Below are 115,343 nucleotides of genomic sequence, written 5' to 3' on the forward strand. Positions count from 1 at the left end.
AGAAAAACTTGCACAAAATTTGATGGAATGAGTGATTTTAAGTATGAGAAGTAATTGTGGTTGCTGTCACTCACACTTTCTATTGTGTTACTTATGAAATTTTTTCTTACTGGATCTATGAATAAATAGAAAGATAGCGCAACAAATGCAGCTATAATGGTTGTAAGCAGCGTATAAAACAGCGTCTTCTTAAGTAATACTTTAATTTCAATTGAGTCTTTAAGCCCTGAAATTGTGGATACGATAGATAGAAAAACCAAAGGTAAACTGATTAATTTCAACAAACTGATGAATATATCACTAAATAGCTTTGCTACTTCAAATATCACTTCATTATTTAAATAGTAAGCGACAACTGCAAACAGTATAGAAAAGAATATTGCAAGTTTGCGCATTGAAAATAAAACCTCAAAATAATATTATACAATAATTTTTGGAATTAGGTTAAGATAATCAGCAGCAGCTATCTACCTAACACTCTTATCTCCCACTCAAGTTCAATGTTAAATTTATCTTTTACTGCATCTTGTACTCTGTTGCCAAGGTTTTCTAAGTCAAGTGCAGTTGCATTATTGTAATTGAGTAGAAAATTACAATGTTTCTTAGAAATTTTAGCTCTACCGTTACTTAATCCTCGGCAGCCAGACTCATCAATCAGTTTCCATGCCTTGCAGCCTATTGGATTTTTGAATATACAACCAGCAGTTTTTCCTCTTACTGGTTGACTTTTATTTTTTTTATCAATAACTTCTTTCAATCTTTGCAATATAAGCTCATACTCTGAACTTACTCCTTTAAATTCAGCTTCAATAAAAATCCACCTGCCTTTTAGACTATGTCCACGATAAAAATATCCCATTTCTTCGCTGGAGAATTCATATAAATTTCCATCTTCTAGATTCACTGCCCTTATAAATTTTACAACACTCGCAATATCACTACCATATGCACCTGCATTCATCTCTACCCCACCGCCAACTGTTCCTGGAATTCCAGCAAGAAACTCAAGCCCACTAATTTGCTGTTCTCCGGCAAAGTATGCAAGGTTACTAAGCAGTGCAGCACCACCTGCAACTATGGAGCTATTATCTTTACATTTAATATACGCAAATTCCTTACCTAATTTCACCGTTATTCCTCGAATGCCACTATCTTGCACTATTATGTTGGATGTTGCACCGATAACGCTAATTGGTAACTCCGCATCTTTTATCAAGCACATTAGATCTTCAATGTCACGTGGCTTAAATAGTACATCAGCTTGGCCACCAACATTTAACCAAGTCATTTTAGACATTGAAACATTATAACGGTAGATTCCACATACTTTAGGTAAGCTTATAAGCATTTTGATTTTAACTCTAATCCTGCATCCATACCCATTTTTTCTGCATCTTCTACAAACGAAGTGCGTTCAGTAAAGTATATAACTCTCTCGCCCGCTAACATACAATAAAGATGTAGCATGTTTTCACTCACATATTCTGCTAAAGCTGCAAGCGGTGTAAAGCATGAACCATTTACTGTCTTCATGAAACTGCGCTCTGATTTTGCCCTTATAAAAGACATATTATTATTAATTTTCTCTAAAAGATCGATAACTTTTATATCATTCTTTCGGCATTGAATGCAAATTGTCCCCTGCCCTACTGCGCTTAACATGACTTTTGGTGGCAATACCTCTGTAATTAAGTGATATTTTTTTAATCTTATCAGCCCTGCTTCAGCTAAAATCATTCCATCAAAATTCTGATTTTGCAGTCTAGTTGTCACATTTCCACGCAGTGGCACTACATTTAAGTCTGGCCTGAGATTTAACAGCTGAACTTTTCTTCTTATTGAAGAAGTTGCAATTGTAGCCTGCTGTGGCAAAGTTTTTAGGCTCTTATATTTATGAGAAATAAATACATCACATGGACTTAGCCTCTCTAAAACACAAGGAATTGTTAAGTCCTTCGAGAAAAACGCAGGTACATCTTTTAGCGAATGAACCGCCATATCTATATTATTTTTGAGTAATTCAGCCTCAATCTCCCTGAGGAACAGTCCTTTACCTCCTATTTCAGCAAGGGTTACATTAGCATATTTATCACCAGAAGTTTTGATTTTAATGATCTCAACGGATAGATTAGGAAAAGACTCTAATAATCTTTGTTTTGCTTCCAAAGCTTGGATGAGCGCAAGGTCGCTTCCTCTCGTACCTATTTTAACTAGCATATATCCTTCATATTATATGTCTATATTCTATGCCCATTTTTTATTATCTCCAATTTAGTTATTGAACATTTTACAATTAGCCCTTAGTATCACGAACATTTAGTAATCTAGGAGTATGTATGTTTGATATTTTAAAAGATTCTAATGGCAGATTTAATAAAAAGAATATTTTACCTCTTGTATGTACTACTGTCGCTATTATTCTAACAGCATTAAGTGCAGTAGTAGCAATTCCCAGATTTTCCTCTCATCCTTCTCTATCTAGTCCTCTCGGTTGGAAAGATCCAAGTTATAGTGAATTTCTTGCTATTCACATACCAGCTACCATAGTTACTTTCTCAATACTTGGTTTATGCATTTACCTTCCGATTGATAGCATTAGAAAAAATAAACAAATAGAGAATCTTAAAGCTACCTCTGAACCTCATTCATGGATTTATAATGATATTTTAGAAAAACAAACGCAGACCATCAATTATAGATCAGGGCTTTAGGCGGTCCTAATCTTTTAGGTGCTTGTGATTAGCAACTATTCGGTCTACAATGCACTAATATAGTTTAAATTTATGCCAAACAAGATAATAGTTAAATCTCTTTCAGTGTTACTAATTTTTTTGCTGTCCTTATATATAATACTGCCAAATTTTATTGATAATAAGTTCTTTACCTCAAAAAAGAGAATAAATTTAGGGCTTGACCTGAAAGGTGGATCATCTCTGCTTCTAAATGTAGACTTAGATTTTTACTTCAAAGAGAAACTAAGCATGCTAACCGATGAAATAAAAGAAGGTCTGTTAACACAAAAGATTGAATTTAGCGCAAAAAACGATAAACAAGTGGTTGTAACTTTAAATAATATTGATGATTACAAAAAAGTTTCAACGTTAATACATAAAATAAACCCAAATTTAGAATTGAGTAGAAAAAATACTGCAATTTTCATTTCATATAAACCGCATTATAAGAATTCATTAATCAATGAAGTAGTTTCAGAGTCAATAGTTAATGTTCAAAGACGCTTAGATAAGCTTGGTACTAAGGAAGTAAGTGTGCAAAAACAAGGACAAAATAAGATATTAGTCCAAGTTCCTGGAGTAGAAGACACTCAGCAGATAAAATCTCTGCTTGGCAAAACAGCCAAGCTGGCCTTCCATTTGGCAAACACCAATGTAGCTAAAATGCAAGATATCGATCATGACACTACGATTATGCTCAAGGATTCTTTGGGTAATTCCTACCCGATATTCCGCAAAACTGAAATAGGCGGTGATTCATTAGTTAACGCATCAGTTAGATTTGGCAATTTAGGTAAACCAACAGTACATTTCAAATTCGACAGCATAGCAAGTAAAAAATTTGCAAAAATTACTAAAGAAAATGTAGGAAAGCCTTTTGCAATTGTTTTAGATAACACAGTCTTAACTGTACCAACAATACGTGAACCTATTCTAAATGGAGAGGGAGAAATTAGCGGTAATTTCACTGAAAAACAAGCGAGTGAACTTGCAATACTTTTAAAATCAGGTGCACTACCTGCACCACTTAAAATAATTGAAGAAAAAAACATTGGTCCAAGCCTTGGAGAAGAGTCAATAAAAGCAGGAGAAATTGCAGCAATAATCTCTATCATAGCCGTTGGTTTATCTATAATCATTACTTACGGCAAATTAGGCTTATTAGCGTCTGTTGCACTCGTTTTTAATGTAATCTCTATACTACTCATTCTTACCTTACTTGAAGCAACTCTTACTCTCCCTGGAATTGCTGGAATTGCGCTAACTGTTGGCATGTCAGTGGATGCAAATGTTTTAATATTTGAACGCATCCGCGAAGAAATAAGAGCAGGAAAAAGAACAGCTCGTGCCATTGAAGAAGGATTTAAAAACGCAATAAAAACAATTCTTGATTCAAACCTCACTACACTAATTGCTTCAGGAATAATGTTCATTATTGGTAGCGGAGCAATTAGAGGATTTTCTATCACTTTATCGATAGGAGTTTTATGCTCGATGTTTTCTGCAATTATAGTCACAAAACTTCTGATAGAATTGTGCATCAACCCACAAAAGCTAGTACTTTAGTATCTGTTCAGCAGAGTGACAAAATAAGATAGACGAGAAAAGACAACTAAATGGTTGTCATGAAAGTAGCTATCCAGTCTTTTCGTCGTCAAAAACGTTGTAACATGCTCACCAATTTAGTGAGCATAAAACCAATATATTTGTGGAAGAAAAGGAAAAAAGAAACAGAAACCATCTTCAGGCTATCACAAAGGATATGGCCATAAGATTAAAGATATGGATAGATTTATCAAATTTCTGAATGGAAATCAGGATATTAGAATTGAAAAGATATTATTACTAAAAATTAAACATCAAACCAACTTCAATATTATGAGTGGATATATCGTCTGCAATAGGTGTTGGAATATTAAAGTAACGATAGCCGAGAAAGGTTTTAACTTCTGGAATTACTGAGTAATCAACACCAAGCTTTATTTGATAAACAAGCCAAGGAACATTCAGTGGCATTAAATTTTTAGATGATTTATCAATCCTTTTTAATCTAAAAACTGTTGATCCTATACCAAGACCAATATACGGAGCAAATTGAGTATTTTGAACATTAGAGTTATAGTAAAAATTTAATAAGAATGCAGATACACTTGCTGATTTATCAAATACCGGAGGAGAGTTACTATCTTCAATATTGACTTTAGAATACATGGTCTCAAAATCAACTCGGCCATTTTCTCCAGCATAGTAACCTACAGATATGCTGCTAAGCCACTGAAAATCAATTTTACCGTTAAATTTTTTTATGTTTTTAATTTCATCTCCTAAGAATAGGTCTAAAAGAAAACCACCATAACGGCCCTCAGCTAAAGCAAGAATTCTTTTTCCTATTGCACGTATACCCTCCACAAATACTTCTGAGCTATCAGAATATATCTTACCACCATTAGCACTAACATAGAAATCAAGTTTTTTTGATTTTTCCTTTGTAGGTTCAGCTTGATCTGCAATACTTGGCCATATATTTTTCTGATTAGCTACTTGGAAAACAGAAGGTGAACTACTTTCAAGTTCTTGACATTTTATTGGCACTTCTTTTTCAGTAACTTCTTCAGAATGTATCACACTTTCATTATTGTCCGTTTCTAATTTTAAGGGCTGCACTTGCTCAATGTGTGTATTGTTACTGATATAAGTAATAAAAAAATAGACACACGGAACGAAGATGAAAAATAAAGCAATAGATATTCTAATTATCATAAATGAATTATCACTTATAGTATAACTACTATATCATATATTCCTTTAATGTACAAAAATTAAGAAATAATATTTCCAATTAAACAATTATTTTCTATTCCTTTAACATGAGCTTTCACAATACTTTTAGCTTGAACTCTTGATGTAAGTTTTATTAATGCAAAATTTTCTGTTCTACCAATATTATTCTGCTCAACCAAAACGCTTTGCTCAGTGCCGAGCAAAGATTGATAAAAACTGCTCATCATTTCTTTATTTATTTCTCTTAGATGCTTTACTCGTTCTTTACGTACATTCTCTGATATTTGTGGCATCCGTGCAGCAGGTGTGTTTTTCCGCTCTGAATATGGAAAAGCATGTAGATAAACTACATTTATTTTTTTCAGTAAATCAACTGTATCCTGAAACATTTCATCAGTTTCTGTTGGAAATCCAGCAATAATATCAGCGCCAAATGCTATATTAGGTCTTAAGCTCTTCATTTTATGACAAAATTCTATCACTTGTTCTCTATTGTGACGACGTTTCATTCTCTTTAGTATTAAATTATTACCAGACTGTAGACTCAAGTGTAAGTGAGGCATAAGTCTTGACTCATTAGCTATTAAATCCATTAGTTCATCATCAACTTCAGCAACATCAATAGAGGAAAGTCTTAGTCTCTTTAACTGTGGTATATCCTTTAAAACTCTCCTAACCATCGAACCAAGTGATTGCTTACCAAACAAATCTGTACCAAAGTCAGTAATATCAACACCTGTAAACACCACTTCTTGATACCCATTTTCTATAAAAATCTTAATTTGCTCTATAATATTGTTTACTGGCACAGATCGATTATTTCCTCTTGCCTCAGTAATTGAGCAAAATGTACAACTATGATTACAACCATTTTGAATTTCAATAAATGCCCTTGATTTATCTTCAAATCCATTAATGAGAATAGGTTCTACTTGGTTATCACTGACTAAGATTTCATCATTATTTAGTAGATAATTTTCAGCTCTTAGCTTGTCTTGATTACCTAGCACTTTACTTACACCAGGAATATCACTATATGATTTAGGATCTAATTGAACGGCACAGCCAACTACGATAATTTCTTTACTTGGGTCGTTTTTATAGATCTTACGTATTTTTTGCTTCACTTGGCGTTCTGCTTCGTTTGTCACTGCACAGCTATGCACTACAACAACATTTTCTCTCTTTGCTTTTTTTAATGCTTCTTTGATTAACTCACTCTCGTAGAAATTTAGACGACAACCAAATGTTATTACTTCATTCATGCTTTTGCTTTAATAGATCTAAATTATATCAAATATCCAAGCAAAATGACTATTTTTTTGGTAGATATTATAATTTAAGCATAACCTCTAGAGTTGAAAATCACAGGAAGAATTTGTAGATATACAGTAAGATCATTTAGCATTAAAAAAAGCTTAAGGCCAATGATGTTAACCTCAAGCGAATATAAACCAAAAAACATTTTGCTAAACCTTGAAGCTCTACCATGCAAATTCATCTATATCATTTGGTACATAAGTGTCAGAATAAGCTTCATCCAAACTTTCTGCTTTCCATGGAAGCCATGAAGAAGGTTTTATCTTCTCTAAAACTTTACCTGGTATTGATGTTATCTCTTGCTTTACGTCTTCTTTTAATTTTTCTATTTGTAACCGAGCAAAATCTTCCACGCGAACCATGAGTTTATCTGTTAGCTCTTTTATCATGTCTTGATTTTGTTCTGCAACTTTCTTTGTAATAGGTACGACAATTTTACTTATAATCTCCGTTCCTAATGGAACAACGATTTGCTTTGCAACCTGATCACTAACAGGTTTAATAAGGTAATCTGCTATACTCTTTGCTGTATCTCCAGTCAGATTTGTTACTTTTTTTAAACTATCACCAATAATACCATAGTTTTTTTGGTACATCATATCTTCATCAGCAACTTCATATCTTCCTAAATCATCATACATTCCCATTTGTTGGTGAGACAATCCATTTGCATCAGATACATATCCGTATTTATTAAGTGAATTGGAATTAGACCGCATAACATTCTCCTAATTATTTATATATGCCTATTTTAGTATGAAACAACTAACAAAACATTAACTTTTAAGAACTCTTCTCAATTAATACATCAATAAAGGTAAGACCATATAATTTTCTCCTTTCTTGATACTATTCTCCTCCGAACTTAGTTCACACAGTTATTCAGACACTTCTGAATTTACCACCCCAAATTCCACTGCTTTTTTATATTTTGACTAGGTCTTCTCCTACAATTAGATAATCAGTACTCTTATCTGAAATGTACCATATAACTACACCAAGCTACAAATATGACACAAGAGTTTAGATTATTTTAGTTATTCTCTTGTATAAGATACTCTTTATATCAAAAAGAGGACCATATGAGTGAAGCAACTTTTTCTGAAAAAAATCAGCTTTCTAGAGAAGACATAGCAGAGTTAACAGAACTTATGTGTCTTGAACGAAGTGAAGTAAGTGAAAGTGGAACAGGGCTATTAGAACTTATAGCTGAACAGGAGCAAATACTTGAGGATTTAGGAATAGAATCAAAAGAGCTTTTATGTTCTCAGCATACAGGAATGTATGAGAACCTTAGTCAGCCCTATTCTACGGATCTCGAGGTTTTATAGCAGATATATAGATTATCATTATTATTGATACCTACTCAAGAGTTGCTATGGCAAACAGAGAAAACTGCAATTACTGCCGCTAATCTTTTTAATATATCTTTCTTTGATGGTGCTATTATCGCGCATTTTGACTGATATGGGCTATGATAAACCAGAAAATCACAGCTATATTTAGGAATTGAGACAAGGCCTCATTTAGGTAAATATTGCTATGCAGACTTTTCTTGATAGCAAGCATATTGCTTTTTAGAAAAATATTAGTAGCATCAAACATAGAGATTGACATTAGTTTTTCTGTCAGATTAAGTTGCGTCTAGTACATATTATCAAGGTGAAATTTCACGTTTTTTATTAAGAGGATCCACATCTGGATCTTCTATATAGTTTTGAGGTTGTTCTTGAAACACAAGACGTTCTCCCTCAAAGTTATACTCCTCACCTTCATATAAAGAATCTTCTTCTTCAAAATTGTGTTCTATTTCTACTTCAAACTTGAATCCTAACTTCTCGCAGAATTTATAGAAATATTCTTTAATAATATCAAATAAACTTATGCCATCAGTTTTATAATCTCTCAATTTTCGAGGCACAGTAAGTGACAATTTGCCATCTTTATATATCACATCATCTTTCCCATCTTGAGATTCAAGTGTAAATTCCAGTGAGCTGGATAGATCACATACCTTATCACCGAATTGACCATTACTCTCGTGGAAGAATATAGGTAGTTTCATATCAGACCTAATACTCACATTATTTTGGTTAACATAATCAATATTTATAACTTTTTCAGGGGAAGATACTATAAGTGAATATTGTTCAAGCGCAATTTGAGATTCTATAGATACAATAGCTTCATACCCTGCCTGATTACAATTGGTAACCAATTCCTCTAAGATAGAGTCACTTGGAACCTGAGCGTTGGCATATTCAAATATTTCCTTAAAAACTTCTTTTGCAAATGCACGATAACTCTTGTTTTTATCTCCTTCTTTCGGTAATAGATGCGTGTGTTCTTTGCCTAAATCGTAAAATCTTTTAATCTCTTCTTTATATTGATCAGTTTTTTTATCACTAGGGATTTCCGGATCTTCACAATATTCTTCCCAAATCTTATCAAATCCTTCCTTATTTCTGTTTACCAGCGCTTTAATTAAGATTTTGTCTATATTTCTGTCTTTAATAACAAAGTCCATTCTGTCAAAATCTTTATATATAGCTTCACCAGAATTTGCTGCTTTATTATCTCTTGGAGCTCTTAACTTACTGAAATCAAACTTTTCTGCCTGAGCTTTTAGTGTAACGACTGGATTTTCATTTTTTTCCTGTGTAGAGTTGTTCATTGTTAATACTTTGATATGAATTGCTGATAGTATAATAATACATAAAAATAGTTAATATGTCAATAATATACTTAACATAGACAGTCATAATAGGGTGACAGGATTTTAGTAAGGCTCTATTATGAATAAACGGTTTTACACAGTATGAATGTTGATGAGCAGTCAAGTGTGCTGACTTTTCTAAATAGTAAAATTGAGAATATACCAAAGTTTCATTCCGCAATATTGCCTAAACTTTGCGGTGGAGACAGAGTAATGGACTTGCTGTTTTATAGGCCGCTCAGTTATGTGGATAGAAGTAAATCACTACCTGATGCTCAAGTAGGAGAATTTACAACTTTTATGGCAAAAGTGTATGAGCACCAGCGCCCCACTGTTAGAGGTAGGCCATATAAAATAATCGTTGAAAGTGAAAGTCAGTATTTATTTATAGTTTTTTTTAATTACTCAGTTAAATATTTGTATAAATTATTTCCAGTTGGAACAGATATAGTAATCAGTGGTAAACTTGAAAAGTTTGCCGAACATTGGCAAATTACTCACCCAGATTATATGTTATCTGATATCAATCAATTTAAAGAAATAGCCTGCATAGAGCCAGTTTACCAATTATGTCGCGGTATTACTAACAAGAGCATTAGAAACATAATAAGTTCTAATCTAAAAGATTTGCCTGATTTGCCAGAGTGGATAGATGAAACATTAATCAAGCAAAAGAAATGGCTGAATTGGAAAGAAAGCATCATAAGATTGCACAGACCGAGCTCACTCGCAGAAGCAGAAGTTTGCAGAGAAAGACTTGCTTATGATGAGCTATTTGCGTACCAGTTGGCACTAAAGCTTGCAAGGGAAAATCATGTAAAAAAAGAGGGAAAAGAATTTATAATATTGAGTAAATACAAAGAGCAGGTCTTAAATGAATTACCGTTCCAATTAACAAATGATCAAATTCGAGCGATAGATGAAATCTCAGAAAGACAAAAATCCAGATACCGCATGGTAAGTCTGCTGCAAGGTGACGTTGGGAGTGGCAAAACTGTAGTTGCACTCTTTGCGATGCTGAATGTGGTAGAAAATAACATGCAAGCAGCTCTAATGGCACCAACTACTATCTTGGCTGAGCAACATTATAATTGGATCGAAGAAGCTCTATCTTGTACTGATATAAAAGTTGCTTTGCTTACCGGTAAAACTGCGCGCAAGGAAAGAAAGATTATTATGAACGAACTTGCAAGTGGTATTTTAAATATAGTAATTGGTACTCATGCATTATTTCAAGCTAACGTTACATTTAAAAATTTAGGACTCGCAGTCATAGACGAACAACAGCGATTTGGAGTGATACAGAGGAATCGGTTGGTAGGAAAAGGAGAAAATACCGATATACTTTTTGTTACTGCAACTCCCATTCCAAGAACCTTGCAGCAAGCTATGTATGGTGATGTTGAATGTTCTATTTTAAGGGAAAAACCAAAATCTAGATTGCCAATAAAAACCGTTATTATGAACGTTAAAAAAGTATCAGATATTATTCAAAGACTGAAAAATGCTATAAATAGAGGCGAAAAAGCATATTGGATTTGTCCATACATAGAAGAAAACGAAGAACTCAATATTGCCGCAGCAGAAATGCGCTTTCAGGAACTACAAAAGACATTTTTTGATAGAGTCGGAATAATACACGGAAAACTAACTCAAGAGCAGAAAGATCAAGTGATGTTTTCCTTCAAGAGAAATGAATTTTCTCTGCTTGTTGCAACCACTGTGATAGAAGTTGGCATAGATGTACCAGATGCAACTATTATGATTATAGAGAATGCAGAGCAGTTCGGGTTATCGCAATTACATCAGTTAAGAGGTAGAGTAGGACGAGGAAATAAACCGTCTTTTTGTGTACTGTTATATGACAATCTCAGTAAAAGTTCGTATTCAAAGTTAAAGATTATGTGTGAGTCACAAGATGGATTTTATATTGCTGAAAAGGATATGATGCTGAGGGGTAGCGGAGATATTCTAGGCACAAAACAATCAGGGTGCATGGAGTTTAAATTTGCTGATTTATATGAGGACAGAGAATTGCTCAACCTTGCATATAATAGTGCAAAAGGTACAATAGCTAATTTTGAATTACTGCTTGATATATTTGAATATAGAAGTAGACTACATTTTTCAAAATTTCAGTAATCTTCCAAGCCATAACCTTCATGAGTAGAAATTCCTTGACAGACGGGAGTATTTAACAAACCATATGCGTCAAGTTAAGGAAAAATAAGAGTGAAGAAGAAGTTTTTACCATAAGAATAAATTGTGCAGAGTTAATAGCAGGCCCTGTAAACAAAATGTTAGCAGGTCAAATTAATCAAGGGCAGGAAGTATAAAAATGGAAAAAAAGCGGTAACTTAGCCTAATGACAATAAATATATATATAGAAGGTACCGTTTTAAAGAGCACAAAAGGAATACACAGTAAAAGCGAGAAGAAGTTGAGAATATGTATGGAAGCAGTGTGGAGAAGTGGCTGCCAATGATCAAAAATTTACCACAATTACAGAAGTATACACAAGAGGTTTAAAAGGTGATGCAAAAAGGGAATTTTGGCAAAATGACTTAAGTATGCACAACAAGATTTGCATAATTGATGATCAGATGTCATTCATGCTCAGCCTATATATAGAAAAAATTCTCAAGCTCAAGAGGGCTTAGGGTGGAACTAAAATTCATGGACTTGTTGACGCACGTAATTAATTTCTTTTTTTTAAGTTAATTAATGTTAACAAGCCACGTCTGCCTGTAATCATGTTAATACCAAAATATAATGTAAGAGAAGAAATGGGCAGTGCTATGCAACAGTTTTTGTTTCTTTCTAACCATGCTTCCATATGAAAAACATATGACATAAAAAGGAAAACAAAAAGCTAAGAGGGAATGTTCAAAAAAGTGTGTCAAACCGAAAAAAAAGTAATAAATTGATATAAAAAATGGAGGTTTGATATGAGTCAAGCAAATAGAACTACTGGTTTGGTAGATTATAAAGAATTAGAAACAAATATCCTGTCATCTATACGAGAAGGAAGACCATTGACAGGAAGAGATGGAGCATTAACACCGTTTATAAAAAGGCTGCTAGAGGCAAGTCTGGAAGGTGAAATAGAAAGCCACATGTCAGCTAAAAGTGAAGAAAATAACCGAAGAAATGGAAGGAATGCAAAAACTTTACGTACAAGTTCAGGCTCATTTGAACTATTAACACCAAGAGACAGAGAAGGAAGCTTTGAACCGCAAATAGTCAAAAAAAGGCAAACAAGCCTACATCCAGAACTTGAAGCAAAGGTCTTAAGTACATACGCCAGTGGCATGGGATACAGAGACATAGCTTCACACGTTGAGGAAATATATGACCATAAAATATCAGCAGCAGAGATATCCAATATTACTGATAAACTGCTACCAATAATCAATGAATGGCGCAGCCGTCCATTGCAATCAGTGTATCCAATAGTGTTCATGGATGGCATGTTTTTTAAGGTCAAGGAGGACGGACATTGCGTAAGTAAATGCATGTATAATATATTGGGTATAAATCAAAATGGCAGAAAAGAAGTATTAGGTTTTTATCTGGCTGAAAGTGAGGGAGCTAACTTCTGGTTGGGAGTTTTAAATGACCTCAAAGAAAGAGGAGTAGAAGATATTCTGATTGCATGTGTAGATGGGCTAAAAAGCTTTCCTGCAGCCATCAACAGTGTATTTCCCAGTGCAGAAGTGCAGCTATGTATAGTACACCAAATAAGAAATTCTCTGAAATATGTATCCAGTAAAGATGTAAAAGTTTTCATGAATGATCTGAAAAAAATATATCGTGCTTCAAGTAAAGAAATTGCTGAGAATTATCTGCTTGAGCTGGAAGAAAAATGGGGAGAAAAGTATCCTTTAGTTATAAAATCCTGGCAGAACAATTGGGAAAACTTATCCAGTTATTTTAAGTATTCTGGGCCAGTTAGGAAGCTGATTTACACCACTAATCCAATTGAGGGGTTGCATAGACAAATCAGGAAATTTACTAAAACTAAGGGTTCATTTACTAGTACAAATGCCTTGTACAAACAGGTATATTGTGCTATAAAAAAGGTAGAGCAAAGGTGGATTATGGCTCTCCCTAATTGGGCTTTAACTATGTCTCAACTTGATATTTTCTTTCCAGATAGATTGAAAATTGAGTTGAACTAAAAATGCGGCTTGACACACTTTTTTGAACGTTCCCAGCTAAGAACCTTGACGCGCTTTACATCTTGGCTTTACCTTATTTATAATATAAACCTTACCACCCCTTTTCACAACTTTACAATTTTTATCTCTGTTACGATGAGATTTTAGCGATCCTTTAACTTTCATATCTACAGTAAGAATAGAATTACCTTACATTATTATCACTTACAGCGAGTTAGTCAATTGATTAAATTTTATTAAAATATTGTATAATTGTTGCTGATACTTCTTCGATCGACCTTTGCGTAACATCAATAATTGGCCAGTTATTTTGCTTAAAGAACTCCTCTGCTTCTTTAATTTCCTTTTCTACTTTTCTAGGGTCAGCATATATATTATTACCTTCATTATTAATTGAAGTCAGTCTATTTTTGCGTATTTCTATTAGCCTTCTTACGTCTATTGTTACTCCTATAGTCAGTTTATTTCTTAATTTTGCTAAGTCGACGTAAAAGGGTATCTCGCTAACAAAAGGAACATTTGCAACTTTATAGCCTCGGTAAGCTAAATACATACTAGTGGGAGATTTTGATGTGCGTGAAACTCCAACCAAAATTATATCGGCTTTATCAATATCTTGAATATTTTGTCCATCATCGTGATTGATGGTATAGTTTATTGCCTCAATACGCTGAAAATACTCGTTATTTATTTCAGTATACAGGTCAAGTTTTTCATCCTTTTCAATTTCAAGATAGGATGAGATTTCTCTAATAATATGTGATAATATTGCTCGATATGGAATTTTTAACTTGATACAATTATCTTTTAGATATTTTCTGAGCCCATCATCAGTAATAGTGCATATAACAAAGTTATGCTCATCACTTTTTCTCTCAATTTCCTCCAGAATTTTATCGATCTGCTCTTCTCCTTTTACAAAAGACCAAACATATTCGATAGTTTCTACAGAACGAAAATGTTTCAGGGCTGATTTTGCAACTGATATAACAGTTTCACCACTTGAATCTGACACTAAGTGTAGGTTAAGCTTTTTAAGGGTCATCAACGTTATACTAAAAATAATAGCAAGCAATCTGCTACTGAAATTGTGCTAATTTATTATACTACGTAAATATAGAAAAACTATCTTGTTGATAAAACTCAAACTAATTGATAAATTCTTAACACAATTATTCTCAAAACAAATGTTTTTATTAAAGCCTACAAATTTCACTTCTTTTACTAAAAAAGCTCTACCTTGGCTTGGGGTTATTTGTTTCGCATGTTTTTTAATTGGAATGTTCTTGGCATTATTCTTCTCCCCAGGAGATTATAAACAAGGAGAAATTGTACGAATTATGTATCTTCATGTGCCTTCTGCATGGCTTGCTCTTGGAATATACGGACTCATTGCATCACTCAGTTTCATTTCATTGGTGTGGAACAATAGCGTTGCTAGTGTTTTGGCACATGCTGCTGCTCCTGCAGGGACAGTCTTTTCGGCAATATGCTTAATCACAGGTAGCGTCTGGGGAAAAGGAACATGGGGTACTTGGTGGGTATGGGATGCAAGGCTTACTTCAATGCTGATTTTGTTCTTTCTGTATGTTGGTTATCTTTCATTGTGGAGCGCTTTTGATAATCAAGCAAGAGCAGAGAAATCATCAGCAGTATTTGCCATTTTTAGTGCTATAAATATTCCCATAGTAAAATTTTCTGTGAATTTATGGTCTACTCTTCATCAGCCAGCAAGTATTTTTAGAAAAGGTGGAGTAGCAATAGAAGGTTCTTTACTGCTGCCACTCATTGCAATGTTTATATTTTGTACCACACTTTTTTTAGTAGTGTGGATACTTAATGCCCTTCATTTAATTAATTTGCAGAAGATAAAGAGAGAAATCAGTATGCGGTATTAGGTATGCAGTTCCAGAGTGTAATGTTGTGAACAGCGACAGAGATTAAAATGTAGAGCAATCATCCATTAGCAAGTTCCAGAACTAATTACGTACAAACCACACTTCAAGATTATAGTGATTAATCACATGAAAGTAGAAGAATCATGACTCTCTAAGGTGAACTGTATGCAAAATTAGCAAAGATACGTTAGAAATTGAAAGAAAATTTCTATTGATAGATATGCTATATTTATAATTCAAGTTATTAAATTTTTAATTACTTTAGCTTATAATAGCTCCTAAGTTACCATGAAGTTTCTTGAAATGTGGTTTCTTTTACTCACATTAAATTTGTAGTTTTTTTATTTTAATACAATTTCAATTTTGACTGTAGAGGAGGTTCCGATGTCAAAAAACACCTATAGTGACCAAATTAATAATAGTTATTTATATAACAACAAACTTTTTTATGGTGAAGAGGATATAGATGAGATCACTGAAGGTGAAACTACGACTGAGAAGGAATTTACAAATAGTTCCGTAGTAAAAGAGGATTTTGAACTAGTAGAAAAGAAGCTTACGAAATGTGAAGAGGAAGTTAAGCGAGCAAAAGCAGAGACTGAGTGGTATAAAAAAATAGCTGAAGAATGTAAAAAAGGAAGTGGTACGGGCGAACCTGTTACCGATGAAGGAGAGAATGAAAATGGAGAAATTACATCTCGAAAAGTAACCTCAGATTGTTCCAAGTATGAAAATTGTGGGCCGTATTCTCATTTTTATAAAGTTGATAATAAGATAGGTTGTCAAGGTTTTAGTTCATCTGATTTACTAAAGGAATTATATCCTGAGATGTACAGTAATCCTAAGATTGCAAAATATATAGAAGAGGGAGCAAATGGTAATTATGGTGCAGTAAATTTTAAATTTGCCTTTACAGAGGATCTTAATTCAATATCCTGGCTTGGTAATATAGAATGTGAAAAATGTGTGGATGATCAAATAGAGTTAGCGTGTCAAGAAGAAGAGATTAAGAGTTTCTGTTACCCGAACGTTTACCATAGTAATCCAGAATTCAACAAAAGCTTTTTTTCCAGAGGAGCATGTCCTAATCTCTTTAGAGAGCCCAGTGAAACAAGTGTTGTAAAAGCAAAACAAGTTGCACCATTGATACTTGTTAATACCTTAGGACAAATGATAGATAAAGAGGGTAATAACACTAAAGTATACTATGATGCATTGAAGCGTTATCTAAATGATGATGGTAAAATCAAGGATTGTGGAGATAATCAAAAGTGTAAGGATTATATTCCAATTATGGAGAAAGTTGCATGGAATAGTGATAAGGAAGTACTATTAAAAACTGCTGTTAATAATACGCAAGAAGCAAATCCTTACTATTATGGAAATGAGGATAATTCTACTTCCGTTGAATTTGGTTCTATATAAGGCTGAATTTGTCTAATTTTTTCTACACTAGACACAATTTAGTCGTATCTGAACAAATACATAATCTATATAAAGAGGACGTAGGTACCATCTGTCCTTTTAAGGCATTTATGTCAATGATATGCGTAATCCATGATTTTAAACATGATGATCCTCCTAAGTAATACAAAAAAACTCAGAAAAATGTATATAGCTATGATAGAAGTTATCTATACATAAGTACAATATACTTTAACTAGAGATTATAAATTAATGAAGTTGAAAAGTCTGCAGACGAAGATAGATTTCGAGCTCTAGAATATCTTCACTATCAAAGTAACAAAGCTGTCAAAATTTGTCAAGTAATTTTTATCGCAACTGTACAAACATTGCACAGGACAAATTTAAAATGCTGTAAAATGGTGTCTGTTCAGACGCATGTGAAACCAGTGCTTCTTTTCATCCCACTTCCATGCGGCTAAACCCTTTTCATAATCTCCTATCTATCATTTCTTAAACCACTCCCCTGAACGGATACAATTAAATACATTTTTAACATTTTTATAGAAAACTATTAGTATAGATTTGTATGCTGCCCTCATGGCTATTTTAAAATGTTTAATACTCCTTTTCATTATTTCTTGCACACATTTACCTAACAAGCAACATTCTGTTAATATAGACAATTATAAGCACGATTATTCGTTGCAACAATATAATACTCCTTTGAAGAATAACGAACCAGCAATACCAGAAATGATACCTTTACCGGTAGAGTTTCCCGATCTTACAACCAGTAATCAGTTTCTTTCGATTAATGTTGATGAAAAAGTACCAGTAAAGGATTTACTGATTGAAATAGGAAAACTTTCTGACATTAACTTAGACATAGATCCCAAAATATCAGGTAATATTACTTTAAAGCTAAAAGATAAGAACATAAACGAAGTAATTCAGAATATAGCCAACAGCGCCAAATTGCGTTACTCAATGAATAATGGTGTAATTAGAATTGAACAAGATTTGCCATATGCACAAAATTATTACGTAGACTTCATCAATATTCAACACTCTGCTCAAAGCAATTTTGTCGTTAGTGGCAATGTTACAAGCAGCGATGCTGACAGGAATGTTAGAAAGTCTCAATATAGCAGTGACTTATGGAGTTCATTAGAAAAAGGCTTAAATGCAATAATGGATGTTAATGGAGTGGATGATGGTGAATTTCTTTCATCCAACAGAGAAGCTGGTGTCATTATTCTAAATGCTAGAAAAGATATTCACAAAGCTGTTGAAGAATATATTAATAAAGTTAAGAAATTGGCGTCTTCTCAAGTAATGATCGAGGCCAAAATAGTTGAAGTTGTATTAGACGATAAATACCTTTCTGGTATCAACTTAAATGATTTGCATAATGAAACAAAATCTATAACAAATCAAGATAGTTCCATTACTAGCCTGGTAATGAACTCTGATTTAGAAAATTTAGTAAAAACTTTAGACAAGTTTGGCACTTCAACCGTAATTTCAAGCCCTAGAGTACATGCTATAAATAATCAGCAAGCAATGATTTCATTTACTAAAAACCATATCTATTTTACTTCCGATATACAGAAAGATACCGGAAACTCCAATCATGCCTTAATTACCAAGATGAATAGCACTCCAATAGGTGTGGTGTTAATAATCCACCCAAGCATTAACATTGATACTAACGAAATATTTATGGATATACACCCAACCTTATCAAGAATTAACAATTACACTAAAGACCCAAATATAGAATATGTCGCACAACAGAATAAAATGAAATTAAATAGTGACATTCCAATTATTGAAACCAGAGAAATGCACTCTACGTTAAAAATTAAGAGCGGCGAAGTTATGGTAATTGGTGGGCTTATAGAGCATAGAAAAGATAACCAAAACTTATTGCATCAAAAGTCAAAAAAACTGGCTAAGACAGTAGAAACCGTCATCTTCCTGAAAGCAACAATCGTACCAACACTTGGTTTATTAGATATAAAAGATAGGAATTTATATATATATTAAACGTATCCGTTCAGGCAATGGCATCAACTTAAGGAAAGATGTTGGGGTTGCTATTATGATAAGAAGAGAGTATCAGAATGATAATTAAGACAGCTTAATCATAAATCTGTTGCAGTAAATTTAAGTTACTTTAGTCATATATTAAAGTTTTTAAACAGGTCTTAGTTTACTTACTTTATTGTTTTCTTTATTATCAAATATTGCTTTAAATAATATGGAGGAGCACATTGTCAGCAATTGCCGTTATTGATTTTGGTTCACAGTTTACACAGCTTATTGCAAGACAAATCAGGGAAATGGGCGTTTACTGTGAAATATTTCCAAGCAATATCGATTTCGAAACAGTATCAAAATTCAATGGATTTATTTTTTCTGGAGGACCGCAATCTGTAAATGACAATTGCTCTGAAGTAAGTGAAGTAGCACATAAAATTATAAAACTTAACGAAACAATAAACACTCCTATACTTGGAATATGTTATGGACAGCAACTCATTTGTCATTATTTCGGGGCAAAGGTAAGAAAAGAATTCAATCAGGAATTTGGCAAAACTAAAATCAAGATACTAAAAGAATCCCCAATTATAAAGGATACTTGGGACGTTAATTCCGAAGTCGATGTGCTAATGAACCATGCAGACAGTGTCGAAACTATACCGCAAGGATTTACTGCTATTGCCTCAGGTATAATAAATCAAACAATCGCAATAATTGCCAACGAACAGCGGAAGATTTACTGCACTCAGTTCCATCCTGAAGTTAAGCCTACGACAAATGGTAGTAAACTTCTCTCTAATTTCTTAGATATTGCAAATTGTGAGAGAGATTGGACAATGAAGTCATTCATTGAAAAACAGAAGGAAAAAATTCAAAACTTAGTAGGGGAGAAAAAAGTAATTGCTGCAGTAAGTGGGGGGGTTGATTCAAGTGTTGCAGCAGTTCTTACACACAAAGCTATAGGAAAACAATTAAACTGTATTTTTATCGATACTGGGTTATTGCGTAAGAGCCAGACCACTGCTATGTTAAAAGAAATTCCAATAAATTACGTTGATAAATCAAACTTGTTTTTAAGTAGGTTAAAGGGAATAACTGATCCGGAAGAAAAGCGAAAAATTATCGGCAATACTTTTATCGAAGTATTTGAAGAAGAGGCAAAAAAAATAGGTGATGTGGATTTTTTAATGCAAGGCACCATTTACTCTGATGTAGTTGAATCAGGGCACGCTTCAGGAAACACTAGTACAATTAAATCTCATCACAATGTTGGTGGGTTGCCAGAAAAAATGAATCTGAAATTAGTAGAACCTTTACGCTATCTCTTTAAAGATGAAGTAAGGCTGCTTGGCAAAGAAATTGGGCTTTCAGATGAGATAATATTTCAACATCCATTTCCTGGGCCTGGACTTGCAGTGAGGATCATAGGTGAGGTTGATGAAGAAAAGGTACGAATATTGCAAGAAGTAGATGAAATATATATCAACACAATGAAAAATTATGATCTGTATGATAAAATATGGCAGGCTTTTGCTGTACTGTTACCAGTAAAAACTGTGGGAGTTATGGGAGATAATCGTACATACGGATATGTTTGCGCTTTAAGGGCTGTGACTTCATCTGATGGCATGACAGCTGATGCATTTCCATTTGAAAATAAAGATCAACATTCGTTAGTATTTTGGAGGTTTTTGCAAGACGTCAGTAGTATAATTGTTAACAAAGTTTCCGGAGTAAATCGAGTTGTGTATGATTTAACTTCCAAGCCACCAGCAACTATTGAGTGGGAGTAGCAATAATTTCATTCCAGTTTCAGCTACTCGAATCACACCAAAGAGGCTGGTTGCATAACTCAAATTTTAAGGAAAACTATTTAATGTCATTCCAGCGCGTAACGCTGGAATCCAGAAAAAAAGAACCAGTGTCAGCTACTCGGATGACATCGAAATGTTCGTACAGATATTCGTCACACACCGGAATAAAAATTAGACTTTTGCCTTGTGCAAAATAATTTCAAGGCCGCATTGTCTTTATTTTGCTTATAGCTTCCACAAGCACTGCAAACATAAATGAAGAATACAAATATGCTTTTGGTAGTTCTATGTGAAGCCCTTCAAGTGTTAGATATACACCGACGAGTAAAATAAATAGAATGGCAATTACTTTTAAGCTTGGGTTGGATTTTATTACCTGAGCGGTATAATTTGATGAAAATAGCATCGCTAATATGGAAAATGTAAATGCTATGGCAATGATTATCATATTGTGAGTTAATGCTATGGCAGTTAATATTGAATCAACCGAAAAAACTAAGTCTATTAATATAATTTGTAGCACAACTAAAAAAAATTGTGATTTAACATTTGCCTTTGTTTTGTTCTCCTTATGTACAAAAATTTCGCTCCATAACTCTATAGAACTTTTAACAATAAGGAATAACCCTCCTGCAATCATAAGTAAATCCTTTACTGAGATATCTAGCGATACAGCGTGAAATATAGGCTTTTGCATTGATAGTATATATGATGTAAAAAATAGTATTACAAAACGCATCAATAGCGCTAAGCCAAAACCTATAAGGCGGGCTCTTTCTCTCAGCAGATTTGGCACCTTATCTATTGCTAGAGAAATAAAGATTAAATTGTTTATACCAAGTATAGTTTCAAGTAGCGTAATTATCAATAAAGTCCAAGCATCAGCTAGCATTTTCATTCCAAAGTCAGATTTTGTACTTTACAATAGATGTGTAAAAATTAAGTAACTTCGACTAGGTAATTAAAAAATCAGCCTTACCCGGAAAAGAAAGAGGCAAAAGGGCATTTTTATAATAAAAGTACTTTTGTAAGAGAAATAATGAAATTAAAAATATAACTCTCTTTACGAAAATTTTAAATAGATTGTAAAATAGTTGTACCATGAAAATATATGCCTTCTTTATAGACTAAGATTTTTCTTTAAATTAAGATAGATACACGATAAAAGGAACATATGACAAAAGAATCATTAGCAAAAACTGATATAGTAAAAGTTGAAGATAAGAAAGCAACAAAGGGATTTTTTAAAATATTAGGTGAAGTAGCAGATGCTGTAAGGTCATGGGTTGGCAATATTGGCCCTGATTTAAGTAGTAGTCGCGATGTCGATAGTTTAGTCTTGAAGATGAACGAATGCTTAAACCCAAAGGGGGGTGAAGTCTCAGCACGTAAGAACACCGTATCTCTTGGTAATTTGTACTTGAGTTTATCAGAGGCAGGTCAAATAAAATTTTTACAAACCCTGGCAGAAAAGTTCAATCCGGATAAAACGAAAATAGATGAAGAAATGAAAGTATATAAGAAAAATCAAGATTCTGAGTCGAGCTATAAGTTTGAACAAGACTTAATAAAAGTCCTTGAATCACCACGCTCTAAAATATTGAAGCAGTTTATCTCCTTACCGGAGGGCCTTAAGTTTATTGTTGATATGCGTTCTGATGTACTCAAGCTGAAGAATCAATATAAAAGTCTAAGTCCACTAGAAAACGAATTAAAAAGTATACTTTGTACTTTGGTTGATGTTGATCTACTTGATCTTCATCAAATCACCTGGGATTCACCTGCATCATTGTTGGAAAAACTTATAAAATATGAAGCTGTACATAAAATTTCCTCTTGGGGTGACTTAAAAAACAGACTAGATTCTGATCATCTCTGTTTTGCTTTCTTTCATTACAAAATACCAAATGAACCTTTAATTTTTGTAGAGGTTGCACTGATGAATGAGATTGCAGATAGTATTCAACACGTTTTGGACGAGTCAGTTCCTTCAAGTGACCCAAGCAGTGCAAGTACTGCTATATTCTATTCAATATCAAACACTCAAACTGGTTTATCTGGAATTAGCCTCGGTAACTTTTTAATAAAGAGAGTCGTAGAAAAACTATCGCAAGAATTTAAAAGCGTAAAAGTGTATGCAACTCTTTCTCCAGTTCCTGGATTTACAAAATGGCTAAAAAATCAAGACGTAGCTTTATTAGGTAAGCTTAATATAAAACAATCAGGTACAGAAATTTTAGAAAGCATAAAAACTAACATTGAATGCGAAAAACAGTCCCTACTGAAACTTTGTGCACATTATTTGCTAAAGGTTAAAAGCAGTGGTGGAGGTGCTTATGATCCAGTAGCACACTTTCATTTAAGCAATGGTGCATCAATCAAACAAATCAACTGGATGGCTGATACTTCTGAAAAAGGCATTAGTCAGTCAGCCGGAATAATGGTGAATTATCTGTATGAGCTGCCTAAAATAGATAACAATCATGAGAATTATATGATTAATAAAGTGATTTCTCATTCAAAAAAAGTGTCAGCTATGTTAAAGGAATAATAGGAAGTGCGCAAGCATATAGAAAGTGCTAACATTCCCTAATGTTTATGTATATAATATTAAATAGTTTTATGAGGTAAAATGTATGAATAGTGATGAATTAGAAGAATTAAAGAAACTAAAACAAAAGATACAAGATGCAGTAGCACATAAAAAATTGTATGGTGTATTATTTGCAGATTCTAAAGAGATAGAGTTATTCAATAATTGTATTAGCAGTATTAAAAGTAATGGAATAGGCAAAGAGGAATCAAATGAATTGATAACCATTTATAAAGGACTTAATTCAATATTTGATAACATTAGTTCTGACTGGGATGGCAATAAGGGTAGCCTAAATGCTCAAAAAATTATTGTACATTATCAAAACTTAGAGTCTATCTTAAAGATAGTAAACATAATTAAAGAATTGAAGACAAGATTGGGCCAAGCATTCGTGATCTTCGACTTTGATGAATCCGGGTTAATCCAGGATATCGAATCACTCCAAAAAAAAATGAAAGAAGTGCTAGAAAACATGCAACAACAAGAACAAAGTGCAGCAAGGAAAAAAGAGTTAGAAGAGAAAGCTAAAGCAGAGTTTAGCAAGTATATAGAAAACGGCACTATTGATGCGATGTCAATCAAAAGGGATAGTAATTCAGATCTTCTTTATACAATAATTAAGCTAAAAGAAGACAATAAAAGCACAGATATTAAAGTAAGCGAATTTTTAAATAGTGATTTTTGTAAAGAAAACAATATTGCCGGTTTTCTTCTTTCAAGTGGAGATCAAAAAGAATTTATCAGTGGTAAAATACATGAGGGGATTAGATATTATCATATAGGTACCACAGTTCAATATGGAATAAAGTTTAACTGGTATGTAGACGGAAAGGAATGTAGCATTACATTAGGTGCTAACAGTGATGATAGTATTAGAATAATAAGTGATAGACCAACTGATGCGGATTTAGAAAAAAATAAAGATGTAAAGATTAAAGTTGGTGATGCTTACCTAAGCCTTGCTGATGCAGTAAAAACGTGTAGACAGCAAGAAGATCCAAGTAGCACAGTGAAGCAAGCATCAGCTAATGAGCATTGCCGTCCATTGGCAAGGACAGCTTAATGTTTTTAGCAAAGAGAGATATAAGTAATTGCTCTTGTAATACTTAAAATGTAAAATAGATCTACTTAAATAAGTAGATCTATGAACAATATAAGAAATTTTGCAATAATAGCACATATAGATCATGGGAAGTCAACTCTTGCTGATCGTTTGATAGAAGAATGTAACGGTCTTGAGACAAGGGAAATGACCAATCAGGTACTTGACTCAATGGATATAGAGCGTGAACGCGGAATCACAATCAAAGCACAAACGGTAAGACTCAATTACACTGCAAATAATGGTAATAAATATTGCCTCAACCTCATGGACACACCAGGTCATGTTGACTTTTCATATGAAGTCAGCCGAAGCTTAGCCGCATGTGAAGGCTCACTTTTGGTAGTAGATAGCAGCCAAGGAGTTGAAGCTCAGACTCTGGCAAATGTCTACAAGGCAATTGACAATAATCATGAGATAATAGTTGTGCTTAATAAAGTCGATCTTCCTGCTGCAGATCCAGAAAGGATAAAGCTTCAGATTGAAGAGGTAATCGGAATTGATGCAACTGAGTCAATTTTGATATCGGCAAAAACTGGTCTTGGGATAAAGGATGTACTTGAAGCTATAGTGACAAAACTTCCCGCTCCTCAAGGTGATACAAATGCTCCACTGCAAGCAATTTTAGTTGATAGTTGGTATGATCCTTACCTAGGAGTAGTAATTTTAGTGCGAGTTAAAAATGGAGTACTAAAAAAAGGCATGAGAATCGTTATGATGTCTAATAATGCTACATATCAGGTCGATAATATCGGTATTTTCACTCCTAAAAAAGTTATGACTGGTGAACTTTCAGCAGGTGAAGTTGGTTTTATAACTGCTTCAATGAAAGAAGTAGCAGACTGCAAAGTAGGAGACACTATTACTGAAGAGAAAAGGCCGTGCAGCAAGGCATTACCTGGCTTTAAAGAAGTACATCCTGTAGTATTTTGCAGTATTTTTCCCAATAACACAGATGATTTTAAATATTTAAGGGAAGCACTAGAAAAATTACATTTAAATGATGCTAGTTTTACATTTGATGCTGAAACGTCAAATGCCCTAGGTTATGGATTTCGTTGCGGTTTCTTAGGAATGCTACATCTTGAAGTCATTCAAGAAAGACTCGAAAGAGAATTTGATTTAGATCTAACAGCAACTGCACCGAGTGTTATATATAAAGTTGAAACACAAAATGGTAAAGTTTTAAATATCCATAACCCAAGCGATATGCCAGACCCTACAAAAATTGAAATAGTGGAAGAACCGTGGATCACTGCAACTATAATGGTACCTGATCAATATTTAGGAGAGATTCTATCTCTGTGTGAAGAGAGGAGAGGAGAACAGCAGGATTTATCTTATGTTGGTAATACGACAACAGCACTACTGAAGTATAAATTACCGCTGTCTGAGGTTGTTTTTGATTTTTACGATAGACTAAAATCAATTTCCAAGGGATATGCAAGTTTAGATTGGGAAATATCCGATTATCAGGAAAGTCAGATAGATAAATTAAGTTTTTTAGTTAATGGAGAACCTGTGGATGCGTTAGCCTGCATTGTTCATAAAAGCAGGGCAGAAAAAAGAGGCCGTGAAATATGTGCACGTTTGAAAGACTTGATACCACGCCAGCAATATAAAATCGCGATTCAAGCGGCAGTAGGCGGAAAAATTATTGCTAGAGAAACGATTAACCCGTATAGAAAAGATGTAACAGCCAAGCTCTATGGTGGAGACGTTACACGAAGGATGAAGCTGCTTGAAAAGCAGAAGAAAGGTAAGAAAAGATTGCATTCTGTAGGAAACATAAACATCCCACAAAATGCTTTTATTGAGGCTTTGAAAATAAATGATTAATATATATTCAAAAACATAAATTTAAAGAACTAAGTGATATTTTCTCAATAAATTTACTGACATTGATATGGGTAAATTTGAAATAGCTATGTGAATTTGTAAAACACTATATAAGATACCATACAACGAAATCATCCCAGTGTTAAACGCTGGGATGACAGAGAGCAGCTCAATTGCTCCACTCAATCAGTAAAAATCAGATATATGTAGACATTGGCTAAAACCATTCCAACAACATTTTAGTGAAACTTAACAAGCTTATCTATAGTTTTAGTGATGATTCTTGGAGTATTTGGAGAGACTTCTGAGCCCAGTCTATTTAACCGCTCTATAGCAAACCCGCTGTTCTCATTTATTATGAAATCACATAAAATATTTTCTATATCTTTAATAACACTTTCATGCTTTCTCAGAGGATGGTTATTCGGATATCTATGAATGGTTTTGATGCTAGAATACTCAACGAAAGCTTGATCTTTAAAAGCAAGTTGTCTCAATTTCTCTTTGAATTTTTCTTCTTCATCTCTTGCTAAAAGGCAAGACTTTATCAGCGATTTTATAATCGAGTTTATAGCCTGATGTATTTCAGAATGCACTATAACTTTGATGATATTTTCTTCCACTATGCAATCATAAGTGCTTTTTTCGCTCTTTAATGACTCTATAAGCATTTTGCTATTTTGCGAATTCAATTCCAGATTCTCTTCACTTATAGGAGTCATTATAAAGGTATTCTTATTTACCCTGATGTAAAATTGTGGCAACCCTTTAGAACAGGCAAATGCTACATCCTTAGACTCAAGTGCGTGATTGTATGAAGAAGAAAGGGTGCTTGCTATAACGCTACTTGGTACTTTCATTCCATGATTACTTAGGTGATTTAACACATTCTCAACATCATGATATGTAAAACCTGTATCTTTTATCAATTCAACAACTTCTATGCAATTGTGTTGTTTATACTCTATTGTCACTTCTTCTGTAAAAAGAGTTTTAGCTGCTATATGCTTATCAAGCACTGTGAAAATCTTGATGAAACTCTCTAAATCTTGTTTGTTAATTAATTCAATACTAATTAAGTTTTTGCTAACAATTATAATATTTTTTATCATTTTTTCCCACTAAAAAAACTCACTAGATGAATTGTATTTTTAATTCATTAAAAATTGTTTAAAGTGGGTATGCCAGCAACAGTAAGACAAAAAAATCACATAAAATCTTCATTATGTATTATATTACATCCCTCGTGTTCATCACTGCCGCTTGTGTAAGCTGTTGCATTAATGCTATCTTCATTGTTATTTAACATATTATCCAACTTTCCTTCTTTTTCAAGATCCATCAATTTGTCACATCCAGCAATATGATGTACATAATCACCATTTTCATCAGTAATAAAAATTTGTGGAACTGTCCTGACGTTATATTTTGATTTTATACCGTCAAACAAATCCGAGTTTCTAAGTACATCAATTTCTTCGTATTTCACACCTTTTTCATCCAATAACTCTTTTGCTTTCTTGCAGAATGGGCAGTACTTCTTCACATATATTACAACTTTTCCTTTAGTGTTTTTCACGATTTATCTCCATAGTTCATAAAATACAACTATTATATATAAAAAATATATATAAAATATCAAATTGTATGAAAATTATTTACAACTGTGAGCAAGGGATAAAAGATAATGTGGCACTAACTTTCGGAAATTTCGATGGCGTTCATTTAGGACATAAGTTTGCAATTTCCAATCTAAAGAAGGTAGCACAAGAAAGAGGATTACCCTCTGCAGTTTTAACTTTTGAGCCTCACCCATCAACTGTTTTATTTAGTAGGAACAATTTTAGGTTAATAGACCAAGAACAAAAAAAGGAACTAATCAGCAGCTATGGTATAGATTACTTGTATATTATTAATTTTAATAGAGGTTTTTCTGAGGTTAGCTGCGATGACTTCATTGGTAAGATTTTGGTAAAGAAGTATGGTGCTAAACATATAACTGTTGGAGAAAGTTGTACTTTTGGTCACAAACGATTGGGTAACATATTAACTCTAGAAAAATATTCTCAGATGTATGAATATTCTTTAACTAAATTAGAGCCATTGATAATCGATAGAAAAATTTGCTCTTCTTCCTCAATCAGAGAGTGTTTACAAAAAGGCGAAATAGAAATTGCTAATAAATTGCTTGGTAGGTCTTATCAAGTTTCTGGTATTGTAACAAAAGGTGCATGTAGAGGTAGAGAAATAGGGTTTCCAACCATAAACATTCCGATAGAAGATTACATGATAAAACCTAAGCTTGGTACATATTACGCCAAAGTTGCATTTTCTGAAAATAGTTCAAGTTGGCTATATGGAGTAGTCAACATTGGTATGAGACCTACATTTAAGGACTTAAAAAAACCTATAGTAGAAATGCATATATTTGACTTCAACGAAAATGTATACAATTTTAAGGTTGACATACAACTTTTAAAATTTATTAGGGCAGAAAAAAAATTCCATAGTATTAACGAGTTAACAAAACAGATAGACCGTGATATAATGAAGGCTTACCAGTTAAAGATAAACTTATGAAAAGGATATGTTTAGTTATTATATTGATTATAGTATCATTCGATCAAACAAGTAAATTGTATATAAACTCTTTGATTGATGAGGGGGAGTCAATCGAGATTACTAGTTTTATGAAATTAGTTGAAGTTTGGAATTCAGGAATTAGCTTTGGAATGTGTAGTACTCTGCCGCATGGCAGCTTCTTTTTTTCAGCATGTTCAATATTAATAATTGGTATACTTGCATACTTGATATATAAATCTAATGATAAGTCAATTTACCTTAGTTTTTCTCTGATGATTGGTGGAGCGATCGGAAATGTAATTGATAGAATCTATTGGGGAGCTGTATATGACTTCATATATTTTCATATCAATGATTGGTATTGGCCAGCCTTTAATTTAGCAGATCTATCTATAGTTTGTGGAATGTGTACATTGTTATATAAGTGGTATATATATGATAGGTCTATCTCTAAGCAAAATGAGGAATGAAATAATGCTTCGCAAATTCTTTAGTTTTTTTATACTATCTGTGTTTTTTTTCATTTGTCCGATTTCTTTGGAAGCTGAAATCATAAAGCATGCTAAGCTCAGTAACGGATTGGATGTTTATGTAGTACCTAATCACCGAATTCCAGCTGTTTTTCATGCAATAATATATAAAGTTGGGGGAATGGATGACCCAATTGGCAAAGCAGGATTGGCTCACTACTTTGAACACTTAATGTTTGAAACTACAGGAAAATTTAAAGACATAGAATCCACTTTGGGCAGCATTGGGGCCCAATTTAATGCTTTTACCACTAAAGAATACACCTGCTACTACGAATTAGTTCTCAAAAAAGATTTACCACTAGCAATGGAAATTGAAGCAGATAGAATGGGCAATTTTGATGTTACTCAAGACAAAATAGATAGAGAAAAAAATATCGTATTAGAAGAAAGAAAGATGAGATTTGATAATAATCCTGAAGCTTTACTATGGGAGGAAATGAACAGTGCATTTTATCGTAATGGTTATGGTAGGTCTGTTATTGGTTGGGAGAGCGATATTAAAACTTACAATCAAGATGACATAACAAGGTTTCATGATAACTATTATCATCCAGGTAATGCTATACTGCTCGTTGTTGGTGATGTAGAATTTGAAGAAGTAGTGGGATTAGCAAAGGAAAAATATGGTGCAATTAAAGCTGAGCCTGTAGTGAAGCATTATCCGAACCAAGATTCAATACATAATGCAGATATATCGGTAATTTTAGAAAGCACTGAAGTAAAAGAGCCAGTTTTATACTTTCGCTATAGTGTTCCTTTATTTGAGCAAATAAGTGAAACTTTTCCTGTTGATTTGGCAGTTGATGTTTTGGGGAATGGCAAGTCTAGTAAGCTATATAAAGATTTAGTTCTAGATAAGAATGTAGCAGTAGAAGTGTTTGCTTATTATAATAGCTTAGCTTTTAGTAATGGTTACATTGAGATTCGGGTAACTCCAAAAAGCGGGGTGAATTTGGATGCTGTTGCAAGAGAGTTAGAAAATTCTATTAATCACTTTAACTCTGAAGGAATAACAAGTGAAGAGTTGCAAAGTACAAAGTCTAAATACAAAGCAGCACAGCTTGATAATCTATCTGATTTAACTAATATAGCAATGTTTTATATACCACGTCTAGCACTAGGTATTCCACTTGATGAAATAGACATTTCATATAGCAAAATTAATGATGTCAATCTAGAGGATGTAAATAATAAAGTTCACGCTATCTTTTCTACTAATAAATTAGTTGGTCGTTTGCTACCAAAAGGAGGTAATAATGAAGATAAGTAAATATGTATTTCTATTTTTTTTCTGTCTAGGCTTTAATTTGCAAGCAAGCAGTCACTTAAATATAGAGGAGGTTACTACTAATAAAGGATTTAAGTTTTTATTTGTTGAAAACCATGATCTACCAAAAGTTTCACTTAATATATCATTCAAAGATGCAGGTTGTGTGTATGAAAGTGCAGAAAAGCAGGGGCTTGCTTGGTTTACTTCTCTTGTAATTCAAGAAGGAGCAGGAAAAAATGATGCCAAAGATTTTGCGAAAAAGCTTGAGGATAAAGGAATTAGTTTAAATTTTACTGCTGGTTTAGAAGCATTTAGGGTTTCATTAAACACTTTATCTGAGAATCTAGAGGATGCAATTTCACTACTGAGTGATGCTATAATGCGCCCTAAAGTTGATCCTGAGGGGTTAAATAGAGTATTCGAAAAAGCCAAAGTAAACTTTAATAATTTTGAAAAAGACCCTTATTTTATTGCTGCAAAAGAGTTAGATACATTGTTGTTCAAAAAACATCCTTACTCAAGAGATCCATATGGAACTCTAGACACTATAATGAACATTACTAGAGACGATGTTTTAACATACATAAAGCGTAGTTTTACTAAGGATAATATCGTTATTAGTATTGTTGGTTGTGCAACAAAAGAAGAAGTTAGTACGCTGCTCGATAAATATTTATCTAAGTTACCATCAAAAAGATCGAAAGTTAGGAAGGTATCTGTAAAAAATGAATTTGGGCCTGCAGAAAGTAAGAGCGTTTTTATGGATATACCACAGAGTGTAATACTTTTTGCTCAAAAAGGCATAGCATATGAAGACCCTAATTACTATAATGCTAGTGTTTTGATTAATGCGCTTGGTGGTATGAGTCTAAACTCAATACTGATGAAAGAGTTGAGACAAAATCTAGGTATTACTTATGGTGTTAGTGCACGTAATGTTCCTAATAAGCATGGAAATATTATATCTGGATTTATGAGTACTGATAGTTCCACTGCTAGCAAAGCTATATCAGCAGTAAAAGATACATTTAGCAGAATAAAAGAGGAAGGAATTGACGAACAATTATTCAAGGATGCAAAAACCAGTTTAGTAAATAACCTTATCTTCTCTTTTCTATCCAATAATGCGAATACAGCAACGTTACTGGATAGTATGCAGATAGATGATCGTGATATTAACCATATAAATAATTATGCAAATATCATTAATGATGTTCAATTGGAAAAAGTAAACAAGCTGGCAAGTTCTTTACTGAATCCTGAAAATTTATTTTTTGTTGAAGTTGGAAGAAACGCTCAAGGTCAATAGTTAATACCTTCTACTATTGATCTTACTGCTTTTACATAACACTTATGCTCTTCAGCTAGAATGCGCTCTGAGAGACTGTGAACATCATCATTTGGTAACACTGGAACAGTAGCTTGAGCGATTATGGCTCCAGCATCAATTTCAGGAGTAACATAATGCACAGTACATCCTGTAATTTTTACACCCGCTTTCAGAGCTTGCTCCTGAGCATTTAGGCCCTTAAATGACGGAAGTAAAGAGGGATGAATATTTATAACTTTGTTATGCCATTTATTCAGGAAATTGGCCTTTATAATTCTCATAAACCCTGCAAGGCAAATTAAATCAACCTTATGTTGAACAAGTATTTCATGAATTTTATCAGTATCAAGTGGCTTATCTTCAACAACAAACGCTGAAACTCCTGCTTGCTTTGCTATTTTAAGGCCTCCAGCTTCACTATTATTTGTGATAACACACACAGTTTCAGCAGGGAAATTCTGATCTTGACATGCTTCTATTAAAGCCTGCATGTTTGATCCTCTACCTGAAATTAGTATTCCGAGTTTTATCTTTTTCATTTTAGTGCAGCCGTAAGAATGGATATTAATAAAATAGCTCAAAAGGAAAGTTTATTTTAGAATAAATACTATTGTGTAGCAATATTTTACACTGCTGAATAACATGGAATTAAAGAAATCATTCAGTTTGAAGTAACTTTAACATTTCATTTTAGGAATATTATACAATTTATGGTAAATAAATGCATATTTTTATGGCTGCGTTATTATTTATTTAACAAAGTATTAGTATAATTTACTACACTGAATTAAATGGAGAAAATTCAATGAATAAATTACCAAGCAATGCAAAAACAAGCAAGTCTCAGGTTACTCAGTGGGAGGTAATAAAAAATTGTGAATATTCTGATAATTGTTTATCAAAAGTAGTAACTTTATACGTCATTAAAATGGCAGAATTATCAGATATTTATACGAGTAATGAACCTGAAATTAATACTATACTTACAAGAATAAGCATAACAAGTGAAAATGCATTTTTAAATAAGGTTGTTGATATTGAAATTATGGAGGGCATTTTTCCGTACAAATTCAACAGCAAGAAGAAAAATAACATATCAAGGCTAGAAGATTTGTACAATTATTTATGTTCTACTGTTATTGATAGCCTTCCAAAAGAAATGCTTGAAAGCCTAAGAAGAGAATACAGAGACGCTGTTAACTTATTTAAAGCAATTACTTAACTAGGTGTAACATTTTTAAGACTTTACCTTCTATTTCAGAAATGCCACTTTCAAGATCTTTATCTATCAAACATATGGTAGATAAATATGTTTTCTGCTTCTTTTCAACATTGATAGTTAAAGTTCCAGGAGTAATCGTAACCGAGTTAGCAAATAATGCAATGGTCTTATCATTATGTCCTATGCATTCTCTTACAATAACAATTGGCTCAACTGTAGATTTGAATCGTAGCACCTTTTTTGTTACATAAATACTTGAAAAAATAATTTGGTAAATTAGCCAAGGTATATAACTTATAAGCTGATAAAGTGACAGCCTACCACTATCATTTAGAATTTGACTAAGGGCACTTTCAGCATCAATTAACCTTTTAAAGATAATCAATGTGAACACAGAAGAAAATACTCCACAGAGAATAAAAAAAGGCTCAAAATAACCAGACAATGTAATCCATAGAGAAGACAAAATCACAAATGATAGAGAAAAAAACTTAATATTTTGCCTGACTTTCATGATTTGGAGTATAACTTAAATGATTTTTTAGAAAAATAAAAAGTTCTTGATTTTTGTGTCAAAGAACATAATAACCAAGTTATTTTAATAAGTAGTGGAGATTATGACGCTTGATGATTTTCTAAAAATGCTTGAAGAAATAAATGATACTTCAGGTTTAAGCAAGAACAACATAGTTGAACGAATAAAAATAAAATTAGAAAGAATTGATTTACGGAGGTGGGAAGATAGTGGATTTAATATCAATCATATATTCACTACACATAGTGATCTAGATCCTGTAGAAACTACATTGTTGCATTTTGCTGCTAAGAGTGGCTATGAGAACATAGTAATAGCTCTAATTGAATATGGAGCATATGTTGATGCATGGGACAGCGATGGATGCACTCCTTTACATTTTGCTGCTGAATGGAACCACAAAGGCATATTAGATATTTTAATTGAAAGTGGAGCAAATGTTAATGCGTGGGACAATGATGTATGTACACCTTTACATCTTGCTGCCGAAGGTGGGAATGAAAGTGTAGTAAGAGCTCTAATTGCATGTGGAGCAGATGTTAACGCGCAGAACAATGATGGACACACTCCTCTACATTTTGCTACTAAGAGTGGCTATGAGAACATAGTAATAGCTCTAATTGAACACGGAGCATACGTCGATGCGTGGGATAATTATAGAAGCACTCCCTTGCATTTTGCTGCTGAAAGTGATAATGAAAACATAGTAAGAACTCTGATTGAACATGGAGCATGTGTTAATGTGTGGGATAGTTGTGGACGCACTCCTTTGCATTTTGCTAGCGATCATGAAAGTATAAGAGATATTTTAATTGAAAGTGGGGCATATGTTAGTAAACAGAACAATAATAGATATGCTCCTTTACACTTTGCTATTGAATGGGGCTGCAAAGATGTGATAAGTTCTTTGTCAGGTAATGCTAGTCCTAGGGCTGAAATGGCAGTAGGAAGAGTGGAACAAATTACACTTGCAGGAAGATTGGAGCTTTTTTAACCAAACTTGCATTTACTGAGATAATTGTTTTGTTATGAATTAAACCAAAAGTTCTGTAATATATTGAAGCTTAAAGATATCTTTAGATATGGAAGTTATTGCAGAAAATAGAAAAGCAAGGTTTGAATACTTTATCTTAGAAGAATTTGAAGCAGGTATGATCCTCTTAAGTAGTGAAGTGAAATCACTAAGGGAAAGAAAAGCAAACATTTCTGATGCTTACGTTACTGAAAAAAAAGGTGAAATATGGCTAAACAATATGCATATCGCAGAGTATAAAGCTGCAAACCAAAAGAATCACAAGCCAAAAAGAGAACGAAAATTGCTTTTGCATAAAAAAGAGATAAATAAGCTAATTGGTCAAATCAAAACCTCTGGAATAACTGTTGTGCCACTTTCTATCTATTTTAATGATAAAGGGTTGGCAAAAACTAAAATTGCCATTGTGAAAGGAAAAAAACTCTATGATAAGAGAGCAACCATAAAGCAGAGAGAGTGGGAACGTGAGAAAAGTAGATTGTCTAAGAATAATTTGTAGTAAAATATGTCTTTAAGTCCAGTTATTTTTAGCATCGGTCCTGTTTCTATATATTGGTACTCTTTAGCATATGTTTTGGGTATAGTTTTTGCATATTGGTATTTACATAAGCTAGACAATCAAAAAATATTTACTAAGAATTTTTACGATTCGTTATTAACAGCCGTTATTATAGGCATTATCCTTGGAGGTAGGCTTGGGTACGTATTGATATATGATCCAGTTCTCTATATAAGCAATCCTATCGAAATACTAAAGACCTGGGAAGGAGGTATGTCATTTCATGGCGGTGCTATAGGAGTTTTGCTTGCAGTAATAATCTCCTGTAGAAGACATAACATTCCTATATTTTACACACTGGATCTAATTTCTTGTGGAGTTCCGATAGGTTTACTTCTAGGCCGCATAGGTAATTTTATAAATGGAGAGTTATTTGGCAGGGTTACAACTATGCCGTGGGGTATGGTATTTCCAGAAAGTGGTGATAATTTATTGCGCCATCCAAGCCAACTTTATGAGGCATTTTTTGAAGGAGCGCTACTTTTCGTAGTTGTAAATTCACTATTTTACTTGAACAAAATGAGATTGTATTATGGTGCAACAACTGGAGTTGCAGTTATGTTGTATGGAGTAGCACGTTTTATGGTTGAATTTTTCCGCGAGCCAGACTATCAAATTGGCTATTTATGGTTCAATTTAACTATGGGACAGTTGCTTTCTATACCTATGATTTTGTTGGGAATGCTTATATATTTAGGTGCGTTGAATTTTAGGTTTAATACAAAATCTATTCAATAGACAAGAGGTAAGTTGAATAAAAAAATATAGTAGAAGTTTATCTACTACATAGCATGTACAACTGTACGAACTTTTCGTGTTGCAGAGAATAAACGTGAGGGCACAAACCTTTTGTTGCATAGCTATGAAACAAACTTAGTAGCTACTGACCAAATTCATTATTAAGTAGATATTCATTTTTCAACAAAATCCCCTTGATTTAGAAGCTACTCTATTAAAACATATTTTTAAACTTTTGCCAAAACCCTGGTTTATTATCATTAACCTTTGTGAAGGCTATGTTTAAACTGTATCTTGGATCGTTTGGCACATCATATCTAATATTCAGTATTGAAACTTCGTTTTTATTATGAACAGAAACATCGTCATATGATAACTTTGTCGTGTAGCACTTTATATGCTTTTGCTTATCATATACTATATCACCTGATTCCCCTTCTAGTTCTACAAATTTAGTTTTTTTCTTACATTCTTTTATTTTTATTAGATCCTTGTCTAGTGATATTGAAACCGGTAGTGTATTACCAGCATACTCTTTAGCTAAAAGCTCACTTTGAGGATACATTTTTATTTCCCTTCCAAAATGTGAGTCTATAAAATTATTGCTCCAAAATTTGTCTCCAGAATGTACATATTTGTCAGTAGCATACGGTACACCACCATAATTGCATTGAACTTTGTAATCTCCAACACCATTATTTTGAAAAAAATCATGAATGGCAGCGTAACTATCAGCAGCATCATTTATGTAATCCATTACCTACCCCTTAAAACCTTTTAATTTATTATATCACAAGAAATTAAATCTATCAATAAAAAGACTTTTTTTGATATCAAGTATCTAGGGAGCATATTGATAGGATTGTGACATTCGTATTTCCCAGTTCTTCACATACTGCTGGACTAATTCAGGATAATTTTCAATAATTAATAAATTTTCAGCGTTTCCCTTTTCAGCTGTCTTACTGAGGTTAAACGATCCTGTGATGACTTTTTGATTATCAACAATTATTACCTTATTATGAGCAATTTTTGGCTTATTATCGATCCAAATCGGTATTCCATTTGAAAACAATTCGCTTATGACACTATATTTTGAATGGAGTTGTGATTTATCTAAGACGACTTTAACATCAACACCACGCTCTTTGGCGTTAATCAAAGATTTTGCAACTGTTCCAAGAGTAAATGTATATTCTTGAACTAAGATAGATTCTTTAGATTGGTCTATCTCGCTGATTATCGGTACAGCACAGTCTTCTTCAGGTGAGAAGCAAACTGTTGCTTTTGGGCAAGGCGAGAATGTAGGACCCACATAGTAATACAGAGAAAAACATGCCGACAAAAATAAAAGATATAAAAGCCTCACAAACCACACCTAAATACACGGCGGTAGTCTACATCATAGTTTAATCATCTGTCAACCCATATTCCTTCCACTTCTCTGTAACTTTCTTTATTATTTCCTCGCTCATTTCAATTTTTCTTCCCCATTCTCGTTTGGTTTCAGGTGGAAGTTTGTTTGTTGCATCAAACCCTATTTTACCTCCGAGACCACTTTCAGGGGAAGCAAAATCTAAATAATCAATTGGGGCATTCTCTATCGTAATTGTATCACGCACAGGGTCCATTCTTGTTGACATTGCCCACATCACCTCTTTCCAATCACGTATATTTATATCATAATCAACAACTATAATAAATTTCGTGTATAAGAACTGTTTGAGAAAAGATAGTGTGCCCATAACAATTCTTTTTGCATGCCCTGGATAAGCCTTTTTTATCGACACTACCGCTATTCTATATGAACAACCTTCTGGGGGCAGATAAAAATCTACTATTTCCGGAAACTGATTGATAAGAATCGGCACAAAGATTTCGTTGAGTGCTTCACCAAGAATTGATGGTTCATCAGGTGGTTTGCCAGTAAAAGTGCTGAGATAAATTGGATCTTTGCGCATTGTAATTGCAGTGATGTTAAACTCAGGAAACTGTTCAACAGCATTATAGTAACCGGTATGGTCTCCATATGGCCCTTCATCTTGGTAATTATCCAAACTTACATATCCTTCCAAAACAATTTCTGCATGAGCTGGAACCTGAAGAGGAATAGTTTTACAATTTACAAGCTCAAGTGGTTTTTTTCGCAGCAGCCCGGCAAATTGGTATTCTGATAAAGTCTCCGGCACCGGAGTTACCGCAGCAATAATTGTTGCAGGATCGCTACCAATCACAGCAGCCGCAGGAAACTTCATATTTTGTCCCCTCTCCTTCCACCGTTTATGGTGACCTGCACCACCACGATGTGCAAGCCAGCGCATGAGAGTCGTTTTTTTATTCACAACCTGCATACGATATATTCCAAGATTGAAATTATCTTGCTTGTCTGCTGTTGGTCCTTTTGTTACCACAAGTGGCCAAGTGATAAGCGGTGCAGGCTCGTTTGGCCAGCATGTCTGAATAGGTAGCAAACTAAGATCCACCTCATCCCCAGTTAGCACCACCTCTTGACATGGGGCTTTGCTCACAACTTTGCTCCGCATCGACAATACAACTTTTAGTAGAGGAAACATTTTCACAGCATCTTTGAAGGTTTTTGGTGGCTCAGGTGATCGCAAAAATGCTAGAAGTTTACCCAGATCCCTTAATTCATCAGAATTTATACCAAGTCCGAATGCAATTCTCTCAATAGTACCAAATAAATTCACTAAAACGGGAATTGAATTTTTGCCATTTTCTGTGACAACATTTTCAAAGATGATAGCTGGTCCCTTGTTTGACAAAACCCTACGATGAATTTCTGTCATTTCAAGAATAGTTGAAACTTCTTTTTTAATTCTAATTAGATCTTTTTTTTCTTCTAATGCTCTGATGAAGTCGCGTAAGTTATTGTACATATTTTAAAAATTTTAAGCCTTTTAAGAAGTGCTTTTCCCAGCACAACTCATTCACTTATTATTATAGAGGCTCTAGAAAAATTATTCTCCAATTCGCTTTTTAAGTTTTTATATTCAGCAGTCTTTAATTCTTCATTGGTAATAAAGCTTTTCTTTATGGTTATTAAATTGCTAAATTCGGTTCCATCATTTTGATATTTACAGAACCTATTTACATATAACCAAGGAGAATTTATTTCAAAATTCAAATTTTCACAATTTTTAATTTTGATATCTTTTATTATCATATGGCTTTCCTTAGTTTTAGGAACACCAATAAAAAGATCTGACACTTGGTCAGAAGCTGTATTGACAACATCATTAAGCCAATTATCTCCTAAATTCAAAGCAGGTCCTAGATTTGTCTTAAAAATCTTATTTTTTTGCTGAAACTCATATTTGATTGTAAGATCTTCTACATTACGTAAAGTAAGGTCAGGCAATTCTAAGAACTTCTTTTCTTCTTCATCAAGATATACTCCACTAATCATACGAAAAACAGAATCCCTTAATTGCTCATTTGAATAATACAATCCAACCCCTGTTAAGCCTAAGGCTGCTTCCCCTTGCACGGTAAGCTGGCCATATTCATTTACAACATTATCTTCTATAGTTAATTCACTATGGGATATCACTTTTGAATTTTCACCTTGTACAGCAGGAATCTTTATGTAATCTGCTTCCTCAGAATCGAGTACTAGAGCGTTCCTATCAGCAATGTCTGGAAAAATACCCTGTGCCATACTGACGGTATTAGTTGGATCGATCCAATATATTTTTCCATCTCTATTTGTTACTTTGAGCATCACATGATTAAAATTACCCATATTAGGTAATGCTTCAGGATTAGAAGTGCTAGTAGTTCCTCTCATAACTAAAATAGGTTGAACTTTATAACCAAGTTTTTGCAGAATAGCAGCCGTGCTAGCAGAAAAGTCTTTGCAATCCCCGACTTGAGAATCAGCAATTTTCTCCAAATCTCTCGGAAAAAATTTTCCTGACACTGTACGCCAGTCTCCCATGTACTGAACTTTTTCATTCAATAAAGAAGTGACTGCATTAATTTTCTCCTCATCGGTACTCTCATTGTCAGCAAATTCTGCTATAGCTTCAAAAGTTGCAGGAAGCGGCTGATTGATAACGCTATGATATCCAGGAGCTAATTTTTTAGCTAAATCCTCCCATTCAGATAAGCTTGAAAGTGATACCCAAGTGTTGTGTTTTATGTTCAATATTCCATTATGTGGTTCATTTGTTGTGTTTTCATAAACTGCTTTCTTTAAAGCAATGCTTATAGAGTGTATATCATCATTTTTTTCCTCAGCGATTTCTAATACTTCTCTTGGATCATTAACTTTAATCTCCAGGGGTAATTCAGAATTGATTTTAGTATTTTCTGCTTGTAAATAATCCCCATGATAAGAAAAGCTCAAGCCATAAAAGTTATCAACAGGAACCTTTTTGTTAACTTGTTTATACCTTAAATATACTTCTGTACCAATTTCTATTTTAGGAAACGATATAGTTACTTGCCTTAGCTGATCGAAGCCTTTACTAGGACTAGCTAGCGGTTTATCCTCTATCATGTCTTCAGTGACTATATATTCCTCTCCGTTATAAGCTGTTTTAGCTTCTAAAACAGTCAAATCTGCACTATCATCATTGTAGATTAAACTATACAGAGAAAATCTATCACGCCCAGACTCCTTGAGTATTTTTGCTTGTAGTTCTACTTCCGTTTCGTAGGTACCATCTCTATTAACATTAATGTTAACATTAGAAAACTTAACCTCGACAGAAGCATCTTCGTACTTACTCCACCTTGCTTCAGCTGTCGAAGCTACAAAAAATGCTAACATTGCTAAGTTAAAGACAGCTTTTAAAAACCTCATTTTTTACTTACATTTATTGAAAAATCATTCTATTATATCCGAACAACACTATCGGAAATGTAAGACTTAGTGTGTTCATATTACTTAGCGACGCGCTTACCGATATTATATGCAGCGATTACAAGATAATCAACTTTTTTGCTTACAATTTGCTAGAAATAGCGGTAAAGACTATCTAAATCTTTATAAATGCCTTACTTTGCAAAATTTTTCATCACCAAATCTTATGATGAACTTTACAAAAATATCTTAAATTTCATTTTATAAAGTTTGCATTTCTTGATAAAAATGTTTTAACATTAAGCATTTCTTTAATATTTGTATTCTTTAAGTAAGTATATGTCTAAGATACCATTTTTATTGATTTTTATACTTGCAGTAGCAAGTTTACCAGTAATAAACAATTGGCTTTCACACCGCAGTCAGAACTTAAATGATGATTATATAGGTGAGAGATTGGATAATTACATCAGTAAAAATTTTGATAGAGTTCTAAAAGCTCTCCAGGAAGAGTCAGCTAAAAATAGTTATGCTAATGCAACCAAAAATAAAATTTCTCAGCATAAAAATGAAATATTCGACTCTACTTATCCTTACTCAGGAAATGAAAATAGCAATATCATAGCTGTAGGTTTTTTTGACTATTCTTGTGGATATTGCAAAGCTATAAAGAACGATGTAAAACAATTGATCAATGATGGCAAAGTTAAGTATATCTTTAGGGATGCTCCAATACTTGGTAACAATTCTTTAAAGGCAGCAAAAGGTGCTTTAGCAACTTATTTTATCGATAAAGAAAAGTACTTAGATTTTCACTATGCTGCACTAGATCACAGAGGAGAATTTTCAGACGAAACTATATTAGATATAGTAAAAAATATAGGGATCAACGAGAACGATTTTAATAACTCTATGAAAAATAATGCAGACAAAATTGAGCAAATGATAAACAACAGCAAACTTTTAGTAAGGGATCTAGGAGTAGGCGGTACACCTTTTTTGATAATTGGAGATAGTCTTTTTGTAGGAGCAACTGATTTAAATGTGCTACGCAAAAAAGTGGATGAGTTAAAAGATTAATAAATTCCCTGCTTGACAGCATAAGAGAGTTTAAGTATAGTTAAGATATACTAAGTAACAATATGTATAGGCTACATATTAGTTCAAGAAAAGTAGGTGATGTTTGCTTGCAACACAGCACGACCTTAAGTAATTAGCCTTCCTAGGCTGATTAATCTATTAAAATACAATCATTATTTTGGAGTTATAACATGAGAGATTCTAACTATGTAAGAGAGCCAATTGCTCTTTTTCAACAAATCAAAGAAAATAAAAAATCAAGTGATTTATTGCATAATCTAAAGAGCGCTCATCCTGAAAAGCTAAAAATAGGAGCTGCTATAAAGACAGGGGATTGCTTTTTTGACTCTGTGGCTCAAGGATTGAATGAATTAAACATAAAACCTGATTATCGTTTTACTGCAAAATCATTAAGAAAAGACTGCGCAGATTATGCTAGAGCAAACAAAAAGCCAGATCAGTGGGTTTATAAAGCGGTAATAAGAGATGCCGGAGAGTATTTCGTACCTCAAAAAGATCCGGATGGAGAAGTAATAAGCGAAAATGGACTTAATAAGCAAGACAAGGCGAAGTCTTTTTTCAAATATTTAGAGTATATTACTAATACACATACAGCTGACGCACCTATATGGGGTCGTCCAAACATTGAAGGTAGAATGATATGCGACAAGTACAAAGTGGAACTTTATATTTATTCAATAGAGGAAGATAGTCAAAAAGTTACGGTAACTAAAATTACAGCACATGATGATGATCCAGAAGTTTTTATACAAGATATAAATCTCAATCAACTAGAGATAGATAGTAGCAAAAAAACTGTAGGAGTAGTGAATTACATGAGGCATTTTGTGCCACTTCTTAGCAAAATCCCTTCTGATATAACAGAAAATCAATCAGTTTCTAATGAAGAAATCTTTGGTGAGGTTACAGAAGCTTCTGCTTCTGATCAATCAGAGCAAGAAGAACAATATAATATCAGAACTAGCAAATCAGCAATTGTGCAAGATCATGAAACACAAAAAGAGAGAATTAATACCAGCGCTAGTGAGCCAATTCATACAGATACAGTAATTACTATTTCTCATCAACAAGGGCAAGAAACACAACAAGAGGAAATAGAAAAGAAATTAATCAATAGTTACAGAAGAGAAGCTATTTATAGCATAGCTGCTGTAATAACAGCTATAGCATTCACAGCATCTGCTATAGCTGCTGTTTTTACTCAACCAATGCCTTTAGCATGTTTTGCTGGAGTGGCTTTAGTTGTTGCATGTATTTGTGCATATCAGTTAACGTAGAGTCATCAAGACATTAACGAACTGAAAGGTAAGGTAGGAGAAAACAACACCTTTACTTTTTTAGAAGAAACGGGATTTAAAATTTATAGCCTGATTGATAAAGCAGCTTCAAAAATTTAAGATCTTTCCTACTTCATCTATATCAACTCAATTTTATTTTTACAGGAGGGCATATGTCATTTACAGAAATTAGATTTCCAGAAAATATATCTTATGGCTCTACTGGAGGACCTGAATTTTCCACTGACGTTGTAACAACTCATAATGGTTGTGAGCAGCGCAATATCAATTGGTCTCGTGCACGTGCCAGGTATAACATAGCTTATGGAGTTAGGTCAAACGAGCAGCTAACAGAACTCATAACATTTTTTCAGGCACGAAAAGGTAAAGCAATAGGATTTCGTTTTAAGGATTGGTCAGACTTTACAGTTATCAATCAAGAAATTGGCATAGGAGACGATAAAAAAACGATCTTTCAACTGATGAAAACTTACATAAGTGGAAAAGACAAGCATATACGAACTATTAAAAAGCCAGTGCATGATACAATAAAAATTTACCTAGATGGTGAAAAGACAGAAAAATATTCAGTGAATTATTCAACTGGAGAAATAGCATTTATGAAACCACCAGCAAAAGGCACAATAATCACCGCAAGCTTCGAATTTGATGTACCAGTACGATTTGATACAGATTACCTAAACGCTTCTATTGATAACTATGGCAGCAATAGCTGGAACAATATTCCCTTGGTGGAAGTGAAATAAAGTTAAAGTATGCTCCATAAAAGTTAAGCGATACTGAGGCTCATATTTAAATGAGCCTTGCACATTTTAAAGTCTATCGCCCATTACAATGTTCCACACTCGAAATTTGAGGAAATTCTAATGTAGTGTTTTCTCTTTCTTGTAAAATAGAAAGTTTTAATAATTCTTTTAGAACTAACTTTACAAGTGTTGTACCATTTTCCTTAAAGAGGTAGTCCATCCTATTGGTTTTCTGTATGTGATTGACAAAATTTCTAGCTTCCTCATTAAAAGCCTCGATTGTGTTGATACAAGATAATACTAAATTCGAGCTATTTATTGCTAAAATTCCATTTACGAAAATATCTAATTTTGTTTTATCTTCAGTCAAATCTTCAGCTAACCTATTTCTAATATCATCATTCTCAAACAAAATGTACTCTAGGTACGAAGCAGACTCAATAAGTATAAAGTCTTCTAAAGGTACTGATTCTAAACATTCGTCAATATAAGTAAGTATTCCAAACTCAGTAATACACCCTTCTTTTCTCACAACATAGCACTTAGGAAGACCACGATACATTGATAGCAAAGAAAAAAGACGTATTATACTTGTACCTCTATCTTTCATTTCCTCGAGAAGCTTTCTATCATTTATTAGTTTGTGCAAAATGTAATCCGTAGCAGAACCTGGTTTACGAAAACGAAACATATTATTTTCTGCAAAAATAGCCTCAGCTAATTCGATAGACTTTTTATCCTCATCTATAAAAGCCTTTTTGTCTCTATTTAACCGTATGATTTTAGCCTTGCTATCGCTGCGTAGTCTAGTTTGCCCTATTAGCCTCTCAAATATTTCTGTCTTCATATATATCTTAATATAGTTAATATTAATATTAACTATATTAACTATATTAACTATATTAAGAAAAATAAATGAAAATGTTAATAAATATTATACTTTTATAAAAAAATAAAAGTCTTTTTATATTTGTATAAGTATATAAAAGGTTTGATTGTTGTAAGTTATCTAAGTGCTAGAGTCTAATTAATAAGTCTGCTTGAAGCCGCTCAGTGTTTGTACAGTTGTACCTGCGCAACTTGCTTCAAAATTTCTGCTTGTTGCTGAGCATGGATATTAGCATAACCACATGCAGGAGATGCAGCAGCAGGTCTTGCAATGCACTTAGGTCTTTTTGCTTGAGCATTGAGGCCAGACAATACCTCTTCTATCAATGGGTTGACAAAGAACCATCCTCCCATATTTTTTGGTTCCTCTTGACACCATATAATTTCAGCGTTCTTATATTTTTCGAGTTCATTGTTTAGTTTATCGGCCGGGAATGGATAAAATTGTTCTAAACGCACTACTGCTATATCGTTTATTTTTTGTGCTTCAAGCATTTCAATTATGTCGTAATAAACTTTACCACTACATATTACAACTTTACGTATTTTATCACTTGCAACTAAACCTGTTCTACACTCTGGAATTACCGTAAGAAATTTTCCTTCAAAGTCAGAAAGGTTAGAAACTGCGCTTTTATGACGCAATAGTGATTTAGGTGTAAACACCACTAAAGGCTTACGAAAATCTCGATTAATTTGTCGGCGTAAAGCATGAAAATAATTCGCAGGAGTAGAGCAATTAACCACCTGCATATTATCCTCTGCACAGAGCTGCAAAAACCTCTCTATACGAGCAGAACTATGCTCAGGCCCCTGCCCTTCATAACCATGAGGCAAAAGTAGAACTAGACCACTTGACCGCAACCACTTTGTTTCTGCAGATGAGATAAATTGGTCGATCATAATTTGCGCGCCATTTGCAAAATCACCAAACTGCCCTTCCCAGAGCACAAGTGAATAAGGAGAATCAAGGCTATATCCATATTCAAAACCCATCACAGCATACTCAGATAGTGCGCTATCTATAACTTCAAAGCGAGCTTGCTTCTCACTTATGTTGTTCAGTGGAATAAACGTTTCTTCTGTTACTTGATCAACAAGTCTTGAATGACGGTGCGAGAAGGTACCGCGACCAGAATCTTGTCCTGACAAGCGCACTCCTATTCCTTCTTTAAGCAATGACGCGAATGCAAGACTTTCACCAGTTGCCCAGTCTATGTTGCTACCGGAATTTATACTGTCTATTCTGCCATCAAGTATTCTTCTGACTTTATTATTGAGATTAAAACTACTTGGAATATTGCTATTTATGTGTACACCCAATTTTTTTAGCTCATCTGGTGAAACACCAGAGTCCGTATAATATTCACTCAAATCGTTCAACTTTGCTCTCCTGAGTTTTAACCACACTCCATCAAACCAGTCAGCTTTCTTCGGAGTATAAGTCGTTGACTCAGTAAGGCTTTTATCCAATCTTGTTCTAAATTCGCTGCGTAATTTACTTACTTCATCGCTACCTAGCACTTTCTCTGCAGTCAGCTTCTCTTCGTACAGCGTGCCTGGAGTTTTATGCTTTGATATTGCTTTATACATAAGTGGCTGAGTAAAATTTGGCTCATCGCCTTCATTATGGCCATATTTGCGGTAGCATATTATGTCAATCACCACATCCTTTTTAAATTTCTGCACATACTCCATTGCCAAATTCGCAACAAAACTCACAGCTTCTGGATTATCTCCATTAACATGAAATATTGGAGCTTCTATTGATTTTGCTACATCAGTGCAATAAAAAGATGAGCGTGCACAATTAGGATTTGCAGTAAAACCAACTTGGTTATTAATGACAATATGCACGATACCACCAACTTTATAACCTTCAATGTTGCTCAAAGTCAGGGTTTCAGCAACCACTCCCTGCCCGATAAAAGCTGCATCACCATGAATTGATATGCCAAGCACAGATCTCGTATTTTGTTTTGCTCTTACTCTTCCAGCTAGAACCGGATTTACCGCCTCAAGGTGAGATGGGTTAGGACATAAACTTAAGTGTATTTTTTTACCACCAGCAAGTGCTCGATCAGAAGAGTAACCAAGGTGATATTTGACATCACCAGACACCTCAAGACCACTTGGATATGCAAGGTTGCCTTGAAATTCAGACAGCATTGCCGCATAATCTTTTCCCATCACTTTGGTTAGAACATTGAGCCGTCCTCGGTGGGCCATACCAAGAACTATTTCTTCAATACCAAAAGCTGCAGAATCACTAATAACTCTTTCAATTGCAACAATGGCTGACTCCCCACCTTCGATAGAAAAACGCTTATATCCAGGAAATTTCATATGGAGAAATTGCTCGAACATCTCAGATTCAATCAAGTGCCTTAGTATTTCTTTTTTATCCTGAGGGCTTAGCGTATAGACCTGATTTTCAATTTTCTCCTGCAGCCAAACTCTTTCCTCATAAGAGGAAATATGCATAAATTCAAAACCGATATTCTTGCAGTAAATATCTCTGTAGATTCTAGTGTCACTTGTAGGAGAAAGATTCAAGTATTTTTGATAATCTATTTCCTTATTTACATGCGGTGATAATGGATTTAAGTCTGCAAAAAAGTGACCATAAAATCTGAAAAAATTTGCTAAATCATCAACATCTACCTTAGCTTCATTCTGTGCCCTGCAGGGTTCTGCTTTATTAACTTCTAAATTGCTCGAAAAAATTCTGTGCCAATCTTCTCCAATTGATTTATCGCCTTGCAAGTAACGGCTATAAATTTCTTCCACAAATTCGACATTATCGCCATAAAGGCAGCTTAAATTCGACATAATCACTACAAAAGATATCAAATACTTATAAGTATAACTTAAGTTTTTTAAAAAAGAACTCCTTTAGTTTCTAATTATTAAGTTATACAAACACTGTAATCCGAGTTTTCCAGAAAGGGTGTCATTCTAGACTGACATCTAATCTTTCCATAAATGCTGTATTTCAACATAAAACAACTATACTCATCAACTTGTGCCCAATCATAATTCCTAGATTCCAGTGTTAGCTACTTGTTTTTTGGATTTCTATACTATTGCTGATTGAAGATTATTGAAATTTTTTGCACATTAAGGAACGCAAGCGTTTATGAGTCAGAGGATAAGTCATATAACATTTACTCGGTCTTAATACTTTGAATTTATATTTAAGTAAACGATAAACAGTAATTGGTATGAGTGATCTATTTAAAAGTGACAATTATGATAAAAATCTCAATTCTTTGATAAGAGTCATAAAGCTGAAGGATACAAAAAAAATTAATGAACAATATGATGAAACACTGAAAGATTTATCTCAAGCTCTGAAGAATTTTACAAACAACGCAAAAGATGTAGCCAAATTTGTTATATATAGCGACTTGAATAATTATGTAGAACCTTTGAGCACAAAGCCACTCGGTTTTATTGGAACATTAAAAGGGATATTAGATAGAGTCTTGGGAAAAGATATTCCAACTAATGATAATGACATAAAAAATTTTGTTGGTGATGAATTATCAGGTTTCACTATAGAAAAAGCAGCCGAATACACAAATATTTTAAGTACAATTAATCTATTCAAGAAAGGACTTAAAGAAATTTTAGATTCGAAACAGAGTGGAAAAGGCAATAAAGAACATAAATCATACGAAGTAAGCACGGAAAATAAAACGACATCAAAGCAGAAGGAAGATACTCCTAAGCTGCAAAAAGGAAAACAGCCGGCAGGAAAATCAGGTATGAAGAAAATAAAACGGCCAACAACGGCACCTCCGCCACCTCCTACTGCCTCAAAAAAGGTACACTTTAAACCAGAAATAGAGAATGTATCTCCTGAAGATTCAGGCTATGAAAGTTCATTAAGTGAAGAGTCTGGAAATGAGGAAATATCAAATTATCAAGAGAAAAGTAGTAAATCTTCAACAAAAGATTCGGAAGACTCAAAGTTAGCTAAAAAGGAGCCAACTCACAAAACGAAACCTAAGAAAAATGCAGGAACAAGAAGAGGATATAAAAAGAGACAGGCTCCAGAGCCACCAGCGCTAAACGCTACCAATCAAGAAATTAAGCAAGAAACTAAAGAAGATAAATCTGAAATACTGTCAAATCCTAAAAGGCTAGATATTGTTGATCAACAAGTGAGCACGAAACCAATAATAGTAGAAGTGACTTCGCAAAAATCAGCTGAAAGTAAACCAATCCTGAAAAAATCTGCTGATAAAGCATCATCAGAAGTAAAAGCGGTTATTATAAAAGAAAAAGTAAATAGCAAGAAGGACGGTAGAGTAAAGTCAATAGTAGGAAAGTTTGAGCAAAATCAAGTTGCTAAGAGCAAAGCCACCCCTGCAACACAAGCAGATATCGGTATGAAGAAAGATCCTGCACCATCGCAAGAAACTGCCTCCCAATCTCACTCATTTCCGGTAGGAAATAAAAGATCTAAAATGAACCCCATAACAGCAAAGTCCGATTCTAAACTTCCGGTTAGTAAAAAACCTCTTCTCACTCATGTTAGTGTAAAGAAAATAGCTGCACGATTTGAAAGCCATGGGAAGAAATAGTTGTAACCTATTGAACAAACCCTATAATATCCTTGATCTTTTTTATATTGTTATTTGCAATCTCTGCTGCTTTTTCTGTACCTTCTTTTAATATTTTATGTAAATGGAGCTGATCCCTCAAAAGACCGTTCAACTTCTCACGTATGGGTGATATAACACTGATGATTAAGTCAGCTAACTCTTTTTTAAAGTGTTTCATATCATGTTTATTCACTTCTTCACACACTTTTTCCACATTTAAATCACTAAGCACTGAATAAATGTTTACCAAATTGTTTACTTCTGGACGGCACTTTAAAGTAGCAAAATCAAAGCCTAGAATTGAATCTGTTTTTGCTTTTTCTATTTTCTTGACAATCAAGTCATCTGTATCGTCAAGGTTAATGCATGAGTATTCTGAAGAATCAGATTTGCTCATCTTGCTTGCTCCATCTCTTAAGCTCATTATTCTTGATGTGCAATCCAAAGTTAAGATTTCAGGTATGATGAAATGACTACATTTATAATGATTGTTAAAAGCTGATGCAATATCACGTGCAAGTTCTAAATGCTGTTTTTGATCATCGCCAACAGGAACATATTTAGTTTGATACAGCAATATATCCGCAGCCATAAGTACTGGGTAGCTATATAACCCAAGAGAAGCTTTTTGTCTATCGCTTCCAGCCTTATCTTTAAATTGAGTCATACGATTAAGCCAACCAATTGGTGTATAGCACCCTAGCAGCCAGCCCAATTCTGCATGACCACTAACTGCGGATTGATTGAAAATAATCGACTTTTCCGGATCTATTCCACATGCAATATAAGTTGCTGCTGCTTTAAAAATATTATTTTTTAATTCATTTGCGGGAAGCTTATTTGCTGTGATTGCATGCAGATCAACAACACAAAAAAGAGATTTATATTTATCCTGCAAGCCTATCCACTGCTTAATTGCACCAAGATAATTGCCCAAGTGTAATACTCCACTTGGCTGAATACCTGAGAAGACAACTTCTTCCATACCTTGAGTGTTTTATTAGTTACTTTCGCAATCAGCAGATTTTTTAGAAAGAATAACCATTGCAGGACGAAGCAACCTATTTTTAATGGTATAACCAGTTTGTAGTACTTCTACAATAGTGCCAGGCTCTTTTTCATTATCTTCTCTTTCCACAACAGCTTGATGTAAATTGCTGTCAAAAGAGTTACCTATTGGATCTATTTCTTCTATTCCATGTTTTTTTAGATCACTCACAATCTTTTGGTGCGCCACTTTTATTCCTTCATGAATAGGATCACCATCTTTCAAGTTTTCCATTGCTTTTTTTAAATTGTCACAAGAGTCGATCATATCACGTGCAAATTTTGTGACTGCATAATCACTTGCATCACTAATTTGCTTTTGCATTATACGTTTAACGTTTTCATTATCCGCAACAGCGCGACGTAAATGATCTTCAAGCTGAACTGCACGTTCTTTTAATATATTAAGCTCTTCACTTAAATCACCTGTTTGCTGATCTTCTTGATCATCCCCTTTTCGTTTACTGACCATATCTGCAAATTTCTTTTTTTTCTCTTTATTACTATCTGACATATCATTCACCCTTACAAACTTAATAAATATATAACAATCAATCTAAAAATATCAAGCGTTAGCTATCCTTGTCTTTCTATGCTTGCATTTAAAAAGTCAATCAAAGCAGTTTTATAAAGAGAATCAGAAAAAGTATCAATATTACTTTGCGCCATATTAATATAGTGTTTAGCTTCTTCCATAGAAACATGAATGGCATTATGATGATTAATATATTGTAATGCTTGGTCAAAATTGTGTCTAGCTGAAGAAAAAGATTTCTCCCAGAATTTTTGTTCTGATGAGCTGCCTTTTTCATATGCTATAATAGAAGGTAAAGTGACTTTACCTTCAAAGAAATCTTTTCCAAGTTGCTTTCCTAAAGTGCATTGATTAGCAGTATAATCTAGCACGTCATCAATTATTTGGAATGCCATGCCAAAATTAAACCCGAAATTCCTTAGCCTCTCTGTTTCGTCACTTGTGGCTCCAGATACTACTGATGCAGCCTCGGAGCATGCAGAAAATAAAGATGCTGTCTTTTCTCCAATGATATTAAAATAATTTTTCCTAATTGTGTTAGGGTCAAAACGCGTTGTCATCTGCTTTATCTCACCCTTGACAAGCAAATTAGATGCCTTAGATAAAATAGAGAGAACACTTAAATTCCCACATTCTATAAGCCATCTAAATGCTAAGGTCAATAATAGATCACCAACTAAAATGCTTGATTTATTCCCCCAAATTTTATTTGCTGTTGCAACTCCATGGCGTGCCTTACTTTCATCAAGCACATCATCATGAAGTAAAGTAGCGTTGTGTATAAATTCTACCGATGCAGCAATGTTGACCCTACTCTCTCCAGAGTAATTCAGCATTTTACATATAATAAAAATGAGCTTAGGCCTTATCTTTTTTCCTCCTGAATTAATAAGATGAGATGTAATATCGGTAGCAAGCTTAGTACCTTCATCATTGACATTTTTGAAGATAAAGTCATTCATAGCCAATAAATCAGAAGATACAATATCATCTAATTTACTACTTTTTGTTAAATCAGTGTTTAGCATTTAAGAGGACTTATGCTTCTTGCCCTTGTACTTTCTCAACTTTTTTCTTTTCTGTTTTTTTCGATTCTGTTTCTAAATCTACTATGCCTTTTTTAATGAACCACATTACCCTTTCAGTTGCTTGCGCTCCTACACTTAGCCAATGTTTTAATCTATCAGCTTTTACCACAACACGATTTTTATTGTCTTTTGGCAACATTGGATCATATTGTCCTATTCTCTCAATAAAGCGCCCATCTCTTGGTGCTCGTGAGTCGGCTACAACTATCCTATAAAAAGGACGTTTCTTTGCCCCAAACCTTGCTAACCTTATTTTAACTGCCATGTCAACCTTTATTCATATATTAATTACAATTTAAATACAATAAACAGCTCAAGTCAAACTAATTGTACCTCTTTTACCTAAAAATACAATATAGCCCCCTCCAATCACTCATAAAAGGAAGATAATAAACTTTTTTATATATCATCAATCATAGCATGATTAACTTCTACTCTATACTTTGATTTTAGATAGCTAATTAACTGTTCCTTTAGCGATATCATCACACGTTTTCCGGTGTCAAGCATGTTTAATTTACCATTTGATGAATGCATTTGTTTTAGAACGCCTATTATAATTTCATTATTGTATTGAATAGGATCTGTTACCGAATTAGTTGTTTTCATATTGAAAATCTCTTCTATGAAAGAAAAAGGGTAGTTTTGTTCATTGCGTTGTATTTGCTGGCCTTTAACCAATTTTATACCTTGCATTTCTTCCAAATCTGTCTTTTCTCTTAGTTGAACTGCTACTTCTTGTCCCATTTTAAACATTCTTTCTTTTATAAATTCACTACGCCAAAGCTTTATGGCTGATTCCCTACTTTCTTCAAAATTTTGTAATTTAGGAGGAACGATATCACTGATTTTTACACCAACAACAGTATCTCCAACACCCTTAAAATAATTCTTCTGATCTTTCTCGCGTGAAAAAATGAAAGAAATGAAATCACTGGAATTTCCTACTTCATTACCACTTTGGTCTTTCCCACTAGCATCTACTGGACCAATGGTTTGTATAGGTAAATTGTAATTATTGGAGATTTCTTCAATCGTTGCACCATTGTATATCTTATAATTCACTTGATTTATGAAATCATTGACTTTTTCAAAAGACTTTTGATTGGTTAAAACTGACCTTATGTCTTTTTTTAAATCAACCAAGTCTTCATCAGAGATTTGATGTATGCTTTCTACCTTTATTACGTGCCATCCAAAATTGCTTGTTAAAACTTCACTTACTTCACCTGTTTTGAGAGCAAATACCTTTTCTCTCATATTTTCAGGTAAGAAATCCTTAGTTATATTATTTACTCTGGTTTCATCGAGTTTCACTTTATTAAACTCTTCTATTATTTGTTCAAAGCTTGCTTTACTTTCTTCAAGTGCTCTTCTTGCTATTTCAGCTTTTTCTTTGGTAGGAAATATCACATTGAATATGTCTCTTTGATTTTTAAGTTCCTGATGTTCTATTATACTATCAACCTCTTCATCTGAAATTCTGATTTGATCTTCAAAATATTTTTGATCCAGAGAAATGTATTGCGCAGTTCGATACTCAGGGTAATAAAAATTGGACTTATTTCTTTCATACAAATCAAGTAAGGCTTGATCATCTGGTTCAGGAACGTCTGTAATTGCATTCTCAGTTATTTTAACAATATCAACTACTCTAGTTTGGTAGCGATTTTTGTATATCTGCTCATCAACACTCTCACCAAAAGTTACCGGATAATTATCTTTAAATAACGAAGTCATGAACATCATTGCAGGCAGGATTTTCTCTAGTTTTTCTATATATTCCTTTTCTGTTATATGCAGGCTATTTAGAGTTTGATGGAATTTATTATGGTCAAATTCTCCTTTATCGTCCTGAAAGTACTTGGTATTTTTTATGTGGCTTTTGATAGATTCTTCTCCAACTTTTAATCCAAGTTCGCTAATTAGGTTAAACAATAGTTTTTGCTCTATAAGTGCGTTAAGTAAATCATATTTCAGCTTTTTTACTTGTTCTTTACTTACATCAGATCCAGAAATTTGCTTTTTATAATTTTGATATAGTAATTTATATTCATCTGATGTTATAACTTCCTTTCCTACTTTAGCTAATTCTTTCCTTTCATCATCATTTGATAAAAGATTGCCAATCCCCATAAAGATTAATAAGCAAACTAAAAGGAGAACGATTGCCTTGGTAAAAAAATTTCTAATACTCATTGTAAACTTAGTTAACTAACACTTAAATTTAGAATAGCAATAATTTAATATTTGTAAATCTATTAACAAATTAGCTAATATATGTAATATTGTAGTGTATTAAATTGAATGGAAGCTTATATTAACCTAAGAGCCTGTAAGTGATCTCTGAATATGGTAAGATGAGGTATAGTTGACATGAGGTAAAGTATGAGGAATACATATCCAAGTGACATAAGTTGTGAAAAATTCGAAAAGATTAGACTAATTTTAGAAAGCGTGCGAAAGAAAACAAAGCCAAGAAGATTAGGTTTATATGAGTTATTTTGTGGTGTGCTTTATGTACTAAAAAGTGGCTGTCAATGGCGAATGCTTCCAAAAGAGTTTCCAAGATGGCGAAATTTTTACGATTACTTCAAGAAATGGAGTAAAAAAACGAATGAAGATAGAGAAAATGTTCTAGAAATTGTCTTTAAAAAAATTGGTTGGAGAGAACAGTGGTCGAAATACCAAAACAAGCTTCTGCATCATTGATGCCCAAAGTGTAAAAAATACCGATACTGCTGAAGAAAAAGGTTATGATGCTGGCAAGAAAATTTCAGTAATAAAGCGTCATATCGCAGTTGATACACAAGGTTTGACACACGCAATTCATATAACAACGGCAGAAATAACTGATCGTAGCAGTGCTTTGACAATGGTTAAAAATGCTAAAGAAAGTCTCTCTGAAGTTAAAAACATACTGGTTGATGCAGGCTACACTGGAGAAAATTTTGCAACACAGATAAAAGTAACTATTGGTGCAACTGTTGAGGTGAAGCACCTTTGCTGTATTGCCAAAAAGATGGGTTGTTGAGAGATCTTCTTTTGCCTGGTTGGAAAAATGTAGGCGACTTTGGAAAAATTGCGAGCGTAAATTTAATACTAGCCTACAAATTTGCTTTTGCTTCTTTCCTCTTCAAAAGATTATGAACAGGTTCTAAGAGATAAGAAATATAAACCAAAAAGCCATTGGATGACAAAGTTAATGCTTTTTTAGTTTTAATGGTTTATATTTTATTTCTATAACAGCAAAGGAATATTAAAATGGGAGATGTTTTTTCGATGTCAATGGAATCTTCTAAAGACAATAAAGATAGAAATGAACAATTTCTCATGCAAGTAGCTGCTTGGTTGGTTGATAACACTAGCTTAACTTTTGATCAAATAGCACAATGTTGCAAGTTATCCCTTGAAAAAGTACAAGACATAGCTGATGAGGAAATAGAAGTTGAAAAGTATGACCCTATTATTTCTGAAATAATTACTGAAAAAGAAATCGATAATTGCAAAAAAAATCCAAATCGTGTACCAAATTTGATTATAAAAAATATGAAAAAAAGGGCAAAGACGATTAGCTTTCTTGCCTTTGCTTCCACAGCAAGGCGTAGAGATAAACCTAATGCGATTTATTATTTGGTAAAAAAATTTCCTATCTTGAACAATAATGTAATAGCTAAGCTAGTTGGTACAACAAATTACACAGTTGAGCAGGTAAGAGATAGATCTCATCATAACATACTCAATATCAAACCTCAAGATCCTGTACTACTTGGTTTATGTAGCCAGGAAAATTTAGAAGCGGAAGTAGAAAAAGCGAAAGTAGAAGAAGAGAAGAAACAAAGATTAAAAAATATAAATAATAGCTATTGATGATTCTCAAATTCTTGTACTTTGTTAATATTAAATTAACTTGACTTGTTAGTTTTTATCAGTATAATGCAAGTAAAGTATCTAGTTTAATAATAATTAAGTCTAAATACGCACTGAAAACTAGCTCAGCCTAATTTATTGTTTTATATTCACATTTTAGGTTAGTAAGCATCAATTAAAATTTTTGGAGGATTATGACAACAATCAATGAAGATGTCTTAGCAAAAGGAGGGGTTGTAGGTCAACCTGAAAAAAGCGAACAAATTCATAATGCTGACGCAGTAAAACAAATGACCAGTGAAGGTGATGAAAAAAACAAGAAAACATTGGACCTGAGCGAATTGAAAGAGAAAACAGCAGAAGAATTGTTAGAGCTAGCTGAAGAAAGAAAAATTTCAACTAGTGGTAAAGGCAATGGCAGGATGCTAAAACAGGAAATGATATTCAGTTTAATGAAGAAAATGAGTGAAGAAGGAGGCATAACCACAGGAAGTGGAGTAGTGGAAATATTGCCTGATGGTTTTGGTTTCTTACGTTCATCAAGTGCAAATTATGCTCCAAGTACCGATGATGTTTATATTTCCAATGGCCAAATAAAGAAGTTTAATTTACGTACAGGAGATATGGCATGTGGAGAAATAAGGCCACCTGGTGATAAAGAAAGATATTTTACTTTAACTAAGGTTCAAAGTATAAACTCTACTGAAATCAGTGAATTAAGAAAGTACGTCCATTTTGATAATTTGCTTCCGCTTTATCCTGAAAAAAGCCTCATCCTTGAAAACAACAGTAGCGGAGATAATAAAAAAGATATAAACATGCGTGCTGTAGATATAGTTACACCTCTTGGAAAAGGACAAAGAGCATTGATAGTTGCTCCACCTCGTACAGGAAAAACGATATTGCTTCAGCAAATGGCTCACTCTATAGCTACAAATCATCCTGAAATAGAACTAATAGTATTACTTATAGATGAAAGACCCGAAGAGGTGACAGATATGATACGCTCTGTAAAGGGTGAAGTGGTAAGCTCTACATTTGATGAACCTGCCTACCGTCATGTCCAACTTGCTGAAATAGTAATAGAAAAAGCTAAAAGAATGGTTGAACACAAAAAAGATGTAGTGATTTTGCTTGATTCTATAACTCGTCTTGCACGTGCTTATAATGCAGTCATTCCTTCGTCTGGAAAGGTTCTAACCGGCGGTGTAGATTCAAATGCGCTGCAAAGACCAAAACGCTTTTTTGGAGCAGCGCGTAATATTGAAAATGGTGGTTCTTTGACAATCATCGCTACAGCCCTTATAGAAACTGGTTCAAAAATGGATGATGTTATTTTTGAAGAGTTTAAAGGCACAGGTAATGCTGAAATTATACTAGATAGAAAACTTGCTGATAAACGTATATTCCCTGCTATTGATATTACAAAATCCGGAACAAGGAAGGAAGAGCTATTAGTTGATAAGGCCATACTAAATAAAATATGGGTATTGCGTAGGATACTTAACCCTATGGGATCTGTTGAAGCAATGGAGTTTTTACGTGACAAATTACTTTTAACAAAGAGCAATGCTGACTTTTTTAACTCCATGAATCACTAAAAGTAAGCCAATTCTGATGGAGCAAAAAAGCAAAGCTCTCTTATAGCTAAAATAATTTGGATTTATCAAAATATATTAAGCTGGCAATCTACCTTAAGTTGCTATTCCAACTTATAGCACTGATTTTGATCAAAAATTTTATGTAGTCAGTTTATTTACAATCGATTTTCCAGTGTCAGCCACTTAGATGACATCTTTTTGACTCTTAATATTAATATCAATTGTGTACCAGTGTTGAAATGACCCACTCAAAAGGGGATTGTATTTACTCTGAATCAGATGATAAATTAGATGCTTGGTAAGCGTAATTTGGAGCTTCCTGTGTAATGATTATATCATGAGCATGACTTTCTCTTAACCCTGATGAAGTAATAGTGACAAATTTGCAGTTTTTTTTCATCTCTTCTATATTACGGTTGCCAGTGTAACCCATTGCAGCTTGCAACCCACCAATTAACTGACAGATCACTCCTGAAGCTGGACCTTTAAAAGGAACTCTTGCTTCTACTCCTTGTGGGACTAAATCAAGTTTTGAATCTTGAAAATAACGGCTAGCTGACCCTCGTTTCATTGCACTAATAGATCCCATTCCTCGATATTCCTTATATGCTCTACCCTTATACATGATAATCTCACCTGGGCTTTCCTCAGTACCAGCAAAGATTGAACCTATCATCACAGTATCAGCACCAGCTGCAATAGCTTTTGCAACATCTCCCGAATATTTTATTCCACCATCAGCAATTAGTCTGACGTTTTTTGTTTTACAAACCTCTGCAATATTCTTGATCGCAGAGAATTGTGGCATACCAACGCCTGTAACTATTCTGGTAGTACAAATTGATCCTGGCCCTATTCCAACTTTCACTGCATCAACACCAGCATCAATCAACGCTTCAGCAGCCTCCTTTGTTGTAATATTTCCGCCGATTAATTGCGTATTCGGATACATCTTTTTTATTTCCTTAATAGTGCTGACAACGTTCTCGGAATGACCGTGAGCGGTATCTACAATAACCACATCAACTTCTTCTTCGACCAAAGCTTCACATCTTTCTATACCGTCTTTTTTACCAGTACCAATTGCAGCGGCAACTCTGAGTCGACCTTTACTGTCTTTACATGAATTTGGATATCTATTGTATTTTTCGATGTCTTTAACTGTGATTAGACCTATGCAACAAGAATTTTCATCAACAACCAAAAGCTTCTCTATTCTATTTGCATGCAACAATTTCATTGCTGAGGCGCTATTTACTACCTGCTCTCGAACTGTTACTAACTTATCTTTTGTCATTACCTCGGAAACTTTTATATTCATGTTCTGGTCTTCAATAAACCTCACATCTCGATTAGTTAAAATTCCCACTAACTTGCGTTGATCAACTACAGGAATGCCGGAATAATTATACTCTCTCATTAATGAAACTGCTTCTGCAACTGTTTTATCTGGGGAAATTGTAATTGGGTTATACACGATCCAGCTTTCATATTTTTTCACCCTTCTTACTTCTAACACTTGTTCATCTATTGATAAATTCTTATGTATGCAACCTATTCCACCATGTTGGGCAATAGCTATTGCAAAGCCTGATTCAGTGACAGTGTCCATTGCAGAGGATATGAGAGGGATATTTAGTTCTATATTATTTGTTAGATAAGTTCTTGTGTCTGCATCACGAGGCAATACATCAGAATAGGCCGGTAAGAGAAGTACATCGTCAAACGAATAACAAGCTTCCATTTTTTTCATATGCTTTATTTAAAGCTTATACGCCAATTAATGAAATTGCAATAGAGCTTTTGCAAAATTAGCCTGGCTCCAGCTATTTTTAGATCAAAATAGGATAGAAGAGGTATGTAGCTCCTAATATATTTATCGCATAATTATATTATTTGCTAGCAAACAGAACTGCTCAATAGTTAAGCTTTCTGGACGTTCGTCTCCACTCAGTTTAGCATTCTCAAGAGTAGTTGAGACATCACTAGTTATACTTTGCAAGCTATTTCTCAGCATCTTTCTTCTTTGAGCGAACACAGCACGTGTTAGCTTTGTTAAGGTTTCTAAATTTACTGCAAATCTTGGAGTGGGTAAAGGTTTTACTGTAATTACTGAAGAATATACTTTTGGTCTTGGAAAAAATTCCTTAGGTTCAATATCAAATTCCTTTTTTATGTCGCATAGTAACTGGCTTAGCACTGATAGGGAACCATAATCTTTAGAATTAGGTTCTGCTGTAATACGCTCTGCTACCTCCTTTTGGAACATTAACGTCAAATTCGTAAAAAATTTTATATTATTTAACCACTTTAAAAATAACGCTACTGAGATATTGTAAGGCAAGTTAGCAATGACTTTGACTGGACATTCTACCAGCTCTTTTTCTACAACATTAAGTGCATCTGCTTCTATAATTCTATATTTTCCCTGATGCTCATTTAGCAATTGTTCGTGATGTTTCACTAAACTACTATCTTTTTCTATAGAAAGTAGAAACTTTGGATTATATGCCAATATTTCTCTTGTTAACGCACCATACCCAGGACCAATTTCAATAACATTAAAATCTTTCAGGCTACCAGCTAAGGCAACTATTCTTTTTATTATCTCATTCGATAAAATAAAATTTTGCCCTAGACTCTTTTTTGGCTTCAGTAAAAATTTTTTCATATGATCTTAGTATGCAGTATTTTAAAAATTAGTTGACGAAAATTCATCAATAATTGTATATTGTCAGTGTATTTAATGCCGGCTTAGCTCAATTGGTAGAGCAACTGACTTGTAATCAGTAGGTTGTCAGTTCAAGTCCGACAGCCGGCACTCTCATTCATATAAGAAAAATTGATGTCTTTTTTAATAGTAGCAAATTGGAAAATGAATGGAACACGTTCTTCATTTGTTGACTTTATAGGCAAACTTAACAACAAGAGCAACGAAATTACCTCTAAATTAGTAATTTGCCCTCCTTTTACATCATTTCAAAGCAATATAGAGTTGAACAACAATATTAAAATAGGAGGACAGAATTGCCATCATAAAGAGTTCGGTTCTTACACAGGTGAAATTAGTGCAGGAATGTTGAAGGAACTAGGATGTAGTTACGTAATACTTGGACATTCTGAAAGGGCTCATGAAAAAGATAGTGAAATAAAACTTAAATCGAAAACAGCAATAGAATCAGGATTACACCCAATCATCTGTGTAGGTGAAAACTCAGAAGATTATAAAAATAAAAAAACAAAAGAAGTAATAGAATATCAATGCAAAAACCGTTTGCCAACACAAGGTGAATATACCATAGCATACGAACCGATATGGGCAATAGGAACAGGAAATGTGCCAAATAATGACGCAATTGCTGAGGTGATAGAGATAATAAAATTGTGTACTGGTAAAAAACACATTATATATGGTGGCTCAGTCAGCTCAGAAAATATAGGAAACTTGCTCAGTATTCCAAATCTGTTCGGAGTTTTAATTGGTAGTGCAAGCTTAGATTTTGATCACTTTTATCAAATTATACAACAAGTCAAGAAAAAATTTTCTCTTAATTAATTCTAAAGGATAAATACTCTTATTGTCATGGCAAGGGAGTTGGCAAAATGTGTCAAGGAGTTTTCTATTGGCTAAGGTTGTGACAATAAAGTTAAGCACTGCCAAAAACTATGGAAGAAGTCATTATAATTTGTATTATATCTTTATAAAATGGTTCGCATAAGTTATCTAGAAGTGCAACTAAACAAATACAAAAATCAAAGTGTTGCGGTTTTCGGCCTTGGTAAAACTGGTTTGTCCGTTATTAATGCTCTAACAAAAAGCAGTGCAAAAATATATGCATGGGATGATAATAAAGAGCAAATAGCAAATGCAAAAAAGATATATAAAGAGTGTAACTTTACTCATCCCAATGAGTATAATTGGCATGAGATAAGCACACTAATTTTGAGCCCTGGAGTGCCAATACCAACGCATTGGGTAGTAAAACTTGCAAGAAGCTTTGACTGCAAAATAAAATCAGACATTGAGCTATTTCTTGAAACTAAAACTACAAATCAGAAGGTTATAGGCATTACAGGAACAAATGGCAAATCAACCACCACGTCACTAATAGGGCACATATTAAAATCCACAGGGAAAAAAGTAGCTATTGGCGGGAATTTAGGTGTGCCTATTTTGGATTTAGAAAGAGATGCAGAAATTTATGTAATTGAATTCTCCTCTTTTCAATTGGAGCTAATAAATAAAATTAATGTAGACATTTCTGTATTGCTAAACATCACACCAGACCACATAGATAGACATGGAAGTATGAATAACTACATAGCAACTAAATTAAAACTGATAAACAGTAGCAAGATTGCCGTGATAGGATGTGATAACAAAATTACCGCTGATGTATTCAATAAATTCACTGGGAACAAAATTCCAATTTCAGTAACATATTCCCTGGTGTCATTCCAGCGCGTGACCAGAAAAGAAAAACCATTGCCAACTACCCAGATGACAGAGGGTAGTGCAAGAGATCTAATATCATTGGCAGATAACAATTTGCTTGATTATAGTGAACAGATTACTGGTATAGATCGAAATTATCTGGATCCCAGTGTCAGCTACTTGGATGACAAAAGGAGTGCTGAGATTCAGGAGATCTCGCTAAAACTAGAGAATCACAACTTATCAATGAGTGATATGAAAGTAAACCTAGTATCCAATGTAGAAAATATAGTAGCTGCACACGCTGTGTGCAAGTTACTTGGAGTAGATAGCAGCACTATTGTCAATGAAATCAAATCCTTTCCAGGGCTAAGACACAGAAATGAATTTCTTGGCAAAATACATAATGTACTTTTTATCAACGATAGCAAAGCAACCAATGCAGAATCGACCGAAAAGGCAATTTTATCTTATAAAAACATATACTGGATTGTTGGCGGAAAAAGCAAAAAAGGCGGAATAGAATCATTAAGCAAGCATTTCACCAAGATTAGAAAAGCTTTTCTTATTGGAGAATCAACTGAAGTTTTTGCAAACATTATGGAGAACAAAATAGATTATATGAAGTGCTATAATCTAGAAAACGCATTTAAACTGGCTTTTGAAGAGGCCATAAATAGCAAAGAAGAAGTAGCGATATTACTTTCTCCTGCATGTTCTTCTTTTGATCAGTGGAAAAATTTTGAAGAGCGCGGTGAAGCATTTTGCAGAATGTTTGAAAATCTCAGGTATAATTATATGTGATGTTTAGTATAATATTGTATGGAACAAAAGTTAATAGTAGATGAGCTGATTAAGGTTGTTCCATTTGAAGGAATAAGTGATGCAACCTTATTGAAAGCGTGCACGAACCTTAACTTAGCCAATAGTTTTTGTAAATTTCAAAATGGAATATATAGTGCTTTGGAGTACATAGCAGAAAACTTAAATAGCTCAATGGAAGCTGAACTAAGAAATTCCAATTTAGAAGATATGAAAGTGCGAGAGCGGGTAAAGTTAGCTATTCAAATACGCCTTTCAAACTATGCTAAGTTACAAAATTACAGAGAGTTTTTAAAAAATGTTTTATCATTCTCCATATTACCCCAAAATACATACTTTTCTAGTAAACTCTTGTACAAAACTGTGAGCACAATTTGGTACGGTATTTACGATCAATCAACAGATTTTAATTATTATACAAAAAGGGCAATATTAGCTGGAGTGTACTTAAGTACGATACTTTTTTTTATCAATGATTACTCAGAAGATTTTGTGGATACTCTCTCATTTCTTGACAGGCGTATCAACAATGTCATGACGTTTCAAAAGTTTAAAACCCGTTTGAATAGAATGGTAAGAAACTTCTTATAGCCTCTTTACTTATACGAGTTACTCGTATTTATACCTAAAGCTGCCTTGATTTTTATGTTAAGATAATTGACATCCACTAACAGTGAGCTTAACAAAGAACTTGATTGAAAGCAATACATTAGAAAGTAGTTTTGCTGGAAACTTGAAGTAGACAGAATTGATACACATAAAGCTGATCCATGTACAAAAGTATCTGTTCAGATACACGACTAATGCTGTGTGATCCATAGAGGTTATTACAATAAGAATGTAAGATCAAATAGAAATTTGGATTTGCAGTAGTTTATAGACCTTATTACAATTGCAAAGGATAAATTCTAGGGTTAAACTACGTCTGAGTTGGATAAAACTATACAAAATGACTACTTTTAGCAGCAAACATTAGAGCAGTTTTTCCAAGAGAAGTTTTTTCATAGTCAAAATGAGGTAGACTAAGAGTACTAACTACATAATTAACACCTGCGTTTGCTATTTCTACTAAGTATTTTACTACATCCAAGTGACCTGCTTGAGCAGCATCAAGTAAAAAGAGTGGAGCAACTATCTCCATGAGGCTTCTTTTGCCTTTTTTTGCTTGCTTAATATTTATAGCTAAAGCTTCAGGGTGTCATTTCAGTGCGTGACGCAGAGATGTAGGGAGATTGAAGATCAGTGCTTGACACTGGAATGGCTTTGTTGCACCACTCAAGGAAAGAACAGGCAGTTACTGATGGAATTTGTTATAAAATAGATATTTAGCCGACAAAGGAAAAATATGCCAATAAGAATGAAAGTCAGTAACTGCAATGAATATAACAAATTTCTTCAAGAAAGGGGAAATGTTTTTCATTATATCAACGATGCCATTGAAAATTGGTACGAAAATAGTCCAAAAGTAGCAGGTGGCAACAATGTCTACAGCGACAAAGTAGTGATTCTAATTCACATAATAACCTATCTATTCAGGATTGGTCTTAGGCAAACAGTGGGATTTATAGAGAAATATCTTGAGCAAATAGGGAAAATTTTGCAAATTATCAGCTATTCGCAGGCTTCAAGAAGGTTTAAAAAGCTTAATATCAAAATCAACGACTGCAGAGTTGATAAGAACGATATGGAAGATATTGAAATTGCTATAGATAGTACAGGTATCAGCATCTACAATAATATTCCAGGCCATAGTAAGGCAAATGGTACAGATAGAAAGTATCGCCGCTATGAGCAAACAAGATGTAATGCTAGAGATAGGTAGTAAAAAAGTTATAGCTGCAAAATACAGTAGTGGAGTTTATTCCGACCACTATGGAGCCTGTGATCTTATTGAAAGAGTGGATACCAAGTATAACATAAGCACGATATATGCAGATAGATCGAAAGAAGTTATACAAACTGTGCGATGAGCTTGACATAAAGACAAGGATTCCTCCGCAAAATAATGCAGTAGAGCATCCAAAGTTGGATTATATGAATGAGAGAAATTCTACAATCAAGCTCATAAAGTCATATGATGAAGATGGTATGAAGAGGTGGAAAAAAGAGATAAATTATTGGAAGAGATCTTATATAGAAAGTTTTTTCTCGCGACTGAAGCAAATATTTGGATTTAGTTTTAGGAATAAATCTGAGATTAATCGTGAGAAGGAACTGCTACTCAAGTGTTATTTGCTTAACAAATTTACTGAAATAGGCATGGCTAAGTTTGATATAGCTTCATGAATTTATTATACATTACCCACTATCCGAAGAGCTGTGCAACAAAGCCATTCCAGCGTCACGAGAAAGTAGCAGATTTATGACGGCAGTGCCCAGAGGTGTCATTCAGTAGCACCTTGTCGTTCCAGTAGCTCTTTCGGTATTATTCAAGTAGCCTATTCGGTGTCATCCCAGTTCTTGACACTGGGATCCAGTTAAATTTACGAGTATAAAAGTAGCTGCTTTATGTTAAATACAACGTTTTGATGATTATGAAAAACCAGTGTCAAGCACTGGAATGACATCTTCCTACAGATAATGTTCGTACAGTTGTAACTGGAATAACACCATCATAAAGGAGCCAGTGTCAGCTACTTGAATGACACCAATCAGATATGCTAATACCAATTCCCACTATGCAAAGAACAGATAGACAATAATGGGAAAGAAGTGATAATAAAGTAGATAAAATAGAGAGGTATAAATGGCATTAAGGTCAAAACTATTAGACGAAAAAGTTGTAAATTTGGCGAAAGAAATGTTAAAAAAGGTCAGAAATAACGCATATGTTTCAAAAAAGTTACAAGCGGTGATAGCAGGAAAAGAAAGTAGTATAAGCGCTGTGGCAAGAATATGTAAAATTTCAAGGACTGCTTTGACTGAATGGATAAAGCATCTAAAATTTGGTAGAGTAGAAAGATTATTTGCCCCGTCTCAGCGGCGAAGAAAAAGCAAATTAAAGAAAAATCAACGTGAGCAAATTGAAATATGGGTAGAAAGAAATCCAAATATTACTATTAAGGAAGTGCAGATAAAAATCTCAGAGGAATTTGGCCTAAACATTAGCAAATCAACAGTGCACCGTGAGATACAAAGGATGAAATTTTCTTATATAACACCGAGGCCAATGCACCATAAACAAGATAAAAACAAGCAAGAAGAGTTTAAAAAATACTTCAATAAAATAGTCAATTCCCACCCTGAAAAAGAGGTGTTTTTTTGATGAATCACGATTTGGAACTCATTCAAAAATCGGACACGGATGGTTTAAAAAAGGGGTCAGAACGCAGGTTAAAATGAAAATTGGTAGACAAAATTTCTATATCTACAGTGCGGTAAATCCAAGAAGTGGTAAGAAAATCAGCCTACTTGCTCCATATGTAAACACTGATTGTATGAATATATTTCTGGAGCAGATGTCGAAAGATTTAGGCACGAAAAAAGCCTTTCTTGTAATGGATTGTGCAAGTTGGCATAGATCAAAAAGTTTGAAATTTCAGGAAAACATTACCATTATATACTTGCCTCCTTATTCACCGGAACTGAATCCTGTTGAGAGGTTGTGGCAATATATCAAATACAATACTTTACGTAACAGAGTCTACGATACCATAGGCTTACTTGCAGATGTTCTGTGTAATTTTATTGTCAGTATTTCCAGCACTACTATTAAACGAGTTTGTAATGTTTCTTATTTGTTCGATTAGTAATGGAATTTGGTATAACTTAACCCAATTTTTAAATTTTTTGCTGTCAACATTAATGATTCATCAAAGAAGCTATTAATATCACCAATACTATCTATATTTTTCACACTGATAGATTGGTCAATTCTTTTAACTAGATTAGATAAAACTTTGTTAGGGCCAACTTCAACAAACTTATTAGTGCCATGGCTTGTCATATATAAAACCATCTCTCTCCATCTTACTCTACTTACAACTTGCTTAGCGAGCAAAGCTCTTATGATCTCTGGATCACTTTCTTCCTTAGCTGTAACGTTTGATACAAAAGGAATCGAAGGGCGAGTTATGTTGATGCTTTTTAAAAATTCCAGAAGTTTTTCATCAGCAGGTTTCATAAAAGATGAATGAAAAGGCCCACTAACTTGTAATTTTATCATTTTCTTGACACTTGAGTTTTTGAATAAATCAGGTAAGACCTCAAGAGCCTCTGCAGTACCACTCACCACTACCTGCCCACCACCATTATCGTTTGCAATTTCACAATCAATTTGAGCTGATTTTAATATACCTTCTACTTCACTTATTTCTGCTCCAAGTAGAGCAAACATTCCACCTTTGCATTTTAGTGAAGCTTCATGCATTGCTTCGCTACGAACTTTTAGCAACTTGACTGCAGACTCAAGCGTCAATGCCCCTGCAGCACACAGCGCTGTATACTCGCCAACTGAATGCCCACAAACATACTGAACGCTGTAAAGAGATTCACCAAATACGTGCTTCATAACACGTAGCGTTGCAATTGACACTGCCATTATAGCTGGCTGAGCGTTTTCCGTGATGGTTAATTTCTCAATAGGGCCATTGAAAATCAAATGAGACAGCTTTCTACCCAATATGTCATCTACTTCATCAAATACGTTCCTTGCAACTGAAAATTCATCATATAAGCTCTTTCCCATTCCTACAAATTGGGAGCCCTGACCAGGAAAAGCAAAAATCATAAAAAGTTTTTCATTCTTCATTGATAATACTACTTTATTTATTTTTTGTCAATATTTCACAATAATGATTGACCAAATGAACCAGATTCACTAAAATCTTAGCTGGTAAGAAATTTGTAAGAACAATGGCAGAAATCGACTATCACAAAGTTACTATAGTTATGACAGATGGTCAAGAGTTTGAAACTTATTCCACTTATGGAAAAGAAGGTCAAAGAATAAAGCTTGATAGAGATCCTCTTACTCATCCTGCATGGACTGGAAGTTTGACAAGCGGTTCAGGGGAGAAGGATAGTAAAATAGCTAAGTTTAATGATAAATACGGGAGTCTTTTTTAGTTCCTCCCCTCTTTATTTAACATGTATAAATATAAAAATGTAGGCTATATTGCTTCTTCGCTACCCAAGTCTCAGGAAGTATCTAAACTACTACAGGAGCTTAATTTTATCAATATAGCAGAAGCAAGTAAGCCTGAAGTTGATTTGCTGATAGTTGTTGGCGGTGATGGTTTTATGCTACGCACTCTGCACAACTACGTCATAGGAAATAAAGATATACATGTGTATGGAATAAATACCGGTAACGTCGGATTTTTGATGAATAAATGCTTTGAAGATCTAATTGATCATATAGAACATGCAGTTCCTACTCAGCTAACTTTACTAAAAATGGAAGCCAAAGACATAAATGGCAAAAAACACCATTACATCGCAGTAAATGAAGTGTATGTCTTTAGAAATGCAAATCAAATAGTGGAGATGAATATTACCATTAATGATAAGCTAAAAGTAGAAAAATTCAGAGGAGATGGAATTATATTGTCTACCCCAACAGGTAGCACTGCATATAACTTCTCTGCCGGTGGGCCAATCTTACCACTTAATTCAAATTTACTTGCACTGACTTCCATTAATAGCTACTACCCAAGGCGTTGGAATGGAGCGCTAATCTCAAATGATACAATAGTGCAAATTGATATCAATGATGTGAAAAATCGTCCAGCACTTGTAGTATCAGATTACAAGGAATTTCACGACATATCGCAGGTAAAAATACAGAAAGATCACGAAAATACAGTCACTCTACTTTTTGACAAAGATTGCCCTTTGAATGAAAGGATCTTTGATCAGCAGTTCTTATACTAATATTTATTCTTAAATTAGTATTCACTATATCTTAATAACTATAGCGTAATCAACATAACATTGTAATTAATTTTGGAGCGAATATGCCTGGATCAGCAAACGTAGGAAACGTCAGAACAACTGAAAGAGGTGGAATAGAACAAACAATTCCACCACAACCACAACCTCGCAAAACAACGAAACAAACAAATGGTGAAAATGAAATTTTACAACATACAAGTTCGGCTAGCGAATCAAGTTCTTATGAAGAAAGGCAAGAAGAATCGAATGGTGCAAATACAGAACCTATTTATGCATCCATAGGTCCAAATACAAAATCTCCAAAAAAGAGTTCAGGTAGTGTATCAGTTAGCAGATCACCTTCTCCTCCACCATCATATCAAACAGATGGCTCTGAAAAATCTTTGCTTGGAGATAATAAAAAGACAAACAGATTTTTACAGAAAGTAAAATATACGATGCAAAAGAAGAAAGTTACAATGCCTTTCGTAGGTCTTATTACGGCATGTTGTATTACAGCAATCGTTTTAGCTGTGAAGCAAAGAGAATTCATTGGATTCATCGGCAGCATAAATCCTGTTACTATATTTGTCGGAGTATTAGCGTCTTGTTTAGCCTTGGGAATTATGTGGGAATTTATGCAAGCAGTACGTACTAAGGAGCACAAGATCACAAAAAGAGATACTCAAGAAGTTTTAGATGAGATATCAAATACACTTTCAAAAGACGAGGAATGCATCAAATCTTTGGTATTAAAATATAGCAACGGTAATCGTGTTTACTTTACGTTTCACTCTCTTCCAGAAAAAGCAAAAAGTAATCCGAACATCGTAGAACTTACAGGCCAGCCAATCTATTACAAGAGTAAAGTAAATTCATTAATCAATGATAGAATATGGCTTCCTATCTTAGGAACAGTTCTTATTACTGGAAACATAACCTTCCCTTTAGCACTTTATTCAACAGGTGGTTTGAGCAACATAGTAAGTTCATACACAAATCCTACTATTTACTGGCCAATCGTTGCAATTTCAGGCACTCTACTGCTTTTCACTTTAGCTTGCACAATTCATCATTGGAGCAAAACTGATTTTAAAGATTACTTGTTATTAGATACAAAAGATGCTAGTAGTGGAAAGCCCAATGAAACAGCTATTAGAACTATCAAAAAGAGTGAAGAAAAGATTAGTTCAAAATTGTTACAAGTAGTTGCTGAACGATGTGGCCATCCAGATATTACTTATATTATTAATTAAATCTGGCTCGTACTTCTTTTTATCGCTATTCCAGTACTGTAACTGCAACGTTTTGAAGATTTACACTTGCTAAGACCTTGCTATTTTGATAGCTTGAGATGATGACAAGGAAGGGGTTTGTTTATGAAAAAAGGTTTAATATTTATATCTTTAGTAGCGGCTTTATTGATAGTCGTTAATTTTTTATATAAAAATAGCGGAATTGATGATTCACAAGTAGTAAACGTTTATTCATCTCGTAAAGAAGAATTAGTACATAGTTTGTTTGATGATTTTACAAAAACCACTGGAATCAAGGTACGTTATATCATTGACGATTATTCCCAATTGCTTTCACGCATGGAAAATGGTGGTGAAGCTGATTTGTTTTTAACTGCAGATGCAGTGAATTTGATTTTAGCCAAAAAAAGAGGGCTCTTATCTCAAGTGGATTCAGAGACTCTAAAAAATGCCATACCTGCAAAATTTAGAGATAATGAAGATTATTGGTTTGGTCTCACAAAAAGAGCTAGAATATTGGTTTACAATAAAGAATCAGTAGATCCTAAGGAATTAAGTACCTATGAAGATTTAGCGAATGAAAAATGGAAAGGGAAAATATTAGTACGCTCTTCCACAAGTCCATATAACCGATCATTGATCGCTTTTATGATTGCAAAAAATGGTTTTGAAAAAACAAAAGAATGGGTGAGTGGAATTGTAAGCAACATGGCAAGAAAACCAAGCGGTGGTGACACAGATCAAATTTATGCTGTAGCCGCTGGTGAAGGCAATGTTGCAATAGTAAATAGCTACTACTTTGCAAGAATCCTTTCATCAGAAAATAAAAAGAATATCACAGAAAAGTTAGGAGCTTTCTTTCCGAGTGATGGTGTAATGGTGAATATTAGTGGTGCAGCAGTAACAAAAAACGCAAAACACAGAGAAAATGCCATAGCTTTATTGGAGTTTTTTGTAAGCAAACAGGCTCAAGAGCTATATGCTAAAAAAAATCAAGAATATCCTATTGTTGAAGGTATTGAAACTTCTGATGTGTTAAAATCTTGGGGAAATTACCTACAAAGTACTCTGCCTATAAGTGAGCTTGAGAAGCATCTCTTTGAGGCTGTTATGATAGCAGATGAATGTAAGTGGAAATAAAATTTTATAGCTTCCTTCTACTTTACTTTACAGTTGTGTAATTGAAATTAAGAAAGTAGAATAAGCTCAAAAAAGGAGCTATGGACAAGAGAAGGAATTTATTAAATATCTCAGACCTCACAATCGGTGATGTAGAAAATATAACTAAATTAGCCAATCAATACCTTGAAGAAAAAGTTGAAAATAGTCATGTTCTGAAAAATAAAATAGTCATAAACCTATTCTTTGAAGATTCAACACGTACGCTCGCATCTTTTGAAATAGCAGCAAAGAGCCTTGGAGCAAATGTTATAACTTTACCAATAAAATCTTCTTCTATTAACAAAGGGGAAGATCTAAAAGATATGATAAAAACACTAAATGCAATGAATCCTGACTATATGATAATCAGGCATAAAAGTAGTGGTATTATTAATACATTGGCAAAGCATGTCAACTGCTCGCTAATCAACGCAGGCGATGGAAGCAGTGAACACCCAACTCAAGCTCTTGCAGATTATCTCGTAATTATCAGTCATAAAAAGCAAATAAAAAACCTCAAAATTGTGATATGTGGAGATATTTTGCACAGTAGAGTTGCAAGATCAAATATAAGATTGCTAAAAATGTTTGGAGCAAAAATAAGCTTAGTTGCACCACCAGCTTTGATGTGTAAACATTTTTCTGAAGTAGATTCACTTCATTATTCATTAACTGAAGGTATAAAGGATGCTGATGTAATTATGCTCTTGAGGTTGCAGAAAGAGCGCATGAATAATAATTCTTCAGAAAAAGAATATTTTCATTTGTATGGACTTGATGCACAAAAACTATCGCATGCAAAACCCGATGCAATTGTTATGCACCCAGGACCAATAAATAGAGGTATCGAAATTAGCAATGATATAGCAGATTGTGTTATTTTACAGCAAGTAAAGTTTGGATTAGCAACGCGTAAGGCAGTACTGCACTATTTAATAAATGTTTAAGTTAAAAATTAATGTTTAAGGAATTTTAGACATAATGACCCTCCTATAAAGAAAAGATTTAGAAAAATATAACACACCTTATGACAGAAATTAAGCGTACGTGTACGCACTGAAGTAGACTGTGCTATATTTTTTTATTGAGAGATTAGTTGAAAAGTCTGCAGACTTGAATAAGGTGAATTTCGAGCTCTAAAATACCCTCATTTTCACTAATAATAATCAAACTACAAAATGTGTCAAGTAATTTTTGCACTTAATTTAGCAAATATTTATTTGCTAAAAATACTATAAACGCAAAGTGATAGATGTCATGAAAGTAGCCTGACACTGGCATCGAGTTAAATTTGCAAGTATAAAAGTTATGCTAAAATATAACGTTTCTGATAATGATAGAAACCAGTGTCAGCTACTTAGATGACACCGTTTAGTACGCAAATTACCACTGAGCATTTATTTGCAAAAAGTACTATAAACACAAAGCCAGCTTTAGTTTACTACTTCCACTTTAAAGCTATCACATTTTCACTTAAAGGTTGAGTAGTGAAAACATTTTTAAGTGCGGTAGCTACGTCTATATTTGGATCTCTATCCTTTTCTTTTTTCACTTCTGCAATTACGTAACCAGCTACTCCACCTAGCGCTAGACCAACGACAGCTGATGCTATACAAACTCCAATAGCTGCTCCTGCATAATATGCTATTGCCATACCTAAAGCTAAGCCTATTGCACTACCAACACCAACATAGATATATTCCTGCAAAAGTTCTTTTTTTTGTATGTAACTTTTTTTTTGTATATAATTTTTAAGATATTCTTCTATATCTGGTTTTCCATTTTTAGCAGCCCAAATTAGTGCTGTGTTTCCATTATTGTCTTTTGTATTAATATCTGCTTTTGCCGTTTCTACCAGGTACTTCACTACCTCTAAATGACCCTCTTTAGTAGCACATATTAGAGCAGTGTTTCCCTCTTTATCTTTCATATTAACATCTGCTTTTGCTTCTACTAGGCACTCTACTATATCTAAATGACCTCCTACAGCAGCAAGCATTAGTGCTGTTCTTCCTTTATTTCGACTTATAACATTAACATCTGCTTTTGCTCCTATCAGATACTTTACTATACCTAAATGACCGAATCCAGCAGCAAACATTAATGCAGTGTATTCACAGGTATCTTTTTCATCAATCCTTGCTTTTCCTGCGTGTATCAGCCACTTTGCTATATTCACCTCACCTAATCTAATAGCCCACATTAGAGCAGTGTTTCCCTCTTTATCTTTCATATTAACATCTGCTTTTATTCCTATCAGATACTTTACTATACCTAAATTACCCGATTTAGCAGCCCAAATTAGAGCAGTGTTTCCCTCTTTATCTTTCATATTAACATCTGCTTTTACTCCTATCAGAAACTTCACTACATCTGGATAACCAAATACAGCAGCTAACATTAATGCAGTACTTCCATGTTCATCTGCAGCATTAATATCTGCTCCGCCCTGTATAGCCTGCTTAACAAGATTTAGCTGACCGCTTTCAGCAGCATCTAGTAATTGTTTATTTTGTGGTAACATATACCCCCTAAAAAAATTATATAATTTTAAAAAGCTTGAGTAAGAAAAAGTATTAATTTCACTCGAAATAGCCTATCTAATTTTAGCATTTTATTTTCTATTAGCAAATATAAATAAAACCCTAAGGCATTTTTTACTGTAGATTAATCATTTGATTATAGTATCATTTTAATTAAGCCTATATTTGCAATGTTTATGAAATATAAAGCATTCTTCATACTATTAATTGTTATATCTAACCTGCTTGCTGCAGAACAGCCTGAAGAAAATAAAAATGAAAGCAGTATAAATCAAGAAGACGTATCGAAAAGCAACACTGATGCTGAAAAAACTTCTCCGCTTCTGAGCGAACTCAAAGAAATCACAGACCCAACAAATGTAATCAATAAAGAAGTACCTTCAAGTAATCAAACAAACCTACAGTCTGAAGAGGAGACTAATATAAAAGATACCAAAGCTCTAACAAGTCCTTTATCAGAAGAAAAAAAAGAAGAACCTGAAGAGAAGAAAATCAGTCACAATAATCAAACAAACCTACAGCCTGAAGAGGAGATTAGCAAAAAAGACACCGAACTTTCAACAAGCCAATTAACAGAGAAAAAGAAAGAAGAACAGCCTGACAATATAACACCTGTGAACAAAAAAAATGAAAAAAGCGAAAAATGGACAAAGCTAAACAAAGAAATAAAAAAACATAAAAGCAAGTCTATATATAAAAGACAATATGATAGCCTAAATGAGCACCTTCCTAAAACTATATTTACTGATGATTACAGTAAGCAATTTTTTTACTGCATCAAGAAGGGCAACTTAATTTGTCTAAGAGGAGTAATAAATAAGCTAGAAAAAATTGGATTAACAATTCAAGAAATACTAAGATTTAGAAATAAATTGGGTGATACTCCTCTAATTTATGCAGTGAAACAAGGTCAAATAGACACAGTTCGCTTTCTCTTATTACAAGGTGCTGATCCTAGAGTAGTTGATAATAATTTTAAGTCCCCTATTGAAATAGCAATCGAAAGGAATCAGATCAACATAATAAACGCAATTGCCGAAATGATGCCATACCTTTTAGAGGATAAAGAAATAAACAATCAAGAAAACTCAGAGATGTATAACTTTGCTATAAAAACAAAAGAAAACACGTGTGATGCAAAAGATAATTAGACTTTTGATATTAATTTTAGTTGGTCATTTATGCTATGGAGATGATGCAATCAATGATTTTTTAAGTGCTCTGCACGATGTAAAATACATATCTTACAATACAAAAGATTTTGCTAAATTTTTAGTACAGTGTAATAAAGCCAGCATACCACAAGATTTTAAGAAAGGTTTTGGTCCTAATTTAAATGGTGCTAATTTTAGTCAATTGTATTTAAGCAAATCTATTTTTGATGGAGTAAGTTTAATTGGTGCCGATTTTTCTAACACCGATTTATCAGATGTGTCTTTTATCGATGTTGATTTGCGTGGTGCCAATTTTTCCAATGCTAATTTACATGGCGTTAAAATAAAAGGCACAAATTTAAGTTTTTCAAAATTTGCTTCTACAAATTTAACAGATATCATATTTGATCAGTCTAATATCAGTTATGCTGATTTTATCAATTCTAATCTCAACAAAGTAAGTATGCGTAATATAATTGGTTTGCATACCAAGTTTTTGAATGTAAAAATGAATTTCTCCAATTTATCAAACTCAAGTGCAAGCTACATCAATTTTAGTGATAGTGAAATAAACGACACTGTTATGCAGAAAAATAATTTCGACAACGCAAGTTTCTTTGGAGTGGATGCACATAAGCTCAAGGTACAATTTTCTTCATTAAAAAATGCTAACATATATGGTGCAGAAATAAAAAAATCGGATTTTACAGGTAGCAATCTTTCAAACGCCTATTTTAATTCTTCCATTATAGTCAACAGTAATTTCGAAAAAGCCAATTTAAGCAATTCACAAATTTCCTATGTGAAAGGGGATAATTCAAACTTCATTAAATCTATACTAAATGGTTCCAAGATAAAACATGCATATGTTTTCGAAGCAGACCTTCAGGATGCTGATTTATCTAATATTGATTTTAGTTTTAGTGAATTGTATAAAGTTAATACCTATAACGCTAACATTTGTCATGGAAAGTTTCATAATACTAAAGTTGTGAATTCTGACATGAGTGGTTCGTTCTTTGATCATTCATTGTTTACCTCTGCAAAAATAGAAGATTCAGATCTTTCTAGAACTTCAATTTATAAGACAAAAATTAAAGACTCTCAAATTTATAATAGTACTCTTTCCCACCATAATATGGATTCGAGTGAGATAGAAAATTCAATATTCTTCAAATTATTAGCTGATAATTCGAGCTGGTCTAAGTCAAAAGTCACTAATTCAAACTTTATTGAAAGTGATTTCAAATCCTCCGTGTTTTATGATAATGCCTTTAGAAAGACTAGTTTTTTTCTTAGCAATTTGAATAATTCAACAGTGAGTGATGTCTCTTTCCTCTCTTCAAGCATATATAAAAGTTCAATTGCTGATATTCATTTAACAGATTGCAAATTTGATAATTCAATTATGATTGACAATCAGGGACAGAGCAAAATTACAGGTCTAGAGAGTGCTATAACTTCAATTAAAGATCTGCAAGAGAAAATATCGCAGGGTGAAAAATTTGATGTAAATTATTCTTACTTTGAGTTTAAAGATATGAATTTAGAAAATGCTATTTTTTCTAATTCAATATTAAGCAGAGCAAAGTTTGTAAACGTTAATTTGAATAAGGCAAATCTTGAAAAAGCCGATTTACGTTATACTGTCTTTGATAATTCCTCTCTTATTGATGCCAATTTATCAAATTCTAATTTAGAGGGCTCTAGTCTTTTAAACTTTGATTTAAAAAATACAAAGTCTTAAAAAAGCTCTATAATGTACTTGTTAAATAAAGAAAAATGACCGTAAAAAATGAGGGCATACTACTGATTCTATCCTCTCCTTCTGGAGCTGGAAAAACTACTATATCAGAAAAATTACTTGAGCAATCAACTGATTTAGTTATGTCTGTTTCTATGACTACACGCAAACCTCGTCCCGGTGAAGTAAACGGAAAAGACTATTTTTTCGTTACTGAAGAAAAGTTTCACGAACTATGTAAGGCTGGTCAAATGCTTGAATATGCCAAAGTTTTTGAGAATTTTTACGGTATACCAAAAGATTTTATAGAACAAAACCTGAGCAGTGGAATAAGTGTTTTACTGAATATAGATTGGCAAGGAGCATTTCATTTGTTTGAAATCTTAAGAGAAAAAGTTGTAAGTGTTTTTATACTACCTCCCTCAATGGAAGAGCTTAGACTGCGTCTACAAAGGCGTAATAGTGATGATGAAATTGAAATAGAGCGTAGATTAGCCGAAGCGCAAAAAGAGATAAGTAAAAGTAATAAATATGATTACGTAATAATTAATGATAATCTTGATAAAAGCGTAGAAGAGATAAAATCAATACTAAGTAAAGGAATGCTTAAAAAATTAGAAGAAAAATCAAGTTTGAAAGATCTATAAAAATATTTGTTTATCTCTTTTAGCAGCATTCACGCTTCACAGTTTAGCCACATTTATTATTTTTTAAGATAAAATAGTTAAAATAGTAGACAAGTGCTAAAGTGGGGATTTGACTATGACAATAGATTTTCTAATAGAAACTAGTTTTCTGCCTTTTCACCTATATTTCGATAACATCTAGCTCAATTTAAAAGTTTAATACAATTCGTTAACGCCAAATAGCTTTTAATATTGAGGTTTTAATATGAGTATAGATTCAAGTGTATTAGTTAGTAATGCAAATAAACTAGACAAATGTATAAACAAAAATGAAAAACAAGATAAAAAAGACAAGCAATTGTATAATATTATAGAGAGAAAGGTAAAAAAAGAAAAACATAAGCATGAAAAACCAAGAAGTCGAGATGGAACACTCAAGGAATGTAAAAGGTTATTTAAGGAAGGCGCTAGTCCTGAAGTATTAACTAAATTAGAAGAATCGCTTAGAGAACAGGAAAAATATCACAGATATTATGTCCAATGTTTCCTTCCAGTGCTAGGTGAAGTAATAGAACGATCGAAAAGAATATCAAATGAAACAAAAAAACAAGTAATTTCTGAAGTCACTAAAAGTTGTTTTAGTAGGTACAGCGAACAAGACAGTGGCTACGGTAGCGATTTTGAAGATGAAATAAACGGAATATCAGATTCTGATAGCGATTTTGAAGATGGAATAAACGGAATATCGGATTCTGATAATGACGTTCAATTACTAAATGCAATCCAAAATGGAAACAACAGGAAATTTAGAAAATACCTAAAAGATTGCACAAATATCAGTGGCATAACAGATGAAAAAGTAAATAATATTTTACACCTTATTGCATCGCTCAAAAAGAAACAAAAGCTTAAGTTTCTAGATACCTTGATAAAAATAGCTAACGAGAAAAATTTAGTACAACTTGTTGATAGTGAAAATCAAGAAGGAAAGACTCCTTTTCAGGTAGCACTAATTAACAAGATAATAAAAGGGAAACATGATTCTCACACAATCCAAGATAACGATAACACACTTAAGTTTCTTGCAAAATTGTTAAAGTATGGAGCCAAGCTAAGCTTACCTACAGAGGATTTAGAAAAATTATCTAAAAAGCAAAATGAATACTATCTTAAATTTTTAGAGAAATTGGCTGAGCGAAAACCAGAAATAAAAACAAAAGTTGAAGAAGTTATAGCCCATACCATAAATACTCCAGATAGTAATGATAATTATCAACTACATTTAGCAATTAAAGATAAAGATGAAAAATCTTTTAAGGAATTATTGAAAAAAGGAGCAGATATTAACCTTAAAGATGCAAATGGCAATAATGCTTTACACCATATTGCCTTGCTGAGAGGGAAGCAAAAAGTTACATGCTTGAAATTAATATCAGCCTTAGTAAAAGAAAGAAAAATATCTGAAGATAAATTAGATGAAGCTATAAAAGCAACTAACAGGCAAGGAAATACACCTCTAGAATTAGCACTAAAGAAAAAAGCAGAAAAAAAAAGTATCGAATACCTATCGCAAGAAACAATTTTTGATTTAGCAACTAATTATGATAATACAACAAAGTTTTGTGCAGCATTATTACAAAACGGTGCTAACCCTGATTCTTTATGGTTAGAAGATCCAGAACTCCATACTAAAAAGTACTATTTAACTTTACGAGATCTAAAAGATTGTTCAAGCACTCCACAGAAAGCACAGGAGAAAGCTAAAGAACTAAAAGAGAAGCTTGAGGAAAAATACCACTGTGGAACTGCTTCGAAAAAATGTCAATCAGGCATTAAAAAGCTAGGTTCTGGTGTAAAAAAAGGAGCATCTGTTGTATGGAAATGCATTGATCCGGGCAGGAGAGCTAGTGTATTGTTAGCAATCACAGTAGCAACTACTATTATTACAATGGTAACACTTTCTTGCTTTCAAGGACAAATTGCAATTGGAGCAGCGTTACCCATCATAGCTATAACAGGAGTGGTCTGTCTGATATTCACTTTGGGACTTAGCGGCATTAGGAAGTCTGTTAAGGAATTAACCAACGATAAGCAAAGCCGTAAAGATGATCACCTAGCTGCAAAACAACCTGAAAATATTACTGAACAACAAAATTTAGCTAACAACTCAGCAGAGCAAGAAGTACAAAGATCGTCAAATCAATCGGAGCATACAGAAAGCCCAGCTACTCAAATGAGCTATGTATCAATACTACGTCAATTTATAAATAAACCAGATGGGTTAACTAATAAATTCTCTTTTCCGGGGCGATGAAATCAATCTCATCGCTCAGAGTTTTTTCAGCAACTTTTTTATAGTCAATTTCTACACTAACTTGGCTTTTCTCTTCTTTAAGCCATGCTATAGTATGCTTCATCCAGTTTTTATCATCACGTTCAGGGAAATCTTCACGAGCATGAGCACCCCTGCTTTCCTCGCGATTAGCTGCGCATTCCATGGTAATAACTGCTTGTGGAATCATATTGGCAAGCTCCAGAGCTTCAACCAAATCACTATTCCATATCATACTACGATCTTCAACTGCAATGTTAGGCATCATTTTTGCTACTTCTTTTATAGCTTTTTTACCTTCCTCTAAAACTTCAGCAACACGGAATACCGATGCATATTTCTGCATAGTGTGCTGCATTTCACTTCGTATTTTTGCTACTTTGAACTCTCCGGAAGCAAATCTCATTTTATTAAATCTATCTACTATCCAGTCTGTGCAGTCTGAATGCAATTTTTTATGTGGTGTATCAGGTTTCAATTTTTCTTTTGCCCTAAGCGCGGCAGCTCTACCAAAAACCACAAGATCAAGAAGCGAGTTAGAGCCAAGTCGATTTGCACCATGTACAGAAACACATGCTGCCTCTCCTATTGCAAATAATCCTTCTACCACTTCTTCTTTACCTTTTTGCAACGTGATCACTTCCCCATGATAGTTGGTCGGAATACCGCCCATGTTGTAGTGAACAGTTGGAATAACAGGTATCGGATCTTTAGTAACATCAACTCCTGCAAAGGTTTTTGCTGTTTCACTAATACCTGGCAATCTGAGTTTGATCACTTCCGGATCAAGATGCGATATATTCAAGTACATGTGATCTTTCTTTGGCCCAACTCCCCTTCCCTCTCTAATTTCAATTGTCATTGCTCGACTTACTACATCACGAGAAGCCAAATCTTTTGCCTTTGGCGCATAACGTTCCATAAACTTCTCACCCTGAGAATTAACGAGGTACCCACCTTCACCGCGGCATCCTTCCGTCATCAAGCACCCTGAGCCATATATTCCTGTTGGATGAAATTGCACAAACTCCATATCTTCAAGTGGCAACCCAGCTCTTACCACCATGCCATTACCATCACCTGTGCAGGTGTGTGCACTTGTTGCAGAAAAATAAACACGTCCATAACCACCTGTTGCTATTACCACAAAATGTGCACGAAATCTATGCAACGTACCATCACACAGCGACCAAGCTATCACCCCACAGCATGTCCCTTTGTCCATAATCAAATCGATTACAAAATATTCGACAAAAAATTCAGCGTTAAATTTAAGACATTGCTGATATAGAGTATGAAGAATTGCATGCCCAGTTTTATCTGCTGCTGCACAAGTACGCTGAGCCGATTTTCCTTTACCAAAGTGAGTTGTCATTCCACCAAAGGCACGCTGATATATTTTTCCATCTTCCGTACGAGAAAAGGGTACACCAAAATTTTCAAGTTCAATCACAGCTTTGGCAGCATTTTTACACATATACTCTATTGCATCTTGATCGCCAAGCCAGTCTGAACCTTTTATTGTGTCATACGCATGCCAGCGCCAATCATCTTCAGCAATGTTGCTCAAGGCTGCACTAATTCCGCCTTGTGCTGCAACTGTATGACTCCGTGTAGGGAAAATCTTAGAAATACAGGCAACTGAAAAATTAGTTGCAGCCATTCCAAGTGTTGCTCTAAGCCCTGCTCCACCTGCACCCACTATCACCACATCATACTCATGCTCTATGATTTCATACGCTGACTTATCCATATCCACTTATTTTATCATCACAGGCTTATAATATCACAGAAGTAGAAAAAATCTATACAAGTTTTCTGGATGTAAGCTTCTGAAACAAATCTATAGTAAACGATGTAATAACAACCATAGGGCGTCATGAAAGTAGCTGAAATTGGAATGACACTATCATAAAGGAATAAGTGTAGTTATTTGCATAACATTGATGACTTATGCCTATTTAATTAGATCTAAAATTAGATAGAAAAAGGTAATCTTGATAAAACTCATTTACAACAAGTTCTCTCGCACTTGAATTTTCCGTTTGCACTTTTTTGTATCCTAATTTATGGCTTATTGAATCTTTATATGAACTAACTGCTTTATATATCTTACTTACCTCTCCTGGAAAGATACCACCAACAATTATAACGCATAACCCTGCAACTGTTGCAAAAGCTAGAGTTAAACTTTGCCTCCAGTTAGCTTTTTTTTCTTGTATACCAGCAGGGCACAATTCACTTGACATTTCTTTTAGATACTCATGCCACATGTGATTGCAGTTTGTACATTTCACTTTTCTTCCAGATTCACCTATTTGCCCACGAGATACTAAGTAAGTTTTAGTACAATTATGACATTGTATTTTCATAGTGCTTACGTATAAAATAATATAAATTTGATATCAATATGTATATAATAAATGAAAAATTTGCAACTAAAAAATTACAAGATGAGATAGAAAATATTTGGAAAGATAAAGAAAAACTTAACGACTATAATCTAAAACACGAAGCAAGATTAATAATCAAAGAGGTAATTGAGTTACTTGACAGTGGTAAAATTAGAGTAGCAGAAAAGCTATCAAGTGGAGAATGGATAGTACATAAGTGGATAAAGCAGTCAATATTATTACATTTCCTCACTGAGGAAAGCAAAATAATAGACAACACCAATTGCTGGTTTGACAAAATCGGTAGTAAGTTTAGTGAATGGAATGAAGAAAAATTTTACCAGTCAAAAATTAGAGCAGTCCCTGGATGTTTTGTCCGCCAATCTGCTTACATAGGTAAAAATGTTGTTCTAATGCCAAGCTTTATCAACGTTGGTGCATACATTGATTCTGGCACAATGATAGACACTTGGTCAACAGTTGGTAGTTGTGCACAAATAGGAAAAAACTGTCATATTTCCGGTGGAGTGGGAATAGGAGGAGTTCTTGAGCCTATTCAAGCTTCTCCAGTCATTATAGAGGATAATTGCTTTATTGGAGCGCGCAGTGAGGTAGCCGAAGGTGTCATAATAAGAGAAGGATCAGTCCTTAGTATGGGGGTGTTTATTGGAGCATCAACAAAAATTATTGACAGAGAAACAAGCAAGATATTTTATGGTGAAGTACCACCTTACTCTGTAGTTGTATCAGGATCTACTCCACCTAAAAACAACATTTCAACCTATTGCGCAGTTATAGTAAAAAAAGTGGACGAGAAGACGAGATCAAAAACTTCTATAAATGAAATATTGAGAATCTAACTACTTACCGTCACTTTTTTTATCATTATTACTAACTATAGTAATGGCATATGCGCATAATTCTGGAAAAGAGATCCCGTTTTCTTGAGACAACTTGTATAATTTTTGCAAACTTTCTTTAACTTTATTAGGAATGTTTCCTCCACGCTCCTTTGCAAGCCATGAATCTTGATGGTGAATTGGATGAGTATCACCCTTTGGATTTCCTATATATACTGCAAAAGGTGCATTCTGTCCTTTGAAATCACACTGTACAGTAAATTTTTTTATAGACTCAGCCATTTAAAGACCTCTACTTTTCTTTTTAACCGATTTTATAGAAGATACAAGAGGTGGTTTTTTGATAAAATCTTGCCTATTAAACACACTTTCTTTGCCTTCTAAAGCTCGACGAACATCGGCTCTGCTTAGCTGTGACTCTTTTGCTACCCTCATTCCATGCTTTACCATAATATTAGTATATGCTAACACTTTTTTTACTAACTCTAGATCACCATTCAACATTTGAACCAATGCTTGAAATACCTCCGCTAAAGTTAATCCATCAGCACTTACAACCTTATTTTCTACAAAATTGATAGCTTCTTTAAATTTATATTCAATACCATCATCTTGAGGTATAAGGGTAACATAATCCGTATCTTGATTGTCCATAACCAAAGCAATACTACTCATATGTTTTTAAACTTATATTATATATATAAATACTCCACTATTTTATAGTATGGCACGCTATAGTTAAATGTTTATTAATAATATGCTCACTTATATACACGAATTAATTGATAAAAGCCAAGGATCAATATCTATCAGCGATTTCATAAGTGCTGCTCTATATCATAAAGAGTACGGTTATTACATGAATAAATTACCACTTGGCAAAGATGGTGACTTCATTACTGCACCTGAAATTAGTCAGCTATTTGGTGAAACAATTGCAGTGTGGATAATGAATACATGGGAAAAATTAGGAAAGCCATCAAAATTTTCTCTAGTTGAACTTGGACCAGGTAAAGGAACACTCATTCACGATATAATAAGAGTTACTAAAAAATACAGCTGTTTTTTTAGCTCAATGAACATTCACCTAGTTGAAATAAGTCCTCTTTTACAGAAAATACAAAAGGAAAAATTAAAGGGATTAGATATTAATTGGCACACAGATGTCGACAACTTACCAAATCAGCCAACTATTTTTTTTGCAAATGAGTTATTTGACGCCCTTCCAATTGACCAATTTATTTATCGTGATGAGCAGTGGTATGAAAATAGAGTAATAAAACAAGATGATGGCAGTCTTTCATTGTCACTCCAGTGCTTAACCAGACCAAAAACTGGATTCCAGACTGGAATGACAGGGGGTTTCAATGGTGCAGTAGTGGAAGTATGCCTAGCCGGAATCGAAATATTAAAGAAACTTGAGAATAAGATAGTCAATAACGGAGGAGCTGCCCTGATTATAGATTATGGTTATGTATATCCTGAATATAAGAGCACTTTGCAATCGATAAGGCAGCATAAATATACTAATTTTCTTGAAAACGTCGGTAATAGTGACATCACTGCACTTGTGAACTTTCAATCATTAAAAGATTCATTAAGGCACGTAAATTGTGAGATTTTGACTCAAAGAGAATTTTTACACCTTTTTGGTATAAAGGAAAGAGCACAAGCTTTAATGAAAAATGCAAGTAATGAACAGAAGAATAAGATCTTCAGTGAATTTTTAAGGTTAACTGAAAATATGGGTACTCTCTTTAAGGTAATGCTGATTCACCATTTGTAGTCTTGTGTAGTTCTTATGTTAAACATACAAATACTAAAAAATTTACAGAATAAAAAAGGTAAAAAAAACGTATCTGTTCAGCAGAGTAGCAAAATAAGATAGACAGATAAGACTATCATAGGAACAAATAGGTGTCATGAAAGTAGCTGACACTGGCACGACAACAAAAAAGTTACTCAAATGACACCCTTTTGATGCACAATTTTTGGTGCATCACGTACTGATTTTCATCCAAGACGATGTCATGCAAGTAGCTGACACTGGCATCCAGCCTTTTCGCGCAAAAAACGTTGTAAAGTGTTTAGTTGGATCCCAGCTGGAATGACACTTGGTTATGCAAGAAATCTATTGTCAAAAAAAATTACTTCCGCATATTTTGAATCTGATTATAATGACAATTAGAGATATTTTAAGAGCTCAAAATCTATCTTTGTCTGCAGACTTTCAGTTAACTTTTCAATAAAAAACGTAGCGTATCTTTTTCAGCGGTCTGTCATATGTGCGCTGCATTTTTTTCTAATCTTTTTATACAGGAGGATTTTATGTCCAGAATTCCAGATACTTGACCTTTACTTTAGCTAATAACAGGCGCCTGTGATTTTTATAAAGAAAGTGTAGGAAAAACTGTTTCCAGGCATAAATTTGCCATGTATACCTAAAAAGTAATTATATTAGCATAATATTCATACTTATATGCCAATATTAATATTCTTTGAATGGAATACGAAATTAATGTTGAAAAAATATGTACCAAAAAATTTATGTGGGATCTATGCCGAAGCTCAAATTGCATGACACCATTTATTTTTATGGTTTTGTCTATTTTATTTTGCCACTCTGCTAAACGGATACATTTAATTCCATTTTTATCGAGCAGATAATTGTCATATATTAGCTTATACCAATTCCCACTATGCAAAGAACAGATAGACAATAATGGGAAAGAAGTGATAATAAAGTAGATAAAATAGAGAGGTATAAATGGCATTAAGGTCAAAACTATTAGACGAAAAAGTTGTAAATTTGGCGAAAGAAATGTTAAAAAAGGTCAGAAATAACGCATATGTTTCAAAAAAGTTACAAGCGGTGATAGCAGGAAAAGAAAGTAGTATAAGCGCTGTGGCAAGAATATGTAAAATTTCAAGGACTGCTTTGACTGAATGGATAAAGCATCTAAAATTTGGTAGAGTAGAAAGATTATTTGCCCCGTCTCAGCGGCGAAGAAAAAGCAAATTAAAGAAAAATCAACGTGAGCAAATTGAAATATGGGTAGAAAGAAATCCAAATATTACTATTAAGGAAGTGCAGATAAAAATCTCAGAGGAATTTGGCCTAAACATTAGCAAATCAACAGTGCACCGTGAGATACAAAGGATGAAATTTTCTTATATAACACCGAGGCCAATGCACCATAAACAAGATAAAAACAAGCAAGAAGAGTTTAAAAAATACTTCAATAAAATAGTCAATTCCCACCCTGAAAAAGAGGTGTTTTTTTGATGAATCACGATTTGGAACTCATTCAAAAATCGGACACGGATGGTTTAAAAAAGGGGTCAGAACGCAGGTTAAAATGAAAATTGGTAGACAAAATTTCTATATCTACAGTGCGGTAAATCCAAGAAGTGGTAAGAAAATCAGCCTACTTGCTCCATATGTAAACACTGATTGTATGAATATATTTCTGGAGCAGATGTCGAAAGATTTAGGCACGAAAAAAGCCTTTCTTGTAATGGATTGTGCAAGTTGGCATAGATCAAAAAGTTTGAAATTTCAGGAAAACATTACCATTATATACTTGCCTCCTTATTCACCGGAACTGAATCCTGTTGAGAGGTTGTGGCAATATATCAAATACAATACTTTACGTAACAGAGTCTACGATACCATAGGCTTACTTGCAGATGTTCTGTGTAATTTTATTGTCAGTATTTCCAGCACTACTATTAAACGAGTTTGTAATGTTTCTTATTTGTTCGATTAGTAATGGAATTTGGTATTAGTTCTCCTGTTATACTTAAATATAAATCAGCATAGCCCTAATTTTTTTATATATTTTACTTCTTTCTCTATATTTAATAATAGGCTTGAAAATAAATGGTAAACCTATAATTGTTAAGCTTAGAGCTAGGATTGAAAGTACACAAAAGGCTTTGTGTTTACTATGTAGCTCTTTCAAGTAAAGCATCAAAAACCTACAAAATTTTTTGTAATTTTCTTCAATATTTTTTTTGCTATGAGCCTTGTCAATAAACATATCTATTGCAGTATAATCATTACTACAATTAATTGCCCCTTTTTCTATTAATAGCTGAGCTATATCAAAATAATCCTTTTGAATAGTAAGATGCAGAGGTGTAAAACCTTGTTGATCACAAATATTCATATTGGCTTTTACTGCTAACAACATTCTTACAATTTCTACATGGCCTTTTTTAGCTGCAAGTAGCAGAGGAGTTCTGTTGCATCTAGTGACGGCATTAACGTTTACCTTAAGCTCCAATAAGAACTTAACTGCTTTAGTATCACCATTATAGCTAGCTTTATGTAACCTGGTGTTACCGCTACAATCTTGGTCATCTGCTTCTATTCCCTTTGAAACAAGAAATGTTACCATTTGCCTATTATTATGCTTAATAGCGCAATCCAGTGCATCAAAACCATGTTTATTTTTTGTGCAAATAAACTCTTTTAACTTAGCTTTTGCTTGCTTTACAATAAGCTTTACCAGTTGCATTTTGTTGTTATATGCTGCTAGAAAAAGCGTAGTATTATTTTCTGCATCTTTTGCTTCTATGTTTGCACCTTTCTTTATCAGATATTCTATAATCTCTGCTCTACTTTCATAATGTGTAGTACATTGATAAATGGTCAAAAATAAAGGAGTACGAAAGTTGTTATCTTCACATTCAAGATTTGCTCCGCTATCAATTAAAATCTGGACGCTCTTTTTAGAACCGTATAATGAAGCTATGTGAAGAGGAGTATAGCCTTCCTCAGCATCTTTTTCATTAATTTTTGCGCCTTTTGTTATTAAAAAATCCATTAATTCTGTGTCATCTTGTAGTGTAGCAAGGTGAAGTGGAGTAAATCCATTTTTATCTCTAGAATTAATTGTCAATTGATTAACAAGAAGTTTAGCAATTTTTTTGTGTCCATGCATAATAGCATAATGCAGTGGATTTCTATTTTCATTGTCCACAACATTAAAGTCAGCTTCGTGCTCTAATAATGATTTTACTCCAACTAAATCGCCTTCTTTTGTAAACTTATGCAAGAGAGTGACTCCGCTTACATCTTTTGAGTTAATATCAAATCCACTTTCTACCAATTGATGTATGTCTTCCTCACACGCCATACCATTTTAATTAAACCCTTTTCGCATTAACAATACTCCCACTTAATTAAGTTTGAATGAATCTGTAAGAGAGATATAAACGTTAGGGAGATTTGCGATAAACGGTAAGAAAAAGGGCAGAAAGTCAAAATCTATCTAACACAACTAAATTTTACCTGCTTTTTTTGTACTCTATCTCTACTTTTGCATTTACATTTGCTGAATCACTTTCCTGCTTTACAATAAGGAGATCCATATGTTTTCTATGTAGCTAAGTAAGAAGAATCTTTGCTCGAACTTGTACATTTTGAAATATTTTTACAAAACTCTATAAAATCATTCACTGCCTCGTTCTCATTCTTAACCTCAACCTTTTTAGATTTAAGATCTTTAAGTACATTATTGAAATCATCCATGTTCACTGTCACTTTTAGCTCTTCATCTTCTGACTCTTCTTCGCAAATCTGATCTACAGCATGAAGTTTTGCTTCATTTACCAAATTTTCTAGATCAGCTCCTGAAAAACCATTAGTTTCTTCTGCAAGTTTTGCTAGATTTACATCTGGTGCCATTGGCACTTTTTCCGTATAAAGACCCAATATTTTTTCACGTAGGCTTTTATCTGGTAAAAGAATTTCAATATGTTTAGAGAGGCGACCTGATCTAATTACTGCTTCATCTAAACTTTCTAGACGATTAGTTGCAGCAATGATTGTCACGCCTTCTATAGGATTAAAACCATCAAGCTCGCATAAAAACTGATTTACAATTCGGTTGTGTTCTTCATCACTTCGTCCACTATTACTACGTTTTGTACAAACAGCATCTATTTCATCTATAAAGACTATGCAAGGAGCATTTTCTCTCGCTTTTGCAAAAAGATCTTTTATGTAATGCGCGCTGTGTCCAGCATATTTTTGCATACATTCAGATCCAGAAACGCTAATAAATTTAGCACTAGCTTCACATGCAATTGCACGAGCAATAAGAGTTTTACCATTTCCAGGTGGACCGTATAAAATATAGCCTGTTGGCATTTTGCAACTTAGCATTTCAAGAGCTTTCTTCTTCTTCTCTGATATATGACCACAAATCATTTTTAACTCTTTTCTTACTTCCTCTGAAACAATAACATCATCAAGTGTTACTTTTTTCTGCTTGTCTGGATCAACTATCTCTATTCTAGAAGAGCCTTTTATTGCACAAACAAGATCATTTAATTTTTTTGAGCGCGTTGCTTTATTAACCGATTTTTTTTCATCACTCACTTCTTCAATATTTATTATGTTTGAATCTTGCTCGTTTTTAATCTCATTTTTAGCATCCAATTCAGCCGCTTTGTACGTAATATATTTAGCTATAGATGCAAATGCATACAAAATACTTACACACAATAACACCTTTAATACAGGCACATCAGGTACAATTAAATTAACCGCAACAATTGATGTTGCCATAGCAGCACCTAACAACAACATTGAGCCAAAAACGATATAACCTTGAATTTTCGCTTTTTTCAGCTGCATTAAGTATCCAGAGCCATTAGGATGCTTGAATGCATAAATATTCACTGGAGTTTTACCATGAAAATTCTTTAACCAAGGATCTGCATTTTTTCTTATTAGAATTGATATTGTTTTTCTACTTCCATTATCTGCAGCATAATGCAAAGGGGTATTGCCCTCTTTATCCATTACATTAACACTTATTCCTTTATTTAAGAAAAATTCTACTACTTCAACATGACCATTTTCAGCAGCTAAATGTAAAGGAATCTTCTCGCGCTTACTATCTTTCTTATTAACATCAGCTCCTCCTGCTACCAGGACTTTTGCTACGTTTTCAAAGCCACCTCTAGCAGCTACGTGCAACAATGTAAGTTCTTGACTAAATAAATGATTTACATCAAATTTAACTTTCTTCCACTCTTCATGTAGATCTTGATTCTGTTTCTCTAGTTCTTCTTGTATTTCCTGAATTATATTATCTTCATTTAAATCTGTCTTATCGTTAATTATACTCAGTACTTCTGCTAGTAATTGATCACTTGTCATAATCTCATCTTTAATCTTAAATGATATATTTAATTATTATATAATTAAAATAAAAATTCAATATTTGTTTTAAACAAGTTAATAATTGGATTGTGAATAGCAAATTAGATCCAAGTAGCCCCATCTCACACTACTGTCATCCCAGTGCCCAGACACCAGCCTTTCTTACCAACAAAAACTTAGCATAACTTTTGTTCTCAAAAAATTTCTGGATTCCAGTGGGCTTTGTTGCACAGCTCTTCGGATAGTGGGTAATGTATAATAAATTCATGAAGCTATATCAAACTTAGCCATGCCTATTTCAGTAAATTTGTTAAGCAAATAACACTTGAGTAGCAGTTCCTTCTCACGATTAATCTCAGATTTATTCCTAAAACTAAATCCAAATATTTGCTTCAGTCGCGAGAAAAAACTTTCTATATAAGATCTCTTCCAATAATTTATCTCTTTTTTCCACCTCTTCATACCATCTTCATCATATGACTTTATGAGCTTGATTGTAGAATTTCTCTCATTCATATAATCCAACTTTGGATGCTCTACTGCATTATTTTGCGGAGGAATCCTTGTCTTTATGTCAAGCTCATCGCACAGTTTGTATAACTTCTTTCGATCTATCTGCATATATCGTGCTTATGTTATACTTGGTATCCACTCTTTCAATAAGATCACAGGCTCCATAGTGGTCGGAATAAACTCCACTACTGTATTTTGCAGCTATAACTTTTTTACTACCTATCTCTAGCATTACATCTTGTTTGCTCATAGCGGCGATACTTTCTATCTGTACCATTTGCCTTACTATGGCCTGGAATATTATTGTAGATGCTGATACCTGTACTATCTATAGCAATTTCAATATCTTCCATATCGTTCTTATCAACTCTGCAGTCGTTGATTTTGATATTAAGCTTTTTAAACCTTCTTGAAGCCTGCGAATAGCTGATAATTTGCAAAATTTTCCCTATTTGCTCAAGATATTTCTCTATAAATCCCACTGTTTGCCTAAGACCAATCCTGAATAGATAGGTTATTATGTGAATTAGAATCACTACTTTGTCGCTGTAGACATTGTTGCCACCTGCTACTTTTGGACTATTTTCGTACCAATTTTCAATGGCATCGTTGATATAATGAAAAACATTTCCCCTTTCTTGAAGAAATTTGTTATATTCATTGCAGTTACTGACTTTCATTCTTATTGGCATATTTTTCCTTTGTCGGCTAAATATCTATTTTATAACAAATTCCATCAGTAACTGCCTGTTCTTTCCTTGAGTGGTGCAACAAAGCCTACTGGAATTCAGGAATCAAGAAGCCAGTGTCAAGCACTGAGATGACACCGAATGGGCTACCTAAACGACAAGGGGCTGTTTGAATAGCACCCTTCCGGTGTCTCAAACTACAACAGTTGTGAATAGAGAGTAATACGAAAAATTATACAATCAACGAACTACCTGTCATTTCATTTGGCTTTTTGAGTCCAAGTAGCTGTAAAATAGTAGGAGCAATATCAGATAATTTTCCATCTCTCAGTTTTAAATTTTCACAAGATATAATAAATGGAACTTTATTTAGAGTGTGCGCTGTGTGAGGTGTATTATTTTCTTCATCGAACATACATTCCACATTACCATGGTCTGCTGTAACAATGAGTGCAGTATTACCCACTTCTTTGACAACGCTGAGTACTTTTGCAAGGCAATCATCTACAGCGAGCACAGCTTGCTCGGCTGCTTTTATATTACCTGTGTGTCCCACCATATCAGGGTTAGCGTAGTTTACAACTATCAGCGCAAATTCTTGAGAATGAATTTTTTTTACAAGCTCTTCTGTGAGCTCAAAGGCTGACATTTCAGGCTGCAGGTCATAAGTTTTAACTTTTGGTGAAGGAATGAGTATTCTTTCTTCACCAGAAAAAGGTTCTTCTCTTCCACAATTAAAAAAGAAAGTCACATGCGCATATTTCTCAGTTTCTGCAATGCGCAGTTGCCGTAATTTATTGTCTTCTATTATCTGTCCCAAAGTGTTGGCAAAAGATTCAGGAGGAAAGAGATAAGGGATTTTTAAGTCCGCTTTATATTGCATCATACTTAAAATTGAAGAGAATTTTGCCACTTCAGTATAGCCTGCTTTACCAAGACAAATACTTGCCAATTGTATCATTCGATCAGCACGAAAGTTAGCCAATAGCAATCCATCTTCTGGTTTTATACCTTGATAATCGCCTATTATTGCGGGCCTGATAAATTCATCGGTTATATTATTTTGATAATTTTCATCAATAAGCGATACTGCATCATCATAACGAGGCGCCTTTGCAAATGCGATGGCTTCATAAGCTTCAATTGTTCTTTCCCACCTATTATCACGGTCCATAGCATAATAACGCCCAGAGACAGTGGCGATTCTTATATCATTTTCCTTTATGCTTTCTGTAAATTCTTGAATGCATCTTTTCCCTGAATTTAGCAGTGTGTCTCTGCCATCTAAAAATGCGTGTATTACAACTTTAATTCCGCGCTGTGATATCTTGTTTGCTAAAGCTGAAATGTGCTTTTGATGCGAATGAACACCGCCATCTGATATCAATCCCATTATATGGCATATGCCATTCTTACTTTTTAGATCATTAATAAAATTCTGTAGATTTGCATTATTTTCTATCGTTTCGATTGCTTGATTAATACGCTGAAGGCTTTGCATTACCACTCTACCGCTACCAATATTCATGTGACCAACTTCTGAATTGCCTATTTGGCCTTCTGGTAATCCAACATCAGTTCCACAGGCAGATAAACTGCACTTTGGATAATTAGAGCTAATATGTTGCCAACAAGGTGGATTTGAATTGCTAATAGCATTGTATTTACTATTTTCTATTCCATTACCCCAGCCATCTAGTATACATAAAACGACTGATTTAAAGTTCATATAGAAGTTAACATCGAAACCCTCAATGGTACCAAAAACAAACTCTTCTCACAACTTTTGTGTTAAAATAAGAGATAGAAAAAGCTGCTTGGAGGCAATGGTATATGAAGTTTTTCATAAAATATTTTATTAAAGTGATTGACAGTTGCTGAAGTGTTTACTAAAACACTTGCATAGCTTTAATAGTGAGGTCAAATGAGTTATAGTCAATATGTAAAGGATAATACTTTAGCAACATCAGGTGCTATAATTAATGTTGATAGATTAGTAAACTTTTTAAAAAGCAATACAAACATTACAAGACTTATTTTACGATGTTCAAAAATTAATTATGAGGTTATAAAAGAATTAGCTCAGCTTTCTCATCTTACTTCACTTGATCTAAGTTGCAGTTATGTTGGTACAGAAGGTGCAAAGATTTTAGCAAGCGGGAATCTTATAAATCTTACTTCGCTTGATTTAGGAGGAAACGAAATTGGTGATGAAGGTGTAGAGGCTTTAGCAAGTGGAAATCTTACAAGTCTTACTGAGCTTAAATTATATGATAATAAAATTGGCGATAGGGGGGCAAAAGCTTTAGCAAGTGGAAACCTTCAAAAGCTTATTTTACTGAGTTTAGGATGGAATGAAATCAGTAATGAAGGTGCAGAGGCTTTAGCAGCAAGTGGAAACCTTAAAAATCTTATTACACTTAAAGTATATGATAACAGCATTAATTACAGAGATGTACAGACTTTGGCGAGTGGAAATTTGGTGCGTCTTACTTCGCTCATTTACAATTATTGCAGTATTGATGAAACATTGCCAAAAAATGTCCTTCCTCAATTAAAAAGGAAATGTAATAAAAGAAAAATAGGAGAGGAGCCAGATAGCAAGCTAAGTGAAGCGCAGACATCTTTGCATTTTGACAGTAAAGGCTTTAAAACTATATAACTTCACACGTTTTGTCTGTTTAAGAGACAAAAAAAAGGTAGTGAATTTTGGGCTAAAAGTGAAATGTACAGATTGTATAAAATAGTGCTCCCCGGGCCGGATTCGAACCAGCGACCAATTGGTTAACAGCCAACTGCTCTACCACTGAGCTACCGAGGAATAAACTGCTTTCAACTTATCACATTGAACGCCGATTGTAAACGATTTTTATGTAGACTTTAGACCTAGATATCATTCCAGTGCATGGAGCTGTAATCTAGTTCTTATTACCTGATATGCTCATTTGACAGTTAAGTCTTCTCTACCCCTATTTGCATAATACCTTCGTTTACGGTTAAAAGATATCGAGGTAGTAGGGTGTATTAGTTTTTGCAAGCTGTTATTTTGCTATGGATTGCTGTAATGGCATCATCTATTTTATTGTTATCACAGCCTGTTTGGGCAAGTTCGGCATTTCCACCGCAATCCCTTCTGGTTACAGTAGATACTAGCTCTTTTGCATTGATCTTATTAGTTAAATCTTTACTTACTTTGACAATCAAAACTGTTTTATCCTTTTCTGTTACCATGAAGGCTATTACAGTTTTCGGGTTTTGTTGCTGTAGAGCAAATTCCCTTATGATACTTCCTGGAACGTCAGTAAAAGTGTGGATTACGAAATTTATTCCATTTATTTCAGTACTTTTTATATTTTCTACACTGATAATCTTTTTATAAAGATTTTTTATTTTGGTTTCAAATTCTTTGCGCTCTTGGCTTAAAATACTGAGTCGACTTATTATTTCATTTACTGGTGCTTTTACGCATTCTGCAACTTTTTTTAAGCTAATTTCGTTATTGCGTACATAATTAATTGCTTCTTGACCGGTTAAAGCTTCAATTCTTCTTACTCGAGATGCAACGGAACATTCTGCTGCTATCTTAAACAAACCAATTTCTCCGGTACGCTCCACGTGTGTACCACCACATAATTCTTTTGAATCTCCAATTTTTACAACCCTAACATTATCACCATATTTTTCACCAAATAAGGCCATCGCTCCTTCGTCTATTGCCTCATCCATACCTTGAACTTTTGTGGACGTAGAAAGATTTTCTCTGATTAGAGAGTTTACTATATCTTCTACTGAAGACAGCTGATCCTGAGTGACTGGCTTATTGTGACTAAAGTCAAATCTTAGTCTATTTGGTGCGACTAGAGAACCTTTTTGAGTAACGTGATCACCTAAGATTTTTCTGAGTGCAAAGTGTAGAAGATGTGTAGCTGAATGATTTCTTCTTAAGTCTTGTCTTCTTTTTTTGTTAATACTAGCTGTAACTGTATCACCTTTACGAACTGAACCAGACTCCACTATACATCTGTGTAAATATAGGTCATTAATCTTGTTGGTATTTTCCACTATGATTACGCCTAAATCTGGTGTCATTCCAGCGCGTGACGCTGGAATCTGGATCCCAGTATCAAGTACTGGGATGACAAGAAGGAACTTTCCAATATCTCCCACTTGTCCACCTGACTCTCCATAAAAAGGTGTTTTATCAAGTATAATAGTTATCTTTTCTCCTTCTTTTGCAGAATCAATTACTTCATTTTTAGAGGAAATTATTGCGAGTACTGTTGCATCCTTTACTTCATCACGTTCATAACCAACAAATTCCGTTTTGCCAAACTGATCGATTAAATTAAACCATACTTGTTCAACAGATTTTTCACCAGATCCAGTCCAATTAGCACGTGCTCTTTCTTTTTGCTCTTTCATTGCATTATCAAAACCTTTTTGGTCAAAATTTATTTTCCTTTCTTTCAAAATATCAAGTGTGATATCCAAAGGAAATCCATAAGTGTCATATAGTTTGAATGCTGATTCTCCAGATAGAGTGTCACCTGATTTTAAATCTGCAGTGAATTTGTCCAAGAGATTAATGCCTTTCATTAAAGTGTCTTTAAAGTTTTCTTCCTCTGATTTTAACGTTGTTTCTATTAAGCTTTTAACTCTGATTAGCTCTGGATAAGCATCTCCCATATAAGCCAAACTTGTGCCATCTATGAGTGCAGGAAAAACAAGGTTCAATAGAGAATCATTATATCCAAGTAGGTGGATATAACGTGCTGCTCTCCTGATCAATCTGCGTAGTACATAATTTCTTCCTTCATTTCCAGGAAGCACTCCTTCTGCGATGAGAAATGCAGCTGCACGAAGGTGATCTGCGATAATCTTATGAGCTACTTTATTTTCCGTATTTCCACAGTACTCTTGCGATTTACTTACCAGAGCAGAAAATAGGTCAATATCATAGTTATCATGAACGTTCTGCATAACAGCTGCTATTCTTTCAAGGCCCATTCCGGTATCGATGCATTTTTTTGGTAATTTTTGTAAATTACCTTCTTCATCTTTATTAAATTCCATGAACACCAGGTTCCAAATTTCAACAATTCTGTCGTCTTCATGTAAAGCGGAATTTCCATGATCGTAAAAGATTTCAGAACATGGGCCACATGGACCAGTATTGCCCATGCTCCAAAAGTTATCATCTGTTGTAATTCTTATGATTTTATCATCTGAAAAGCCACTTATCTTACGCCAAATTTCATATGCTTCATCATCAGTGTGGTAAACAGTTATGGATAGTCTGTTTTTATCAAGAGACAATTCTTCAGTAATAAATTTCCACGCAAATTCTATCGCAGTTTCTTTAAAGTAATCACCAAAGCTAAAATTTCCGAGCATTTCAAAAAATGTGTGATGCCGAGATGTATAGCCAACATTTTCAAGATCATTGTGTTTACCACCTGCTCTGAGACACTTTTGACTTGAGACGGCACGTTTCATTTCAGTTTTTTGCGTGCCGGTAAAGATGTTTTTGAACTGTACCATACCAGCATTTGTAAACATGAGTGTTGGATCATGCTCTGGAATCAAAGGAGAAGAAGGAACTTGCTCGTGATTATTATTTACAAAAAATTTTATAAATCTTTCTCTAATTTCGTTTAGCTTCATCGTTTTTACTGAGGTTATCTATGCATAATAAGTTGTAACAGAAGTAAAATCAATTTATCAATCTAAATATTAATATATACATTACTTAGTATAATAAAAGTAACTTTTACATAAAAATTTTAATAAAAAGATATAGGTTTAAATATTTTATCCACTAACATAGAGAAGTATTTGTTAATTCAAATAATATTTTTGTTAATTAATTTAAGGAGTGTGAAATGCCAAAAAAATTCCAAAACACTAAGAATAGCATGCGAAAGAGAGAAACAACAAATAAGCAGGAGATGGATGGTCCAACAATTAGAATTGTATCTGACTTGGAAAGTATAAAACAAAACAGAAGAGTAGAATTTTTAATTAAAGGAGAGAATTTAATAGTAAAAGACCTCTCTATATCTTCTAGAGCAGCTGAGATAGGCTTGGTTACAGGAATAGTAAATTCAATAGACATTCCTCAAGCAATTCGTGAATCGACAATAGATGGAATTATTTTAGGTCTTAAGAATGGAGAAATAGAAAAAAGTAAAGAATATAATTATAGAGAATTTAAGAAAATATATCTAAAAAACCTTGTAGATGAATTGGGTAAGGATAGTTCAAAAAAGCTAAAAGAAAGAACTGATGAAAATAGCCAATTGAGAGAATCTACTACTGAAGAAATTGATTATCAGATGCAGGAAGATGTAACTATCGAATCAGCTTCTTTAACAAAACAAGAATTCGATTTTGCATCAAGCAAAGTAACTACTAAAGAGATTAATGACGTAATAAATGAAATAGAAGAATCAAATGCTAGTTATGGAATTACTCTTGAAGATATAAGTAGTGTTTCCCGTTTTGATAGTAATTCACAAGAAGTGTTAGATCATTCTATATTTAATAGCACAGATGTGGAAGGGCCTAAATTACCCGAAATAAATGGAGGACAGTATATAGGAATAGCAGGGATTGCTGGTGGTATATTTGGTGGAGTGCTAGCAGTAGCTTTTGCAGGATTAGGATACTTTGTATGGCATAGAAAAAATAGGGAAGGTAGCTACGATGTTGAAAAAGCGATGAAAAACCTTCCTGAACAAGCTCAACTTGAGCATTCCGGATCTACATCAGAAATAGAATCTTTGCTCAGCAATGCTACATCGGTAGCACATCTATCTTCTCAGATTAGTGTCGAGTAATACCAAATTCCATTACTAATCGAACAAATAAGAAACATTACAAACTCGTTTAATAGTAGTGCTGGAAATACTGACAATAAAATTACACAGAACATCTGCAAGTAAGCCTATGGTATCGTAGACTCTGTTACGTAAAGTATTGTATTTGATATATTGCCACAACCTCTCAACAGGATTCAGTTCCGGTGAATAAGGAGGCAAGTATATAATGGTAATGTTTTCCTGAAATTTCAAACTTTTTGATCTATGCCAACTTGCACAATCCATTACAAGAAAGGCTTTTTTCGTGCCTAAATCTTTCGACATCTGCTCCAGAAATATATTCATACAATCAGTGTTTACATATGGAGCAAGTAGGCTGATTTTCTTACCACTTCTTGGATTTACCGCACTGTAGATATAGAAATTTTGTCTACCAATTTTCATTTTAACCTGCGTTCTGACCCCTTTTTTAAACCATCCGTGTCCGATTTTTGAATGAGTTCCAAATCGTGATTCATCAAAAAAACACCTCTTTTTCAGGGTGGGAATTGACTATTTTATTGAAGTATTTTTTAAACTCTTCTTGCTTGTTTTTATCTTGTTTATGGTGCATTGGCCTCGGTGTTATATAAGAAAATTTCATCCTTTGTATCTCACGGTGCACTGTTGATTTGCTAATGTTTAGGCCAAATTCCTCTGAGATTTTTATCTGCACTTCCTTAATAGTAATATTTGGATTTCTTTCTACCCATATTTCAATTTGCTCACGTTGATTTTTCTTTAATTTGCTTTTTCTTCGCCGCTGAGACGGGGCAAATAATCTTTCTACTCTACCAAATTTTAGATGCTTTATCCATTCAGTCAAAGCAGTCCTTGAAATTTTACATATTCTTGCCACAGCGCTTATACTACTTTCTTTTCCTGCTATCACCGCTTGTAACTTTTTTGAAACATATGCGTTATTTCTGACCTTTTTTAACATTTCTTTCGCCAAATTTACAACTTTTTCGTCTAATAGTTTTGACCTTAATGCCATTTATACCTCTCTATTTTATCTACTTTATTATCACTTCTTTCCCATTATTGTCTATCTGTTCTTTGCATAGTGGGAATTGGTATAAGATTCCAGAGTTTGATGGCACAACAGTGCCATCAACTTAGCTCTTACAGCACTTATATGCTCTGGAACCAAAGGAGAAGAAATTTTCCTGTCTTACAAAAAATTTTATAACTCTTTCTCTAATTTTATATCGTTTTTACTAAGGTATAATAAATTGCAATGAGAAATTCAGATATTAATATATGTATTATTTAGTATAATAAAAATATAAAAATCTTAGTGAAAAGATGTGGACTTAAATAATTTATCTTTTATACATAAGGAAATATTGGTCAGCTTGGGGGTCATATATGTCAAGAAGATTTAAAAATACTGTAGGAAAAAAAAGATCAATCAATAAGGAAAAAAGGAATAGATGGATTAGTATTGAATCAGAATTGCGAGATGTAGAACAAAACAGAACAATATATTTTCTATTGGGAGGAGGTGATTTAAAACTTAAGTATGTATGTATGCTTGACGATACATCTTATCGTATTCTTGTTGCTGAAGGAGAAATAGTGCATGCAGAAAATCCAAAAGTGATGATTGATGATATTGTTTCTGATCTCAAGAGTGGAAAAATACGAAGTTATAAAAGATATAATGCCAAAGAGTTTTATGAAAAGTATCTCAAAGAGTTTTTGAGTAATGAGAACTTGCAAAAGCTGGAAGCTGGTGATATTGAAAATACAACAGCAGAACTACCAAACTTAAAACAAGTAATGGAAGAAATGAAAAAATCAAACGCTAGCAATGGAATTACAATGCGAAATATAGAAAGTGTTCAAAATACGACGAATATTTTGGGTAATCCTATGATTCATGATACAAACTTGAGAGAGTTTAAATTATTGGAAACACCTTCAAACGAGAAAAATAATATAGTGTTCACAGTAGGTATGTTAGCAGTAACAGTAGCTTTGGTAGCAGCTGTACCATTTAAATGTTGGTTTTATAATAGAAAAAATAAAAGCCATAGTAGTGCTAAGGAAGAAACTCCATCTAGTTATTTATTAAGTGCAATAACTTTAGAAAGTGGAACTAATTCTATTCGTTAGCCAAAATATTGCAAAAATAGAATTTTTTTATTATTTTTTTACAGTTTCCTCATTTAATAATTTTTATGCTCTAATTATTATACTTAATTTATCATTACCTGTTGTGTAAACAGGATGAGAATTTTCAATAATCTACATCCTTTAGTAAGAAAAAATCAATACATTCACGATAAATTTACCTCATATCTGTGTTTTATATGTGGAATTTCGAATGGAAAATTATGCAGGCAAAGAAAGAAGAATAGTGAATATAGTTACTCAACATTGGAGTGATATAAAAGGATCAGATAGAGAATGGCCAGAAAGACATGAAATAGACACTGCAGAAATCATGGAGTCATGGCAGCATTGTTTTATCATTGAAGTTAAAGATCGAGGTTATATTTGTGAAAATGCAGGAGAAAAAGCTATTGAATTCTATGGTTTTGAAAAAAAGATGTACATCGATGATAAGTATGCAATTGATGCACCATTTTTGCGGTTATATAAAATAGATGCAGTTATTGATAAACTTGAGACTGTAATAGAGAGTAAATGCTCAATTAACGAAGAGGAAGAAAGTGAAAGTGTTAAAATAAGGCAAGTATTGCTACCAATTGGGAATGAAGAAGGTATAACACATATACTGGGTGTGATTACATTCAAGCTGCTTTAAAATACAATTTTAATTTGATTTTTTAATAAAGTTATCTATACTCATACTTAATTACTAATAAAGAACTAAATAGTGATGTTTGTAAATTTGTTTAGAATATGACGAAAATAAAATTAAAAACCAAATCTTCTGTCAAAAAGCGCTTTCACCTTACAGCTAAGGGTAAAGTCATCTCTACTCAGTCAGGTAAGAGACATGGCATGGTAAAAAGAAGTAAATCTAATATTCGTAATCAACGCGGTACAACGATTCTCAATAAATCTGACTCGCGTATAGTTAAACTTTATATGCCTTATGGTATTTAATAAAATGGAGGTAAGATAAAAATGGCTCGGATAAAGCGTGGAACCGCTACTCATGCTCGTCATAAAAAGGTATTAAAATTAGCAAAGGGTTATAGAGGACGGGCAAAGAATTGTTATAGAATTGCATTACAAAGGGTTGAAAAAGCACTACAGTATGCTTATAGAGACAGAAGAAATCGCAAGCGTGATTTTCGTGGTTTGTGGATAATACGTATTAATGCAGCGGCAAGAGAACATGGACTTACTTATGGTAGGTTTATGCATGGTCTTAAACTTGTTGGAGTTGATTTGAATAGAAAAATTCTTGCTGAGATGGCTGTTAATCATAAGGATGATTTTGCTAAATTAATAGAAACTGTAAGTAGTAAGTTAGCAGAAAATTCCTAAAGCAAACACACCTGAAAATATGAGAATTATTTTCATGGGGTCACCGGGGTTTGCTGTTGGTGCGTTAAACTTACTATTGAAATTACAGAGTGAAGTAGTAGCAGTATATACCAAAGCTCCAAAGCCTTCTGGACGTAGGCAGAGGTTAACAAAATCGCCAGTACACATCGTTGCTGAAAAAAGTGACATAGAGGTATGTACTCCTGCCTCTTTAAAATCTTCGATAGAGCAAGAAAAGTTTGGAAATTTTAAGCCAGACGTTGCAGTTGTTGCTGCGTATGGATTGATACTTCCAAAAGAAATTTTAAATATTCCCAAATATGGTTGTATTAATATTCATCCATCATTGCTGCCTAGGTGGCGCGGTGCAGCTCCGATACAGCACACAATTTTAGCCGGAGATCAAGAAACCGGAGTTAGCATTATGCAGCTAGATGAAGGATTAGATTCTGGCCCTATTTTAAAACAGAAAAAATTTCTTATTGAAAAAAGCGATAATTATAAGACGTTGTATGATAAATTGTCTGAATTAGGTAGTGATTTACTGCTGAAAGTACTAAACGAAATTGAAAAGCAAGTTCCCTTAAAACAGAGCGATAACGATGCGTGCTATGCTGACAAAGTAAAAGACTATAAAATTTACGCAAGTGACGCCTGTGAAATTGCTTATAGAAAGGTTAAAGCATTTTATCCAAAAGCATTCATTAAGGTAGAGAATAAACGTATCAAGATACTTGATGCTGAATTTGAAGCCTTCACTTCAGGACAAGGTGAGATCATTAATGATAATATGCATATAAGTTTAAAAGGTGGTACTTTAATTCCTAAAGTTGTACAAATGGAAGGAAGAAATCCTTGCGATATTAAAGATTTTGTTCGTGGCTTAAAATCAAGTTTAACAAAAAAATTTATAGAATAGACTACTTTGAAAGGAGAGTGAGGAGAGCTAAAGCAACTTCTACAATTTGGTATTCCGCTGCTTGTTAGCGGAATCTACAACAAGATACCGCGTTTTGGTGTACGAACATTGCAATTTGCAGGTAATTTGAGTAGTAGATGGTCAGTGCTTGACACTGGAATCCAGTTTCTATTACCTGGTGTGCTCATTTAAAGTGAAGTTTTCTGGATCCCAGTGTCTGGGGACTGGGATGACATCTTTCTTGATCTCTTGTATCACAATGTTCGTACAGCTATGTGCTTGTTAGCGGAATCTACAACGAGATACCGCAGTGGTATGACGTAGTAGCTATATATAGACAAATTTTCTTTTCTTAGATATAATCTTAAGAAACCTTCCATATGAAAATTAAAAGAGCTTTAATATCAGTATACGATAAGACAAATATAATTGAACTTGCATCGTTTTTGATGCAGCAACAAATAGAAATTCTCTCAACAGGGAATACTTATAAAGTGCTATCAGGTGCGGGAATAAAAACGCAAGAAGTTTCAGATTACACACAATTTCCAGAAATACTAGATGGCAGAGTGAAAACTTTACATCCTAAAATTCATGGAGGAATACTCTGTGATCGAAAAAGGCACGAAAAGGAAATGCAGAATCTAGAAATTAAGCCGATAGATCTGCTTATAACTAACTTATATCCATTTTGGAAAACGGTTAATAGCAACTCAAGTGAGAAGCAAATCATAGAACAAATAGATATAGGTGGAGTAGCATTAATTAGAGCTACAGCAAAAAACTTTCATTTCACTTCAGTGATTTCTAGCATTCAAGATTACGAAACACTGAAAGCTGAGATGATCAAAAATAACAATCAGACAACATTAGAATATAGAAAACATCTAGCAACTAAAGCATTTGCTCTGACTGCACAGTATGATTCTAATATTTACAATTGGTTTTTATCACAGGGTAAAAGCAATGAGTTACCAGAGTTTTTTACTTTATATGGATGTAAAGCACAAGGACTCAGATATGGTGAAAATCCTCATCAAAAAGCTGCATTTTATAGCAATCAATTTAGCAAGTATCCACTGGAGAAAATACATGGAAAAGAGTTGAGCTATAATAATATAGTCGACATAGAGTCTGCACTTAACATAATTTCTGAGTTTCAAGAACCTGCAGCAGTGATAATAAAGCACAATAATCCATGTGGCGCTGCTGTTAGTGATAGTGCTTTAAAAGCATATGAAAAAGCTCTATCATGTGATGAAATAAGCAGTTTTGGTGGAATAGTTGCTTTCAATCGGGAGATAGATTTAAAGCTAGCAGAGAAATTAAACGAGATATTTTTGGAAGTGATGATAGCACCATCGGTAAACAATGAGGCACTAAAAATTTTACAAAAAAAGAAAAATTTAAGAGTGATTATTCATCAATCTCTTCAGCAAAATGCAAAATATCAAATCAAAAATGTTGTTGGCGGGTTCTTAGTGCAAGAAAATAATAACCATACAGTAAAAGTAGAAGAAATAAACCGAGTGACAGAATGCACTACAACAAAAAAAGAGAAGGAAGATCTTATTTTTGCTTGGAAAATATGTAAACATGTAAAATCCAATGCAATAGTGATAGCAAAAGACGGTTGTGCTATTGGCATCGGTGCAGGACAAACAAGCAGAATAGATAGTGTGAATATTGCAGTAAAAAAAGCAGGTGAAAAATGTAAAGGCGCAGCGCTTGCTTCAGATGCATTTTTTCCATTTCCAGATAGTATAGTAGAAAGTGCAAAGCATGGAATTACAGCTATAATTCAGCCAGGTGGCTCATTGAAAGATCAAGACGTGATAGCAGCTGCAAATGAGAATAAAATTGCCATGTTTTTCACTGATGTTCGTAACTTTCTCCATTAAGCTTTGTATCCTGTCAAAATTATACCCACACAGGGCTTTGTTGCATAGCAGCTTATAGGTATGAAAATTGTAGTAAATTTATGTAGTTACTTTAAACTCAACTATACCTATCTGTAATTGTAAGCTGTACTCTTGAGCTCCTGATGCGATTTATAGCAAATCCTAAAATGCCTTGCTGTTTTTCCTTATAGACATTCAGCTTACCTTGTACATTAGCCTATCTGGATGACATTTTACTTTTTCTAGAATATAATAATTCCCTAGAAATTACCCTACTCAATTCTATTGTACCTTGTTTAACATTGAAACATGAGTCTGGAATCTAGAAATTTTTTAAGAACAAAAGTTATTCTAAGTTTTTGTTGGTAATACCAAATTCCATTACTAATCGAACAAATAAGAAACATTACAAACTCGTTTAATAGTAGTGCTGGAAATACTGACAATAAAATTACACAGAACATCTGCAAGTAAGCCTATGGTATCGTAGACTCTGTTACGTAAAGTATTGTATTTGATATATTGCCACAACCTCTCAACAGGATTCAGTTCCGGTGAATAAGGAGGCAAGTATATAATGGTAATGTTTTCCTGAAATTTCAAACTTTTTGATCTATGCCAACTTGCACAATCCATTACAAGAAAGGCTTTTTTCGTGCCTAAATCTTTCGACATCTGCTCCAGAAATATATTCATACAATCAGTGTTTACATATGGAGCAAGTAGGCTGATTTTCTTACCACTTCTTGGATTTACCGCACTGTAGATATAGAAATTTTGTCTACCAATTTTCATTTTAACCTGCGTTCTGACCCCTTTTTTAAACCATCCGTGTCCGATTTTTGAATGAGTTCCAAATCGTGATTCATCAAAAAAACACCTCTTTTTCAGGGTGGGAATTGACTATTTTATTGAAGTATTTTTTAAACTCTTCTTGCTTGTTTTTATCTTGTTTATGGTGCATTGGCCTCGGTGTTATATAAGAAAATTTCATCCTTTGTATCTCACGGTGCACTGTTGATTTGCTAATGTTTAGGCCAAATTCCTCTGAGATTTTTATCTGCACTTCCTTAATAGTAATATTTGGATTTCTTTCTACCCATATTTCAATTTGCTCACGTTGATTTTTCTTTAATTTGCTTTTTCTTCGCCGCTGAGACGGGGCAAATAATCTTTCTACTCTACCAAATTTTAGATGCTTTATCCATTCAGTCAAAGCAGTCCTTGAAATTTTACATATTCTTGCCACAGCGCTTATACTACTTTCTTTTCCTGCTATCACCGCTTGTAACTTTTTTGAAACATATGCGTTATTTCTGACCTTTTTTAACATTTCTTTCGCCAAATTTACAACTTTTTCGTCTAATAGTTTTGACCTTAATGCCATTTATACCTCTCTATTTTATCTACTTTATTATCACTTCTTTCCCATTATTGTCTATCTGTTCTTTGCATAGTGGGAATTGGTATAAGACCACAGAAAGGCTCTTGTGAGCAGCCAAAAAGTAACCACTCTGTCTATCCTGTTGAAAAAGCAAATTGGATTTATATTAAAGTGCCAAATATAGTAGATGAAGATATATTTGATATTGTTCAAGAACAATTAGCTGAAAATAGAAAAGTAGCAAGGACAAGAAAAAGAGGAGCAAAGTACTTACTACAAGGTTTAGTCATATGTAAGCGTTGTAATTACGGATGTTACGGAACTTGCATGAGAAGTAGACGAGAAGAAGAAGGTGGTCATTATGCATATTACCGTTGTAGTGGTAAAGATTCTTACCGTTTTGGTGGTAATAAGATTTGTGACAATAAACCCATTCGCTCAGATGCATTAGAAACAGCTGTGTGGGAAGAGGTTAAGCAGTTATTGAAAAATCCAAACAGGATTTTAGAAGAATACAAGCGTAGGCTTTCAGAACTAAAAAAATCATCATTGGATCAAAAAAGTGACCTGCTAGAGAAACAAGAAAATAAATTAAAACGTGGTATTGCTAGACTTATCGATAGTTATGCTCAAGAATATATCAATCAAGAGGAATTTGAACCACGAATTAAAGCAATGAAACAAAGCTTAAAAACAATTAAAGAAGAGAAGAAAAAGATATTTTATCAAAAGGAATTAGAACAGGAGGTAACTCTGGTTGTGGCCAATTTAGAAGACTTTTCTTCCAATATTACGTTAAACCTTGATAACGCAGACTGGTTAACTAAACGTGATATTATCAGAACATTGGTCAAGAGAATTGAAATTAACCTTGAGGACGTAAATGTGGTATTTCGCGTAAAAGAGCTACCGAACTCTTCTGGACATAATGGAAAGGAAAATAAAAATTTGCAACATTGTCGTAGGTGTATTTTCTCTATATTTTAGATTATTTTGTTTACCCCCCTCCCTTTACCATTCAGCTACGCAGATAGTTACTACAAACCGTAAAGATGTTTAAAAGAAATCTAATTTTTTATCAACTCATACATTTCATTACCAACTTCACAACAAGGTTCTGCAGTTGGATAAAAATAATCAAAAAAGAAATAATCCTTTAGTATTTCTGTGCTGCATCCAGAATTATAGTAAGTATCAAGCCTTCCTTTAAATATCAACAAGAGTATCTTTATACTTTTTCCAAATCACCCTACCCTAAACTGGTCTACGATGTTTGATAGGTATGCATCTCGATCATTTAACCCTTTGCTCTTATATTTACCAAGCATACTTTTCATTTTAGAGTTAAGATCGAATGCTTTTATTTCAAGATCTGCACCTTTCTTCATATAATCTAAATTATTAGCTAATTTTGTATTAAAACTCTGTGTAAGCTGTTGCAGCCAGCTCTCTTGCTTTTCGTCTTTATTAAAGCTAGTATCAAACCAACCTCAGTCACATTTGCAACAATCACATGCTTTACACCATATTCATTTAGAACCAAATGCATTACATATTTCACTAACCGCTTTATTTCAATACTTTTTCTGCTTTAACATTGTTATACCAATTCCCACTATGCAAAGAACAGATAGACAATAATGGGAAAGAAGTGATAATAAAGTAGATAAAATAGAGAGGTATAAATGGCATTAAGGTCAAAACTATTAGACGAAAAAGTTGTAAATTTGGCGAAAGAAATGTTAAAAAAGGTCAGAAATAACGCATATGTTTCAAAAAAGTTACAAGCGGTGATAGCAGGAAAAGAAAGTAGTATAAGCGCTGTGGCAAGAATATGTAAAATTTCAAGGACTGCTTTGACTGAATGGATAAAGCATCTAAAATTTGGTAGAGTAGAAAGATTATTTGCCCCGTCTCAGCGGCGAAGAAAAAGCAAATTAAAGAAAAATCAACGTGAGCAAATTGAAATATGGGTAGAAAGAAATCCAAATATTACTATTAAGGAAGTGCAGATAAAAATCTCAGAGGAATTTGGCCTAAACATTAGCAAATCAACAGTGCACCGTGAGATACAAAGGATGAAATTTTCTTATATAACACCGAGGCCAATGCACCATAAACAAGATAAAAACAAGCAAGAAGAGTTTAAAAAATACTTCAATAAAATAGTCAATTCCCACCCTGAAAAAGAGGTGTTTTTTTGATGAATCACGATTTGGAACTCATTCAAAAATCGGACACGGATGGTTTAAAAAAGGGGTCAGAACGCAGGTTAAAATGAAAATTGGTAGACAAAATTTCTATATCTACAGTGCGGTAAATCCAAGAAGTGGTAAGAAAATCAGCCTACTTGCTCCATATGTAAACACTGATTGTATGAATATATTTCTGGAGCAGATGTCGAAAGATTTAGGCACGAAAAAAGCCTTTCTTGTAATGGATTGTGCAAGTTGGCATAGATCAAAAAGTTTGAAATTTCAGGAAAACATTACCATTATATACTTGCCTCCTTATTCACCGGAACTGAATCCTGTTGAGAGGTTGTGGCAATATATCAAATACAATACTTTACGTAACAGAGTCTACGATACCATAGGCTTACTTGCAGATGTTCTGTGTAATTTTATTGTCAGTATTTCCAGCACTACTATTAAACGAGTTTGTAATGTTTCTTATTTGTTCGATTAGTAATGGAATTTGGTATTATAAGCAGTGGCACCCATAATATTATTTCCTCGATTATAATGAAAAATAAAATCTCCTTTACCTACGTCTGGATGATGTTTAATTACTGCGTTTAGTTAATCAGCTAAACGAAATTTATTGAGGAAATAAGAAAAAATAGGGTTAAGAATTTCAGATGCTGTTGCATATAAAATCGCATAGTTATGACCTTGCTGTTCATAGTATCGATCAAAAAATGAGCATCTCCATGATGACTTAAATTCTTCTAAACCTAAATACTTTGATACATATTCAACAACAGTAAGGCCATTGCTAAAAATCCTCCTTAATAAAAAGGGGCATTAAGTTTCACGTTTCTTACAAAGGATAAGTTATTAAAATTTCAATAATTACACCATTATCAGATAAACTATCACCCAGAACACAAAAATTTTTACACTTTGAATTAGAGTTATTATTTTTATTTGCCATAACATTCAATATCTAATCATACTGCTCTATAAAGCCTATAAAAAAAGAAAAATAGGGTGAAATTATAGAACTTTGGCTGAATTTTACCTATTTTTTGAGCAGCCCTTCTGCCTTAAAAGAAACCTCTAAGTTTTTTAGCACGGCTTGGATGTTTCAACTTACGTAGTGCTTTTGCCTCTATTTGCCTAATTCTTTCACGTGTAACATTAAAAATTTTTCCTACTTCTTCTAAGGTATGCTCCTTTCCATCTTTACCAAGGCCAAAGCGCATCCTTAGAATTCTTTCTTCTTTTGGTGTTAAAGTTGCAAGAACATTGGTCGTAATACCACGCAAGTCGGCAAGTATTGCAGCATCCTCTGGTTTAGAAACTCGCTTATCTTCTATACAATCACCGAAGGTACTACTATCATCCTTTCCTGTTGGAGCTTCAAGACTTACCGGATCTCTTGCTATCTTCATAACTTTGCGTATTCTTTCTAGCGGCATCGCCAATTCTATACTCAATTCCTCTAATGTAGGCTCTCTACCCATTTCATGAGTCATCTTTCTTAATGCTTTGTTGATTTTACTGATAATTTCCACCATATGTACTGGTATTCTAACTACTTTAGACTGTTCAGGTATTGCCCTAGTGATTGATTGTTTTACCCACCAAGTACCATAAGTCGAAAATTTATACCCACGTTTGTAATCAAACTTATCCACAGCCTTCATAAGACCAATATTACCTTCTTGTATCAAATCAAGCAGATCAAGGCCTCTTTTTGAATACTTTTTAGCAATCGAAACCACCAGCCTTAAATTAGCCTTAATCATTTCTTGCTTTGCTTGAGAGACTTCTTGTTCATGTTTCTGTATTCTCTTGATTACCTTCTTAAACTCCTGAACTCTATCTCCTTGTACATAACTCTTAATATTGCTTAAGGCACTAGCTATATACTCACAGCTATCGTTTATAAACCTTAAGAATTTATTTTTTAATTCACCTGTAAAAAGAGATTGATTTTCATTAATCTTGAGAAAACTTATTTCACTAAACTCGTGCTCTAAAAGCACATCATCATAAACATTATAAAAACTTTCTCTATCAATATCGTACTTTCTAGCTTCAGTAATAAGATTAGCTTCTTCAAACGTGATTAGTCTATTTATTTCGTAAAGTTTTTGTGTAATTCTGGTAATAGCAGCATCACTACACTGAATTTGTAATGCTACAGACCATATTTGATTATATAAATTTTCTAGCTCATTAGAGAAATCTTTAGAATTTTTTTTCAATACCAATGCTTCATTTGTTAAAGCAATGATCTCATCCAATGCCGTGATAACCTTTGGCAATAAATCACTTTCCATTTCAAGAACAGAAATATTTAAGTTAGCTGAACTTATGTCTTCACTCTCATTTCCCTTTTCATCATTACCTTTTTCCTCATCATTAACACAATCTCTAACATCTTCAGCTTCACTTTCTTCTTTGTCTACCATATTGAAATCAGAGTTATAAATTGCATCCAGATTTATAATTTCTCTCAGTAAAAAAGTTCCACCACTTAAATCATCACGCCATGTTTTGATTATTTTGAATGCCACTGATGTTTCAATTATTGCACGTAACATGTTATGCTTTTCAGATTCAATTTTTTTTGCTATCTTAATTTCATCTGCTCGTGACAAAAGCTTTACAGAGCTCATATCCTGTAAATAAATCCTTACTGGATCATCGTTTTGCACTAAAGTTGTAGTAGTATTCAACGATGTCTCATCATCATCAAGCTTATTACCATCATTATTAGAAGGAGCTTCTTCCTCATCTTCACTACTTTCGAGTATGTTAATTCCAGAGTCTTGCAATAAAGCTATAGTATCATCTATAAAATCAGTTGAAAAATTTTCATCTGACAACTTATCATTTATATCATCAAAAGTGATAAAACCGCCCTTTCTTATACTTTTGGTTACAAGATCTTTGATGATCTTTTTCCTATCTTCCGTACCATTAATAGTTGACATCATTACCTTTACAGTTTATAATTTTATTTCTTATTTATCAAATAAACTTACAATTAGCAAGCTTATAGTTTTATTCTTAATTTATAGTTACTTGCTACTTCATATAGTTTAAGATACTATCAATTTATTCACATTCTTCTTAATCAACTAATCTCTCTATTCTTACTAATATGGACAATCCAACTGAAAATGTTGCAATTCCAACCACTATAGCAGTAAGCATTAAGACGTGAGGTATAGGATTGGTATATAAGTGAAAATTTGAAGTCAATATAGGAGGTAAAGAATTTTTTACATACCCTAAAGATATGTAAAACAACAAAACAGATGATTGTAAGACACTTAACCCCATCATTTTTTTGATTAAGTTTTTATCATTTACAATGATATAGAAACCTAGCACCATTAATATAGTAATGCCTACATAATTATATAGAGTCATTGTTTTTTCTTGCGAGCAAAATTTATATATATGATTAACATGGAAGAAGAGACGGTAAGCAATACACCCAGCTCCACTAAGAAAATACCCAATTTTTGACCTGTTCTACTATCAGCTGACAATATACTATAGGATAAAAAATTTTGGCCAAATAAAACTGTTATAATACCAGCTCCTCCATAGGTTAAAATACCTAGTACGTTAGTAAATTTGATAATAGAGTAAGGTATTGCTTTTAAAGTTGTAGGTATATCAAATAACATAGAATATAATATTATCCCAGAAGCAATAATTATTCCCGCCTGAAAACCTCCACCTGGAGTATAGTCACCATGAAACTGTATGTATAAACCAAAAAAAATGATAAAAGGTATCATCAAAAATGTTACTGCACTTAATACCGGATCTTTAATCACTTTCTTTCTCTTCTAATATTAACATTATACAAAGTGCAGCAGTAAAAACTACTATAGTTTCTCCAAATGTGTCATAGCCACGAAAGCTTGCTAAAACAGCTGTCACTATATTAGGAATACCAATAGCTTTTTCAGTATTTTCTACATAATAAGGAGCAACGTGCAAGTGAACTGGAGCATTATGACTGCCAAAATCTGGTAATTGAATCATAAAGTATGATAAACATGCAGTCAAAAATAACATAAAAAAAAGTGTTGTGGGGCTATGAGATAAATTTGCTTTGTAATTCTTTACCAAAGAGAGTGCTGCAAACGTAAAGACTGTGCTCAATCCTGCACCAACAGAAGCTTCAGTAATTGCAACATCTGGCGCATTCATAATCAAGTACATAAGTGCAATAAGTGAACTAAATACACACATTAGAACAGCACTTACAACCAAATGTTTCGAAAGAACTATAAAAACTGTAACCGTGAGTAACAGCAAAAGTAATATTAGATTCAGTATTTCTAGCATCTTAACCTTCTTTAATAGTCTTTACTTTTATAATAAGTACGCGCTAAAATATAACTGTTAGTTGAATTGGCTATCCATATTATAAAAATCAATAATATAACTTTAATAGTATTGATTGAAAATTCATTTTGCCAAGCAAAACCAATCAACAACAACATTGCGCCACTGGAATCTGCAATACCTGCAGCATGTAGTCTAGTATAGAAATCAGGAAATACTACTACTCCTACGCTTGAAATGACTATTAAACAAACACCTAAAAATATGAGAATGGATGCTACCATAAATTATCAAAACAACATTAATCTCATTAGCGCTATAGTTGATATAAAGCTGATGCTAGCATATAGTAATGCTATATCAATTAAAAAAAAATCATTCAGAACAATCGATATTGCTGTTATGAGTAAAACTAATTGTGTTGATAAATTATTGAATGCTAAAATCTTATTGTAAACGTCACTTGACCTAAATACTATACAACATAACATTACACTCATACAGAACAAAAGCACATAGATAGCAATACTAATCATTTATAAACTATTATAACCTCTGTAGATTTCTAAATCGGTACTTCTTCACCACTATCTTGATCATCTATTTCATCATCGTGGCTTTCTTGACTTACATCCAGACTTGTGTTAAGTTGATGATCAGAAAAATTTAACAAATTTGCTAGCTTACTTGGACTATTAATATAAGTATTATCTGTTTTTCCTTTCATGTGCTCCTTGCACCTTTTCACCAAAAGGTTAAACAACTCATGAGTATTCACCTTCTTTTCTGCTATTTCATATAAAGAAACTATCGTATCCTTATGATCTTTAAACTTAACCATTTCAACGGGATCGCTTGCCCCTGTACTCAAATCATGCGTTCTTTGACTTGCTAGCAGAACCAATTTAAAACGGTTGTGTACCTGTTCTACACACTTTTCTACAATAGACTCAACCATAAAATACCACCTTGATAAGCTTTATACTATATCACAAAAAATAAGATGTCAACTTCAGATCTATTGAGATCCAATTCTACATTCTACTTTTTCTTCTTTAGCTTTTACTGATTGATTTTCTGTTATTGTAATTGTTATTTCATGATCAAGCTTTTTCAAAAAACCTAACAGTCTCTCTAAAGAAAAACCACTTGTCTTACCACTTTTAATTTGTGACACCTTTGGTTGATCAATACCAAGTTTCTCAGCCGCACAAGCTTGAGTCCAAGTATTTTTTCCTATAATTTTACTTATTATGCTCAGCAATTTTTTTTTTATTGCTTCACTATCCAGATTGTTTAATGATATTGTTTCCATAATTTTTACTCTCACATACCAACTAGCTTTATTAAATATTATATCATAATATTTAATATACCAATATATTAATAGTATATAACTTGTCAATAACTATCTGATACTCAAAATTTTAAATTGACTATAATTTTTATCAAAATACTAGTAATTTCAAACTATTATTTTGTAAAAAACTTACTATTAAAGAGAATAAGTTGAAATTGCAAAGTTTAAAATACAGAAATAATCATTTTACAAACTCGTTTTAGAGACTGTACATGATCTCAAGAAAGGAATAAAGCAGGAGATAGAGTATGTAAATTATGAAAACAGAGCAAGATGAGTAGGAGAAAAACTGAGTAGAGTTCTGTAGAAAGAAAAAAAAATCAAGAAGATTTAGGATATATTTTACATAGTGTTACAGGTCCTAAAAAGTGGCTTCAGTGAATCAACAATGTTTTCAAAATGGCAAGATTATTTTAATAAATGAAGTAAAAAACATAGCGGAAGTAAAGAAAGTGTTTTGAAATATATATAAAAAAGTAATTGCAAAGAAACAAATAAAAGGATGTAACTGTAGAAATCTTTGCCGTATTGTCAAAAGGTAAGTCTCTAATACTCTTATAGAAAAGTGTAGACAATTGTGATAAGCAAAATTCAATACTAGCTTACAAATCGTCTTCTTGCTTCCACCGCTTTGCTTCTAAAAAGATTATGAATAGACCCTTATATCCGAAATTTATACCTCTATATTTTAATATAGGGATTCATTTCAATTTTTAAAGTTTCTATTTAATAAGAATGCTATATCATATTCGTAATTTAATTTAAATATCTGTTGCTTCTGAAATACTATTTGGTTAGTAAATAAAATCATGTCTAATACAGAAAAAATGAAAAAGGATGTTGCTGTAATTATGGGAAGCGAGTCGGATTATGGCACTATGGTGCATGCTATTAACCTATTAAAAGAATTGGAAATTTCACATGATGTATTTATAATATCCGCACACAGAACACCAGAGAGACTCTTTAATTTTACTAAGTCTGCTCAAGAAAAAGGCTTTAAGGTTATTATAGCTGGTGCAGGAGGAGCGGCTCATTTACCTGGTATGACTGCATCGCTTACTTATTTACCTGTTATCGGTATTCCTGTGCATAGCAAGCAATTAAATGGGCTAGATAGTCTATTATCTATAGTGCAGATGCCAAAAGGTGTTCCAGTTGCAACAATGTCTATAGGAGAGAGTGGAGCATGCAATGCCGCTATTACTGCTGCATCTATATTGTCGATTTCTAATAGTGAAATTGCAGATAGATTAAAAAAATGGAGAGAGGGGCAAACTAAAGCAGTAAAAGAAAAACCAACATTATAATGGCAATAGTTCTTTTAGATACAAAAACCATAAATCGTATAGCAGCAGGAGAGGTAATAGAAAGGCCTGCAAGTGTGGTAAAGGAATTAGTGGAAAATGCAATAGATGCCAGAAGCTCAGAGATAGAAATTAAGATAGAAAGTGGTGGGCGTAACCTCATTACTGTA

General features: G+C 33.6%; 103 protein-coding genes, 2 tRNA genes and 4 pseudogenes (2 of these 109 cut by a window edge). 58 read left to right on the forward strand and 51 right to left on the reverse strand.

From position 1 onward, the window contains the following. The 3 genes from OPR35_RS05435 to hemC form a co-directional block, all read right to left on the reverse strand. Positions 1-395, reverse strand: the start of a protein-coding gene (locus OPR35_RS05435) for a dicarboxylate/amino acid:cation symporter (protein ID WP_265024784.1). Its footprint begins 790 nt before the window's first position; only the first 395 of its 1,185 coding nucleotides appear in the window; the start codon lies at positions 393-395; its stop codon lies beyond the left edge, outside the window. Positions 396-463: 68 nt separating this feature from the next. Next, a complete protein-coding gene (gene murB / locus OPR35_RS05440) occupies positions 464-1,348 on the reverse strand; it encodes a UDP-N-acetylmuramate dehydrogenase (protein ID WP_265024785.1) in 885 nt (294 codons plus the stop codon). Then, positions 1,339-2,217 (reverse strand): hydroxymethylbilane synthase, encoded by an 879-nt coding sequence (gene hemC, locus OPR35_RS05445; RefSeq protein ID WP_007301916.1) that lies wholly within the window; start codon positions 2,215-2,217, stop codon positions 1,339-1,341. The genes murB and hemC overlap by 10 nt, the downstream gene beginning before the upstream one ends. Before the next feature lie 119 nt (positions 2,218-2,336). On the opposite strand from hemC, the gene OPR35_RS05450 reads away from it, so the two are divergent. Next, positions 2,337-2,711, forward strand: a complete 375-nt coding sequence (locus tag OPR35_RS05450) for a hypothetical protein (RefSeq protein ID WP_007301917.1) — start codon at positions 2,337-2,339, stop codon at positions 2,709-2,711. Between the two features lie 72 nt (positions 2,712-2,783). Further along, entirely contained in the window at positions 2,784-4,298 is a 1,515-nt protein-coding gene (gene secD / locus OPR35_RS05455) for a protein translocase subunit SecD (RefSeq protein ID WP_012481842.1), read from the forward strand. A gap of 279 nt (positions 4,299-4,577) precedes the next feature. On the opposite strand, the gene OPR35_RS05460 is transcribed toward secD, so the two are convergent. The 3 genes from OPR35_RS05460 to OPR35_RS05470 form a co-directional block, all read right to left on the reverse strand. Continuing rightward, complete coding sequence (locus tag OPR35_RS05460) at positions 4,578-5,492, reverse strand: outer membrane protein (protein ID WP_265024786.1); 915 nt, start codon at positions 5,490-5,492, stop codon at positions 4,578-4,580. Between the two features lie 59 nt (positions 5,493-5,551). Beyond that, positions 5,552-6,778, reverse strand: a complete 1,227-nt coding sequence (gene mtaB / locus OPR35_RS05465) for a tRNA (N(6)-L-threonylcarbamoyladenosine(37)-C(2))-methylthiotransferase MtaB (RefSeq protein WP_007301920.1) — start codon at positions 6,776-6,778, stop codon at positions 5,552-5,554. Positions 6,779-6,997: 219 nt separating this feature from the next. Beyond that, a complete protein-coding gene (locus OPR35_RS05470; RefSeq protein ID WP_007301922.1) occupies positions 6,998-7,552 on the reverse strand; it encodes a hypothetical protein in 555 nt (184 codons plus the stop codon). Positions 7,553-7,915: 363 nt separating this feature from the next. On the opposite strand from OPR35_RS05470, the gene OPR35_RS05475 reads away from it, so the two are divergent. Next, on the forward strand, positions 7,916-8,164 hold the full coding sequence (locus OPR35_RS05475; protein WP_007301923.1) for a hypothetical protein: 249 nt from the start codon (positions 7,916-7,918) through the stop codon (positions 8,162-8,164). Between the two features lie 326 nt (positions 8,165-8,490). On the opposite strand, the gene OPR35_RS05480 is transcribed toward OPR35_RS05475, so the two are convergent. Next, complete coding sequence (locus OPR35_RS05480; protein ID WP_265024787.1) at positions 8,491-9,507, reverse strand: hypothetical protein; 1,017 nt, start codon at positions 9,505-9,507, stop codon at positions 8,491-8,493. Between the two features lie 144 nt (positions 9,508-9,651). Here OPR35_RS05480 and recG point away from each other — a divergent pair, with 144 nt between their 5' ends. From recG to OPR35_RS05495, 3 genes are all read left to right on the forward strand, one after another. Beyond that, entirely contained in the window at positions 9,652-11,691 is a 2,040-nt protein-coding gene (gene recG / locus OPR35_RS05485; protein ID WP_052265032.1) for an ATP-dependent DNA helicase RecG, read from the forward strand. A 329-nt stretch (positions 11,692-12,020) separates the two neighbouring features. After that, positions 12,021-12,209: a hypothetical protein gene (locus tag OPR35_RS05490; protein WP_007301926.1), complete on the forward strand. Its 189-nt coding sequence runs from the start codon at positions 12,021-12,023 to the stop codon at positions 12,207-12,209. Positions 12,210-12,497: 288 nt separating this feature from the next. After that, positions 12,498-13,730 carry an IS256 family transposase gene (locus tag OPR35_RS05495; RefSeq protein ID WP_265024688.1) on the forward strand — a complete coding sequence of 411 codons (1,233 nt, stop codon included), beginning with the start codon at positions 12,498-12,500 and terminating at the stop codon, positions 13,728-13,730. A gap of 36 nt (positions 13,731-13,766) precedes the next feature. Here the strand turns inward: OPR35_RS05495 and ykgO are convergent, their stop codons facing one another. Both ykgO and OPR35_RS05505 read right to left on the reverse strand, forming a co-directional pair. After that, positions 13,767-13,895 (reverse strand): type B 50S ribosomal protein L36, encoded by a 129-nt coding sequence (gene ykgO, locus OPR35_RS05500; RefSeq protein WP_006015378.1) that lies wholly within the window; start codon positions 13,893-13,895, stop codon positions 13,767-13,769. Positions 13,896-13,956: 61 nt separating this feature from the next. Next, positions 13,957-14,775, reverse strand: a complete 819-nt coding sequence (locus OPR35_RS05505) for a pyruvate, water dikinase regulatory protein (RefSeq protein ID WP_019236612.1) — start codon at positions 14,773-14,775, stop codon at positions 13,957-13,959. A 142-nt stretch (positions 14,776-14,917) separates the two neighbouring features. Here OPR35_RS05505 and ccmC point away from each other — a divergent pair, with 142 nt between their 5' ends. The 4 genes from ccmC (at position 14,918) to guaA (ending at position 20,874) form a co-directional block, all read left to right on the forward strand. Then, positions 14,918-15,628 (forward strand): heme ABC transporter permease CcmC, encoded by a 711-nt coding sequence (ccmC, locus tag OPR35_RS05510; protein WP_007301928.1) that lies wholly within the window; start codon positions 14,918-14,920, stop codon positions 15,626-15,628. Positions 15,629-16,012: 384 nt separating this feature from the next. After that, a complete protein-coding gene (locus tag OPR35_RS05515; RefSeq protein WP_007301930.1) occupies positions 16,013-17,053 on the forward strand; it encodes a hypothetical protein in 1,041 nt (346 codons plus the stop codon). Between the two features lie 564 nt (positions 17,054-17,617). Next, a complete protein-coding gene (locus OPR35_RS05520; RefSeq protein WP_026097225.1) occupies positions 17,618-19,084 on the forward strand; it encodes a type II secretion system protein GspD in 1,467 nt (488 codons plus the stop codon). A gap of 227 nt (positions 19,085-19,311) precedes the next feature. Next, positions 19,312-20,874: a glutamine-hydrolyzing GMP synthase gene (gene guaA / locus OPR35_RS05525; protein WP_052265035.1), complete on the forward strand. Its 1,563-nt coding sequence runs from the start codon at positions 19,312-19,314 to the stop codon at positions 20,872-20,874. A 220-nt stretch (positions 20,875-21,094) separates the two neighbouring features. Here the strand turns inward: guaA and OPR35_RS05530 are convergent, their stop codons facing one another. Continuing rightward, positions 21,095-21,787 (reverse strand): TerC family protein, encoded by a 693-nt coding sequence (locus OPR35_RS05530; protein WP_265025029.1) that lies wholly within the window; start codon positions 21,785-21,787, stop codon positions 21,095-21,097. 282 nt (positions 21,788-22,069) lie between these two features. Here OPR35_RS05530 and OPR35_RS05535 point away from each other — a divergent pair, with 282 nt between their 5' ends. The 3 genes from OPR35_RS05535 to lepA all read left to right on the forward strand — a co-directional run bounded on the left by OPR35_RS05535 (position 22,070) and on the right by lepA (position 26,432). Next, positions 22,070-23,446, forward strand: coding sequence for a malonyl-CoA decarboxylase (locus OPR35_RS05535; RefSeq protein ID WP_019236618.1), 1,377 nt, complete (start codon positions 22,070-22,072; stop codon positions 23,444-23,446). An 85-nt stretch (positions 23,447-23,531) separates the two neighbouring features. Continuing rightward, positions 23,532-24,554 carry a hypothetical protein gene (locus OPR35_RS05540; protein ID WP_019236619.1) on the forward strand — a complete coding sequence of 341 codons (1,023 nt, stop codon included), beginning with the start codon at positions 23,532-23,534 and terminating at the stop codon, positions 24,552-24,554. Between the two features lie 81 nt (positions 24,555-24,635). Further along, on the forward strand, positions 24,636-26,432 hold the full coding sequence (gene lepA / locus OPR35_RS05545; RefSeq protein WP_007301936.1) for a translation elongation factor 4: 1,797 nt from the start codon (positions 24,636-24,638) through the stop codon (positions 26,430-26,432). A 239-nt stretch (positions 26,433-26,671) separates the two neighbouring features. Here the strand turns inward: lepA and OPR35_RS05550 are convergent, their stop codons facing one another. Next, positions 26,672-27,544 carry a hypothetical protein gene (locus OPR35_RS05550; RefSeq protein ID WP_007301937.1) on the reverse strand — a complete coding sequence of 291 codons (873 nt, stop codon included), beginning with the start codon at positions 27,542-27,544 and terminating at the stop codon, positions 26,672-26,674. A 95-nt stretch (positions 27,545-27,639) separates the two neighbouring features. Further along, complete coding sequence (locus OPR35_RS05555) at positions 27,640-28,011, reverse strand: glutaredoxin (RefSeq protein ID WP_006015443.1); 372 nt, start codon at positions 28,009-28,011, stop codon at positions 27,640-27,642. A gap of 68 nt (positions 28,012-28,079) precedes the next feature. On the opposite strand from OPR35_RS05555, the gene ribF reads away from it, so the two are divergent. From ribF to OPR35_RS05575, 4 genes are read left to right on the forward strand one after another with little or no spacing between them, the layout of a single operon-like run. Beyond that, positions 28,080-29,012, forward strand: coding sequence for a riboflavin biosynthesis protein RibF (ribF, locus tag OPR35_RS05560; RefSeq protein WP_019236620.1), 933 nt, complete (start codon positions 28,080-28,082; stop codon positions 29,010-29,012). Then, a complete protein-coding gene (lspA, locus tag OPR35_RS05565; protein ID WP_007301940.1) occupies positions 29,009-29,485 on the forward strand; it encodes a signal peptidase II in 477 nt (158 codons plus the stop codon). The genes ribF and lspA overlap by 4 nt, the downstream gene beginning before the upstream one ends. Before the next feature lie 4 nt (positions 29,486-29,489). Beyond that, positions 29,490-30,818, forward strand: coding sequence for a M16 family metallopeptidase (locus tag OPR35_RS05570; protein WP_012481845.1), 1,329 nt, complete (start codon positions 29,490-29,492; stop codon positions 30,816-30,818). Then, positions 30,805-32,127 (forward strand): M16 family metallopeptidase, encoded by a 1,323-nt coding sequence (locus OPR35_RS05575; RefSeq protein WP_213863774.1) that lies wholly within the window; start codon positions 30,805-30,807, stop codon positions 32,125-32,127. Before OPR35_RS05570 ends, OPR35_RS05575 begins: the two co-directional genes overlap by 14 nt. Here the strand turns inward: OPR35_RS05575 and purN are convergent. After that, on the reverse strand, positions 32,121-32,687 hold the full coding sequence (purN, locus tag OPR35_RS05580; protein ID WP_007301943.1) for a phosphoribosylglycinamide formyltransferase: 567 nt from the start codon (positions 32,685-32,687) through the stop codon (positions 32,121-32,123). The two genes, OPR35_RS05575 and purN, sit on opposite strands and share 7 nt — an antisense overlap. Positions 32,688-32,953: 266 nt before the next feature. Here purN and OPR35_RS05585 point away from each other — a divergent pair, with 266 nt between their 5' ends. After that, positions 32,954-33,370 (forward strand): hypothetical protein, encoded by a 417-nt coding sequence (locus OPR35_RS05585; protein WP_007301944.1) that lies wholly within the window; start codon positions 32,954-32,956, stop codon positions 33,368-33,370. On the opposite strand, the gene OPR35_RS05590 is transcribed toward OPR35_RS05585, so the two are convergent. Then, positions 33,363-33,884 (reverse strand): Na+/H+ antiporter subunit E, encoded by a 522-nt coding sequence (locus tag OPR35_RS05590; RefSeq protein WP_006015458.1) that lies wholly within the window; start codon positions 33,882-33,884, stop codon positions 33,363-33,365. The two genes, OPR35_RS05585 and OPR35_RS05590, sit on opposite strands and share 8 nt — an antisense overlap. A 103-nt stretch (positions 33,885-33,987) precedes the next feature. Here OPR35_RS05590 and OPR35_RS05595 point away from each other — a divergent pair, with 103 nt between their 5' ends. From OPR35_RS05595 to lgt, 3 genes are all read left to right on the forward strand, one after another. Continuing rightward, positions 33,988-34,899 carry an ankyrin repeat domain-containing protein gene (locus OPR35_RS05595; protein WP_007301945.1) on the forward strand — a complete coding sequence of 304 codons (912 nt, stop codon included), beginning with the start codon at positions 33,988-33,990 and terminating at the stop codon, positions 34,897-34,899. Between the two features lie 88 nt (positions 34,900-34,987). Beyond that, positions 34,988-35,437, forward strand: coding sequence for an SsrA-binding protein SmpB (gene smpB, locus OPR35_RS05600; protein ID WP_007301946.1), 450 nt, complete (start codon positions 34,988-34,990; stop codon positions 35,435-35,437). A gap of 6 nt (positions 35,438-35,443) precedes the next feature. Continuing rightward, entirely contained in the window at positions 35,444-36,235 is a 792-nt protein-coding gene (gene lgt / locus OPR35_RS05605; RefSeq protein WP_007301947.1) for a prolipoprotein diacylglyceryl transferase, read from the forward strand. 214 nt (positions 36,236-36,449) lie between these two features. On the opposite strand, the gene OPR35_RS05610 is transcribed toward lgt, so the two are convergent. From OPR35_RS05610 to OPR35_RS05625, 4 genes are all read right to left on the reverse strand, one after another. After that, complete coding sequence (locus tag OPR35_RS05610) at positions 36,450-36,992, reverse strand: hypothetical protein (protein WP_265024788.1); 543 nt, start codon at positions 36,990-36,992, stop codon at positions 36,450-36,452. Between the two features lie 84 nt (positions 36,993-37,076). Continuing rightward, on the reverse strand, positions 37,077-37,604 hold the full coding sequence (locus OPR35_RS05615; protein ID WP_007301949.1) for a phospholipase D family nuclease: 528 nt from the start codon (positions 37,602-37,604) through the stop codon (positions 37,077-37,079). A gap of 40 nt (positions 37,605-37,644) precedes the next feature. Beyond that, on the reverse strand, positions 37,645-39,132 hold the full coding sequence (locus OPR35_RS05620; RefSeq protein WP_052264652.1) for a UbiD family decarboxylase: 1,488 nt from the start codon (positions 39,130-39,132) through the stop codon (positions 37,645-37,647). 47 nt (positions 39,133-39,179) lie between these two features. After that, on the reverse strand, positions 39,180-41,063 hold the full coding sequence (locus tag OPR35_RS05625; protein WP_007301951.1) for a DUF3857 domain-containing protein: 1,884 nt from the start codon (positions 41,061-41,063) through the stop codon (positions 39,180-39,182). Positions 41,064-41,402: 339 nt separating this feature from the next. Between OPR35_RS05625 and OPR35_RS05630 the strand changes: the two genes are divergently transcribed. The 3 genes from OPR35_RS05630 (at position 41,403) to OPR35_RS05640 (ending at position 44,208) form a co-directional block, all read left to right on the forward strand. Further along, positions 41,403-42,143, forward strand: a complete 741-nt coding sequence (locus OPR35_RS05630; protein ID WP_149168950.1) for a DsbA family protein — start codon at positions 41,403-41,405, stop codon at positions 42,141-42,143. 191 nt (positions 42,144-42,334) lie between these two features. After that, complete coding sequence (locus tag OPR35_RS05635; protein ID WP_265024789.1) at positions 42,335-43,441, forward strand: OTU domain-containing protein; 1,107 nt, start codon at positions 42,335-42,337, stop codon at positions 43,439-43,441. Between the two features lie 173 nt (positions 43,442-43,614). Continuing rightward, positions 43,615-44,208, forward strand: coding sequence for a TIGR02217 family protein (locus tag OPR35_RS05640; RefSeq protein WP_019236629.1), 594 nt, complete (start codon positions 43,615-43,617; stop codon positions 44,206-44,208). A gap of 73 nt (positions 44,209-44,281) precedes the next feature. Here the strand turns inward: OPR35_RS05640 and OPR35_RS05645 are convergent, their stop codons facing one another. Together OPR35_RS05645 and OPR35_RS05650 are read right to left on the reverse strand one after the other, a co-directional pair. Beyond that, positions 44,282-45,055: a hypothetical protein gene (locus OPR35_RS05645; protein WP_052264649.1), complete on the reverse strand. Its 774-nt coding sequence runs from the start codon at positions 45,053-45,055 to the stop codon at positions 44,282-44,284. 203 nt (positions 45,056-45,258) lie between these two features. Beyond that, positions 45,259-47,928, reverse strand: a complete 2,670-nt coding sequence (locus OPR35_RS05650) for a 2-oxoglutarate dehydrogenase E1 component (protein ID WP_007301957.1) — start codon at positions 47,926-47,928, stop codon at positions 45,259-45,261. 392 nt (positions 47,929-48,320) lie between these two features. Between OPR35_RS05650 and OPR35_RS05655 the strand changes: the two genes are divergently transcribed. After that, entirely contained in the window at positions 48,321-49,688 is a 1,368-nt protein-coding gene (locus OPR35_RS05655) for a hypothetical protein (protein WP_007301958.1), read from the forward strand. A gap of 7 nt (positions 49,689-49,695) precedes the next feature. On the opposite strand, the gene trpS is transcribed toward OPR35_RS05655, so the two are convergent. The 5 genes from trpS to OPR35_RS05680 all read right to left on the reverse strand — a co-directional run bounded on the left by trpS (position 49,696) and on the right by OPR35_RS05680 (position 54,578). Beyond that, on the reverse strand, positions 49,696-50,694 hold the full coding sequence (trpS, locus tag OPR35_RS05660) for a tryptophan--tRNA ligase (protein WP_019236630.1): 999 nt from the start codon (positions 50,692-50,694) through the stop codon (positions 49,696-49,698). Positions 50,695-50,709: 15 nt separating this feature from the next. Further along, the gene (locus tag OPR35_RS05665) at positions 50,710-51,270 is read right to left on the reverse strand and encodes a nucleotide exchange factor GrpE (RefSeq protein ID WP_007301960.1); all 561 of its coding nucleotides are present in this window, start codon (positions 51,268-51,270) and stop codon (positions 50,710-50,712) included. A 62-nt stretch (positions 51,271-51,332) separates the two neighbouring features. After that, on the reverse strand, positions 51,333-52,319 hold the full coding sequence (locus tag OPR35_RS05670) for a polyprenyl synthetase family protein (protein ID WP_052264648.1): 987 nt from the start codon (positions 52,317-52,319) through the stop codon (positions 51,333-51,335). Positions 52,320-52,329: 10 nt separating this feature from the next. Further along, positions 52,330-52,644 (reverse strand): 30S ribosomal protein S16, encoded by a 315-nt coding sequence (gene rpsP, locus OPR35_RS05675; protein WP_213863779.1) that lies wholly within the window; start codon positions 52,642-52,644, stop codon positions 52,330-52,332. 134 nt (positions 52,645-52,778) lie between these two features. Continuing rightward, positions 52,779-54,578, reverse strand: coding sequence for a peptidylprolyl isomerase (locus OPR35_RS05680; RefSeq protein ID WP_213863780.1), 1,800 nt, complete (start codon positions 54,576-54,578; stop codon positions 52,779-52,781). A gap of 189 nt (positions 54,579-54,767) precedes the next feature. Between OPR35_RS05680 and OPR35_RS05685 the strand changes: the two are divergent. The 3 genes and pseudogenes from OPR35_RS05685 (at position 54,768) to rho (ending at position 57,850) form a co-directional block, all read left to right on the forward strand. Beyond that, a pseudogene (locus OPR35_RS05685) lies at positions 54,768-55,540 on the forward strand (IS5 family transposase). Between the two features lie 103 nt (positions 55,541-55,643). After that, positions 55,644-56,249, forward strand: a complete 606-nt coding sequence (locus OPR35_RS05690; protein ID WP_007301964.1) for a cell cycle transcriptional regulator TrcR — start codon at positions 55,644-55,646, stop codon at positions 56,247-56,249. A 194-nt stretch (positions 56,250-56,443) separates the two neighbouring features. Then, positions 56,444-57,850: a transcription termination factor Rho gene (gene rho, locus OPR35_RS05695; RefSeq protein ID WP_214303270.1), complete on the forward strand. Its 1,407-nt coding sequence runs from the start codon at positions 56,444-56,446 to the stop codon at positions 57,848-57,850. A 265-nt stretch (positions 57,851-58,115) separates the two neighbouring features. On the opposite strand, the gene guaB is transcribed toward rho, so the two are convergent. Further along, the gene (gene guaB / locus OPR35_RS05700; protein WP_265024790.1) at positions 58,116-59,603 is read right to left on the reverse strand and encodes an IMP dehydrogenase; all 1,488 of its coding nucleotides are present in this window, start codon (positions 59,601-59,603) and stop codon (positions 58,116-58,118) included. Positions 59,604-59,726: 123 nt separating this feature from the next. Next, on the reverse strand, positions 59,727-60,521 hold the full coding sequence (rsmA, locus tag OPR35_RS05705) for a 16S rRNA (adenine(1518)-N(6)/adenine(1519)-N(6))-dimethyltransferase RsmA (protein WP_019236635.1): 795 nt from the start codon (positions 60,519-60,521) through the stop codon (positions 59,727-59,729). Positions 60,522-60,598: 77 nt separating this feature from the next. Between rsmA and OPR35_RS05710 the strand changes: the two genes are divergently transcribed. The 4 genes from OPR35_RS05710 (at position 60,599) to OPR35_RS05725 (ending at position 63,698) form a co-directional block, all read left to right on the forward strand. Beyond that, positions 60,599-60,671: transfer RNA gene (locus OPR35_RS05710), tRNA-Thr, on the forward strand. Positions 60,672-60,695: 24 nt separating this feature from the next. Continuing rightward, positions 60,696-61,406, forward strand: a complete 711-nt coding sequence (locus OPR35_RS05715) for a triosephosphate isomerase (protein ID WP_264684960.1) — start codon at positions 60,696-60,698, stop codon at positions 61,404-61,406. Between the two features lie 150 nt (positions 61,407-61,556). After that, the gene (locus tag OPR35_RS05720) at positions 61,557-63,089 is read left to right on the forward strand and encodes a Mur ligase family protein (RefSeq protein ID WP_052264644.1); all 1,533 of its coding nucleotides are present in this window, start codon (positions 61,557-61,559) and stop codon (positions 63,087-63,089) included. 18 nt (positions 63,090-63,107) lie between these two features. Then, entirely contained in the window at positions 63,108-63,698 is a 591-nt protein-coding gene (locus tag OPR35_RS05725; protein WP_265024791.1) for a COQ9 family protein, read from the forward strand. Positions 63,699-64,047: 349 nt separating this feature from the next. On the opposite strand, the gene OPR35_RS05730 is transcribed toward OPR35_RS05725, so the two are convergent. Next, entirely contained in the window at positions 64,048-64,248 is a 201-nt protein-coding gene (locus OPR35_RS05730; protein ID WP_230609266.1) for an ankyrin repeat domain-containing protein, read from the reverse strand. Positions 64,249-64,452: 204 nt separating this feature from the next. Between OPR35_RS05730 and OPR35_RS07570 the strand changes: the two are divergent. Then, a pseudogene (locus OPR35_RS07570) lies at positions 64,453-65,393 on the forward strand (IS5 family transposase). Between the two features lie 460 nt (positions 65,394-65,853). Beyond that, a protein-coding gene (locus OPR35_RS05750; protein WP_230608967.1) for an IS630 family transposase occupies positions 65,854-66,856 on the forward strand; the annotation gives its coding sequence in 2 pieces (ribosomal slippage) (positions 65,854-66,363 and positions 66,365-66,856; 1,002 coding nt in all). Here the strand turns inward: OPR35_RS05750 and fabD are convergent. Then, on the reverse strand, positions 66,853-67,836 hold the full coding sequence (gene fabD / locus OPR35_RS05755) for an ACP S-malonyltransferase (protein WP_265025030.1): 984 nt from the start codon (positions 67,834-67,836) through the stop codon (positions 66,853-66,855). The genes OPR35_RS05750 and fabD overlap by 4 nt on opposite strands. Before the next feature lie 125 nt (positions 67,837-67,961). On the opposite strand from fabD, the gene rpmE reads away from it, so the two are divergent. From rpmE to OPR35_RS05780, 5 genes are all read left to right on the forward strand, one after another. Beyond that, positions 67,962-68,174, forward strand: coding sequence for a 50S ribosomal protein L31 (gene rpmE / locus OPR35_RS05760; protein ID WP_006013575.1), 213 nt, complete (start codon positions 67,962-67,964; stop codon positions 68,172-68,174). A gap of 21 nt (positions 68,175-68,195) precedes the next feature. Beyond that, entirely contained in the window at positions 68,196-68,981 is a 786-nt protein-coding gene (locus OPR35_RS05765; protein ID WP_017531835.1) for an NAD kinase, read from the forward strand. A gap of 83 nt (positions 68,982-69,064) precedes the next feature. After that, complete coding sequence (locus OPR35_RS05770; RefSeq protein ID WP_265024792.1) at positions 69,065-70,237, forward strand: hypothetical protein; 1,173 nt, start codon at positions 69,065-69,067, stop codon at positions 70,235-70,237. Between the two features lie 123 nt (positions 70,238-70,360). After that, positions 70,361-71,377: a Fe(3+) ABC transporter substrate-binding protein gene (locus tag OPR35_RS05775; RefSeq protein WP_007302093.1), complete on the forward strand. Its 1,017-nt coding sequence runs from the start codon at positions 70,361-70,363 to the stop codon at positions 71,375-71,377. Between the two features lie 80 nt (positions 71,378-71,457). After that, positions 71,458-72,345 carry an aspartate carbamoyltransferase catalytic subunit gene (locus OPR35_RS05780; protein WP_007302094.1) on the forward strand — a complete coding sequence of 296 codons (888 nt, stop codon included), beginning with the start codon at positions 71,458-71,460 and terminating at the stop codon, positions 72,343-72,345. Positions 72,346-72,839: 494 nt separating this feature from the next. Here OPR35_RS05780 and OPR35_RS05785 read toward each other — a convergent pair whose 3' ends face one another. Further along, positions 72,840-73,922: an ankyrin repeat domain-containing protein gene (locus OPR35_RS05785; protein WP_265024793.1), complete on the reverse strand. Its 1,083-nt coding sequence runs from the start codon at positions 73,920-73,922 to the stop codon at positions 72,840-72,842. Between the two features lie 195 nt (positions 73,923-74,117). On the opposite strand from OPR35_RS05785, the gene OPR35_RS05790 reads away from it, so the two are divergent. From OPR35_RS05790 to OPR35_RS05805, 4 genes are all read left to right on the forward strand, one after another. Next, the gene (locus OPR35_RS05790; protein ID WP_264684956.1) at positions 74,118-75,092 is read left to right on the forward strand and encodes an ankyrin repeat domain-containing protein; all 975 of its coding nucleotides are present in this window, start codon (positions 74,118-74,120) and stop codon (positions 75,090-75,092) included. Further along, positions 75,076-76,842: a pentapeptide repeat-containing protein gene (locus OPR35_RS05795; RefSeq protein WP_012481880.1), complete on the forward strand. Its 1,767-nt coding sequence runs from the start codon at positions 75,076-75,078 to the stop codon at positions 76,840-76,842. Before OPR35_RS05790 ends, OPR35_RS05795 begins: the two co-directional genes overlap by 17 nt. A gap of 35 nt (positions 76,843-76,877) precedes the next feature. After that, positions 76,878-77,486, forward strand: coding sequence for a guanylate kinase (gene gmk, locus OPR35_RS05800; RefSeq protein ID WP_007302097.1), 609 nt, complete (start codon positions 76,878-76,880; stop codon positions 77,484-77,486). Between the two features lie 244 nt (positions 77,487-77,730). Then, positions 77,731-79,779 carry an ankyrin repeat domain-containing protein gene (locus OPR35_RS05805; RefSeq protein WP_213864019.1) on the forward strand — a complete coding sequence of 683 codons (2,049 nt, stop codon included), beginning with the start codon at positions 77,731-77,733 and terminating at the stop codon, positions 79,777-79,779. Here the strand turns inward: OPR35_RS05805 and sdhA are convergent. Further along, complete coding sequence (gene sdhA / locus OPR35_RS05810) at positions 79,751-81,550, reverse strand: succinate dehydrogenase flavoprotein subunit (protein WP_012481881.1); 1,800 nt, start codon at positions 81,548-81,550, stop codon at positions 79,751-79,753. The genes OPR35_RS05805 and sdhA overlap by 29 nt on opposite strands. Positions 81,551-81,758: 208 nt before the next feature. Further along, on the reverse strand, positions 81,759-82,169 hold the full coding sequence (locus tag OPR35_RS05815; protein WP_007302100.1) for a zinc-ribbon domain-containing protein: 411 nt from the start codon (positions 82,167-82,169) through the stop codon (positions 81,759-81,761). Between the two features lie 38 nt (positions 82,170-82,207). Between OPR35_RS05815 and dapD the strand changes: the two genes are divergently transcribed. After that, a complete protein-coding gene (gene dapD, locus OPR35_RS05820; RefSeq protein WP_264684957.1) occupies positions 82,208-83,050 on the forward strand; it encodes a 2,3,4,5-tetrahydropyridine-2,6-dicarboxylate N-succinyltransferase in 843 nt (280 codons plus the stop codon). Here dapD and OPR35_RS05825 read toward each other — a convergent pair whose 3' ends face one another. Continuing rightward, on the reverse strand, positions 83,051-83,332 hold the full coding sequence (locus OPR35_RS05825; RefSeq protein WP_007302102.1) for a DUF2610 domain-containing protein: 282 nt from the start codon (positions 83,330-83,332) through the stop codon (positions 83,051-83,053). Continuing rightward, positions 83,333-83,725 (reverse strand): hypothetical protein, encoded by a 393-nt coding sequence (locus OPR35_RS05830; protein WP_264374965.1) that lies wholly within the window; start codon positions 83,723-83,725, stop codon positions 83,333-83,335. A gap of 82 nt (positions 83,726-83,807) precedes the next feature. Here OPR35_RS05830 and OPR35_RS05835 point away from each other — a divergent pair, with 82 nt between their 5' ends. Together OPR35_RS05835 and OPR35_RS05840 are read left to right on the forward strand one after the other, a co-directional pair. Next, positions 83,808-84,836: a class I SAM-dependent methyltransferase gene (locus OPR35_RS05835; protein WP_029237556.1), complete on the forward strand. Its 1,029-nt coding sequence runs from the start codon at positions 83,808-83,810 to the stop codon at positions 84,834-84,836. A 981-nt stretch (positions 84,837-85,817) separates the two neighbouring features. Continuing rightward, a protein-coding gene (locus tag OPR35_RS05840; protein ID WP_230608967.1) for an IS630 family transposase occupies positions 85,818-86,820 on the forward strand; the annotation gives its coding sequence in 2 pieces (ribosomal slippage) (positions 85,818-86,327 and positions 86,329-86,820; 1,002 coding nt in all). A 33-nt stretch (positions 86,821-86,853) separates the two neighbouring features. Here OPR35_RS05840 and OPR35_RS05845 read toward each other — a convergent pair. The 4 genes and pseudogenes from OPR35_RS05845 to gpmI all read right to left on the reverse strand — a co-directional run bounded on the left by OPR35_RS05845 (position 86,854) and on the right by gpmI (position 93,161). Then, positions 86,854-88,194 (reverse strand): ankyrin repeat domain-containing protein, encoded by a 1,341-nt coding sequence (locus OPR35_RS05845; RefSeq protein WP_010406927.1) that lies wholly within the window; start codon positions 88,192-88,194, stop codon positions 86,854-86,856. Positions 88,195-88,436: 242 nt separating this feature from the next. Further along, a complete protein-coding gene (locus tag OPR35_RS05850) occupies positions 88,437-90,227 on the reverse strand; it encodes an AAA family ATPase (protein ID WP_214303213.1) in 1,791 nt (596 codons plus the stop codon). A gap of 267 nt (positions 90,228-90,494) precedes the next feature. After that, positions 90,495-91,435, reverse strand: a pseudogene (locus OPR35_RS07575) (IS5 family transposase). A gap of 229 nt (positions 91,436-91,664) precedes the next feature. Beyond that, positions 91,665-93,161: a 2,3-bisphosphoglycerate-independent phosphoglycerate mutase gene (gpmI, locus tag OPR35_RS05870; protein WP_264730570.1), complete on the reverse strand. Its 1,497-nt coding sequence runs from the start codon at positions 93,159-93,161 to the stop codon at positions 91,665-91,667. A gap of 195 nt (positions 93,162-93,356) precedes the next feature. Between gpmI and OPR35_RS05875 the strand changes: the two genes are divergently transcribed. Next, a complete protein-coding gene (locus OPR35_RS05875; RefSeq protein WP_213864013.1) occupies positions 93,357-94,094 on the forward strand; it encodes a leucine-rich repeat domain-containing protein in 738 nt (245 codons plus the stop codon). Positions 94,095-94,181: 87 nt separating this feature from the next. Here OPR35_RS05875 and OPR35_RS05880 read toward each other — a convergent pair. Both OPR35_RS05880 and alaS read right to left on the reverse strand, forming a co-directional pair. Then, a tRNA-Asn gene (locus OPR35_RS05880) sits at positions 94,182-94,253 on the reverse strand. A gap of 203 nt (positions 94,254-94,456) precedes the next feature. Beyond that, entirely contained in the window at positions 94,457-97,096 is a 2,640-nt protein-coding gene (gene alaS / locus OPR35_RS05885; RefSeq protein WP_265024794.1) for an alanine--tRNA ligase, read from the reverse strand. A gap of 218 nt (positions 97,097-97,314) precedes the next feature. Here alaS and OPR35_RS05890 point away from each other — a divergent pair, with 218 nt between their 5' ends. Continuing rightward, entirely contained in the window at positions 97,315-98,271 is a 957-nt protein-coding gene (locus OPR35_RS05890; protein WP_264684953.1) for a hypothetical protein, read from the forward strand. 15 nt (positions 98,272-98,286) lie between these two features. On the opposite strand, the gene OPR35_RS05895 is transcribed toward OPR35_RS05890, so the two are convergent. Next, positions 98,287-99,289, reverse strand: a protein-coding gene (locus OPR35_RS05895; RefSeq protein WP_230608967.1) for an IS630 family transposase whose coding sequence is annotated in 2 segments (ribosomal slippage) — positions 98,287-98,778 and positions 98,780-99,289 — 1,002 coding nt in all. Because the reading frame shifts where the segments join, the coding sequence is not laid out codon by codon here. Between the two features lie 374 nt (positions 99,290-99,663). Between OPR35_RS05895 and OPR35_RS05900 the strand changes: the two genes are divergently transcribed. The 5 genes from OPR35_RS05900 (at position 99,664) to fmt (ending at position 102,679) form a co-directional block, all read left to right on the forward strand. After that, the gene (locus OPR35_RS05900) at positions 99,664-100,413 is read left to right on the forward strand and encodes a hypothetical protein (protein ID WP_007302083.1); all 750 of its coding nucleotides are present in this window, start codon (positions 99,664-99,666) and stop codon (positions 100,411-100,413) included. A gap of 211 nt (positions 100,414-100,624) precedes the next feature. Beyond that, a complete protein-coding gene (locus OPR35_RS05905) occupies positions 100,625-101,068 on the forward strand; it encodes a PAS domain-containing protein (protein ID WP_019236701.1) in 444 nt (147 codons plus the stop codon). A 98-nt stretch (positions 101,069-101,166) separates the two neighbouring features. After that, positions 101,167-101,373: a 50S ribosomal protein L35 gene (gene rpmI, locus OPR35_RS05910; RefSeq protein WP_006013548.1), complete on the forward strand. Its 207-nt coding sequence runs from the start codon at positions 101,167-101,169 to the stop codon at positions 101,371-101,373. 21 nt (positions 101,374-101,394) lie between these two features. Continuing rightward, a complete protein-coding gene (gene rplT / locus OPR35_RS05915; RefSeq protein ID WP_007302081.1) occupies positions 101,395-101,760 on the forward strand; it encodes a 50S ribosomal protein L20 in 366 nt (121 codons plus the stop codon). A gap of 19 nt (positions 101,761-101,779) precedes the next feature. Next, positions 101,780-102,679, forward strand: a complete 900-nt coding sequence (fmt, locus tag OPR35_RS05920) for a methionyl-tRNA formyltransferase (protein ID WP_012481877.1) — start codon at positions 101,780-101,782, stop codon at positions 102,677-102,679. 87 nt (positions 102,680-102,766) lie between these two features. Here the strand turns inward: fmt and OPR35_RS07580 are convergent. After that, a pseudogene (locus OPR35_RS07580) lies at positions 102,767-102,907 on the reverse strand (WPE palindromic element domain-containing protein); the annotation flags it as partial. A 152-nt stretch (positions 102,908-103,059) separates the two neighbouring features. On the opposite strand from OPR35_RS07580, the gene purH reads away from it, so the two are divergent. Next, complete coding sequence (gene purH / locus OPR35_RS05930) at positions 103,060-104,580, forward strand: bifunctional phosphoribosylaminoimidazolecarboxamide formyltransferase/IMP cyclohydrolase (RefSeq protein ID WP_007301976.1); 1,521 nt, start codon at positions 103,060-103,062, stop codon at positions 104,578-104,580. A 384-nt stretch (positions 104,581-104,964) separates the two neighbouring features. On the opposite strand, the gene OPR35_RS05935 is transcribed toward purH, so the two are convergent. Next, a protein-coding gene (locus tag OPR35_RS05935; protein ID WP_230608967.1) for an IS630 family transposase occupies positions 104,965-105,967 on the reverse strand; the annotation gives its coding sequence in 2 pieces (ribosomal slippage) (positions 104,965-105,456 and positions 105,458-105,967; 1,002 coding nt in all). A 69-nt stretch (positions 105,968-106,036) separates the two neighbouring features. Between OPR35_RS05935 and OPR35_RS05940 the strand changes: the two genes are divergently transcribed. After that, on the forward strand, positions 106,037-106,951 hold the full coding sequence (locus OPR35_RS05940; protein ID WP_265024795.1) for a recombinase zinc ribbon domain-containing protein: 915 nt from the start codon (positions 106,037-106,039) through the stop codon (positions 106,949-106,951). A 698-nt stretch (positions 106,952-107,649) separates the two neighbouring features. Continuing rightward, a protein-coding gene (locus OPR35_RS05945; RefSeq protein WP_230608967.1) for an IS630 family transposase occupies positions 107,650-108,652 on the forward strand; the annotation gives its coding sequence in 2 pieces (ribosomal slippage) (positions 107,650-108,159 and positions 108,161-108,652; 1,002 coding nt in all). 580 nt (positions 108,653-109,232) lie between these two features. Here OPR35_RS05945 and rpoD read toward each other — a convergent pair. From rpoD to OPR35_RS05985, 8 genes are all read right to left on the reverse strand, one after another. Then, positions 109,233-111,131 (reverse strand): RNA polymerase sigma factor RpoD, encoded by a 1,899-nt coding sequence (gene rpoD, locus OPR35_RS05950; RefSeq protein WP_265024796.1) that lies wholly within the window; start codon positions 111,129-111,131, stop codon positions 109,233-109,235. 139 nt (positions 111,132-111,270) lie between these two features. After that, on the reverse strand, positions 111,271-111,573 hold the full coding sequence (locus tag OPR35_RS05955; RefSeq protein ID WP_012481982.1) for a cation:proton antiporter subunit C: 303 nt from the start codon (positions 111,571-111,573) through the stop codon (positions 111,271-111,273). Next, positions 111,570-111,989 (reverse strand): Na(+)/H(+) antiporter subunit B, encoded by a 420-nt coding sequence (locus OPR35_RS05960; RefSeq protein WP_007302439.1) that lies wholly within the window; start codon positions 111,987-111,989, stop codon positions 111,570-111,572. Before OPR35_RS05960 ends, OPR35_RS05955 begins: the two co-directional genes overlap by 4 nt. Continuing rightward, entirely contained in the window at positions 111,982-112,506 is a 525-nt protein-coding gene (locus tag OPR35_RS05965) for a DUF4040 domain-containing protein (RefSeq protein ID WP_010404272.1), read from the reverse strand. The genes OPR35_RS05960 and OPR35_RS05965 overlap by 8 nt, the downstream gene beginning before the upstream one ends. 11 nt (positions 112,507-112,517) lie before the next feature. Then, positions 112,518-112,790, reverse strand: coding sequence for a monovalent cation/H(+) antiporter subunit G (gene mnhG / locus OPR35_RS05970; RefSeq protein WP_012481981.1), 273 nt, complete (start codon positions 112,788-112,790; stop codon positions 112,518-112,520). A 6-nt stretch (positions 112,791-112,796) separates the two neighbouring features. Beyond that, a complete protein-coding gene (locus OPR35_RS05975; protein WP_012481980.1) occupies positions 112,797-113,042 on the reverse strand; it encodes a monovalent cation/H+ antiporter complex subunit F in 246 nt (81 codons plus the stop codon). A 29-nt stretch (positions 113,043-113,071) separates the two neighbouring features. Next, positions 113,072-113,464, reverse strand: a complete 393-nt coding sequence (rpoZ, locus tag OPR35_RS05980; RefSeq protein WP_213863893.1) for a DNA-directed RNA polymerase subunit omega — start codon at positions 113,462-113,464, stop codon at positions 113,072-113,074. A 60-nt stretch (positions 113,465-113,524) separates the two neighbouring features. Then, on the reverse strand, positions 113,525-113,821 hold the full coding sequence (locus tag OPR35_RS05985; RefSeq protein ID WP_064085421.1) for a helix-turn-helix domain-containing protein: 297 nt from the start codon (positions 113,819-113,821) through the stop codon (positions 113,525-113,527). Positions 113,822-114,675: 854 nt separating this feature from the next. Here OPR35_RS05985 and purE point away from each other — a divergent pair. Together purE and mutL are read left to right on the forward strand one after the other, a co-directional pair. Beyond that, positions 114,676-115,176: a 5-(carboxyamino)imidazole ribonucleotide mutase gene (purE, locus tag OPR35_RS05990; RefSeq protein WP_007302433.1), complete on the forward strand. Its 501-nt coding sequence runs from the start codon at positions 114,676-114,678 to the stop codon at positions 115,174-115,176. Next, positions 115,176-115,343 carry the 5' end (the start) of a DNA mismatch repair endonuclease MutL gene (mutL, locus tag OPR35_RS05995; protein ID WP_265024797.1) on the forward strand. Its footprint extends 1,662 nt past the window's final position, so 168 of the gene's 1,830 nt are visible here — the first part of the coding sequence; it begins with the start codon at positions 115,176-115,178; the stop codon falls past the right edge of the window. The genes purE and mutL overlap by 1 nt, the downstream gene beginning before the upstream one ends.

The organism is Wolbachia endosymbiont (group B) of Protocalliphora azurea (assembly GCF_947251865.1).
Lineage (GTDB): Bacteria > Pseudomonadota > Alphaproteobacteria > Rickettsiales > Anaplasmataceae > Wolbachia.

Coding starts and splice junctions, on each gene's coding strand:
- murB (WP_265024785.1), bottom strand. CDS start 1,348: ATGCTTATAAGCTTACCTAAAGTATGTGGAATCTACCGTTATAATGTT.
- hemC (WP_007301916.1), bottom strand. CDS start 2,217: ATGCTAGTTAAAATAGGTACGAGAGGAAGCGACCTTGCGCTCATCCAA.
- OPR35_RS05450 (WP_007301917.1), top strand. CDS start 2,337: ATGTTTGATATTTTAAAAGATTCTAATGGCAGATTTAATAAAAAGAAT.
- secD (WP_012481842.1), top strand. CDS start 2,784: ATGCCAAACAAGATAATAGTTAAATCTCTTTCAGTGTTACTAATTTTT.
- OPR35_RS05460 (WP_265024786.1), bottom strand. CDS start 5,492: ATGATAATTAGAATATCTATTGCTTTATTTTTCATCTTCGTTCCGTGT.
- mtaB (WP_007301920.1), bottom strand. CDS start 6,778: ATGAATGAAGTAATAACATTTGGTTGTCGTCTAAATTTCTACGAGAGT.
- OPR35_RS05470 (WP_007301922.1), bottom strand. CDS start 7,552: ATGCGGTCTAATTCCAATTCACTTAATAAATACGGATATGTATCTGAT.
- OPR35_RS05475 (WP_007301923.1), top strand. CDS start 7,916: ATGAGTGAAGCAACTTTTTCTGAAAAAAATCAGCTTTCTAGAGAAGAC.
- OPR35_RS05480 (WP_265024787.1), bottom strand. CDS start 9,507: ATGAACAACTCTACACAGGAAAAAAATGAAAATCCAGTCGTTACACTA.
- recG (WP_052265032.1), top strand. CDS start 9,652: ATGAATGTTGATGAGCAGTCAAGTGTGCTGACTTTTCTAAATAGTAAA.
- OPR35_RS05495 (WP_265024688.1), top strand. CDS start 12,498: ATGAGTCAAGCAAATAGAACTACTGGTTTGGTAGATTATAAAGAATTA.
- ykgO (WP_006015378.1), bottom strand. CDS start 13,895: ATGAAAGTTAAAGGATCGCTAAAATCTCATCGTAACAGAGATAAAAAT.
- OPR35_RS05505 (WP_019236612.1), bottom strand. CDS start 14,775: ATGACCCTTAAAAAGCTTAACCTACACTTAGTGTCAGATTCAAGTGGT.
- ccmC (WP_007301928.1), top strand. CDS start 14,918: ATGTTTTTATTAAAGCCTACAAATTTCACTTCTTTTACTAAAAAAGCT.
- OPR35_RS05515 (WP_007301930.1), top strand. CDS start 16,013: ATGTCAAAAAACACCTATAGTGACCAAATTAATAATAGTTATTTATAT.
- OPR35_RS05530 (WP_265025029.1), bottom strand. CDS start 21,787: ATGCTAGCTGATGCTTGGACTTTATTGATAATTACGCTACTTGAAACT.
- OPR35_RS05535 (WP_019236618.1), top strand. CDS start 22,070: ATGACAAAAGAATCATTAGCAAAAACTGATATAGTAAAAGTTGAAGAT.
- OPR35_RS05540 (WP_019236619.1), top strand. CDS start 23,532: ATGAATAGTGATGAATTAGAAGAATTAAAGAAACTAAAACAAAAGATA.
- lepA (WP_007301936.1), top strand. CDS start 24,636: ATGAACAATATAAGAAATTTTGCAATAATAGCACATATAGATCATGGG.
- OPR35_RS05550 (WP_007301937.1), bottom strand. CDS start 27,544: ATGATAAAAAATATTATAATTGTTAGCAAAAACTTAATTAGTATTGAA.
- ribF (WP_019236620.1), top strand. CDS start 28,080: ATGAAAATTATTTACAACTGTGAGCAAGGGATAAAAGATAATGTGGCA.
- lspA (WP_007301940.1), top strand. CDS start 29,009: ATGAAAAGGATATGTTTAGTTATTATATTGATTATAGTATCATTCGAT.
- OPR35_RS05570 (WP_012481845.1), top strand. CDS start 29,490: ATGCTTCGCAAATTCTTTAGTTTTTTTATACTATCTGTGTTTTTTTTC.
- OPR35_RS05575 (WP_213863774.1), top strand. CDS start 30,805: ATGAAGATAAGTAAATATGTATTTCTATTTTTTTTCTGTCTAGGCTTT.
- purN (WP_007301943.1), bottom strand. CDS start 32,687: ATGAAAAAGATAAAACTCGGAATACTAATTTCAGGTAGAGGATCAAAC.
- OPR35_RS05585 (WP_007301944.1), top strand. CDS start 32,954: ATGAATAAATTACCAAGCAATGCAAAAACAAGCAAGTCTCAGGTTACT.
- OPR35_RS05590 (WP_006015458.1), bottom strand. CDS start 33,884: ATGAAAGTCAGGCAAAATATTAAGTTTTTTTCTCTATCATTTGTGATT.
- OPR35_RS05595 (WP_007301945.1), top strand. CDS start 33,988: ATGACGCTTGATGATTTTCTAAAAATGCTTGAAGAAATAAATGATACT.
- smpB (WP_007301946.1), top strand. CDS start 34,988: ATGGAAGTTATTGCAGAAAATAGAAAAGCAAGGTTTGAATACTTTATC.
- lgt (WP_007301947.1), top strand. CDS start 35,444: ATGTCTTTAAGTCCAGTTATTTTTAGCATCGGTCCTGTTTCTATATAT.
- OPR35_RS05610 (WP_265024788.1), bottom strand. CDS start 36,992: ATGGATTACATAAATGATGCTGCTGATAGTTACGCTGCCATTCATGAT.
- OPR35_RS05620 (WP_052264652.1), bottom strand. CDS start 39,132: ATGTACAATAACTTACGCGACTTCATCAGAGCATTAGAAGAAAAAAAA.
- OPR35_RS05625 (WP_007301951.1), bottom strand. CDS start 41,063: ATGAGGTTTTTAAAAGCTGTCTTTAACTTAGCAATGTTAGCATTTTTT.
- OPR35_RS05630 (WP_149168950.1), top strand. CDS start 41,403: ATGTCTAAGATACCATTTTTATTGATTTTTATACTTGCAGTAGCAAGT.
- OPR35_RS05635 (WP_265024789.1), top strand. CDS start 42,335: ATGAGAGATTCTAACTATGTAAGAGAGCCAATTGCTCTTTTTCAACAA.
- OPR35_RS05640 (WP_019236629.1), top strand. CDS start 43,615: ATGTCATTTACAGAAATTAGATTTCCAGAAAATATATCTTATGGCTCT.
- OPR35_RS05645 (WP_052264649.1), bottom strand. CDS start 45,055: ATGAAGACAGAAATATTTGAGAGGCTAATAGGGCAAACTAGACTACGC.
- OPR35_RS05650 (WP_007301957.1), bottom strand. CDS start 47,928: ATGTCGAATTTAAGCTGCCTTTATGGCGATAATGTCGAATTTGTGGAA.
- OPR35_RS05655 (WP_007301958.1), top strand. CDS start 48,321: ATGAGTGATCTATTTAAAAGTGACAATTATGATAAAAATCTCAATTCT.
- trpS (WP_019236630.1), bottom strand. CDS start 50,694: ATGGAAGAAGTTGTCTTCTCAGGTATTCAGCCAAGTGGAGTATTACAC.
- OPR35_RS05665 (WP_007301960.1), bottom strand. CDS start 51,270: ATGTCAGATAGTAATAAAGAGAAAAAAAAGAAATTTGCAGATATGGTC.
- OPR35_RS05670 (WP_052264648.1), bottom strand. CDS start 52,319: ATGCTAAACACTGATTTAACAAAAAGTAGTAAATTAGATGATATTGTA.
- rpsP (WP_213863779.1), bottom strand. CDS start 52,644: ATGGCAGTTAAAATAAGGTTAGCAAGGTTTGGGGCAAAGAAACGTCCT.
- OPR35_RS05680 (WP_213863780.1), bottom strand. CDS start 54,578: ATGAGTATTAGAAATTTTTTTACCAAGGCAATCGTTCTCCTTTTAGTT.
- OPR35_RS05690 (WP_007301964.1), top strand. CDS start 55,644: ATGGGAGATGTTTTTTCGATGTCAATGGAATCTTCTAAAGACAATAAA.
- rho (WP_214303270.1), top strand. CDS start 56,444: ATGACAACAATCAATGAAGATGTCTTAGCAAAAGGAGGGGTTGTAGGT.
- guaB (WP_265024790.1), bottom strand. CDS start 59,603: ATGAAAAAAATGGAAGCTTGTTATTCGTTTGACGATGTACTTCTCTTA.
- rsmA (WP_019236635.1), bottom strand. CDS start 60,521: ATGAAAAAATTTTTACTGAAGCCAAAAAAGAGTCTAGGGCAAAATTTT.
- OPR35_RS05715 (WP_264684960.1), top strand. CDS start 60,696: ATGTCTTTTTTAATAGTAGCAAATTGGAAAATGAATGGAACACGTTCT.
- OPR35_RS05720 (WP_052264644.1), top strand. CDS start 61,557: ATGGTTCGCATAAGTTATCTAGAAGTGCAACTAAACAAATACAAAAAT.
- OPR35_RS05725 (WP_265024791.1), top strand. CDS start 63,108: ATGGAACAAAAGTTAATAGTAGATGAGCTGATTAAGGTTGTTCCATTT.
- OPR35_RS05730 (WP_230609266.1), bottom strand. CDS start 64,248: ATGGAGATAGTTGCTCCACTCTTTTTACTTGATGCTGCTCAAGCAGGT.
- fabD (WP_265025030.1), bottom strand. CDS start 67,836: ATGATTTTTGCTTTTCCTGGTCAGGGCTCCCAATTTGTAGGAATGGGA.
- rpmE (WP_006013575.1), top strand. CDS start 67,962: ATGGCAGAAATCGACTATCACAAAGTTACTATAGTTATGACAGATGGT.
- OPR35_RS05765 (WP_017531835.1), top strand. CDS start 68,196: ATGTATAAATATAAAAATGTAGGCTATATTGCTTCTTCGCTACCCAAG.
- OPR35_RS05770 (WP_265024792.1), top strand. CDS start 69,065: ATGCCTGGATCAGCAAACGTAGGAAACGTCAGAACAACTGAAAGAGGT.
- OPR35_RS05775 (WP_007302093.1), top strand. CDS start 70,361: ATGAAAAAAGGTTTAATATTTATATCTTTAGTAGCGGCTTTATTGATA.
- OPR35_RS05780 (WP_007302094.1), top strand. CDS start 71,458: ATGGACAAGAGAAGGAATTTATTAAATATCTCAGACCTCACAATCGGT.
- OPR35_RS05785 (WP_265024793.1), bottom strand. CDS start 73,922: ATGTTACCACAAAATAAACAATTACTAGATGCTGCTGAAAGCGGTCAG.
- OPR35_RS05790 (WP_264684956.1), top strand. CDS start 74,118: ATGAAATATAAAGCATTCTTCATACTATTAATTGTTATATCTAACCTG.
- OPR35_RS05795 (WP_012481880.1), top strand. CDS start 75,076: ATGCAAAAGATAATTAGACTTTTGATATTAATTTTAGTTGGTCATTTA.
- gmk (WP_007302097.1), top strand. CDS start 76,878: ATGACCGTAAAAAATGAGGGCATACTACTGATTCTATCCTCTCCTTCT.
- OPR35_RS05805 (WP_213864019.1), top strand. CDS start 77,731: ATGAGTATAGATTCAAGTGTATTAGTTAGTAATGCAAATAAACTAGAC.
- sdhA (WP_012481881.1), bottom strand. CDS start 81,550: ATGGATAAGTCAGCGTATGAAATCATAGAGCATGAGTATGATGTGGTG.
- OPR35_RS05815 (WP_007302100.1), bottom strand. CDS start 82,169: ATGAAAATACAATGTCATAATTGTACTAAAACTTACTTAGTATCTCGT.
- dapD (WP_264684957.1), top strand. CDS start 82,208: ATGTATATAATAAATGAAAAATTTGCAACTAAAAAATTACAAGATGAG.
- OPR35_RS05825 (WP_007302102.1), bottom strand. CDS start 83,332: ATGGCTGAGTCTATAAAAAAATTTACTGTACAGTGTGATTTCAAAGGA.
- OPR35_RS05830 (WP_264374965.1), bottom strand. CDS start 83,725: ATGAGTAGTATTGCTTTGGTTATGGACAATCAAGATACGGATTATGTT.
- OPR35_RS05835 (WP_029237556.1), top strand. CDS start 83,808: ATGCTCACTTATATACACGAATTAATTGATAAAAGCCAAGGATCAATA.
- OPR35_RS05845 (WP_010406927.1), bottom strand. CDS start 88,194: ATGGCGTGTGAGGAAGACATACATCAATTGGTAGAAAGTGGATTTGAT.
- OPR35_RS05850 (WP_214303213.1), bottom strand. CDS start 90,227: ATGACAAGTGATCAATTACTAGCAGAAGTACTGAGTATAATTAACGAT.
- gpmI (WP_264730570.1), bottom strand. CDS start 93,161: ATGAACTTTAAATCAGTCGTTTTATGTATACTAGATGGCTGGGGTAAT.
- OPR35_RS05875 (WP_213864013.1), top strand. CDS start 93,357: ATGAGTTATAGTCAATATGTAAAGGATAATACTTTAGCAACATCAGGT.
- alaS (WP_265024794.1), bottom strand. CDS start 97,096: ATGAAGCTAAACGAAATTAGAGAAAGATTTATAAAATTTTTTGTAAAT.
- OPR35_RS05890 (WP_264684953.1), top strand. CDS start 97,315: ATGCCAAAAAAATTCCAAAACACTAAGAATAGCATGCGAAAGAGAGAA.
- OPR35_RS05900 (WP_007302083.1), top strand. CDS start 99,664: ATGTCAAGAAGATTTAAAAATACTGTAGGAAAAAAAAGATCAATCAAT.
- OPR35_RS05905 (WP_019236701.1), top strand. CDS start 100,625: ATGGAAAATTATGCAGGCAAAGAAAGAAGAATAGTGAATATAGTTACT.
- rpmI (WP_006013548.1), top strand. CDS start 101,167: ATGACGAAAATAAAATTAAAAACCAAATCTTCTGTCAAAAAGCGCTTT.
- rplT (WP_007302081.1), top strand. CDS start 101,395: ATGGCTCGGATAAAGCGTGGAACCGCTACTCATGCTCGTCATAAAAAG.
- fmt (WP_012481877.1), top strand. CDS start 101,780: ATGAGAATTATTTTCATGGGGTCACCGGGGTTTGCTGTTGGTGCGTTA.
- purH (WP_007301976.1), top strand. CDS start 103,060: ATGAAAATTAAAAGAGCTTTAATATCAGTATACGATAAGACAAATATA.
- rpoD (WP_265024796.1), bottom strand. CDS start 111,131: ATGTCAACTATTAATGGTACGGAAGATAGGAAAAAGATCATCAAAGAT.
- OPR35_RS05955 (WP_012481982.1), bottom strand. CDS start 111,573: ATGACTCTATATAATTATGTAGGCATTACTATATTAATGGTGCTAGGT.
- OPR35_RS05965 (WP_010404272.1), bottom strand. CDS start 112,506: ATGCTAGAAATACTGAATCTAATATTACTTTTGCTGTTACTCACGGTT.
- mnhG (WP_012481981.1), bottom strand. CDS start 112,790: ATGGTAGCATCCATTCTCATATTTTTAGGTGTTTGTTTAATAGTCATT.
- OPR35_RS05975 (WP_012481980.1), bottom strand. CDS start 113,042: ATGATTAGTATTGCTATCTATGTGCTTTTGTTCTGTATGAGTGTAATG.
- rpoZ (WP_213863893.1), bottom strand. CDS start 113,464: ATGGTTGAGTCTATTGTAGAAAAGTGTGTAGAACAGGTACACAACCGT.
- OPR35_RS05985 (WP_064085421.1), bottom strand. CDS start 113,821: ATGGAAACAATATCATTAAACAATCTGGATAGTGAAGCAATAAAAAAA.
- purE (WP_007302433.1), top strand. CDS start 114,676: ATGTCTAATACAGAAAAAATGAAAAAGGATGTTGCTGTAATTATGGGA.